Genomic DNA, 112,437 nt, shown 5'->3' with positions numbered 1-112,437 from the left:
GTCCCGACTCGAACGAGTCGCAGGTCAGGGGCGGTTTCGGAGGAATCCGAGACCGCCCTTTGATCATTTTTGGGAATGCCGCACCGGCGGCTGTGATCCCACGCGGGCGTTTCCTGCGCGCGGTCTGCCGGTGTCGCGCACAATCTCGTCAGCGTGAACGAGTACGAATTCGGTTCACTCCGCGTCGGCGACGACCGAGCCCACCCGTCCGGCCAGGCCGGGGTCACGGCGCACCAGGAGGGTCGCGTAGCCGACGGCCGCGACCAGGGTGGCCAGCGCCGCATACGGGAACCAGCTGTACGGGGCGGGCTGGCCGGGCTTGGCGAGGTAGTAGAGCGGAACCAGGATGGCGAGGGTGCCGATCGCGGGCAGCACGAGGTGCCGGACGGTCCGGAACTCCTGTGGGCGGTATCTGCGGTAGTACAGCGGCAGGGCGATGTTGGACGCGAGGTAGACCAGCAGGATCAGGATGGCGCCCAGGCTGGAGGACTCGGTGAAGAAGACCACGGGGTTCATCGAACCGCCGTCGGACCCGAGCAGATGGCCCAGGCCCCAGCCTCCGATGATCAGCAGCGCGGTGGCGGCGAAGGTGACGATCGCATTGTTCGGCGTACGACGGGTGGGGTGGACGTAGCCGAAGAAGGACGGCAGCAGTCCCTCGCGTCCGGCGTTGAACACCAGGCGGGCCTGGGAGTTGATGCCCGCGATCAGTACGCCCAGGGTGGAGGTCAGGCCGCCGATGTAGGCGAGGAGCGCCAGCGCGCCGAGCGTGTGGTGGGCGACGTCGATGAAGGGGATCCGGGAGGCGCCGAGCCGCTCCACGTCGTAGCCGAAGCCGGTCACCGTGGCGTAGGAGAAGAGTATGTAGCTCACCGTCATGATCGCGACTGAGGAGAACACGGCGCGGCCGACGTTGCGCCGTGGGTTCTCCGTCTCCTCTGCGAGTGCCGCCGAGTTCTCCCAGCCGATGAACAGGTACACCGCGAGGGGGAAGCCGGCCGCCAGCCCTTTGAGGCCGTGGGTGAGGTGGTCGGGCTGGAACGGGGCGGCGGAGAGGTCGCCGCGGTGCTCGACGATGGCCGCGACCGAGACCACGACGAGCACCAGCATCTCCACGCCGAAGAAGTAGCCGGCCCACTTGGTGGAGACCACGATCCCGCGCAGCATCAGCACCACCGACACCCCGGTCAGCAGCAGTGTCCAGATGATCCACGGCAGGTCGACGCCCGTGTAGTGGTGCAGGGTGATCTGTACGAAGCCGCCCGAGATCGCGATCACCGAGGCCATCGCGATGATGTAGCCGAGTCCGGCCAGCAGGGCCGTGGTCACCGCGCTGACCGGCCCGAACGTCCGGCCGACGAAGGTGGTGAAGCTGCCCGCCGAGGGGTGCGCCCGGGAGAACTCGGCCAGCGTGTTGCCGAGCAGCGCGACCGCCACCCCCGCCGCCACGATGGTCAGCGGGGACGCGACCCCCGCGGTGGTGGTGAGGAAGGCGAAGCCGAAGAAGAAGCTCATCGCCGGGCCGACGTTGGCCATCGTGGCGGCGGCGATGTCCGCCATGCCGAGGACGCCGCCGCGCAGCCGCTGGGGCGCGTCGGCGACGGGGCCCGACGTCGACGACGGGCCGACAGCTCCGGGGTCCGGCATGGCGACAGCTCCTTCTGCGGGGTGGCGACACAGGGAAGGGAGGGGAGAGATCAGTGCAGGCCGGCGTGCCGGTGTGCCTTCACCGCGTGTACCGCCGGGTCCATCGCGCCGCGGGTGAGTTCGTCGAGCAGGTCGGCGTGGCAGCGGTTGCGGGCTTGGACGACCGCGGGGTCCGGCGCGGGTCCCAGCAGGCACTGCCGGCCGAGCAGGTCGGCCGCGAACTCACGGATTCCGGCGCCGCCGAGGGCCTCGGCGAGGTCAAGGTGGAAGCGGGTCTCCAGTTCGAGCAGCCGGGCCGGATCGTCGGCCTGGTCCATCTCCTCGACCAGTGCCCGCAGTCCGTCGAGCCGTCCGTCCGGTATCTCGCCGGTGCTGTGCGCCACGAGACCGCATTCGAGCAGCAGATGGAAGGAGTCCAGCGAGGCCGCCTCGTCGGCGTCGTGCAGTACGGCGACGATCGCGTCCCAGTCGGCGGCGACGAAGGTCCCGCCCGCCCGGCCCCGACGGCGGTCGAGCAGGCCGTCCTGGCACATGGCCTCCAGCGCGCGGCGCACGGTGATCTCACTGATCCCCAGCTCCTCGGCGAGGACGCCCGCGTCCGGCAACCGGTCTCCCGGCGCCACGGACCTCAGACGCACCCGCAGGGCGATCCTGGACCGGACGAGCTCCGCTCCCGTGGGGCCCCGGCCGGCCAGGACGCGGGTGTCCCATGCCCCGCCGACCGGCGCGGACCGCGCGGGCACCGGCTGGTTGTAGGGACCGAACTTGCCCGCTGCATTCACCACGACGCCACCCTAACGGCCTGTCGAGCGCGGGCAGGGCCCACGGCGACGGCCTCAGCACGGAGGGTTCTCGCGACCATGCCGCGGTGTGGTGCATGGGGGCTCCCCAGGGGACCGGAATACGGGGACGACACGGGGTGACACGGCGGCATCCACGGGGGACGGAAGGCGCCGTGCGCGCTGCACGAAAAATAGAGCAGGGTGAACAGTTAAACAAGTCTTGTTCTTTTAGATCGTACTGAACTAATTTCCAGGGGCCCTGGTCCGCACTCCCTCCATGGATGTCGAGATGACCACAACCGTCCCCAAAAGCCCTCCCACGGAGCCCCAGTCCGGCCTGCAGGCCGGACTGAAGAGCCGCCATCTGTCGATGATCGCGATCGGCGGTGTCATCGGCGCCGGCCTGTTCGTCGGCTCCGGCTCCGGCATCGCCGCCGCCGGCCCCGGCATCCTGATCTCGTACGCCCTCGTCGGCGTCCTGGTCGTTCTCGTGATGCGCATGCTCGGTGAGATGGCCGCGGCCAACCCCACCTCCGGCTCGTTCTCCGCCTACGCCGACCGCGCGCTGGGCCGGTGGGCTGGCTTCACCATCGGCTGGCTGTACTGGTTCTTCTGGGTCGTGGTGCTCGCCGTCGAGGCGACCGCCGGGGCCAAGATCCTGGCCGGCTGGATACCGGCGGTCCCGCAGTGGGGCTGGGCCCTGATCGTCATGATCGTCCTCACCGCCACCAACCTGGCCTCGGTCAGCTCCTACGGCGAGTTCGAGTTCTGGTTCGCCGGCATCAAGGTCGTCGCGATCGCCGCGTTCATCGTGGTCGGCGGTCTCGCCATCTTCGGCCTGCTGCCCGGCTCGGACCACCCGGCGTCCGGCTTCTCCAACCTCACCGCGCACGGCGGATTCCTGCCCAACGGTCCCGGAGCGATCCTCACCGGCGTCCTGATGGTCGTCTTCTCCTTCATGGGCAGCGAGATCGTCACGCTGGCGGCGGGCGAGACCGCGAACCCGCGGGCCGCCGTCACCAAGGCCACCAACAGCGTGATCTGGCGGATCGCGGTGTTCTACCTGGGCTCGATCCTGATCGTGGTGTCGCTGGTGCGCTGGGACGACCCGGCGATCCTCAAGGACGGCTCGTACGTCTCCGCCCTCAGCTCCGTCGGCATCCCGCACGCCGGCCAGATCATGAACGCCATCGTGCTGACCTCGGTGCTCTCCTGCCTCAACTCCGGCCTGTACACGGCCTCGCGCATGGCCTTCTCCCTCGGCCGCCGCAGCGACGCCCCGGCCGCGTTCGGTCGGACGACGGACCGTGGCGTCCCGCGTTCGGCCATCCTCGCCTCGGTGGTCTTCGGCTTCGTCGCGGTCGCCTTCAACTACCTGTGGCCGGACACCGTCTTCCAGTTCCTGCTCAACTCCTCCGGCGCGATCGCCCTGTTCGTCTGGCTGGTGATCTGCTTCTCCCAGCTGCGGATGCGCAAGATCATCGAGCGGGAATCGCCGGAGAAGCTGGTCGTCCGGATGTGGCTCTACCCCTACCTGACCTGGGCCACCATCGCCCTCATCACCTTCGTCCTGGGCTACATGCTCACCGACACGGCCGACGGCGGGGGCCGCGACCAGGTCGTCCTGTCCACCTTGGTGGCCTTGGCCGTGGTGGCCTTCGCTGTGGTCCGCCAGCGCCGGGCCACCCGGAACGGGACACACACGCCGGACCGCGTCACGGCGGCCTAGGGGGAAGGAGCACCCGCTGCCGCCCCGCCGCGGTGGTGGCTTGAGCCTCCCCGGCCATGGCTCGACGGGAACGGCACTGCCTGGCTGTGCGACGGCACAGCCAGGCAGTTTGCGCTGGATTTCCAACTGGAGCGAGCAACGCCGAGCGAGAACGCGCTGCGACGGCGCTCACCCCTCTCCCCGGGCAGCCTTGCTCGTGGCCCCATGCCAAGCAGACCGCCGCCGAACTGCGCTCCAACAGGGACCTCGCCCCGCTCGTGAAGAAGGTCTGGCCGTGAGGGTCGCGCGATAGGCGGGCCGTAGCGCGTCGGCGATCGACCGCAGGTTGCCCGGCAGCTTCTTGCCGGCGTTCATGGCCCCGTAGGCCGCTTTGATGGCGCCGCAGCGCCGGTGGGTCCAGGACACGTGGATGGCGGCGAGGGCCTGGGCGGTACCGGTGGCGAAGGCGTAGAGGGTGCCGCCGGTGAGCGCGCCGTGGGTGGCGGCGGCAGAGCTGTGACATGGGGGGCAAGGGGTCGCAGGTTCAAATCCTGTCGTCCCGACAGGAAAGAGTCATCGCCCCTGGTCGAAGTCAAACCCACCGGGCCTGTCCTCGATGTCATCACGCCGACGGAGGTGGAAGGCAGGTTCGAGATCCGCGAGGAGGTCGAGCGGGTGCTGATCCGGAATCGCAAATTCAGTGTGCTGATCAAGCAGGAACGAGGGAAGGCGCCCTCGGATTCGCTCCTCGGATTCGCGCGCTCAGATTCGCCATTCGATTCACCGGAACTCGTGGGTCACCGTTATCTCGCCCACGATATGGGAGTTGAACTCGTCCAACTCCTCGGCCGGCACCCACAATTCCAGGATCGTCCGGCCGCCCGCCTGTTGGACCGGGTAGCGGCGCAGGAACTCCGAGTCGACCTCGAAGCGGGTGACATAGCCGGCGCCGTCGTGTTTGACGTTCCAGTCGCGGGCGATCTTGACGGCGTAGTCCTCGTCGAGGACCGGGTAGAAGATCGGCTGCTCGGGGAGACGGGGCGGCCAGGCGCGCCAGGCGAGGTCGCGCACCAGCTCCAGCTCCTTGGGGCCGGTGGGGCGCCACAGGGTCGTCGTCGCTCGGGGTGCGGTCACGGACATCGCCTTCTCGGGTGGTCGGGCTTCGACCGTATCGACCGGTTCGATGCCGCTGCCAGCGACTTTCCGCCCCCTGGGACGGCTGACGGCTCCTACCGCTCTTCGTAGCGGGCGACGACCTCGGTGAGGTAGCCGCGCAGCATCGTCTTCGCCTCGTCGAGGAGGGCGGTGTCGCCCTCCGGGGCTCGGCGGAACGCCTCCTGGGCCAGTGCGTCGGCGGTGAGGATCGCGGCGGTGGCGGCCCTCGTGAGGGCCTCGTCGTCGCGGGCGACGCCCAGTGCGAGCAGGACGCGGCGGATCCCGTCGGCCATCCGGTGCTTGTGCTCGCGGTCCGCGGCCCGGGTCCGCTCGGTCAGCCCGCTGCCGAACCACAGGGCGCGAAAGCCGTGTTCGGTGCGGTAGACGTGGGCGTACGTGTCGACGAGCACGCCCACGGGATCGTCCCACCGCTCCTCGGACGCCGCCCGGACCAGATCGTCCATGACGGCTTCCAGGCGGGCGAAGTAACCCGTCGCCAGGGCGTCGATGATCGCGCCCCGGTCGGGGAGGTACTGGTACAGCGAGCCGACCGACACCTTCGCCTCGGCCGCGACCCGCGTGGTGGTGAGCGCCTCGACGCCCTCGGCGACCAGGATGCGCTCGGCGGCCTCCAGCAACAGGGCCAGCCGGGCCTTGCTGCGTGCCTGCCGGGGGGTGCGGCGCAGGGGGGTTCCGTCGTCGGAGCCTGCGGTCGGCTGGGCCAAGGAAACGTCTCCAAACCTGAACGTGACTTTGTTTCACGTTTACGCTACCTTCGCGCCCATGACCGCCTCAAGCTCGGCGCCGAGTCAGGAGCGGACCGCCGTCGCGGACGCCTGTCGGCGCCTGGGGGCCGAGGGCCTCCTCATCGGCACGGCCGGAAACGTGAGCGTCCGGGTCGAGGACCGGGTCGCCATCACCGCGACCGGAGCGGTCCTCGAACGGCTGACCCCGGACCAGGTGACCGTGGTAGACCTCGACGGGAAGATCGTGGCCGGGGAGCTGCGGCCGACCTCGGAACTGGATCTGCACCTCGGCGTCTACCGCCGCTACGGCACCGGCGCGGTCGTCCACACCCACGCCCCGATGTCCACCGCCGTCTCCTGTGTGCTCGACGAACTGCCCTGCATCCACTACCAGTTGCTCGCACTCGGCGGCACCGTGCGCGTCGCGCCGTACGCCACGTTCGGCACCCCCGAACTCGCCGAGTCGGTGATCGCCGCGCTCGACGGCCGCAGCGCCGCCCTGATGGCCAACCACGGTGCTGTCACCCACGCGACGACCCTCGACAAGGCCGTCGAGCACGCATTGCTCCTCGAGTGGGCCTGCGGCGTCTACCAGCGCGCGGCCGCCATGGGGAGGCCCCGCGCCCTCGACGAACGGCAGCAACTCGCGGTCGTCGAGGCCGCGATCGCCCGCGACTACGGAACCACCCACCCCGTACCACCCGCGCAGGAGGAAAGCCGATGAAGGGGGAGCCGATGAAGGGGGAGCAGATGAAGGTCTTCACGATGGGCGTGCACGTGCTCGACGTACTGGTGCGGCCCGTGGAGGAGATACCCGAGGGCCAGGGCGCGACGCTCGTCGACGACATCCGGATGACCGCCGCCGGAACCGCCGGCGGCACCGCCCTCACCCTCGCCAAACTGGGCGCCCAGGTGCGCAGCGCCGGCGCGATCGGCACCGACCCGACCGGCGACATGCTCGTGCAACTGCTCCAACGGGCGGGCATCGACACCGAGTTCCTCGTCCGCCGCACCGACACCGCCACCTCCGCGAGCGTCCTGCCGATCCGGCCCAACGGCGACCGTCCCTCGCTGCACCTCCTCGGCGCGAACATCACCTACGGCCTGGACGACGTCCCCTGGGACGCCCTCGCCGAGGCCACCCATCTCCACCTCGGCGGCCCGGAGCTGATCGGCGTCGACGTCGCGACGCGCATCCTGTCGTACGCCAAGGAACACGGTGTCGTCACCTCCGTGGACCTGCTCGCCCCCGGTGTCCTCGGCAGCTTCGAGCAGCTCGAGGCGGCCCTGCCCCACATCGACCATCTGCTGCCCAACGAGGACCAGGTCCTCGGCTTCACCGGCGAGAGCGACCTGCTGACGGGCGCGCGCAAGCTCCTCGGCGCCGGTGCGGGCGTCGTCGCCGTCACCCGCGGCGGCGACGGCGCGCTCGTGGTGACCGCGGACGGCGCGGAACCGGTTCCCGCCTTCGTCATCGACGTCGTCGACACCACCGGCTGCGGCGACGCGTTCTCGGCGGGCTATCTGCGAGGCGTGAGCCTGGGCCGGACGCCGAGCGACGCCGCCGTCCTCGGCAGCGCCGCCGCGGCCCTCGTCGCGCAGGGGCTCGGCAGCGACCACGGCGACTTCGACCTCGCCGCGGCCGACGAGTTCGCCGCAACGCAGAAGTCCCGCACCTGAGTCGAGATCAGGAGATCACCTGTTTCTCGGAGTGGTCATGGAAGCCGCGGCCGGACTTCCGGCCGAGCAGCCCCGCCTCCACCATGCGCAGCAGCAGTGGCGGCGGGGCGTGCAGCGGATCCTTGAAGTCGGCGTACATGGACTCGGCGATGGCGGTCAGGGTGTCCAGGCCGATCAGGTCGGCCAGGCCCAACGGCCCCAGGGGGTGGGCGCAGCCGAGGACCATGCCGGTGTCGATGTCCTCCGCCGAGGCGTGCCCGGACTCCAGCATCCGGATCGCGGACAGCAGGTAGGGCACCAGCAGGGCGTTGACCACGAAACCGGCCCGGTCCTGGGCGCGGATCACCCGCTTGCCCAGGACTCGGGTGACGAAGTCCTCGGCCCTGGACTGGGTCTGAGGTGCCGTCAGCAGTGACGGCACGATCTCCACGAGCTCCAGCACCGGCACCGGGTTGAAGAAGTGCACGCCGATCACCTGGTGCGGGCGGGCGGTGGCCATGCCCAGTCTCATGATGGGGAGGGAGGAGGTGTTCGACGCGAGGAGGGCGTCCTCCCGGGCGACGATCCGGTCGAGCTCGGCGAACAGCTCGACCTTCACCTTCTCGTCCTCCGTCGCCGCCTCCACCACCAGGTCCCGGTCCGCCAGATCGGTGAGGGCGGTGCTGACCCGGACGTGGGCCAGCGCCTCGTCCCGCTCCGCGGCCGAGAGCTTGCCGCGCCGGACACCGCGGTCGAGCGAGGCGGCGAGCCGGGCTCGGCCGGCCTGTGCCGCGCCGGCGCTCACCTCGTGGACGACGACGTCCAGCCCGGCGCGGGCGCAGACCTCGGCGATGCCCGCACCCATCAGACCGCACCCGACGACCCCGACCCGCCGGATGTCGGCCGTCGGCCGTGGCGCGTCGGTCACCGGAAGGCCGCCTGCCCCGTCAGGGACTGGCCGATCACGAGGGTGTGCATCTCCACGGTGCCCTCGTAGGTGAGGATCGACTCCAGGTTGTTGGCGTGCCGGATGACCGGGTACTCCAGCGAGATGCCGTTCGCGCCCAGGATCGTGCGCGCGGTCCGGCAGATGTCCAGTGCGGCACGGGTGTTGTTGAGCTTGCCGTAGCTGACCTGCTCGGGCCGCAGCCCGCGGTCGTCCTTGATCCGGCCGAGGTGCAGCGCCAGCAGCGTGCCCTTGGACAGTTCGAGGGACATGTCGGTCAACTTGGCCTGCGTCAGCTGGAATCCGCTGATCGGACGGCCGAACTGGACCCGGTCGCCGGCGTAGGCCAGGGCCGCCCGGAACGACGACCGGGCGGCGCCCATCGCGCCCCAGGCGATGCCGTACCGGGCCTCGTTGAGGCAGGACAGCGGGCCGCGCAGCCCCCGGACCTCCGGCAGGACGGCTGTCGACGGCAGCCGTACGGAGTCCAGGACCAGCTCGCTCGTCACCGACGCCCGCAGCGACATCTTGTGCTTGATGGCCGACGCCGAGAAACCGGGGGTGTCCGTGGGGACGACGAAGCCGCGGACGCCGTCGTCCGTGCGGGCCCAGACCACGGCCACGTCGGCGACCGAACCGTTGGTGATCCACATCTTGCGGCCGTCCAGGACCCAGTCGCCCCCGCCGTCCCGACGGGCGACCGTGCGCATGCTGCCGGGGTCGGAGCCGGAGTCGGGCTCGGTGAGGCCGAAGCAGCCGATGGCGGTGCCGGCGGCCAGCCGCGGCAGCCACTCCTCCTTCTGCTCCTCGGAGCCGAAGGCGTGGATCGCGTACATGGCCAGCGAGCCCTGCACGGACACCAGGGAACGCAGCCCGGAGTCGCTGGCCTCCAGCTCCAGACAGGCGAGCCCGTAGTCGACCGCGCTCATCCCCGCGCAGCCGTACCCTTCCAGGTGCATGCCCAGCAGGCCGAGTTCGCCGAGCTCCTTGGTGAGTCCGCGGATGTCCTCGATCGCCCCCTGCTCGAACCACTCGGCGATGAACGGGTCGACGCGCCGGTCGCAGAAGGTGCGCACCGCGTCGCGCACGGCGCGCTCGTCCGGGGTGAGCAGGCTGTCGAGTTCGAGGAGGTCGAGGGGGTCGGCCGGGCGCCCGGCGTGCGGTGCGTGCATGGTCGGTCTCCAGAGAGGGGTCGAAGACGGGTCGGGGTCAGGCCGTCGGGCTGATGATGAAGTTGCTGAAGCCGCCGTTGCGCTCGGCGATGCCGCTGATGGCGTGGTTGACCTGCTCCAGCGGGAACACCTGGTGCTCCAGCGGGCTCAGGTCCAGCAGCCCGGCCCCGGCCATGTCGGCCATCGTCTGGCCCTCGGCGGAGGTGAACCACGCGGAGCCGATCAGCCGCAGCTGCTGGTCCATCATCCGGTGGATGTCGATCGGCAGATCACCGGCGACGGCGCCGATGTTGACGGCGATGCCACCGCGTGCCATCGCCCGCATGCCCGCCCGGAACGTCTCGTGCGGGGCGCCGGGGCCGAGCGCGTCGATGTAGATGTCCGCGCCGTAGCCGCCGGTCTCCTCGCGCACCCACTCGTCGAGCGGGCCGTCGTCCAGGGAGTGCAGGTGCAGTCGGCCGCCCGCCAGCTTGCCCACCTGGTCGAGCAGGTTCCTGTCCCGGCCGGTGCCGTACACATGGGTCAGGCCCATGGCGGGTGCGAGGAGCGCGGCGGCGATGCCCAGGGTGCCGCTGATGCCGTTGATGAGGATCGTCTTGCCCGGACCGGCCTCGGCCTTGCGCAGCGCCGAGTACATGGTGCCGATGTAGCCGAAGCGGGCGGCGGCCTCGAAGGACAGCGAGTCCGGCAGCTTCACCAGGCTGTACGCCGGGGCCACCATGTACTCGGCGAGACCGCCCTGGTAGCGGTCGAGCAGGTCCAGGGCCGTCGGGGAGAAGCCGAAGTAGCCGGCGAAGGCGTAGCTGGCGCAGTTGATCGAGTCGCCGCCGCGGCAGGAGCGACAGGAGCCGCAGGAGCGGCCCGGGTTGACGTACACCCGGTCGCCGACCTCGAAGCCCTCGACGCCCTCGCCGACCTCCTCGATCACACCGGCCGGGTCGAGGCCGAAGATCGCCGGCAGGGTGGGCAGCGGGCTGTGCGGGAACCAGGTGGTCCACATGTTCAGGATGTTGGCGAGGTTCGGAACGATGTTGACGGCGTGGACGGCCACGCGGACGTCGCCGCGGCCGGGCTCGGGAACCGGGAGTTCCTCGAGCTTCATCGGCTCGCCGACGTGGTGCATCCGCGCGGCTCGCATGGTCGCACTCATGGCGTCTCCTCGGGGTGAGGGTAGGGAGGGTGAGGGTAGGGGTGGGCGAGACGGCACCTGTGACGGTGCGGCCTCCGATGGTTTTGTGCGGTTGTGGTCAGTCGTCCAGCAGAGTCGCGAGGCGCGCCCGCTGGAGCTTTCCGGTCGCCCCGCGGGGCAGTGCGGGCACGACGCACAGGCGCCGGGGCCACTTGTGCCGGGCGAGCCGGCCGTCGAGGTGACCCCGGACGTCGTCCAGGGTCGGGACGTCGGCGTCCGCGGCTGCGTCGGTGACCAGGAAGGCGGTCACGATCTCGCCCCAGACCGGATCCGGCGCTCCGGACACCGCGACCTCGACCACGCCGGGGAAGTCCGCGAGGGCGTTCTCCACCTCGGCCGGGTCGACGTTCTCGCCGCCGGTGATGATGGTCTCCTTGAGCCGGCCGACGACCGTGAGCCGGCCCTCTGCGTCGAACCGTCCCCGGTCGCCGCTGTGGAACCAGCCCTCCGCGTCGGTCACCGGCACCGGCCCGGCGGCGGTCCGGTACCCGGACGCCACCGACGGTCCGCGCACCCAGATCTCGCCGGGCACGTCGACCGGGACGGGAGACCCGGCGGCGTCCACGATCATCAGCTCGACCTCGGGGACGGGGGAGCCGGTGGAGGCGGCCGGCTCGTCGGGCGCGGAGTAGGTGACGCCCGCGCCGGTCTCCGTCAGACCGTAGGAGTTGACCACGCCGATCCCGCGGGCCCGGAACTGCTCGCGGACGGCGGTCCGGGCCGGCGATCCACCGGACAGGATCCAGCGCAGGGTGTCCAGGTCGCCGCTGCCGAAGCGCGGGTGGCGGGCCAGCAGGGCGGACATGGCGGGCACCGCGAAGGCGCAGGTCACGCGGTGGTCGCGGACCAGGTCGACGAACAGGTCCGGGTCGAAGCGCGGGGCCAGGACGACCGTCCCGCGCCGCGCCCAGGTGATCTGCGGAAGCCCGCCGAGGACGGCGACATGCGCCAGCGGGGTGGCGATCAGCGCGGTGTCGTCCTCGCCGAAGGGCATCCCGGCCAGGCCGCCCGCCAGGCTCCGGCACAGGTTGTCATGGGTCAGCGCGACGCCCTTGGGACGCCCGGAGGTGCCCGACGTGAACGCGACGACGGCGACGTCGGACCCGTCCGGGGCGGCCGGCAGGGGAGCCTCGGGCCCGTCGTCCCCCACGGGGTGCAGGTCTTCCCAGACGAGCCGCAGTCCCGCCCCCGCCGCCGGGAACCCCTCGTCGGCGACCACGGCCACCGGAGACGTCTCCTCGCAGACGACCGCCAGCTCGCCCCCGGCCGCCTGCGGGTGCAGGGGAACGAGCACGGCGCCCATGCGCGTCACCGCGAACAGCGTGATCAGCGCCTCGGGCCGGGCCGAGCCCTGCATCACCACACAGTCGCCCCGGCGCACCCCGTGCTTGTCGAGGCGGGCGACGGTCCGCCGGACCGCCGACTCCAGTTCGGCGTAGGTCCAGGTGCGGTCCTCGAAGACGAGGGCGGTCCGCGCCCCGGCCTCGACCGCGCTGACGGCCAGATGAGCCCCGAACGTGTGCGTCATGCCCGCACCTCCGCCGCGCGTCTGGCACGGGCGAGCGCGCCGAGGGTCGTTCCCGCCAGGTCGTCGGCGGACACCGGGGTCCGCCGCTCCAGCAGGCGGCGCGCGGCCAGGTGCTCGGCGGGCCAGTTCAGCGTCTCCACCGCCGCCAGCAGACCACCGCGGAAGGCGTACGCGGCCAGCCGCTCGGGAACGTCGCCGACGCACAGCCGTACGTCGTCGGAGGGCGCCCGAAGTCCGGCGATCTGCAGCTTGACGGCGCCCTGGTCGCTCCAGAACCACGGCAGGCTCTCGTACCGGGCGGGCGGCTGTCCGGCGAGGCGCCGGCCGACCAGCGCGCCCTGGTCGGTGGCGTTCTGCACGGACTCCAGCCGGACCGGCCCGTCCGCGTGCGGATGGGGATGCCGGGCGCAGTCGCCGACGGCGAAGACTCGTGGGTCGGAGACCGACCGGAGCTGCTCGTCGACCAGGACACCGTCGTCCACCGCCAGTCCGGCCGCCCGCGCCAGCTCGTCGCGAGGGGCGGCGCCGATGCCGTAGACGACGAGGTCGGCGGGGAGGACGGCGTCCGACGTGACGACCCGTTCCACCCGGCCGGAGCCCTCCAGAGCCAGTACGGAGGTCCCGGTGCGGATGCGGACGCCGGCCTGCTCGTGGCGCTCCCGCACATGTGGCTCCACCTCGGCCGAGAGCGCCCGGCTCAGCAGCCGGTCGGCGAGTTCGACGACGGTCACCCGTGCGCCGTGGGCCCGGGCCACCTGGGCCAGTTCGAGGCCGATGAAGCCGCCGCCGACCACGACCACGTCACGGGCCGTCGTCAGGGCCCGGCCGACGGCCAGCGCGTCGTCGAGCGAGCGCAGGGCGTGGACGCCGGCCAGGTCGGCGCCGGGGACCGGGAGCGGACGGTTGCGGGCGCCCGTCGCCAGCACGAGGTGGGCGTAGGTCACGCTCCGGCCGCCGCGGGTGCGGACCGTGCGGGCGGCGGGGTCCACGGCGACGACGTCGTCACCGAGCCGCAGCTCGATGTCCCGCTCGGCGTAGAAGGACTCCGGGACCAGCGAGACGCTCAGGTCGGCGGCCTCGGTGTGGGCCTTCTTGGACAACGGCGGCCGCTGGTACGGCAGATGGGGCTCGTCGGCGAACAGGGTCACCGGGCCGACGTAGCCGGCGGCGCGCAGCGTGGAGACGACGCTGAAACCGGCCTGTCCGCCGCCCACCACGACCACGCCTTCGGAGTCGCTCGTCATACCTGCTCCTCGGGCACGTGGACCACCAGGCCGTCGAGGGTGTCGGAGAGCTGGATCTGGCAGCTCAGCCGACTGGTGGGCCGGCGTTCGGCGGCGGTGAAGTCCAGCATCTCGTCCTCGACGTCGCCCGGCGCTCCGGCCAGTTCGGACCGGCCGGGGTCGAGGTAGACGTGGCAGGTGGCGCAGGAGGCGTTGCCTCCGCACTCGGCGACGATGCCCTGCACGCCGTTCGAGACGGCCGCCTGCATGAGCACGGTCCCCGAGGCGGCGGTGACCTTGCGTTCGGTCCCGTCGGGCGACCGGAAGATGACGGTGGGCATGAAGTCCTCCCGAGGGGACGGCTCAGGCTGCTTGCCAGGTGACGTTCAGCGCGGTCGGCCCGCGGAACACCCAGCCGTCCAGAGGGCTCTCGGCTCCTTCGGCGAGCCGGAGTCCCTTGAGACGGCTGAAGAGGAGGGGCCAGGCGATCGCGCTGACCTCGTGGCGCGCGACCCACGCGCCCATACAGAAGTGCGGACCCCCGCCGAAGGCGAGATGCGGGCGCTGCGGCCGGTCCAGGTCGAACTCGTCGGCCCGCTCGAACACCGACTCGTCCCGGTTGCCCGAGGCGATGACCAGGGCCACGCGGCTCCCGGCGGGGAGGGTCACCCCGGCGATCTCGTACTCCCGGGTGAGCTGGCGCGGGTACATGCCGATCGGCGAGATCCAGCGGGCCGTCTCCTCGAAGACCCGCTTCCAGCTCGCCGGATCCGCGAGGACCCGGTCCAGCACCGCGGGACGGTTCAGCAGCGCCCAGGCGCCGACGCCGAAGACGTCCCGCGGCTCGTTGACGCCACCGCCGATGATCACCTTGACGTTGTTCTGGATCTCGGCGAGTTCCACCGGCCCGTCCGCGTGGACCATGGCGGAGATCACCGAGCCGTCGGGCTCGCGCCGGGCGGCCTCGGCTGCCTCCGCCACCGCCGCCTCGATGGCCGCGGTCGCCTGTTCGGCGCGCAGCCAGACGTCGGGGTCGTCGGCGTAGTTGCTGTTGCCGGCCATCATCGCCCGCGACCAGTCGGCGACGTCCTCGGCGCTCGCTGTGCCGAGGCCCAGCACCAGCGCCAGGTTGGCGGCCACGAGCGGCTCGGCGAAGTCGGCGATCAGGTCGGCCTCGCCGCGGCCGGCGATCCGGTCGAGGAGGTCGTGCGCGGTGCGCTCGAAGGAGGCCGCCCACAGGTCGCGGACCTGGCGCGGGCGGGTCGGCGGCTCGGCGGCGGACCGCAGCCGCCGGTGGTGCGGGTCGTCCTCGCGCAGCATGTTCGGGCCGACCGTGCGCAGCAGCAGCGAGCCCTCCTCCCGCGAGCTGAACACCTCGGGCAGCTTCTCCGCGTGGACGATGTCCTCGTACCGGGTGAGCAGGTGGCGGCCGACCGAGGGGACCCAGGCGAGCGGGGCGCGGCGGCGCAGCTCGGCGTAGGCGGGGTAGGGGTCGCGGCGCAGGTCGGCGAGGTCCAGGTCGACGACCGGAGCGCCGGGCGCCGCCGTCGTCAGGGGGCTCATGCGGTGCCGCCCGCGCCCATCAGGACGAAGAACACCGTGGCGGGCTCCGTGCCGTTGTTGCGCCAGGCGTGCCGGGTGCCGTTCTGCACGACGAGGTCGCCGGGGCCGAGCACCGCGGCCTCGCCGCCGTCGAGGTCGAGGACGATCTCGCCGCTGAGGACGACGCCGTAGTCCACGGTCGGCGTGGTGTGCATGCCCGGGTTGTCCGGCTCGAACAGCTCGGCCAGGCCCGGGGTCGCCTCCAACTGCTCGGCGCCGGCGGCCGCGGGGTCCCAGCCCGGGTCGGCGTAGACACTGGCCGGCGGGAAGGTGACGGTCAGGGCGATCGTCTCGCCGGGGGCGGGGACGTAGGACTTCAGGGACTCCGTCGGGTCGTCCGACGGGGCGGCGGGAGCCGTCGTGTTCCACACCAGGGAACGGGCGAAGCCGGGGGTGTGGGTGTACTGACGGGTGACGGGCGGCTCGCCGTCGCTGACGATCACGGGCTTGCCACTGGAATCGACACCGGTGACGACACGACGGACCATGATTCTCTCCCTTGAGAAACCAACCTACTGTTAGATGCTTGACGGTAAAGGTTCTGACTGTTTTCCAGGGGTGTGCCTCGGCGGCTCCGGGCACGAGTCGGTGAGCCGGTTCCCCAGGCCCGGTCACTCCGCGGGCGGGGTCTCCTGGTTCACCAGCGTACGCAGCAGATGCACCAGTTCACTGAGCTGGTCGTCGCGCAGGACGCTCGTCCAGGCCCGCTCGCGCTTCGTCTGGGCCTCGATGGCCAGCCGCAGCGTCTCCTGGCCCTCCGGGGTGAGCTCGACCGCCAGCTGACGGCGGTCGGTCTCGACCCGTTCCCGGGTGACCAGCCCGCGGCTCTCCAGGGTCGCCAGCGCGCTGGAGATGGAGGCCCGGGTGGAGCCGGAGACCCGGCCGATGTCCTGCTGGCCGAGCGGGCCGTAGACCCACAGGGCGTTCAGGATCCGGAAGCCCGCCCAGGTCAGGCCCAGCGGCCGGTGGACGTGCTTCTCGAAGTCCTTGGTCAGCCGGGCTTCGAGGCGGGTGAGGTCGGTGACCATCTCGATGGCGTCGAGGTCCCTCGGCTCGGTCGTGCCGAGCTCGCGGTGGTGGTGGCGCAGGAGCTCCGAGAACTCCCGGGTGCGCCTGGCTCCCGCCGTGCCCGGCTCGCCTACGGTGTCCGTCACGATCTCCCGCCCTTCCGTTCGGTTCAACCGGCGACGACCGGGTTGACCATGGTGCCGACCCCGGTGACCTCGGTCCGCAGGACCTTACCCTCGGTGAGGTACAGCCGCGGGGTGCGGCGGACGCCGCAGCCGGCCGGGGTGCCGGTGAAGATCAGGTCGCCGGGCTCGAACGTGACCCGCTTCGACAGCCAGGCGATCAGCTCGGGCACGCTGAAGATCAGGTCCGAGGTACGGCCGCGCTGCACCTCCAGGTCGTCGACCCAGCCGGCCACCTCGATGTCGTCGGGGTCGGCGAACTCGTCGAGCGTCACCAGGTACGGGCCGATCGGGCTGAAGGTGTCGTACGACTTCGGCAGGGTGAACTGGTTGATCGGCTTGCGCCACTGCTCCTTGCGGTCGCTGATGTCCTGACCTGCGGTGACACCGGCCACATGGGACCAGGCGGCGGCCTCGGGGATGTTCTTGCCCGCCTTGCCGAGGACGACCACGAGCTCGGCCTCGAAGTCCACCTTGTCGTAACTCGCCTCGACCACGATCGCGTCGTACGGGCCGACCACCGACGAGGCGAACTTGGCGAACACCGACGGCTCGTCCGGGACCGGAAGGCCGGACTCCTCGGCGTGCGCGCGGTAGTTCAGGGCGACCCCGATGGCCTTGTAGGGCTTGGCGACCCGGCCCAGGTCGGCCGGCCGGAACGGCTTCCAGTCCGCGTCGGCGGCACGCTCGGCGAGGGCGCGCAGCTCGTCGTGGAGGGCGAGGTCGCAGAGCACCTCGAGACGCGGCTCGATCGCTCCCTTGCTTGCCTCCGCGATGTCCAGGGCTCGGTCGTCGCGGACGACGACGGGGCGGCCGGCGAGGTTGGCGAGCTTCATGCGGCTTCTTCCTTCTGGTCACTGGGCAGGGGCAGGGGCAGGGCGAGGTCGCCCTCCACCTGGACGCCGAGCGTGTTGATGACGGTGGCGATCGTCAGGTACTGGCCGACGGTGTAGAGGACGTCGATGACCTGCTCGGTGCTCAGCCGGTCGGTCAGTCGGCTCCACAGCTCGTCGTCCACGCCCTGGTGGTCCAGGATCGAGTCGGTGGCGGTGAGCAGGACCCGGTCGACCTCGTCGAGACCGTCGAGGCGACCGGTCGCGGCGGCCAGGATCGTGTCGTCGGAGAGCCCGGCGCGGCGGGCGATCCGCACATGCTGGTCCCACTCGTAGGCGGCCTGCGCACGGGCCGCGATCCGCAGGATCATCAGCTCGCGGGACGGCAGCGGCAGGGTGTTCTTCCCCAGCACGTGGTTGCCGAAGACGATGAAGCGGCGCAGCGCGTCCTCGTGGTGGGCGAGGGTCGCCCAGATCGTGTAGATCCGGCCGTCCCCGTCGCGGTACGGCGCCAGCGACGCCAGTGTCTTCTCGTGCAGCCCGCTCTCGTCGACGGGCCGCAGGCGGGCCTTCTCGGGCACTACTCCCGGCATCGGGAACCTCCTCGGCTCGATGACGTCAACGTATTCGTATGACCCTTGACCGTCAAGGGTCTAACAAATACGGTCTTGGACATGACGATCCAGAGCCTTGGGTACGTGGGCATCGGTACGCCCGACCCGACAGCATGGGCGGAGTACGCCCGCACAGTGATAGGCCTCGCCGTCGAGCCCGGGGAGTCGGTCGACTCCGTGCGCTACCGCCTGCGCATGGACCAGCACCCCTTCCGGATGTGGCTGACCGAGGCGCCGACCGGCGGTGTGACGGTCATCGGCTGGGAGGTCCGCGACCCCACGGCCATCGACGAGATGACGGTGCGGCTGAAGGAGGCCGGCGTCGACGTCTCCGTCGGCACGGACGAGGAGTGCCGGGACCGGCAGGTGGCCCGGATGGTGCACTTCACCGGCCCGCTCGGCATCCGCACCGAACTGTTCTGCGGCCGCCGGCTCGCCCCGAGCCAGTTCGTCTCACCGCTGGGCGTCGACTTCGTGACCGGGGAGCAGGGGCTCGGGCACGTGGTGATGAAGACCCCGCGCGTGCAGGAGGCGGTCGACTTCTACTGCGACGTCCTGGGGTTCCGGCTCAGCGACACCGCCGACTACCCCTGGGGGACCTTCCACTTCCTCGGCTGCAACCCGCGCCACCACAGCATCGCCTTCATCCGCTCGTACAAGAACGAGGGCACCCACCACATCCTGTGCGAGGTGACCAGCCCGGAAGAGGTCGGCCGCGCCCTCGACCGCACGCGTGAGCACGACGTGAAACTCATGGCCACGCTCGGCAAGCACGCCAACGACGGGATGTTCTCCTTCTACATGACCTCGCCGGCCGGCTTCGGCATCGAGATCGGCGCGGGCGGTGTGCAGGTCGACGAGAGCACCTGGGTCAGCCGGGTCTACACCGCCGACATCTGGGGCCACCACCCGGTCGACTGACTCGCCTGCCGTTCCCCCTCCCCCCGACGTCTCTCGCAGAAAGCGGGCCGCATCCATGCTCCAGAGCTACCTGAAGGACACCTGGGTCACGCCCACGGACGACGCGGCGGCCGACGTGCACGACGCGGTCACCGGGGACCTGGTCTGCCGGGTCTCCTCCGCAGGCCTCGACCTCGCCGGGGCGTTCGACCACGCGCGCCGCACCGGCGGCCCCGCGCTGCGAGCCCTGACCTTCCACGGGCGCGCCGACCTGCTGGACGCCGTCGCCGCGGCCGTCCGCGCCCGCCGCGAGGAGCTGTACGCGCTCTCCGCCCGCGCCGGAGCCACCCTGAACGACGCCCGGTACGACGTCGACGGCGGCATCCGCGTCCTGCGCGACTACGCCGCCCGGGCACGGGCCGAACTCCCCGACGCGCCGCACCTGGTCGAGGGCCCCGCCGAACGCCTCACCCGCGGCGAGGACTTCCTCGGCGTCCACCTGGTCACGCCCTCCCCGGGTCTGATGCTCCAGGTGAACGCCTTCAACTTCCCCGTCTGGGCGCCCCTGGAGAAGCTCGCGCAGGCCGTGCTCGCGGGCATGCCGAGCGTGGTGAAGGCGGCCACGCCCACCTCGTACCTCACCGAGCACCTGGTCCGGATCGTGACGGAGGCGGGCGTCCTGCCGCCCGGGGCCCTGCAACTCGTCGTCGGCTCGGCACGGCCCGCGCTCGGTCTGCTCGGCGAACAGGACGTCCTGTCCTTCACCGGCTCCGCGGCCACCGCCGCGACCCTGCGCACCCACCCGAACGTGGTGGCCCGTTCGGTCCGGTTCAACGCGGAGGCGGACTCGGTCAACGCGATCGTGCTGGCCCCGGACGTCCTCCCCGGCTCACCGCTCTTCGACGCGTTCGTGCGCGAGGTGGTGACCGAGATGACGGTCAAGGCCGGTCAGAAGTGCACCGCGATCCGCCGCGTCCTCGTCCCCGGCGCACAGGAGTCCGCCGCCCTCGACGCGCTCTCCGCCGCGCTGGCCGGGGTCACCGTCGGCAACCCCGCCGCGGAGGGCGTCACGATGGGCGCGGTCGTCAGCCTCGCACAGCGCGACGACGTCCGCCGGGCCGTGCGCACGATCGCCGAGTCCGGCCGCTTCGTGCACGGCGACCCGGAGAAGGTGCGCGTCGTCGACGCCGACCCCGAGCGCGGGGCCTTCCTCGACGCCCTTCTCCTCTCCGCCGACCCGGACGCCGCCGCACCCCACGAGGTCGAGCCGTTCGGCCCGGCGGCGACGGTGCTGGCCTACCGGGACACCGGGCACGCGGCGGAGCTCCTCGCGCGCGGCCGCGGCAGCCTCGCCGCGTCCGTGGTCGGCGACGACGTCGCCTGGACGACCGCCTTCGTCGCGCAGACGGCGGCCTGGCACGGGCGGCTGCATCTGCTGGACTCCGTGAACATGTCCCTGACCACGGGCCACGGTTCACCGCTGCCCGCCCTGCGCCACGGAGGGCCCGGACGGGCCGGCGGGGGATCGGAGCTGGGCGGGATCCGGGGAGTGGTGGACCTCATGCAGCGGACGGCCGTACAGGGGTCGCGGCGCACGCTGGACTCACTGGGGGCGTAGCGGGGCACGGGCGCGGGTCACGGGTACGCCGAAAGGTCCCCGTAGGGAGACCTACGGGGACCTTGGTGACGGGTTTCGGGTGGTCAGGCCTTGCTGCGCGGTGTCCCGGCGGTGGCCGGCTCGACGGTGGTGCTCTTCGCCGTGGTCTTTCGCGCGGCGGTCTTCCGGGCGGTGGACGTCCGCTTGGCGGGAGCCTTCTTCGCGGTGACCGGCGCGGCTGCCCCGGCCGTCTCCTCGGCCGTGTCGGCGGTCGCGTCGGTGCGCGCCGCCCCGCCCGTGATCCCGCCCAGGCAGAACGCCCACACCTCCTCCGCGGAGATCGGCGACGGATGCGCGCCGACCGGCGCCGACGGGGCCCGCGCCGTGAACATCGCCGTCTGCATGATCAGGGAGGCGGTGCGGCGCGGCTTGGGGGAGACGGCCTGGCCCGCCTCGACGGCCTCCTCGACCAGCTCCGTGAAGAAGCCGAGCAGCGGCAGATGGGCGCTGGCCACCTGGTCGGGGTGGCTGACGAGCAGTTGGATGGCGAAGTCGGTGAACAGCGGGGACTGAGCGCCGGACTTGGGCTCGGAGGAGTGGAAGAGCAGGTCGACCGCGATCCTGAGCTTTTCCAGCGGGTCGCGACCGGTCGCGGCCTTGGCGCGGATCTCGACGGCCGAGCGGGACAGGGCGTCCTCGAAGAGCGCGAGCAGCAGCTCGTGCTTGCCGTCGAAGTGCTGGTAGAAGCTGCGCAGCGACTGCCGGGAACGCTCCACGATCTCCTGCACCGTGAAGTCGGTGGTGCCCTTGTCCGCGATCAGTTCCTGGGCCGCGTCCAGGAAGCGCTGCACGCGTTGCTCGGCACGGAGCTTCGCGGCGCGGGTGGATCGCTCGACGGCGCGCTGCCGCCAGGCGGGCTCGGGTGTCTCGACCGGTTCTGCGGGGACGGCACTCATGAGTAGAACGGTACTCCACATATGTGAAAGGGGAGGGCACTCCCCTACCGAATCACCCTCCCCCATAAACAAGACTCTTACTTCCGCATAATGAGAATGCTATTCTCGCCCGGTTCCCACCGGTACGGCGAGAGGGCGGAGGCCGGGCGTGGAGTTCGAACTCGACGAGGACCAGCGGCTGCTACGGCGCACGGTGCGCGAGACCGTCGCCAAGGTGCGCGGCCGGCCCGCCGACCAGCAGTGGGCCACCTATCTGAAGCTGGGCTGGCTGGAGGCGCCCCCGCTCGAACTCGCCCTGGTCCTGGAGGAACTCGGCTACGTCGCCGACCCGACGCCGTTCCTGGCCACCGCCACCTGGTTCGCCCCGCTGACCGGCCGCCTCCCCGAGGGCAGCGGCACCGCGGTGTTCGACGGCGCCGGACGCCATGTCCTGGACGCCGACCGCGCCGACGAGATCGCCCTGCTCACCCCGGGCGGCGTCACGGTCGTCCGCGGCGCCGACCTGGCCGTCGAACGGGTCCCGGTCCTCGACCCGCACCTGCACGTGGCCCAGGTCGTCGGCCCCGCCGAACTGGTCGCGGGCGTACCGGACCTGGCCCTCGTCGGACTCGCCGCCACCGCGGTCGGCGCCTGCCGTCGGATCCTCGACCTGGCCCTCGCCCATGTGAAGCAGCGGACGCAGTTCGGCAGGCCGCTGGGCTCCTTCCAGGCCGTCAAACACAAGGCCGCCGACATGCACGTGGCCATCGAACGCGCCCGCGCGCTCACCCACTTCGCGGCCCTGGCGATCGCGGAGGACGACCCGCGCCGCCAGGACGCCGCACACATGGCCAAGGCGGCGGCGGGGGAGTGCCAGCGGCTGGTCTTCCGGCACGGCCTGCAACTCTTCGGCGCCATGGGCTTCACCTGGGAGAACGAGCTCCAGTTCGTCCTGAAGCGGGCCCAGGCCTGCGACCTCCTCCTCGGCGCCGCGGCCCACCACCGGAAGGCGCTGCTCGCATGATGAAGCTGGCCGACGACCCCCAAGTAGCCGCGTTCCGCGCCGAGTTCGCCGCCTTCCTCGACGACCGTCTCCCCACCGAGGCCCAGGCCCGGACCCGCTCCCGCTCCAGCGCCGACGTCCCCGACTGGGCGCGCGACTGGCAGCGCACCCTCTTCGACCACGGCTGGCTGCTTCCCGGCCGGCCGCCCGAGTACGGCGGCCGCAATGCCACCCTGCCCCAACAGCTCGCGCATCTGGAGGAGTTGGCGCACCGCCGCATCTACCACAGCTTCAATCCGCAGGGCCTGGGCATCATCGCCGCCTCCCTCCTGACCTTCGGCAGCCAGGAGCAGAAGTCGCGCTGGGCCGTGCCGATCCTGCGCGCGGAGATCACGGCCGCCCTCGGGATGAGCGAACCGGAGGCGGGCTCGGACCTGGCCTCCCTGCGCACCCGGGCGGTCCTGAAGGGCGATGTCTTCGTCGTGAACGGGCAGAAGATCTGGACCTCCGGGGCCCACGACGCCGACGTCCTGCTCGCGTTCGTGCGCACCGACCCCGACGCCCCCCGGCACCACGGCATCAGCGCCCTGCTCGTCCCCACGGACAGCGAGGGCGTCGTCCGCCGTCCCTTCGGCTCGATCGCCGCCGAGGACGATCTCGACTTCAACGAGGTGTTCCTCACCGACGTGCGCGTGCCCCGCGAGAACCTGGTCGGCCCGCTGGGCGAGGGCTGGCGGGTGGCGAACGGCTCCCTCGGTCATGAACGCACCCTGCTCTGGCTGGCGTACGCCGAACGGCTGGAGGACCTGATCCGCGACGCGTCGGACGTGGGCGCCGACCAGGAGTGGTACGCCACGCTCCGGATGGACCTCCAGGCGCTGCGGCTGCTGGGCTACCGACAGCTCGGCCCGGACCGCGACCCCGCCGAGGTCTCCGTGCTGAAGCTGCTGGGCTCCGAGGCCGTCCAGTCCGCCGCGCTGCACGCCCTGGAGGCGCACGGCCCCGAAGCGCTGCCGCATCCGGCGCTGACCGGCCCGCACTGCCACATGAACAACGAGGCATTCGTCTCCAGCTGGTTCGAGCGGTACGCGCGCAGTTTCGCCGGCACCATCGCCGGCGGCACCAGCGAGATCCAGCGCAACATCATCGCCGAGCGCATCCTCGGTCTGCCGCGCTGACCCCACCCGTGAGGAGCCACCCCGTGAGGAGCCACATGGACCAGATCCTGTACGCGGCCGAGGACGGCATCGCGACGATCAGCCTGAACCGCCCCGAGGCCGCCAACGCCCAGACGATGGCCCTCCTCAACGACCTCGACGCGGCCTTCACCCGCGCCGCGCGCGACGAGGACGTGCGGGTGGTGGTGCTGCGGGCCAACGGCAGGCACTTCTCCGCCGGGCACGACCTCAAGGACCGCTGGCCGGGACCCGGTGACATCACCCTGGAGTGGATCTACGACGCCGAGACGCGCCGCTATCTGGAGTACGCCCTGAAGTGGCGCAACCTCCCCAAGCCGACCGTCGCCGCCGTCCAGGGCAAGTGCATCGCGGCCGGGCTGATGCTGTGCTGGCCCTGCGATCTGATCGTCGCCGCGGAGAACGCCGAGTTCTCCGACCCGGTGGTGCACATGGGCATCGGGGGCGTCGAATACCACGGCCACACCTGGGAGTTGGGGGCGCGCAAGGCCAAGGAGATCCTGTTCACCGGCCGGCCGCTCACCGCCCGCGAGGCCGAACAGGTCGGCATGGTCAACAAGGTCGTCCCGCTCGACGAACTCGACGCCGCCACCGGTGAGTTGGCGCGGCGTATCGCCCGGATGCCGCCCTTCGGCCTGCGCCAGGCCAAGCGCGCCGTCAACCAGACCCTCGACGTCCAGGGCTTCTACGCGGCCCTCCAGTCCGTGTTCGACGTCCACCAGACAGGTCACGGCAACGCGCTCAGCGTCTCCGGCCACCCGATCCTGACCCGGCTGGAGGACATGAAGCAGCACGTCCGACACGACTGAGCCCAGCCGAGCGCCGCGGTGAACAGGGGCAGGTCCACGGTCGCGAAGGGGCGGCGCCACAGCGGTCGCCGCCCCGGTCCGTCGTCCGCGCCCTAAGCCATCTCGTCGTCCGTCCCGGCGTGGTCCATCCCGCCGTCGTCCGTCCCGGCGTCGGGCTCCACGCCGAAGGCGTTGTACGCCATGGCCTGCATCGCGTACGCGCCGACGGTGAAGACGAACTCCATGAGCTGCCGCTCGTCCAGTTCCTTCGCGAGCCGCGCGTAGGTCTCGTCGGAGAGCGTGGAGGCGGTCTCCAGTTCGTCCACCGCCCGGTTGACCAGCGTGTCGGCGCCCTGTCGAACCTCCGCCAGCTCCTCCTCGGAGACCCCGGCCTGACGTGCCATCAGTACATGGTGCGCCCACTCGTAGCGGCAGCGGCGCCGCCAGGCGACCCTGAGGACCGCCAGCTCCCGCATCCGGGCGGGCAGCGTGCCGCGATACACGAGCTGGGTGCTGAAGGTGAGGAACGCCGTCGCCAGGCGCGGGTGGTTGAGGAGCAGGCCCAGGGCGTTGGACGGCGGGATCGTGCGCCCGCCCGTCAGCGGCCGCAGGACGTCGGCGTCCCACTCCTCGTACGGGACCGGCGGCAGCCTCGTCATGTGTTGCGGCCCCCGTTCACGCCGAGGATCTGGCCGGTGATGTAACCGGCCTCCTCCGACACCAGGAAGGAGCAGGCGGCCGCGATGTCCTCGGGCCGCCCGACCCGGCGGACCGGAGTGCGGGCGATGTGGTCCTCGATGGAGCCGCCGAGTTGCTGCGACTGCTCGGCGGTGCGCAGCATCGGGGTGTCGACGAAGCCCGGGGGGACCGCGTTGACCGTGATGCCGCGCGGCCCGAGTTCAAGGGCGAGGGACTTGGTCAGCCCGTTCACCGCGGACTTGGCGGCGACGTAGTGCGCCATGAACGGCTGGCCGGAGTGCGTGCTGGAGGAGGAGATGTTGACGATCCGGCCCCAGTGGGCGTCCCACATGTCCGGCAGGGCGGACTGCACGCAGTGGAAGACGCCGTTGAGGTTGATGTCGACGACCCGCTGCCAGTCCGCGAAGGACAACTTACCGAAGCGGGTGAAGCCGTCCTTGCCGGCCGCGTTGACCAGCACCGACACCGGCCCGAGCCGCTCGCGCACCGCGTCCATCGCCTTGTCGACCTGCGCCCGGTCGGTGACGTCGACCGTCAGGCCGTAGCCCTCCTCGGTGGGCGCGATGTCGAGGACGGCGACCTTCATGCCGTCCGCGGCCAGCCGCCGGGCGACGGCCCGGCCGATGCCGGAGGCGCCGCCGGTGACGACGGCCGTCCGCACCGGACCGGAGTCCGCTGCGGCGCTCATGCGAAGGCCTCTTCGCCGACGACGGTCGTCCGGTGCAGCAGCCGCTCGGAGCTCTCGGCGTAGGGCAGCGCCCGGTGCAGGATCCCGGTGTTGTCCCACACCACGAGGTCGCCGACCGCCCAGTCGTGGGCGTAGCGGAAGCGTTCCTGGGTGGTGAAGTCGAGGAGTTCGTCGAGCAGGGCGCGGCTCTCCTCGGGGTCCAGGCCGACGACGTGGTCGGCGGTGGTGCCGGTGACGAGGGAGCGGCGGCCGTCCCGGCGGCGCCAGACCAGGGCGACCTCGTGGGTGGGCTGGGTGCGCCAGGCGGCCAGTTCCTCCTCGGTGGGGTCCGGGGTCACCAGTCGCTGGGAGGCCTCGAAGCTGTGCACCACGCGCAGGTTCTCGTAGCGTTCGCGGTCCTTGTGCGACAGGTTCTCGTAGGCGGCGTAGGTGTTGCAGAACTCGGTGCCGCCGCCGACCGCGGCGACATGACGGGCCGTCAGTGTCGTGGCCTTGACGGGGATGTCGTCGCTGGTGCCGTCGAGGTGCCAGTAGAAGGCGCCCTTCAGGTACTTGGCGCTGCTGCTCATCGCCGGGTTGACGGAGATCGGGAAGATCTCCTGGCCGCGCAGGCTGACGACCTCGCCGAGGCGGCGGCTGAACGCCAGTTGCCGGTCGTCGTCGAGGTGCAGCCCGCGCACGAGGAGCACTCCCCGCCACTTGAGGGCCTCTGCGGCGCGTTCGACGAAGGAGTCGTCGAGTGGATCGGTCACGCCGGTGAACTCCACCCCGAGCGACGGGCTCAAGGCCTTCGATTCGATCATGGAAATACCCCTTCCATACGCGAGAACCATATTCTCAACAGGGCGGTACGTGAAGTGGAGAGCATCAGGTTCTCTTGTCCGAATCCTTGATTCGCACAAATGGAGAATGTAGTTTCCGGTCATCCGGGGTCGACGAGCAAGGAGGCTGGGATGCGGTTCAAGGACAAGGTGGCCATCGTCACCGGGGCCGGCCAGGGCATAGGCGAGGGATACGCCAAGGCACTGGCCGCCGAGGGCGCGAAGGTCGTGGTCGCCGAGCTGAACGAGGAGCAGGGGCAGCGTGTCGCCAAGGAGATCGGCGACGCGCTGTTCGTGCCGGTCGACGTGGCGGACCCGGCCTCCGCGCAGCAGCTCGCCGACACCGTCGTCGCCGAGCTCGGCCGCATCGACTACCTGGTCAACAACGCCGCCATCTTCCACGGCATGCGCCGCGAGGGCATCGTCACCGTCGACTACGACTACCTCGACCGCTTCCTCAAGGTGAACCTGCTGGGCGCGCTGCACATGACCCGCGCCGTCCTGCCGCATCTGAAGGAGGGGGCGGCGATCGTCAACCAGTCGTCCACCGCCGCCTACCAGGCCACCGGCTTCTACGGGCTCGCCAAGGCCGGCGTCAACCATCTGACGGTCTCCCTCGCCGCCGAGCTCGGCGGGCGCGGCATCCGGGTCAACGCGATCGCGCCCGGACCGACGGACACCGAGGCGTCCCGCAGCATCATCCCCGAGGAGTACCGCGCGGCGATGGTCCAGCAGCTCGCCCTCAAGCGCATGGGCACCCCGGCCGACCAGGCGGGCGCGGTGCTCTTCCTGCTCTCCGACGACGCGAGCTGGCTCACCGGCCAGATCGTCGCCGTGGACGGCGGACAGGTGGTGCGGCTGTGAGCACCTCCGCCGCCTCCGCCGCCGACGCCAAGAAGCGTTCCCTGGTTGTCAAGTCCCAGCTGATCGACGGCAAGTTGACCGCCGCCGAGACCTCCTTCCCCTCCCACGACCCCGCCACCGGCGCCCTCCTCGGCCATGCCCCCGACGCCACCACGGCCGACGCCGAGACCGCGATCGCCGCCGCCCGCCGCGCCTTCGACACCACCGACTGGTCCACGAACCGGGAACTGCGGCTGCGCTGTCTGCGCCAGTTGCACCAGGCCCTCGACGAACACCGCGAGGAACTCCGGGAGTTGACCATCGCCGAGGTCGGCGCCCCGCGCCGGCTCACCCACGGCCCCCAGCTCGACGAGCCGATCGGCATCGTGCGGTTCTACGCCGACCTGCTGGAGAACTACGAGTTCAGCGAGGACCTGGGCGAGATCGAGTCGCGCGGCCAGTGCCACCGCCGGTGGGTGGAGAAGGAGGCCGCCGGGGTCGTCTCGGCGATCCTGCCGTACAACTACCCCAACCAGCTCGCCCTGGCCAAGCTCGCCCCCGCGCTCGCCGCCGGCTGCACGGTCGTCCTCAAGGGCGCCCCGCAGAACCCGCTGATCACCCTCGCGCTCGGCGAACTCGTCGCGGAGCACACGGACATACCGCCCGGCGTGGTCAACGTCCTCAGCTCCTCGCGCGCCGAGGTCGGCGAACTCCTCACCACGCACCCGGACGTGGACGCGGTGACCTTCACCGGCTCGACCCCCGTGGGCCGTCGCATCATGGCCGCCGCCGCGGACACCGTGAAGAAGGTCTTCCTCGAACTCGGCGGCAAGTCCGCGATGATCGTCTTCGAGGACGCGGACTTCCCGAAGGCGGCCATGTTCGCCGCGTTCACCATCTGCTCCCACTCCGGCCAGGGCTGCGCGCTCACCTCCAGGCTCCTCGTGCCGCGCGCCCACCACGACGAGATCGTGCGGCTGGTCGCCGCCGGGCTGGACCGCGTCAAGGTCGGCGACCCCACCGACCCGAAGACCACCATGGGCCCGCTCATCAGCGAACAGCAGCGCGACAAGGTGGACGCCATGGTCCAGCGGGCCGTGGCCGACGGGGCGACCCTGGTACGCGGCGGCCGCCGCATCGACCCCGGCTGGTTCTACGAGCCCACCCTCCTCGCGGGCGTCGACCCGGACAGCGAGATCGCCCAGGAGGAGGTCTTCGGCCCGGTCCTCGCGGTGATCCCCTTCGACGACGACGAGGACGCCGTCAGGATCGCCAACAACTCCAGGTACGGACTGTCCGGAGCCGTGCACAGCGCCGACGAGGAGCGCGCCCTGCGCGTCGCCCGCCGCATCCGCACCGGCACCTTCTCCATCAACGGCGGCAACTACTTCGCCCCCGACGTGCCGTTCGGCGGCTACAAGCAGTCCGGGATCGGCCGGGAGAGCGGACGGGCGGGCTTCGAGGAGTTCCTTCAGGAGAAGTCGTTCGCCCGCGTGGTCGTACCGGCCGAGACGTCGCAGGAGCGGTCGTGAGGCCGCTGGAGGGCATCCGCGTCCTCGAAGTCGCCATGTACGGGTTCGTGCCCTCCGCCGGCGCCGTGCTCGCCGACTGGGGCGCGGACGTCGTCAAGGTCGAGCACGCCGTCACCGGCGACCCCCAGCGCGGCCTGCGCCGGACCGGCTCCTTCAAGGTGGAGGGCGACCCCAACCCCAATGTCGCCCACGCCAACCGCGGCAAGCGCTCCCTCGGCCTCGACATGGCCGCCCCCGAGGGGCGCGCGGTGCTGGACGAGCTGGTCAGGGGTGCGGACGTGTTCCTCACCAGCTTCCTGCCCGCCTCCCGCGCCCGGCTCGGCATCGACGTCGACGACATCCGGGCCGTGAACCCGCGCATCGTCTACGCCCGGGGCAGCGCACTCGGCCCGCGCGGCCCCGAGTCCGACAAGGGCGGCTACGACATGACCGCCTTCTGGGCCCGCGCCGGTACGGCCGTGAGCATCACCCCGCCCGGCACGGAGGGCCTGGTCAGCCCGCCGGGCCCGGCCTACGGCGACACCGTCTCCGGCACCAACCTCGCGGGCGGCGTCGCGGCCGCGCTGCTGCGACGCGAACGCACCGGCGAGACCTCGGTCGTCGACGTCTCCCTCCTCGGCAGCGGCCTGTGGGCGCTCGGCCACTCCATCGGCCTCTCCCTGCACCTCGACCGCGCCTGGGAGGGCGTCACCCCGAGCGCCCACGGCTCGCCCGCCAACCCGCTCTCCGGCCTCTACCGCACCGCCGACGAGCGCTATCTGTCCTTCGTCATGCTCCAGCCCGCCAGGTTCTGGGCGAACGTCTGTCACTGCCTCGGCCGCCCCGACCTCGCCGACGACCCCCGCTTCGCCACCGCCGAGTCCATCGCCGCGCACACCGCCGACGCGGTGAAGATCCTGCGTGAGGTGATCGCCGGCCGCACCCTGGCCGAGTGGTCCGAGGACCTGGCCGCGCTCGACGGTCCCTGGGCGCCCGTCCAGGACACCCTGCAGGCCGCCGCCGACGCGCAGGTGCGCGCCAACGGCTACATCGGACAGGCCGGCGAGCTCGAACTCGTCGCCAGCCCCGTCCAGTTCGACGTCGAGGACACCCGCCTCGGCCCCGCTCCCGAGTTCGCCGCGCAGACGGAGGAGATCCTCTCCGAGCTCGGCTACGACTGGGACCGCATCCTCGCCCTCAAGGCGAGCGGCGCGGTCACCTGAATCCCGCTGTTCCTCGCCCGGACGACGACGTCCGAGCTCCCCGAGGAGGCACCTTGCGCAGGCTGCTGATCGGCTCCGTCACCGTGGTCGCGGTGCTGCTGGCCGGCTGTTCCACCAGATCCGACGACGACACCGACACCGACGCCGCGCAGAACGCGTCCCCCGCCGCCGGAGCGTCGACGGCCTCGGCCGACTTCGGCACCCTCAAGGACGTCTGCGGTCCCGGCACCGCCAAGGCCTCGACCGTCCAGGGCGTCACCGACAAGAAGATCCAGGTCGGCGTCATGTCGGACGTCGGCTTCACCAAGAAGTCCGAATTCGTGGACGCCGCCGAGGTGTTCACGAAGTGGTGCAACGACGCGGGCGGCATCAACGGGCGGCAGCTCGAACCCGTCACCCGCGACACCAGGCTCATGGAGGTCCGCCAGCGCGTGCTGGAGGCGTGCAAGTCCGACTTCGCGCTGGTCGGCGGCGGCGCCGCGCTGGACAGCCTCGGGGTGCAGGACCGGCTGAAGTGCCTGCTGCCCAACTTCCCCGGCCAGTCCAGCCAGATCGGCGCCATCGGCTCCGACCTCCAGCTGATCGCCTCGCAGCCGACCGCCGGATACTTCTCGTACGCCGGCTACTACACCTGGCTCCTGAAGGAGAAGTACCCCGACTCCGCGCAGAAGGTCGGCATCATCTCCGGCGACGCGCCCGTCACCAAGGTGATGTCCGCCCAGTTCAAGGAGGCGATCGCGGGCCTCGGCGGCACGGTCGGCTACAGCGACCTCTACCCGACGGCAGGCGTCTCCGACTGGACCCCCTACGCCCAGTCGATCAAGAACAAGGGCGTCAAGGGCCTGGTGTTCCTGGGGGACTTCGCGTCCCTCGCCAAGCTGGAACAGGCCCTCACCAACATCGACTACGCCCCCGACTGGATCGACGCCAACAGCAACGCCTACGGCCCCGCCTTCCAGCAACTGGCGGGCACCGCCCTGGCCGAGCAGCACAACTACGCCGAACTCTTCGCCACCGCACCGCTGGAGAGCGCGAGCAGCAACCCGGCCACCCAGCAGGTCATCGACCTGTTCAAGAAGTACGCGCCCGACAAACAGGTCACCTACCCGGTGCTCCGGGCCTTCTCCGCCTGGCTGCTGTTCGCCACCTCCGCCCGCGACTGCGCCGAGCTGACCCGCACCTGCGTCTACGACAACGCGGCCAAGCAGAGCGCCTGGACCGCAGGCGGCTTCCAGGCGCCCTTCGACCTGTCCTCGAAGGAACCGACCAAGTGCTACTCCGTGGTCGAGGCGACCGCCAAGGGCTGGCAGCCGGCCGACTTCAAGCCCGACCAGGGCGCCTACCGCTGCGACGCCCCGGTCTACAAGTACAAGGGGAAGTACGGCGACCCCGCGACCCTGGCCTCCGTCGGCAAGTCCATGTCCGACCTGACCTGACCTGACCTGACCTGGATCCGATGTCACGTGTCCTGAAAGGGAGTTGAGCAGCCGTGAAGGTACGCGTCGACCCCGAGCGCTGCCAGGGCCACACCCTGTGCTTCATGCGCGCCCCGGAGGTCTTCGAACTGAGCGAGATCGACGGGCACTCCACGCCGGTCGTCGAAGAGGTTCCCGCGGACGAAGAGGGCGCGGTGGTCGAGGCCGTCCGCTCCTGCCCCGAGCGCGCCATCGGCGTGTTCTGAGAGGAGGCACAGATGGGAACCACCGACGACGAGGCCCGTAAGCAACCCCGCGTCCACTTCGACCGGCATGCCCCCGAGTACCGCGACGGGTTCGAGGAGCAGACCCGCGCCTTCCACGCGGGCTGCCCGATGGCCTGGTCCGACACCTACGGCGGCCACTGGGTGGCCGCGGGCAACCGCGAGCTGCTGGCCTTCGCCCGTGAGCAGGACAAGCTCTCCAACGACCACGACATCCACGGCGAGCGCCGCGGCTACCAGGGCATCAACATCCCCGCCCCGGCCCGCGGCCGGGGCATCCGCGGCGGCTTCCTGGAGATGGACCCGCCCGAGCAGCGCGCCTACCGCAACGCCCTCAACCCCTATCTCTCCCCGGCGGCGATCGCCCGCTGGATCCCGTTCGTCGACGAGGTGGCCCGGGCCTGCCTCGACGAGCGGATCGAGTCCGGCCGGATCGACTTCGTCGACGACCTCGCCAACATCGTCCCGGCCGTCTTCACCCTCGCCATGATGGGCATCCCGCTGAAGAAGTGGGAGCTGTACAACGAACCCGCCCACGCCGGCGTCTACACCCCGCCGAACTCGCCGGGGATGGCCCGGGTGATCGAGGCCCACATGGCCATGATCAAGGACATCGGCGCCACCCTCCAGGAGGTCCGCGCGCACCCGCGTCCCGGACTCGCGGACGCCCTGGCCCGGATGGAGATCGACGGCGCGGCGCCGTCCGACGGCGACCTCGTCGGCGCCCTCGCCCTGCTCATCGGCGGCGGCTTCGACACCACCACCGCCCTGACCGCCCACGCCCTGGAGTGGCTCTCCCAACACCCCGAAGAACGCACCCGGTTGAGCGGCGAGCGCGACACCCTGCTCGACTCGGCGACCGAGGAGTTCCTGCGCTACTTCACCCCGGCGCCCGGCGACGGGCGCACGGTCGCGGAGGACTGCGAGATCGCCGGCAAGCAGCTCAAGGAGGGGGACCGGCTGTGGCTGTCGTGGGCCATGGCCAACCGCGACCCGGCCGTCTTCACCGACCCGGACCATATCGACCTCGCCCGCCCCGGCAACCGCCACACCTCCTTCGGACTCGGCATCCACCGCTGCATCGGCTCCAACGTGGCCCGGACGGTGTTCAAGCGGATGCTCCTCCAAGTCCTCGACCGGGTACCGGACTTCGTGTGCGAGGCCGAGGGCGCCGTCCACTACGAGACCATCGGCGTCATCCAGGGCATGCGCCATCTGCCGGCCACCTTCACTCCCGGGCCCCGCCTCGGGCCGGGCCTGGAGGAGACCCTGGACGTTCTCCAACGCGCCTGTGACGAACAGGGGTTGGCGCAGCCGGTCACCGTGCGCAAGGCGGAGGCGAAGATCCGTTGAGCGCTCCGCCCGAGGAGACCGCCCGTCCGCAGCCGCAGGTCGCCCAGGAGACCGAGTTCTTCTGGGCCTCCGGCCGCGACGGGCGGCTCCGCTTCCAGCACTGCACCGCCTGCCAGGCCCCGATCCACCCGCCGCAGCCGATCTGCCGCCACTGCCGCTCGCACGCCACCGAGGTCCGCGAGGTCTCCGGCCGCGCCACCCTCATCGGCTTCACGCTCAACCACCGCTTCCCGTTCCCCGGTCTGCCCACGCCCTTCGTCGTCGCCCAGGTGGCGATCGAGGAGGACCCGCGCGTCCGGCTGACGACCAACATCGTCGACTGCCCGCCGGAGGACCTGCGGATCGGCATGCGGCTGGAGGTGGTGTTCGAGGAGGCCGGGGAGACCTGGCTGCCCCTGTTCCGCCCGACGGCCGAGCAGCCGCCCCCGGCCCCCCTCCCGCCCGACGACCCGGCCCCGGAGCGCATCCGGGACCACATTCGCACCCCGCGGTCCACGGGCCGCAAGTTCGAGGAACGGGCCGTCATCAGCGGAGCCGGCGCCTCCCGCCTGGGCCGTCGGCTGATGGCGCCGCCCCTCGAACTCACCGTCGAGGCCTGCGAGAAGGCCGTCGCCGACGCCGGACTCGCCCTCGACGACATCGACGGACTGTCCACCTACCCCGGCGGCGGCGCCTACGGCGGCTTCGCCGAAGGGGGCGTCACCGCCGTGGAGTCGGCGCTCGGCCTGCGCCCGGTCTGGCACAACGGCGCCGGCGAGACCTTCGGCCCCGGCGGCTCCGTCGTCGCGGCGATGCTGGCCGTCGCGGGCGGCCTCGCCCGGCACGTGCTGTGCTTCCGCACGGTGTGGGAGGCGACGTACGCCGAACTGATCCGGCAGGGACGCATCCGCCTGCCCCGACCGGCGGGCCCCGAGGGCTGGTTCAAGCCCTTCGGCGCGGTCTCGCCCGCGATGATGCTCGCGATGAACGCCCAGCGGCACATGCACCGCTACGGCAGCACGCGCGAGACCCTCGGCTGGATCGCCCTCAACCAGCGCGCGGGCGCGGCCCTGCACCCGGACGCGATCTACCGCGACCCGCTCACCATGGACGACTACCTGTCCGCCCGCACCATCACCACCCCCTTCGGCCTCTATGACTGCGACGTCCCGTGCGACGGGGCGACCGCCGTCGTCGTCTCGGCGGCGGACACCGTCACCGACCTGCCGACGACCCCCGTACGGATCGAGGCCGTCGGCACCCAGATCGTCGAACGACCCGAGTGGGACCAGGCCACCCTCACCCACGAGCCCCAAGTACTGGGCCAGGCAGCGCACTTGTGGACCCGCACCGAGCTGCGCCCCGCCGACGTGGACGTGGCGCTGCTCTACGACGGCTTCACCTTCAACTGTCTGTCCTGGCTGGAGGCGCTCGGCTTCTGCGGTATCGGCGAGGCCCGGGACTTCCTCGACGGCGGCAAGAACATCGCCCGCGACGGGGTGATCCCGCTCAACCCGCACGGCGGACAGCTCTCGCACGGCCGCACCCACGGCATGGGCCTGCTGCACGAGGCCGTGCTCCAACTGCGCGGCGAGGCGGGCGCACGGCAGGTGGCGGGCGCGCGGACCGCCGTCGTCTCCAGCGGCGGGCTCACCCCCGGCGGCGTACTCCTGCTCAGGACGGACGGATGACCTCACCCACGCCCACCCCCTCGACGGAGCCCGGACTCGCCCCCGCCCCCGCCGTGCACCGACATGTCGTCGACGTGCACGGCGTGCCCGCCTCCGCGCTCGTCGCCGAGGCCCCCCGCCCGCAGGCGGTCATCGTGGCCCTGCACGGCGGCGCGACCACCTCCGCCTACTTCGACCATCCGGGCCACCCCAGGCTCTCCCTGCTGCGCACGGCCGCCGCGGCCGGATTCACGGTGCTCGCCATCGACCGTCCCGGCTACGGCAGTTCGGCCGGATTCGAGGACCGGATGCGGACGCCCGAGCAGCGCACCGACTTCGCGTTCGCGGCGGTGGAGGCCTTTCTCCGGGGCGGTGAACGCGGCGTCGGCGTGTTCCTGTGGGCGCATTCGGCGGGCTGCGAACTCACCGTCCGCATGGCGAGCGACCCGCGCGGCGCCGAACTGCTCGGCGTGGAACTCGCCGGCATGGGCCGCACCCACCACCCGCGCTCGATCCGGGCCATGGAGGAGTGGCGGCGCGACCCGACCCGCACCCGCCCCGACCTCCGTCGCGTGCTGTGGCATCCGCCGCACGCCTACCCGCCCGACGTGCACGGCGGCCGCAGCATCGGCTCCGCCTCGCCCGCCTACGAAGCACACCGGGAGGGCTGGCGGGAGGAGTTCGCCCGGCTCTCGGCGCGCGTCCCGGTGCCGGTGCACCTCACCCTCGCCGAGCACGAACAGGTGTGGCTGAACGGGCCCGAGGGACTGTCGGACCTCGCCGCCATGTTCACGGGAGCCCCACGGGTGGTACGCCACGAGCAGGCGGGCGCGGGCCACAACACCAGCGTCGGCCGTACAGCTCTCGCCTATCACCTGCACGTCCTGGCCTTCGTCGAGGAATGTGCGCTGGGTGTCCAGGCGCTGCCGACGGAGAAGGGGACATGGGGATGAACGAGGCTTCGGACACCGCCCTGCTGCTCGTACGGGTCGTACTCGGGGTGGTGATGGTGGCGCACGGCTGGAACCACTGGAAGGGCGGCGGCGGCATCACCGGCACCGCCGGCTGGTTCGGCGGCCTCGGGCTGACCCGGCCGCGGCTGCAGGCCTGGCTGAGCGTCCTCACCGAACTCGGCGCGGGCGTCCTGCTGTTGGCCGGCCTGTTCACCTCCCTGGCCTGTGCGGCGGTGCTGTCCGTGATGCTGGTGGCGGGTCTGCTCGCACACCGCCGCAACGGCTTCTTCGTGTTCAAGGAGGGCTACGAGTACGTCCTCGTCCTGGGCGTCCTCGCGGTGGCGCTGGGGGCGTGGGGGCCGGGCGAGTACGCGCTGGACGAGGCCGCGGACATAGGGGTGACCGGTTGGGCGGGCGCCGGAGTGGTGCTGGGGGTGGGCGTCGTGGCGACGGCCGGTCTGCTGGCCGTGTTCTGGCGTCCCGGGAGAGAGGACCGATCCTCATGACCGATCCGTTGCGCGTCGGGTTCATCGGACTGGGCAGCCAGGGCGCGCCGATGGCCCGCCGGATCGTCGGCGCGGGCTTCGAGACCACCCTGTGGGCCAGACGGCCCGCCGCCCTCGAACCCTTCGCCGACACCCCCGCCACAAGCGCCGGCTCGGTCGCCGAACTGGCCGCCGCCAGCGACCTGGTGTGTCTGTGCGTGGTCGACGACGCCGACGTGGAGCAGGTGGGCGCGCAGGTGCTGTCCGGGCTCCGCCCGGGCGGGATCGTCGCCGTGCACTCCACCGTGCACCCCGACACCTGCCGTCGCCTCGCGGGACGGGCCCGCGCCCAGGGCGTCCAGGTGCTGGACGCCCCCGTCAGCGGCGGCGGCCGGGCCGCCGACCGGGGCGCCCTGCTGGTCCTGGTCGGCGGGGACGGCGCGGTCCTCGACACCTGCCGACCGGTGTTCGAGACCTACGGCGACCCGGTCGTCCATCTCGGCCCCACCGGCTCCGGGCAGCTCGCCAAACTCCTCAACAACCTGCTCTTCACAGCCCAGTTGGGGCTGGCCGCCGATGTGCTGGAGATCGGCGGACGGCTGGGCCTGGACCGCGAGGGCCTCGGCCGGTTCCTCCCGCAGGGCAGCTCCGCGAGCTTCGCGATGGAGCGGGTCGTCGACGCCGGCGGCACCCTCGACCGCATCTCCGCCCATGCGGGCAAGCTGCTCGCCAAGGACGTCCGGCTGTTCGAGGGGCTCGCGGAGGGGGCCGCGGAGGGGGCCGGTCAAGGGCCGACGCGGGAGGCCGCCCGTGCGGCCCTGCGTGCGATGGGTCTGTGAGGAACATCCCGGAATCTGTACTGTGAGCGGGCACCCGTCCAACGGCGGAAAGGGGTGGCCCGTGGCGTCCGCACGGCGCGAGGAGATCCTCGAGGCAGCGCTCGAACTGCTGGCCGAGCGGGGGTTCAAGAGCACCTCGATCGACGCGGTCGCCGAGCGCGCCGGGCTCACCCGGCAGGGCGTCCTGCACTACTTCCCCAGCAAGAAGCGGCTGCTCCTGGAGGTGCTGGACCTCCGCAACCAGCTCAACCGGGAGCACCTGGCCGACCGCAGGGCAGGCGAGCCGAAGGTGGGCGAGGACTGGGCCGGCGACTTCGCCGAGACCGTCGCCTTCGAACAGGACCACCCCGCCCTCGCCCGGGTGCACAGCGTGGTGATGGCGGAGGCGGTGACCGGACAGGAACCCGCCCGCGGCTACGTCCGCGACCGCCGGCGCACCCTGCAGAACCACCTCACCGAGCACCTCGTCGCCCGGTACGGGGACCGGCTGCCCAGCGGCCTGGACACCCGGACCGGCGCCACCGCCGTCTTCGCCCTGATCGAGGGCATCCACCAGCTGTGGCTGGTCGACCAGGACGGCGACGACCACTACCCCGAGGTCGTCCGCGAGGCGCTGTCGGTGCTGCTGGGCGACCCCGAGGCACCGACGGTCCCCGGAGTGCCCACGGTCCCCGGAGTGCCGACGGTCTCCGAAGTGTCAGTGGCCTCCGAAGCGTCGGCGGTCTCCGAAGTGTCGGCGGCCTCCGAAGCGTAGGCCGGCTGCGAGGTTCCGGTGGTGAAGGGGTAGATGCGGGTGAAGTCCGCGTCCGGCTGAGCCGTCGCGAACGCGCCCCACACCGCCTGCGTCACCTCGGCCAGCACGGTCGCACCGCCCAGCTCGGCCACCTCGCGCAGGTACAGCCGTACGTCCTTCGCCATCAGCGTGTTGCTGAAACCGGAGGCGTAGCGGCCGGTCAGCACCTCGTCGGGGAACTTGTCGGCCGTCGCCGCGCTGCGCCCGCTGGAGGCGTTGAGGACCTCCAGCAGCACCGCCGGATCCAGTCCCGCGGACGTGCCGAACGCGACGGCCTCGCTGGTCGCGGCGAGCGCGGTGGCCGACAGGAAGTTGTTGGCGAGCTTCAGCGCCTGCGCCTGCCCGGGCCGCTCCCCGACCCGCCGCCGACGGTCGCTGAGCCCCGCCAGCACCGGCTCCACCCGCGCGCAGTCCGCCTCCGAGCCCGCGTACATGACCATCAGGGTGCGCCTGCGGGCGCCCGCCGCTCCGCCGGAGACCGGCGCGTCCACATACCCCAGGCCCATCGCGGCCAGTCGGCGGGCGGCCGACACGCCCACCGTGGAGGTGTCCACGACATGCGTGACCCGGCGGTCGCGGACGGCCTTGAGGTCCCGTACGACCTGCTCGCAGACGTCTCCGTCGGGCAGGCTGAGCACGACGACGTCCACGGCGCGGGCGAGGTCGGCCGGGCCCGGGGCCCAGCGGGCGCCCAGCGGGGTGCGGGCCGGTCCCGCGGCGTCGTACGCCAGCACCTCGAAGCCCGCCTTGACCAGGTTCGCGGCCAGCGCGCCGCCCATGTTGCCCAGCCCGACGAAGCCGACGACCGGGCCGCTCACACCGCCTCCCGCGCGGTGCGCACCTCGCGGATGACCGAGCGGGCCGCGTTCCCGGCGGGGGCGCCGCAGTACGCGGTGATCTGGTACAGCAGCTCGTTCACCTCGTCGTCGCTCACCCCCGCGTTGACCGACGCCCGCAGATGGATGCGGAACTCGTCCATGCGGCCTGTCGCGGCCGTCATCGCCAGCACCAGCAGGCTGCGGTCGCGGTGGGTCAGCGGGCCGCCCCGCGCCCACACCCCCCAGGCCATGGCGGTCAGGTAGTCCTGGTAGTCGGGCGGCACGGGGTCCCCGGGCGGTGCGGTCCGGGAGCCGTCGTCGCCGATCATCTCGGCCCGGACCGCCCGCGCGGCCCGCTGCCGGTCGTCGTCGTACATCCGCTGTCTCCTTCTCGCCGAAGTCGCGCCGCTGGTCCGCCGCTGTCCTGCTGCTGTCCTGCCGATGTCTTGTCACTGTCCTGCCGGAGGTTCGTGCTACAAGTGCGCGCTGACGGTTTTGAGCTGTGCGTACTCGTGCAGGGCCGCCAGCCCCTTGTCTCGGCGTCCTCGTGGAGCAGGTCGGCGATCCGGTGCAGCACGGCGGCGCGGTCGGCGGGGGAGTGGTCGGCCCAGCCGTGTCGGGCCCGCTGCGCCGCCGCCACCGCCCGGTCCACGTCGTCCGCGCCGCCGGCGGCGATCTCGTCGCCGCTCTCCCGGGTGGCGGGATCGAGGGTGGGCAGCCAGGTCCGGCCGGCCGGGGGCACGTCCCGGCCGTCGATCCAGTGCTGGTGGCGAGCGGTCGAGGTCACCTGGGTCCTCCCTGAGCCATCGGCGAGAGCTGACATGACGATAGGTGGAAACGGTATTCTCCTCAAGAGAGATCGCTGTTATCTTGGCGGTGTCAACCGACCGGAGGTTCCGTTCCATGGCGTACTTCCCCAAGCCCTCCGAGGGCAGCTGGACCGAGCACTTCAAGATCGACACCGAGCCGGTCTCCTACGCGGATTCGATCTCACCGGAGCACTACGAACGCGAACGGGACGCGATCTTCCGGCGGACCTGGCTGAATGTCGGACGGGTGGAGCAAGTCCCGCGCAGGGGCAGCTACTTCACCAAGGAGCTGGACGCCGCCCGCGCCTCCGTCATCGTGGTGCGCGGCACCGACGACAAGGTGCGCGCCTTCCACAACGTGTGCCGGCACCGCGGCAACAAGCTCGTCTGGGACGACTTCCCCCGCGCGGAGACCAAGGGCAACTGCCGCGCGTTCACCTGCAAGTACCACGCCTGGCGCTACGACCTGGAGGGCAAGCTCAGCTTCGTCCAGCAGGAGTCGGAGTTCTTCGGCCTGGACAAGTCGCAGTACGGACTGCTGCCGGTGCACACGGAGGTCTGGGAAGGCTTCATCTTCGTCAACCTCGACCCGGACAACACCACGTCCCTCAAGGACTACCTCGGAAGGTTCGGCGCCGGCATCGAGGGCTACCCCTTCGACAAGCTCACCCAGGTGCACAAGTACCGGGCCGAGATCGGCAGCAACTGGAAGCTGTTCATCGACGCGTTCGCCGAGTTCTACCACGCGCCGATCCTGCACTCCGGCCAGTACGTCGCCGAAGAGGCCGCCAAGATCAAGAAGTACGGTTACGAGGCGCTGCACTACGACATCGACGGCCCGCACAGCATGGTCTCCTCCTGGGGCGGCATCGCCCCGCCGAAGGCCCGGGCCATGGTCAAGCCGATCGAACGGGCCCTGCGCAGCGGACTGTTCGGCGCCTGGGAGGAGCCCGACATCGGGCTGACCACCGAGCAGCTGCCGCCCGCGATCAACCCGACCCGCAGCAAGGTCTGGGGCATGGACTCCTTCGTCTTCTTCCCCAACTTCATGCTGCTGGTCTGGCGGCCCAACTGGGTGCTGACCTACCACTACTGGCCGACCTCGTACAACACGCACATCTTCGAGGGCACCGCCTACTTCGTGCCGCCGCAGAACGCCTTCCAGCGCCTCCAACAGGAGCTCGCGGTGGTGTCGTTCAAGGAGTACGGACTGCAGGACGGCAACACCCTGGAAGCCACCCAGACCATGCTGGAGTCACGCACCCTGGAGCAGTTCCCGCTGTGCGACCAGGAGGTTCTGCTGCGGCATCTGCACACCACCGCACGGCAGTTCGTGGACGCGTACGCCAAGCAGCCGTCCACCGCGTCCTGAAGTCCAGCGAGCACAGAGGGAGATCCCGGACATGGCCAACGTCTTTCCCGCCGACTTCGCCGCGCTCGAACCGTTCGCGGACTGGGCGGTCCAGGGCGAGAAGGCGCGCTATGCCAAGCGCGTCGCCAGCACCATGGAGGAACTGCAGGCCTTCTACGACGTGGCGTTCCCGCTGCTGGAGAAGGGCGCCGGGTATCTGGAGACGGTGAGCCTCGACGGCATCGGCGAAGCGGACAAGCACCTGCTGTGGGCGTTCTGCTCCCTGGTCACCGTTGCCTTCCCCGTGGAGGCCTGGGGACAGCCGCGCGTCCCGGACAGCGGGCCCGCCGGCATCGATGCCGTCGTCGAACCGGCCGTGTGAGATGAAACCGCTTCCGGAAACACGAGAAACACCGACACGAGAAACACCGGTCCTGCTGCGGGCCGCGCGGCTCCTCGACGTCGACAAGGGCGAACTCGTCGCGCCGGGCGAGGTGTTGGTGGTCGGCGAGCGCATCGCCGAGGTGGGCCGGCCGGCCCGGCTCCCCGAGGGCACGGCTCTCCGCGACCTCGGAGACGTCACGCTGCTGCCCGGCCTCATGGACATGGAGGTCAACCTCTTCCTCGGCGGCCCCGACCACCGCAGCCCGCTCATCCCGGTCCAGGAGGACCCCGCGCTGCGGACCCTGCGCGCCGTCGCCAACGCCCGCCGCACGCTCCACCGCGGCTACACGACCGTCCGGAACCTCGGGCTGTTCGTGCAGACCGGCGGGGTGCTGCTGGACGTCGCGCTGAAGAAGGCGATCGACCTGGGGTGGGTCGAGGGCCCGCGGATCGTGCCCGCCGGGCACGCCGTCGCACCGACCGGCGGACACCTCGACCCGACCATGTTCCAGGCGTTCGCGCCGGGCGTGCTGCCGTTGACGGTGGAGGAGGGGATCGCCGACGGGGTCGCCGAGGTGCGCAAGGCCGTCCGGTACCAACTCAAGTACGGGGCGCAGGTCATCAAGGTGTGCGCCTCCAACGGGGTCATGTCGCACACCGGGCCGGCCGGCGCCCAGCAGTACTCGGACGAAGAGCTGCGGGCCATCGTCGACGAGGCCCACCGGGCCGGCGTGAAGGTCGCCGCGCACTGCATGGGGGACTCGGCGATCCGGGCCGCCGTCGAGGCCGGCGTCGACTGCATCGAGCACGGCTTCCTGGCGAGCGACGCCACCCTCGACCTGATGGTGGAGCGCGGCACCTTCCTCGTCGCGACCACCTACCTGACCGAGGGCATGAACACCGCCCACGCCGACCCGGCGCTCCGGGCCAAGGCGGCCGACGTCTTCCCGCGCGCCCGGGAGTCCACGGCGCGCGCGATCCGGCGCGGCGTCAAGGTCGCCCTCGGCACCGACGCCCCCGCGATCCCGCACGGCAGGGGCGCCAAGGAGCTCCTCGCCCTGGTCGACCGCGGCATGCGGCCGCTGGACGCGCTGCGCGCCGCCACGGTCGTGGCGGCCGATCTGATCGACGCCGAGGACCGGGGACGGCTGCGGGAGGGTCTCCTCGCGGACATCGTCGCCGTCCCCGGCGACCCGCTCTCCGATCTGTCCGTGACCGAGCGGGTGTCCTTCGTGATGAAGGGCGGCCGGGTGGTCCGGGACGACACGGGGAGCGCCCCAGCAGGCTGACAACGAAAAAGAGGTGTCGGCGATGTACGACTACGTGATTGTGGGCGCGGGATCGGCGGGCTGTGTCCTGGCGAGCAGGCTCTCGCGCGATCCCGGCGCGCGGGTGCTGCTCGTCGAGGCGGGCGGCCCCGGCCGGCACCCGTATCTGCGGATCCCCAAGGGCGTCGGGAAGCTCTTCGGCGACCCCGCCTACTCCTGGCACTACCGCACCCGCCCGCTGCGGGAGGGCGGCAACCCGGAGGTGTGGGTGCGCGGCAAGGTGCTGGGCGGGTCCAGCGCCGTCAACGGCATGGTCTACAACCGGGGGAGCCGCGCCGACTGGGACGCACTGGAAGGGCTCGGCAACCCCGGGTGGGGCTGGGACGCGGTCCTGCCCGCCTTCCGGGCCCTGGAGGACAACGCCCTGGGCGCCACCGCCACCCGCGGCGCGGGCGGCCCCCTGCATGTGTCGGGGGTGCGCGATCCGGATCCGCTGTGCGACGAACTCGTCGCCACCGGTGAGGCGTTCGGGCTGCGGGCCGTCACCGACGTGAACGAGGAGGACGGCGAGCGCATCGGCCACGCCATGGCCACCATCAAGGCCGGGCAGCGCTTCAGCTCGGCCCGCGCCTTCCTGCGCCCGGCCCGCTCCCGGCCCAACCTGACCGTCGCACCCGACACGACCGCGGTCAGGGTCCTGTTCGACGGCGACAAGGCCGTCGGCGTCCGGCTCCGCACGGCCGACGGCCGCGAGGAGGACGTCCGGGCCCGCCGCGAGGTCGTCCTCAGCCTCGGCAGCCTCGCCACGCCCAAGCTGCTCCAGCTGTCCGGCATCGGCCCCGCCGAAGTGCTCCGGGCGGCCGGCGTCGACGTCCGCCTCGACCGGCCGAACGTCGGCGCGCACTTGCGCGAACACCGCTGTCTGGCCCTGCGGTTCCGGCTCAACGCCCCGCTCGGCGCCAACCGCCTCCTCGCCACGCCGGCCGCCCAGGCCCGCGCCGGAGCCGGCTACCTCCTCACCCGCAGGGGCCCGCTGGCCCGGCCCGCCTACGACGTGATCGGCTTCCTGAAGACCCGCCCCGAACTGGCCCGCCCCGACGCCGAGGTGCTGCTCGCACCCTGGTCCCTGGACACGCTCGTGCCCGGGAAACCGGCGGGCGTGGAGCGGGAACCCGGGATCTCCGCGTGCGCCCTGGTGCTGCGGCCCACGTCGGAAGGGGTGCTGGCGATCACCTCGGCGGACCCGGACGGCGGCCTCGACATCGACCCCGGCTACTGGAACTCGGCCCACGACCGGGAGACGGGCGCGGCGCTCTTCCGGCGGCTGCGGGAGTTCTTCGCCGTCGATCCGATCGCCTCGCGGATCAGGCGGGAGACGTTTCCCGGCCCGGCGGTCACCTCCGACGAGGAGATCCTGCGGTCCTCGCTCGACGGCGGATACTGCGGATTCCACGCGATCGGCACCTGCGCGATGGGCTCCGCCCCGGAGGACGTGACCGACCCCCGGCTGCGGGTGCGAGGGGTCGACGGGCTGCGGGTCGTCGACGCGTCCGTGCTGCCCGCGATGGTCGCCGGGAACCTGAACGGGCCGGTGATGGCGCTGGCCTGGCGGGCGGCGGAACTCGTCCTCGAAGACGCCTGACCCGGGACGGGACAAGACGGGCAGGGGGTGCCTGTAGGGCTCCCCCTGCCCGTCTGCCCGTCGTCAGCCCGAGTGCGTGACCAGCCCGTTCGGGCACCACGCCCGCAGGAAGTCCGCCGCCGCCCCCACGTGCCGCATCCCCTGGGCCGACGCGTCCTCGTAGACCCGCAGGTCCACCGCCACCCCCGAGTGGGCGGCGCGCGTCGCGAACGACAGGGCGTCGTCCAGCAGGACCTCGGTGCCGGCCGCGTGCAGCTGGATCGGCGGCAGCCCGTGCAGGTTGCCGTGCAGCGGGCTGAGCAGCGGGTTGCTGCGGGACTCGGGCCCCGCGTACGCGGCCGCCCGCAGCGGCAGCGACTCCGCGTCCACCGTGCGGTCGGCGGCCGCGTTGAGCAGCAGGCTCGGCGCCTCCAGCGTGAAGTCCAGCAGCGGGGAGACGAGCACCGCGCAGGTGGGCGGCGGCGCGCCCTCGTCGCGCAGCCGCAGCAGCAGCCCGGCGGCCAGCGCCCCGCCGAGCCGCTTGCCGGTCACCGCCACCGCGCCGCCCCGGGCCCGGCAGTGCTCCCAGGCCGCGTACACATCGTCGAGCGCCTGCGGGAACCGCGGCCGGTAGCGGGCGCAGACCACGGCGAACCCGGTGGCGCGCGCCAGTTCGCGCGCGGTGGGCAGGGCGTCCTGCACCGTGCCCGCGAGCCGCGGGTCCCCGTGCAGATACAGCACCGTCTGCTCCACGGCTGCGCGGTCGGGACGCACCTCCGGCCCGAACGGACCTTCCTCGACACGGACTTCACCTGCCACGGGACATCACCCTCTCGGCCGCTTCCCAGTGCTCTTCGGCCACCCACAGCCGGGCGAAGGCCGCGGCGGCCTCCTCCGGCTTTCGTGTGCGGGTGGTCAGGTTCTTGATCTCGCGGGCCTGCGCGGTGGCCAGACCGCGTGCGAACTCCCGCCAGGCGTCGGTGAATCCGGCGCGCGGCAGGACGACGTCGACCAGGCCCAGCCGCTCGGCCTCGGCCGCGTCCAGCACCCGCCCGGTGCCTGCCAGCAGCAGCGCCCGCCCCGGACCCACCAGCCGGGCCAGCCGCTCGGCCCCGCCCCAGGCCGGCACGATGGCCAGCCGGGACTGGTTGAAGCCGATACGGACGTCGTCGGCGGCGATCCGGATGTCGGCGGCGACCGCCACCTCCGCGCCGCCGCCCAGCGCGTGCCCGTTGAGCGCCGCGACGACCGGACCGGGGAAGGCGGCGATCCGGTCGCAGACCGCGCGCATCCGCAGCGCCATCGCGGACGCCTCCGGCTCGGTGCGCAGCCGGGCCAGCTCCTTGAGGTCGCCGCCGGAGACGAAGGCCTTCTCGCCCGCCCCGGTCACCGCCAGCGCGAGCGCGCCGTCAGCCGCGTCCAGGGCCTTCTCCAGCTCGGCCATGGTGGCGAGGTCGACGGCGTTGCGGGCGTGCGGGCGGTCGATCGTGATGACGGCGAGGCCGTCCTCCAGCTCCAGTTCCACCATGTCAGTCCTCGTACTCCACGGTCACGTCGGGTGAGGTCGGCTCGGCCTGGCAGGTGAGCACATACCCTTCGGCGACCTCGTCGGCGTCGAGGGCGTTGTTCACCCGCATCCTGGCCTCCCCCACGGTGAGCCGGGCCATGCAGGTGGCGCAGTCCCCCGACTCGCAGGAGAACGGCGGCGTGAGGCCGGCCCGGCGGGCGCTCTGCAGCAGGGTCTCGCCGGAGCGCTGCGGCACCGAACGCCGCCGACCTCGCAGGACGACGGTGACGGCGCCGCCGGTCACCGGCTGCGGAGCGGCGGATTCCGTGCCGTTCACCGTGCCGTTCACGGCGCTGTTCGCTGTGCCGTTCACTGTGCCGTTCACCGGGGTGAACCGCTCGACGAAGATCCGCTCCTCGGCGACCCCGTGGGCGGACAGCGTCTCCTCGACCAGCGTCATGAACGGCTCCGGTCCGCACAGGTAGAAGTCGGCCCGACGGTCGGCTCGACCGTCGGCCGAGCCGTCCGCCAGCTCCCGGATCCGCTCCGCCGTGACCAGGCCGTCGCGGTCGTCGAGATGGTGGTGCAGGGCGAGCCGCCCGGGATGGCGGTCCGCCAGCGCGTCCAGTTCGGCGCGGAAGATCGCGCCCGGCGCGTCCCGGTGGGCGGCCAGTACGCGCACGGGCCGTCCGGTCGTCGCCAGAGCGCTCTTGACCAGGGAGAACACGGGGGCGATCCCGCTGCCCCCGGCGAACGCGACCAGCGGCCTGCCGCCCGGGTCGGGGCGCAGACAGAAGGCGCCGCTCGGCCGGGTGGCCTCCAGCACGTCCCCCGGCCGCAGCTCGTCGTGCATCCAGCCGGACACCAGCCCGCCCGGCACCCGCTTGACGGTCACACACAGCTCGCCGTCCGTGTCGGGGGAGGACGACATCGAGTAGCTGCGCAGGGTCCCGCGCACCCGGAAGGTGAGGAACTGCCCGGCTCGGTAAGGGAAGTCGGCGTCGAGGGCGAACGTGCGCACATCCGGCGTCTCGTCGACGATCCGGGTGATCCGTATCGGATGGAAGCCATGGTCGCGTGCCATGTATGGAACTTACCTTCTCGCTGTGCGAGAGTGCAATTCTCGTACCGGTGCGAGTGAGGAGACGAGACCCAAGTGAGGAGACCCGTCGCATGCACGCGATTCCCCCCGGCGCCCTGCGGACCGTTCCCCCCGAACTCGCCAAGCGCTACGAGGCGGAGGGCTGGTGGACCGACGAGACCCTCGGCGACCTCCTGAGCGCGGGGCTGGTGACGGCCGGCGGCACGGAGTTCCGCGTGCACTCCGAAGTGCGCCCCTGGTCGGGCACGTTCGCCGAGGTGGAGCGGGTGGCGCGACGGCTCGCCGGCGGACTGCGCGAGCGCGGCGTCGGACCCGGTGACGTGGTCGTCATGCAGCTGCCCAACTGGATGGAGGCGGCGGCCGTGTTCTGGGCCGCCGCCTTCCTCGGCGCGGTGGTGGTGCCGGTGGTCCACTTCTACGGGCCCAAGGAGGTCGGCTACATCGTCGAGGCCACCCGCCCCAAGGCGTTCTTCGCCGCCGAGCGCTTCGGACGCCTGGAGTTCCGCCCGGAGCTGTGCGCCTCCGTGCCCGTCGTGGGCGTGGTGGGCCGGGACTTCGACGAACTGCTCGCCGACGAGCCGATGCCCGGCGTGCTGCCGGTCGACCCGGCCGCCCCCGCCCTGATCGCCTTCACCTCCGGCACCACCCGCGACCCGAAGGGGGTGATCCACAGCCATCGCACCCTCGGCTTCGAGACCCGGCAGCTGGCCGCGAGCTACCCGCCCGACCGCGGCCGGCAGTTCACGGTCGCCCCGGTCGGCCACTTCATCGGCATGGTCAACGCCTTCCTCATCCCGGTCCTCGACGCCTCGCCGGTCAACCTCGGCGACACCTGGAACCCCGCGCAGGCGCTCGCGCTGACGAAGGACGAGGGCCTCGCCGTCGGCGGCGGGGCGACGTACTACATGACGAGCCTGCTCGACCATCCCGACTGCACGCCCGAGCACATCGCCCGCCTGCGCTACGCCGGCCTCGGCGGCGCGTCCGTCCCCTCCGCCGTGACGACCCGTCTGGAGGCCCTGGGCATCCGGGTGTTCAGGGCGTACGGCTCCACCGAGCACCCTTCCGTGACCTGCACGCCCTACGACGGTCCGGCCGCCAAGCGCCTGCACACGGACGGACTCCCGCTGCCCGGCGTGGAGTTGAGGCTCGCCGAGGACGGCGAGATCCTCACCCGCGGCCCCGACCTCTGCCTCGGCTACACCGACCCGGCTCTGACCGCGGCCGCCTTCGACGAGGCCGGCTGGTACCGGACCGGGGACATCGGCGTCGTGGACGATGGGGGCACCTCCCGCTCGAGCGAAGCCGAGAGTGGGGGAGGCTGGCTGTCGATCACCGACCGCAAGGCCGACGTCATCATCCGCGGCGGCGAGAACATCGGCGCCCTGGAGGTCGAGGAGGTCCTGCTGGGCCTGCCCGGCGTCGCGGAGGCCGCCGTCGTCGGCGTGCCCGACCCGCGCCTCGGGGAGCGGGCCGCGGCCGTGCTGCGGATGCTCCCGGGCTGGACGGCCCCGGGCCTGCCGGAGGTGCGGCTGCACTTCCGACGGGCCGGTCTCGCCCGGCAGAAGTGGCCGGAGCAGGTGTGCGTCGTCGACGACTTTCCGCGGACCGCCAGCGGCAAGGTAAAGAAGTTTGTTCTTCGTGACAGCATTGCCACTACCCAGAAGTGAGAATATGATTCTCGCGAACGGTGAAGGAGGATCTCCCATGCCCTCTCGCGACGTCGCGTATCCGCTGTTCGACGCGGACAACCACCTCTACGAGACGCAGGAAGCGCTCACCAGGTACCTCCCCAAGGAGTACGACGGGGCGATCGAGTACGTGAACGTCCGTGGCCGCACGAAGATCGCGATCCGTGGACAGATCAGCGAGTACATCCCGAACCCCACCTTCGACGTGGTCGCCCGCCCGGGCGCCATGGAGGAGTACTTCAAGGTCGGCAACCCGACCGGCAAGACCCGCCGGGAGATCTTCGGCGAGCCGATGCGCGCGATCCCCGCCTTCCGCGAGCCGGCCCCGCGGCTGGAGCTGATGGACGAACTCGGCATCCGGCGCAGCCTGATGTTCCCGACCCTCGCCAGCCTCATCGAGGAGCGGATGAAGGACGACCCGGAGCTGATCCACGCGGTCGTCCACGCCCTCAACCAGTGGCTCCACGAGACCTGGGGCTTCGCCTACAAGGACCGCATCTACACGGTCCCCGTCATCACGCTCCCGATCGTCGAGAAGGCGATCGACGAGCTGAACTGGGTCGTGGAGCGCGGCGCCCGGGCGATCCTGATCCGCCCGGCCCCCGTCCCCGGCTTCGGCGGCACCCGCTCCTTCGCCCTGCCGGAGTTCGACCCGTTCTGGAAGCGGGTGGTGGAGACCGGCGTCCTGGTCGCGCTGCACTCCTCCGACAGCGGCTACGCGACCTACGCCAACGACTGGGAGGGCAACAAGCGGGAGTTCCTGCCCTTCAAGCCCAATGCGTTCCGGCAGGTCCACGAGTGGCGGCCGATCGAGGACGCGGTGACCTCGCTGATCTGCCACGGCGCGCTCACCCGCTTCCCGGAGCTGAAGGTCGCCGTCATCGAGAACGGCGCCTCCTGGGTGGGGCCGGTGCTGAACGGGCTGGCCGACGTCTACAAGAAGATGCCGCACGAGTTCCGGGAGGACCCCGTCCAGGTCCTCCGGCGGAACATCCACATCAGCCCGTTCTGGGAGGAGGACATGGCCGCCCTCGGCGATCTCATCGGCATCGAGCGGGTCCTGTTCGGCTCCGACTACCCCCACCCCGAGGGCCTCGCCGACCCGCTCACCTACGTCGACCACCTGGTGAAGCTGTCCGAGGAGGACCAGGCGAAGGTCATGGGCGGCAACCTGGCCCGGCTGATCGACGGTTGAGGATCGCGATGAACACGACCGCGCGGTGGCACAGCATCCCGGAGCTGGTGCGCAGCGCCGCGAGCCGCTTCGGCGACGCCGAGGCCGTCGTCGACGGCGACCGTCGCCTGACCTTCGCCGAACTGGCCGAACAGGTCCGGCGCACCGCGGGGGCGTTCGCCTCGGCGGGCGTCGGACTGGGCGACCGGGTCGCGCTGTGGGCGCCCAACTCCGCCGAGTGGATCGTCGCCGCGTTCGGTCTCCTCACCGCCGGCGGGGTGCTCGTTCCGGTGAACACCCGGTTCCGCGACGAGGAGGCGCACGACATCGTCGTACGCAGCGGAGCGAAGGTCCTCCTCGTCCAGAACGGCTTCCTGGAGCGGGAGTTCACCGGCCCGCCCGGCGTCCCGGTCATCGATCTGAAGACCGACGGCTTCCTCGGCTCGGGCGAGCCGCTGGAGCGCGAGGTGGGCGAGGACGACCTGGCCGACATCATCTTCACCTCCGGCACGACCGGCCGGCCCAAGGGCGTGCTGACCACCCACGGCCAGACCCTGCGAGGCTACGAGGAATGGTGTCGGCTGGCCCGACTGCGCGCCGGTGACCGCTACTTGATCGTCAACCCGTTCTTCCACATCTTCGGCTACAAGGCGGGCCTGGTGGCGTCGATGATCCGGGGCGCGACGGTCCTGCCGCTGGCGGTGTTCGACGTCGAACGGGTGCTGGAGCTGGTGGAGAAGGAGCGGGTGACGGTCCTGCCGGGCCCGCCGACCCTCTACCACTCCCTGCTGGCGGCGGACGGCGGCCGGGACCTGTCCTCGCTACGGGTCGCGGTCACCGGCTCCGCCGACATCCCGGTGGAGCTGGTCCGGCGGATCACCGCCGAGCTGCCGTTCAGCCACCTCATGACCGGCTACGGCCTCACCGAGGCCGGCACCGTCACGGCCTCCCGCCCCGGCGACCCGTACGAGGCCGTCGCCGGCACCGTCGGCCGCCCCTGCGAGGGCTTCGAGATCCGCCTCGCCGACGACGCGGAGGTCCTCGTCCGGGGCTACGGCGTCATGCGCGGCTACCTCGACGATCCCGCCGCCACGGCCGAGGCGATCGACCCCGACGGCTGGCTGCACACCGGCGACCTCGGCGAGCTGGACGCGCAGGGCCGGCTGCGGATCGTCGGCCGCAAGAAGGACATGTTCGTCGTCGGCGGCTTCAACGCCTACCCCGCCGAGATCGAGGGCTTCCTGCTGAAGCATCCGGCCGTCGCCCAGGTCGCCGTCATCGGGGTGCCCGACGAACGGCTCGGCCAGGTCGGCAAGGCGTTCGTGGTGCCGAGCGGAGAGGTGAGCGAGGCCGAACTGATCGCCTGGGCCCGCGAACGGATGGCCGGCTTCAAGGCGCCCCGGCGGATCGAGTTCCGTACCGAACTGCCGCTGAACGCCACCGGCAAGGTGATGAAGGACCAGCTGTCATGACGACCGACGACCCCCGCACCGCATCCGGCATCCCCCTCAAGCCGGTCTACGGCCCCGCCGACCTCCGCTGCGGACCACCGGCCCCCGGCGACTACCCCTTCACCCGCGGCAACTACCCCACCGGGTACCGGGGTCGCACCTGGACCCTGCGCCAGTACTCCGGGTTCGGCACCCCGGAGGAGTCCAACCGCCGCTACCGCTACCTCCTCGACCAGGGCGGCACGGGCCTGTCGGTCGCGCTCGACCTGCCCACCCAGTGCGGCTACGACTCCGACGACCCCGAGTACGGCGACGAGGTCGGCCGGGTCGGAGTCGCCGTCGACACCCTCGCCGACGCCGAGATCCTCTTCGACGCGATCCCGCTGGACCGCATCAGCACCAGCTTCACCATCAACGGCACGGCCGCCATCCTGCTCGCCCTCTACGTCGCCGCCGCCGAGAAGCGCGGCATCCCGCGCGCGAAACTCACCGGCACCATCCAGAACGACATCCTCAAGGAGTACGCCTCCCGGGGCACCTGGATCTGGCCGCCCGAGCCGTCGCTGCGGCTCATCGCCGACACCATCGAGTTCTGCGCCGCCGAAGTGCCCCGTTTCAACGCGATCTCCGTCGCCGGCGCGCACTTCCGCGACGCGGGCGCCAACGCCGTGCAGGAGATGGCGTTCACGCTCGCGGACGGGGTGACGTATTGCGAGACCGTCCTCGCGCGCGGCCGGATGACCGTCGACGAGTTCGCCCCGCAGATCTCCTTCTTCTTCTACACCCACGGCGAGTTCTTCGAGGAGGTCGCCAAGTACCGTGCCGGGCGGCGGCGTTGGGCCACCATCGTGCGCGAGCGGTTCGGCGCGAAGACCGACAAGGCGTGCATGTTCCGCTTCGGCTGTGTGGCGGGCGGCGCCTCGCTGTACGCGCCGCAGGCCCGTAACAACACCGTCCGCGTGGCCTACGAGGCGCTCGCCTCCGTGCTCGGCGGGGTGCAGTCGATGTTCACCGCGGCCTGGGACGAGCCGTTCGCGCTGCCCAGCGAGGAGTCGGCGACGCTCGCCCTGCGCACCCAGCAGATCCTGGCCCACGAGACGGGCGTCACGAAGGTCGCCGACCCGCTCGGCGGCTCGTACTTCGTCGAGGCCCTCACCGACGCCACCGAGGAGCGCATCGAGCACATCATGGCCGACCTGGAGGCGCACGGCGGCATGGTCCGCTGTATCGAGGACGGCTATCTCCAGGGCCTGATCGCCGACGAGGCGTGGCGGCAGCACCAGGAGGTCGACTCGGGCGAGCGCCCGGTCGTCGGCGTCAACCGCTTCACGGTCGACGAGCCCCCGCCCGACCTCGCCGCCTACGAACTCGACGCGGACGGCCGCGAACGCCAGCTGAAACGCCTCGCGCGCGTGAAGGCGGAGCGCGACGCGTCCGAAGTGCGGGCCCGGCTCGCGGAGTTGAAACGCGCCGCCGAAGGAGACGCGAACCTGATGCACCCGTTGATCGCCTGCGCCGACGCCTACTGCACGGTGGGCGAGATGGCGGACGCCCTGCGCGCGGTCTGGGGCGAGTTCCGGCAGCCGGTGGTGTTCTGATGGACCATCAAAAAGCGTCTCCGGTACGGGTTCTCGTGGCGAAGCCGGGTCTGGACGGGCATGACCGCGGGGCGAAGCTCGTCGCTCGCGGCCTGCGCGACGCCGGCTTCGAGGTGGTCTTCACGGGCATCCGCCACCGCGTGGACGACATCGCCGCCACCGCCGTCCAGGAGGACGTGGCCCTGGTCGGCCTGTCCATCCTCTCCGGCGCGCATCTCGCGCTCACCCGCCGCACGGTCGAGGCGCTGCGCGCGGCCGGGGGCGACGACATCCCGGTCGTCGTCGGCGGCACCATCCCCGCCGGTGACGTGCCGAAGCTGCGCGCGGCGGGAGCGGCGGCCGTGTACCCGACGGGGACTTCGCTGGACGACATCGTCGCGGACATCCGTGACCTCACCGCGGGCATCGCCGCAGGACGGGACTGACATGCGAGTCGGAGTGATGAGCGGCCCCGAGCGGGGCGACGCCGTGCACAAGGCGGCGCGGATGGTCGACGACGCCCGCTGGGCCGAGGAGGCCGGCTTCGACACCGTGTGGGTGCCGCAGGTGCCCACCGACTTCGACGCGCTGACCGCCGTCGCCCTGATGGGACAGGCCACTTCGCGCATCGAACTCGGCACGGCGGTCGTCCCCGTGCACGCCCAGCACCCCGTCGCGCTCGCCCGGCAGGCGCTGTCGGCGCAGGCGGCGGCGGGTGGCCGGCTCGCCCTCGGCGTCGGCGCCTCGCACCACTGGATCGTGCGCGACATGCTCGGCATCCCCTACGACAAGCCGGCCGCGTACACCCGCGCCTATCTGGAGGTGCTGGGCGAGGCGGTGAGCGGGGCGCGTTCGGTGGACGTGGAGAACGAACACTTCCAGGTGCACAATCCACTGACCATCGCCCCGATCGCCCGACTACCCGTACTCATGGCGGCACTTGGCCCGGTCATGCTGCGGATCGCGGGGGAGCGCACCGACGGCACCGTCCTGTGGATGGCGGACGAGCGGACGGTCGCCGAGCACGTCGTGCCGACCATCGCCAAGGCGGCGGACGAGGCGGGCCGCCCGGCTCCACGCGTCGTCGCGGGCATCCCGGTCTGCCTCTGCGCCCCGCACGAGGTGGACGCGGCCCGCGAACGCGCCAACCGCATCCTCGGCGAGGCCGAGATCTCGCCCAACTACCAGCGGCTGCTGGACCGCGGCGACGCGAGAGACGTCGGCGACCTGTGCGCGGCGGGCGACGAGTCGGCGATCACGGCCCGTTTCCGGAGTTTCGCCGACGCGGGCGTCACCGACCTGTCGATCCGGCTCCTGCCCATCGGCGACGGCCGCGACGAACTCATCGCGTCGAAACTGCGCACCCGGGAGGCCGTGGCGGCGATCGCGGCGACCTTCCGATGACCGGCCCCCTGGCGGGCCTGCGGATCCTGGAGGTCGGCCACATCCTCGCCGGCCCGTACGCCACGATGCTGCTGGCCGACCTCGGGGCGACGGTCACCAAGGTGGAACCCCCCGGCGGCGACCTCTCCCGCCAGGTCTCGGACGCCTACTTCGCCAGCCTCAACAGGGGCAAGCGCTCGGTGCGCGTGGACCTGGCGACGGCGCGGGGCCAGGACCGGCTGCACACCCTGGTCCGCGACGCGGACGCCCTGCTGGTCAACCTCAAACCCTCCGCCGTCCACCGCTTCGGCCTCACCTACGAGGCCCTGCGCCCGCACAACGAACGGCTGGTCTGCGTCGCCCTGACCGGCTGGGGCATGACGGCGGGGGACGATCCGGCCTTCGACTACGTGATCCAGGCGGCGACCGGCATCGCCGCGCTCACCGGCGAACCCGACGGTCCGCCCCTCCTCCCCGGCTACTCCTCGGCCGACAACTCGGCAGGTCTCGCCGCCGCGTTGGGCCTCCTCGCCCAGGTGGTCTCGGGTCGCGGCGGCCAGATCGAGGTCTCCCTGCGGGACGTCATGCTCTCCCAGCTCAACTACCACGCCGCCGCCTGGCTGAACGAGGGCAAGGCCCCCCGCCGTCTGGGCGGCGCCCACGCCCACTACGTCCCCGCCCAGCTCTTCCCCACCGCGGAAGGCCACCTGGCCCTCTTCATCACCCACGACGCCTTCTGGCAGGCCTTCGCCACCGAGGCCGGCATCGAGGGCTACGCCACGATGGCCGAGCGCGCGGCCCACCGTGCGGAGGTCGTCGCGGCGGTGACCAAGGCCCTGGCCGTGGACACCGCGACCGGCTGGGAGGCCCGCCTACGCCCCCTGCGGGTCCCGGCCGCAGCCGTACGCACCCTCCCGGAGGCCCTGGCGGCCGCCCCCGAGGCGGTGGTGGACGCGGCCGGCCACCGTCTGGTCGCCAGCCCGTTCCGCATCCCCGGCCACGAGCCGACGTACGGCCCGCCGCCCGCACTCGGCGGGCACGGCGACCACACCTGAGAAGCGCCGAGGTGTGTCGGCGGCAGTCACGCCGCCCTACGGCATCCCGCCGTCCACCCGCAGGGTCGCCCCGGTCGTGTAGGACGACGCGTCCGAGACGAGGTAGAGCGCGGCGCCCACGACTTCCCTCGGGGCGCCGATGCGCTGGAGGGCGTGGGGGCGGACGCCCTCGGCGAGGGCTTCCGGGTTCTCCTGCCAGCCCCGGGTGGCCCAGGTGGCGAAGGGGCCGCACATCAGGGTGTTGACGCGGACGGTCGGGCCGAGCGCCTGCGCCAGGCCCTCCGTCATCGCGTTGAGGCCCGCCTTCGCCGCCGCGTACGGGACGATCGCCGGGCGTGGGCGGATCGAGCCGGTGGAGCTGACGTTGACGATCGTGCCGCCGCCGGCCTCGGCCATCCGGGCGCCCGCGAGGACCGACAGCCGGAACGGGCCCTTGAGGTTGAGGTCCAGGACCGAGTCGAACATCTTCTCCGTGACGGCGGTGAGGTCGTCGTAGACCGGGGACATCCCCGCGTTGTTGACCAGCGCGTCCAGCCGGCCGAAGCGGTCGTACACCGTGTCGACCAGGCCGGGCAGCTCGTCCCAGCGGCCCACGTGGACGGCGTACGGGAGGACCGCCCGGCCCGTCTCCTTCTCGATCTCCCGGCTCACGGCCGCGCAGGCGTCGTACGTGCGGCTGGCCACCACCACGTCGGCGCCGCAGTGCGCGGCGCCGAACGCGACGGCCCGCCCCAGCCCCCGGCTGCCGCCGGTGACGAGCACCACCCGGCCGGTGAGGTCGAACAGCTCGTCCGCGTAACCCATCACGCCTCCTGGAGCGTTCTCCCGAGTGAGAGTATCGTTCTCGTTGATGCAGAATAGCATTCTGAAGGTCGGCGGCCGAGGGGGCGTCGAGGCCGGGGCGCTGATGGACGCCGGGCTCGCGCTGATGGTCGCGAGCGGCGGCCAGGCGTCCGACGCCGAGCTGGCTCGGCAGACCCGGGCCGTCCTCCCCAACGCGACCGGCGCCGCGCCGGGGTGCGGGCTCCGGATTCCCGTCACAGGCGGTAGCGCGATTAGTGGACCGGAGAATGTCATTCTGCTAATTTCAGAACGCCATTCTGATGGAGGGTGCGTCATGTGGGACTTCAGTACCGATGAGGCGTTCCAGGAGAAGCTCGACTGGGCCGCGACGCTCGTCCGCGAGGAGATAGAGCCGCTGGACGTGCTGTTTCCGGGCAACGCCGACCCCTACGACCGGCAGAGCGAGGTGTTCCGGGAAGTCGTCCGGCCGCTCCAGGGGCGGGTGCGCGAGCAGGGCCTGTGGGCCGCGCATCTGCCGCCCTCGCTCGGCGGCATGGGCATGGGGCAGGTGAACCTCGGACTGCTCAACGAGATACTGGGCAGGTCGAGTTGGGCGCCGATGGCGTTCGGCACCCAGGCCCCGGACTCCGGCAACGCGGAGATCCTCGCCCACTACGCCACCGAGCAGCAGCGCAAGGACTACCTCGAACCGCTGCTCGACGGGCGGATCGTCTCCACCTTCGCGATGACCGAGCCGACCGGCGGCGCCGACCCCGGCGGCTTCACCTGTACGGCGGTCCGTGCGGGCGAGGCGTGGGTGATCAACGGGGAGAAGTGGTTCGCCTCCAACTATCCGCTGGCCGCCTTCGTCATCGCGATGGTGATCACCGACCCGGACGTGCCCGTGCACCAGGGCGCCTCCATGATCCTCGTCCCGGCCGGGACCCCCGGCATGGAGATGGTGCGCGGCACGGGCATGGCCGGCGAGCCGCTCGGCGAAGGCGTCCACGCCTACCTCCGCTTCACCGACTGCCGGGTCCCCGCCGAGAACCTGCTCGGCGAGCCCGGCTCCGGTTTCCTCATCGCGCAGACCCGCCTCGGTGGCGGCCGACTGCACCACGCGATGCGCTCCGTCGGCCAGTGCAGGAAGGCGCTGGAGATGATGACCGAGCGCATCGCCTCCCGCCGCACCCGCGGCGGCGCCCTCGCCGACCAGCAGGCGGTCCGCCACCAACTCGCCGACGCCTGGATCCAGATCGAGCAGTTCCGGCTCCAGGTCCTGCACGCCGCCTGGCACATGGACCGGGCGCATCGCACCGGCGACCGCGCCGACGCCCGCCGTGCCCGGCTGCACGTCTCCGGCGTGAAGGTCGCCACCCCGAAGGTGCTCGTCGACGTCGCCTACCGGGCCCTCCATCTGCACGGCGCCCTCGGCGTCTCCAACGAGCTCCCGCTGGCCAAGATGTGGAACTCCGGCCCGACCCTCGGCGTCGCCGACGGGCCCACCGAGGCCCACCAGGACGTGGTGGCCCGGCTGTTGCTGAAGGAGGGCGAGCCGGCCGAGGACACCCTCTTCGGCTCCGCGCATCTGCCCACCCGGCTGACCGCGGCCCGCGCGCAGTACGCGGACCGCCTCAAGGAGACGGCGGTGACCTGGTGAGCGACGCCCCGAAGACCGATGACCAGCAGGCTGGTGACCAGCAGGCTGGTGACCAGCAGACCGAGGACCCGAAGACCGGCGACCGGAAGGCCGATCTGGACCGGCTCAACGCGTGGCCCGGTCTCTCCGATCTCCCCGGCGACGGACCCGTCACCGCCCTCGACCCCCTCACCGGCGGCGCCCAGAACCTGCTGTTCACCCTCCGCCGGGCCGACGGCGTCGAACTCGTCCTGCGTCGCCCCGGCCGCCATCTGCGCTCCGGGGCCTCGGATGCCTTCCGCCGTGAGAGCCGGGTTCTCGCAGCCCTCGCCGACACCGACGTACCGCACCCACGACTGCGCGCGAGCGTGCTCGACGAGGAGGTGCTCGGGGCGCCCTTCTCCGTGCTGGAGAAGATCGACGGCTTCACCCCGCGCGGCAAGCTCCCCGGCGCGTACGCCGAGGACGCCGCCTGGCGACGCGCGGTCGCCTTCGCCCTCGTCGACGGCGCGGCGAAGCTGGCCGCCGTCGACCCGGCCCGCCACGGCATCGCCGACCTGGGCCGGCCGGAGGGCTGGCTGGAGCGGCAGACCCCCAAGTACCTGAAGCTGCTGCACGGTTACCGCGACGACCCCGCCTACCGGGAGGGCGAGTCCCCCGAGGTGGACCGGATCGCCGACTGGCTGACCGCCCACACACCGAAGGGGGGCGCGACCGGCATCGTCCACGGCGACCTGCAGTTCGCCAACGTCATGTTCGCCCACGACGCCCCGAAGCTCGCCGCGATCGTCGACTGGGAGATGGCCTCGCTCGGCGACCCCCTCCTCGACCTGGCGTGGATCCTCACCGCCTGGCGCGAGAAGGGCGACCCGCCCGGCAGCGAACCGCAGTTCCAGCCCTGGGACGGCGTCCCCGGCCGCGCCGAACTCGTCGCGCACTACGGCGAGTCGACCGGCCGGGACGTCTCCGGCTTCCGCTGGTACCAGGTCCTGGCCTGCTTCCGCCTCGCCGCGCTCCTGGAGGGCAGCTACGCCCGAGCCCTCGCCGGCCGGATGAACCGCAGGATGGGCGAGGGCCTGCACGCCTACGCGGGCTGGCTGTGGGCCAAGGCCCGCCAGGAGATGGACCGCGACTGAAGCCGCGTCACTTCGGCGGGAACCTCAACGCGCCGTCCAGGCGCACCACTTCACCGTTGAGGTAGTCGTTCTCGCAGAGGTGCTGGACCAGGGCCGCGTACTCCTCGGGCCGCCCCATCCGCCGCGGGTGGGGCACCTGCGGCCCCCAGTACGCCTCCAACTGGTCGCCCGCCTTGCCGTAGGCGGGTGTGAGAACCGTGCCCGGCGCCACCGACACGACACGGATGCCGAGCGGGGACAGATCGCGGGCGGCGACCAGCGTCATCGCGGACACCCCGCCCTTGGCCGCGGCGTACGGCAACTGGCCGATCTGGCCCTCGTACGCGGCGATGGACGACGTCATGACGACGACCCCGCGACCGCCGTCCTCGCCGAAGGGTGCGGTGCGGGCGATGGCCGCGGCGGTCAGCCGCAGCACGTTGAACACACCGGTGAGATAGACGTCGACCGTCGTGCGGAACCCCTCCAGCGCCAACGGGGCGCCGTCCTTGCCGACCAGGCGGCCGCCGCTCGCCGGACCGCCGTGGCAGTCCACCGCCATGCGGAACACGCCCGCGTCCTCGGCCTCCGCGACCGCCGCCGCCACCGAGTCCTCGTCGGTGGCGTCGGCGCGGACGTACCGCACGCCCAGTTCCGCGGTCAGCGCCTTGCCCTTCTCGTCGGCCAGGTCGGCGATCACGACCGCGGCCCCCGCCGCGTGCAGCCGCCGTACCGTCGCCTCGCCGAGACCGCCCGCGCCGCCCACCACCAGGGCCGAGGAACCTTCGATCCGCACGGTAACTCCCCTCTCTTGCAAGTCGGCCTCTAACTGTACGAGAATGACGTTCTCATGAATATAGCCGTGATCCTGGAAATGGCCGCCTCCGCCGGAGACCGGCCGGCCGTCACCGAGGGCGGCCGGTCGCTCTCCGCAGCCGGACTCCAGCGCCTCGCACACCACGCGGCCGACCGCTTCCGTGACCGCTCGGCGGTCCTGTACCTGGGGACGAACCACCTCGCCTACCCCGTGGCGCTGTTCGGCGCCGCCCTGGCGGGGGTCCCCTTCGTCCCTCTCAACTACCGCCTGAGCGACGCCCAGTCGAATGAGCTGATCGACCGCCACCCGGGCGCCGAGGTCCTGCACCAGCGCGACCTCGACGCCCTCCTCGCCCCGCCCGGTGACAGCAGCCGACGGCCCGCCCCCGACGACCGGGACGCCACCGCCGTCACCCTCTACACCAGCGGCACCACCGCCGCGCCCAAGGCGGCCCTGCTGCGCCACCGCCATCTGCTCGCCTATGTCTTCAACACGCAGGACTTCGGCTCCGCCGACCCGGCCGACGCGGCCCTCGTGGCGCTCCCGCCGTACCACGTCGCCGGCCTGATGAACCTGCTCACCAACCTCTACACGGGACGCCGGATCGTCTACCAGCCGTCCTTCGATCCGGTCGACTGGCTGCGGACCGTGCGCCGGGAGGGCGTCACCCACGCCATGCTCGTGCCCACGATGCTGGCCCGGGTCACCGCCGAGCTCGGCGCCGGGACGGCGGACGTGCCGAGCCTGCGCAGCCTCGCCTACGGCGGCGCCCGCGCGCCCCGCCCGGTGGTTGCGCGGGCCCTGCGGCAGTTCCCGAGCACCGGCTTCGTCAACGCCTACGGCCTCACCGAGACCGCCTCCTCCATCTGCGTCCTGGGCCCCGACGACCACCGGCGGGCCCTCGCCGCCGCCGACCCGGCGGTCCGCGAGCGCCTCGGCTCGGTCGGCCGCCCACTGCCCGGCGTCGAGATCGAGGTCCGCGGCGAGGACGGCCGCCCGCTGCCCGCCGGCGACACCGGACTCGTCTTCGTACGCGGGGAACAGATCTCCGGCGAGTACACCGGCGTCGCGGGGACGGCCGACGACGGCTGGTTCGCCACCCGTGACCGGGGACGTCTGGACGCCGAGGGCTACCTCTTCGTCGAGGGCCGCGCCGACGACACCATCATCCGGGGCGGCGAGAACATCGCACCGGCCGAGATCGAGGACGTCCTCCTGGAACACCCCGGGGTGCGCGAGGCCGCCGTCCTCGGACTGCCCGACCCGGAGTGGGGCCAGCGGCTGGTCGCCGTGCTCGTCGGAGTGGGCGACCCCGAGGAGATCCGGTCCTTCGCCAAGGAGCGGCTGCGCTCCGCCAAGACCCCGGACACCGTCGTCTTCCGCCCCGAACTGCCCCGCACCTCCACCGGAAAGCTGCTGCGGCGGACCCTCGTCGCCGAACTGGAAGAGGCCGCCGATGCCTGAAGCCGTGATCGTCGCCGCGCTGCGCACCCCGATCGGCACCGCCTTCAAGGGGGCCCTGCGCGACACCACCGCCTACGAACTCGCCGACCGTGTCGTGGCCGCGGTCGCGGAGGGCCTGGATCCCGAGCTGGTCGACGACGTCGTCCTCGCCGAGTCGCACCACGGCGGCGGAGTCGTCGCCCGGCACGCGGCGCTCACCGCCGGCCTGCCGCAGGTGCCGGGCCTCGCCGTGAACCGGCACTGCGCCGCGAGCCTGGCGGCCGTCCAGACCGCCGCTGCCTCCGTGCGGGCCGGCATGGACCGGCTGGTGCTCGCGGGCGGGGTCCAGTCCCTGTCCACCGCCCCTCGGCTGGCGTACCGGGGTTCGGGAGCCGAGTGGGCACAGCGCTGGGTGCCGCCCACCCACCCGGACCGTCCCGAGGCCCCCAACCTCGACACGGCGATCACCGTCGGCTGGAACACGGCCGTCCGGGCCGGCATCGGCCGTGCCGAGCTGGACGAGTGGGCGCTGCGCTCCCACCGCAACGCCGTGCGCGCCCTGGACGAGGGCCGCTTCAAGGCGGAGACGGTGCACATCGACACCCCGCACGGTCCCTTCGAGGCGGACGAGCATCCGCGCCGCGACACCAGCGCGGCGAAACTGGCCGGGCTGAAGCCGCTCCACCCGGAGATCGACGGGTTCTCGATCACGGCCGGGAACGCCTCCGGCGCGAACGACGCGGCAGCACTGCTCGCGGTGGCCGACGAGCGGTCCGGGCTGCCGGCGCTCGCCACGGTCCGCGCCTGGGCCTCGGTCGCCGCGGACCCGGCGGAGACCGGGCTGACGCCCGTCCGGGCCATCCCCAAGGCGCTCGGCCGGGCCGGGATGACGGTCGCCGACGTCGACCTCTTCGAGATCAACGAGGCGTTCACGTCGGTCCCGATCGCCGCCGTCCACCGGCTCGGCCTCGACGCCGACACGGTGAACGTCAACGGCAGCGGCTGCTCCCTCGGCCACCCGGTCGCCGCCAGCGGCGCCCGGATGCTCGTCACCCTGATCCACGAACTGCGCCGCCGGGGCGGGGGAGTCGGGGTGGCGTCGATGTGCGCGGGCGGGGGCATGGGATCGGCGGTCGTGGTGGAGGTCCCCGCGCCCTGAGACCCTGCGTCGTGTCGGCGCGGGGCCGTTCGGGGCGTTCAGAGGAACCGCAGCAGCGCCTCCTGCGCGTACGAGGCGAGCAGCAGCCCCTGCTCGGTCAGCACGTCCCCGCGTCCGAAGCACCGGCCGTGCGCGGCGACGGGGCTGTGCTGGCGCAGCAGCAGCCAGTCGCCGAGCTCGACCGGCCGGTGGAACCACACCGTGTGCGAGGTCACCGCCGAGGCGAACGCCCGCCCCGAGTCCGGCTGCGTCACCCCCGCCACCGGCCGCAGCGCGGTGCCGATCGGCGTGAGGTCGGTGGCGTATGCGAGCAGTGCCGGCCCGAGCGACCGGTGAGCCTCGGGGATCCGGGTCCACAGCTCGAAGACGGGCGGCTCGGACTTCTCGGTGTCCAGGTCGGCGACGGCACGTGACTCCCAGGGCAGCAGCGGGAGTTCGACCCCGCGCTCCGGTCCCGGGAGGGCGGGGGCGGGGTCGACGGTCTGCCGGTCCGGTCCCTCCTCCCAGGTGTGCAGGCTCGCGTTCGCGACGGCCACCACCCCGTGCTCCTGCCGCGCGACGATCCGAGCGGCGGCGAACGTCCGCCCCTCCTGCGGGACTTCGGTCTCGTAGCGCACCGGCTCCCCGGTACGGCCCTCCCGCAGGAACTGGGTGTGCAGCGACTTCAGGCCCTTGCCGGGGGCGGCCAGGAGGGCCGCGCGGGCGAACTGCGCGAGCAGCTGGCCGCCGAACAACCGCCGGTAGGCGAGCTGTTGGGAACGGCCTTCGTGGACGCCCGTGCCCCGGGGCGTGAGGTCGAGACAGCCGAGCAGATCGGGCCACAGGTCCGTGTCGGTGGTCATGCGCGAACTCCCTTCACAGGTCGACGAGATGAGGTGCCCGGCCCTCGCACAGCAGTAACGCGCCTGCCTCGCGGGTGAGTTCGCGGGACGAGCCGAGGAGCCCGTCGAGCACCAGGGCACGTCGGACGTGCCGGTGCAGCTCGTGCTCCGCGGTGAACCCGACTCCGCCCAGCGCCTGTTGGCAGTGCCGGGCGGCGGTGAGCGTGGCCCGCCCGGCGGCGGCCTTGGCCAGCAGCGCCCCGGTGTCGTCCCGGGCCGCGACGAGGGCCGCCTCGGCGCCCTCCAGGGCGGTGTACGTCTCGGCGAGCCGGTGTCGCAGCGCCTGGAACGAGGCGAGCGGGCGTCCGAACTGCTCCCGGTCGAGGATGTGCAGGCGGGCCAGTGCGAGCATGGCGCGGCCCGTGCCGAGCAGCCACCAGCCCAGCGCACCCCGCCCGGCGGCCACCGGCGCCGACGTGCCCACGGGCACCTGCCGCAGGGGCAGTTCGGGGTCCAGGGCACTGCCGTAGGACACTTCCCCCCGGCTCCACTCCACCCACCCCCCGCCCGCGTACGGCAGCGCCGGAGTGCCGCCGGGCGGCAGGCCGGCCGAGTGCAGCAGGACGTCGTTGAGGACGCAGGCGTGCGCGCCGGTCTCGCCGAGCAGCCGGAAGACCAGCGGGATCGCGACGCCGGGTTCCTCGGCGAGCATCTCCGGCCAGCCGAGGTCGGCCAGCGCGGCGTCGAGCCGGGGGCCGGCGGCGCCCGTCATCGTCTTGCGCAGGGTCTCTTCGAGCAGGTCACGTTCGGCCGTGTCCATGCGGCGCTCACTCCTTCCCGAGGTCCAGCAGACGGCGGGCGACGATGTTGCGCTGGATCTCGGCGGTGCCGCCGTAGATGGTCGCGGCCCGCGAGTAGAGGTACTCGGTGCGCCAGGGGCCGTCGGCCAGTTCGACCGTGCCCGGCAGCAGGTCGCGGGCCGTGTCGAAGAGCCGCTGCTCCGCGCCGGCCAGCAGGATCTTGTCCACGGAGGTCTCCGGGCCGAGCCGGCTCCCCGCGGCCAGCCGGGCCTGGGTGGCCGCGGAGCGGCAGCGGACCGTGTGCAGATCGAGCCAGGCGCCGCCCAGCGCGTCCGCATCGGGCTCGCAGCCGTCGGCGAGGAGCCGGTCGAGGCGGCTGTAGAGGTGGGCGATCCGATGCCAGAAGCAGGTGGAACGCTCGTACGGCAACAGGTCCATGGCCAGCCGCCAGCCGTCGCCGGGCGCGCCCAGCAGCCGGGACGCCGGTACCTGGACGTCGTCGAAGAAGACCTCGGCGAACTCGTCCACGCCGTGCATCGTGCGCAGCGGGCGGACCGTGATGCCGGGGGAGTCCATGTCGACGAGGAACGCGCTGATCCCGGCGTGCCCGGGACCTCCGGTGCGGGCCAGCAGGACACAGCGGGCGGCGTACTGGGCGAGGCTCGTCCACACCTTCTGCCCGGACACCGTCCAGCCGTCCTCCCCGTCGCCGCTGGGGGCGGCCCGGGTCGACAGGGACGCCAGATCGCTGCCCGAACCCGGCTCGGAGAAACCCTGGCACCACTGCTCCTCGCCGCTCAGCAGCCGGGGCACCAGCTCGGCGGCCAGCGGGGGCGGCGCGTAGTCGATCAGGGTGGGGACCAGCACCTCGACCATCGACCAGATCCCGGGCTCGGCCAGGCCGCGGGCGGCGACCTCCTCGCCGAGCACGGCACGCAGCGCACCGGTCCCGCCCAGCCCGCCGACCTCGCGCGGCCAGCCGTACCGCATCCAGCCCGCCTGCCACAACGCCCCGCGCACCCGGGCGAGTTGGGCGACCTGGGCGTCCAGGTCGTGACCGGCGGGCGGGGTCAGGTCATGGTCGTCCAGCCAGGCGCGCAGCTCGCCCCGGAACGCGTCGAGGCTCGTGAACGGGGAGAGCCTCATGAACGCGTGAAGGCGTGCGGACGGCCCGAGTCGTGGTCGCCGCTGCGCCGGATGAAGGTCATCGCCCGGGTGCGCAGCCGCCAGCCGTCGGGCGTGCGGACGTAGGTGTCGTTGTAGTAGCCGATGCGCATCCCGTGCTGCGCATGCTCCACGAAGCACAGCGGCTGGGTGCCGGCGGCCGTGGCGCCGTCCTCCGCCAGTTCGATCACGGGCGTGCCGACGAGGAAGAGCCCCTTGGGGGCGGCCGAGATCAGCGCCGGGAACTCGTCGAGCGGATAGGTGTCGCCGAACGCGCTGTAGGCGCCGTCCGGGGTGAAGACGGCGAGCACCCGGTCCACGTCGCCGCGGGTCATCGAGACCGCGTAGCGGGCGAGGAGCTGCTCGATCTCCACCAGGTCGTCGGTGTCGCTCAAGGGACCTCCCAGGAGAACGTTCCGATGAGAATATAATTCTCGAATTATGAGTATCACGCTTCCATGCGGTCGGGCCCTCCGTCAACGCCGCAACCCGCCCGCGTACTTCTCGCCGAACATCCCCTCCGGCTCGGAGAGTTCGGCGCACGGCTCGCCGGCGCGCGGCACCTCGCCGACCGCCTCTGCCTGCCTGTCATGGAACCTCCTGTTGTCCTGGAGCCGTCGTCCTGAAGGGGCTGGGGCCCGGACGGATCCTGTCTGAATTGTTGATTCTCCAATAGTGAGAAGCTAGTTTCCAGTCCATGGATCAGTTCCTGGCCTTCACGGTGGTCGGCCTGAGCACCGCCGCGATCTACGCCGTGATCGGCAGCGGTCTGGTGCTCACCCACACCACGGCCGGTGTCTTCAACTTCGCGCACGGCGCGGCCGGAATGCTCGCGGCCTTCGCCTACTGGCAACTCGCCGTCGGCTGGGGCCTGCCGGTCCCGCTCGCCCTGGCCGCCGTCCTCCTCGTCCTCGCGCCCGCCTTCGGCCTGTTCGTCGAGCGCGTGCTGATGCGCCCGGTGCAGGCACTCGGCGAGGCCGAGCGCCTCGTCATGACGGTCGCGCTGCTCACCGGCTGCATCGCCCTCGCCCGCTGGGCGTGGGACCCCAACACCCCCCGTCCCCTCAGCCCGTTCTTCGCCGACCGGCCGGCCCTGCGTCTCGGGCCGGCCGCCGTCACCTGGCACCAGGCCGTCACCATGGCGGTCGCCGTCGCCGTCGCCGCCGCGCTCTGGTTCCTGCTGCACCGCACCCGCGCCGGCACCGAGATGCGCGCCTCGGTCGACGACCGCGCGCTGGCCGGGCTCACCGGCGCCGACCCGCTGCGGGCCGGCCGGCTCGCCTGGGTGCTCGGCATCCAGCTCGCGGCCGTCGGCGGCATCCTCATCGCGCCCACCGTCGCGCTCGACGCCCAGCAGCTCTCCCTGCTCATCGTCAGCGCCTACACCGCCGCCGTCTTCGGCAGGCTGCGCAGCCTGCCGCTGACCTTCCTCGGCGCGATCGTCGTCGGCCTCCTGGAGGCCTATCTCGCCGGCTACCTGCCGCAGAACGACTACCTGCCCGGCCTGCGGCTGGCCGCCCCCGCCCTGCTCCTCCTCCTCGCCCTGCTCGCCTTCCCGCACCGCAGGCTGCGCGGCCGGGACCGCCGTCCGGTCCCCGTCGCCCTCCCCGGCCGCCGTGGCGCCCTGCTCCTCGCCGGCGCCGTCCTCCTCCTCGCGCTGGTCCTGGTCACCGTTCTCCCGGAAGACGCGCTCATCTCCTACGGCGCGATCTTCGCGCTCGGCGTCATCGCCCTGTCCTACGTCCCGCTCGCCGGGTACGCCGGGCAGGTCTCGCTCTGCCAGCTGTCCATCGCCGGGATCGGCGCGGTGACCTGGGGACACCTCGGAGCGCACGGCGAACTGTGGGCGCTGCCGGCCGCGATCCTCGTGTGCGCGGCCGTCGGCGCGGCGATCGCGCTCCCGGCGCTGCGGCTCCCCGGCATCTACCTCGCGCTCGGCACCACCGCCTTCGCCGTCGTCCTCGACCGGTGGATCTTCACCCTGCCCGCCTTCGACGTCCTCGGCGTCCGTATCGCCCTCTTCGACCAGGGCTCGGTGTCGGTCACCGGCCCCGACCTGTTCGGACTGCACCTCACCACCCCCGCCGAGCTGCTCGTCCTGGCCGCCTGCTGTCTCGCCCTCGCCTCGCTCGGCGTGGCCGCGCTGCGCCGGGGCCGGTTCGGACGCCGGCTCATCGCGGTGCGCGACAGCGAGGCCGCCTACGCCACCCTCGGCGGCCGGCTGCTCGGCGCGAAGGTCGCCGTCTTCGCGCTGTCGGCCGGCCTCGCGGGCCTCGGCGGCGCCCTCTACGGCATGCAGCTGCAGACGGTCACCGCCGAGCAGTTCAACCTCGTCGCCGGGCTGCCGATCTTCCTGATCGCGGTCATCGCCGGCCTCGGCTCGGTCGGCGCGGGCCTCTTCGCCGGCCTCGCGTTCGTGGTGCCGACCCAGGCGCTCGGCGAACTCGGCTCCTGGGCACAGGACTTGTCCGCCCTGCTGATCGCTCTCGCCGGAATGGCCCTCGCGAGCAGCCCGGCCGGGGTCATCTCCCGGCTGCGCGCCGAATGGGCGCCGCTGGCCCAGGACCGGTTGCTGCTGGGCGCGTTGGGCGCGGTGCTCGCCGCCTGTTGGCTGCTCGCCGCGCTCGAGGCGGCCGACGGATGGCTCCTGCTGGCCGTCGCCCTCGCGGCGGCCACCGCCCTGCGGATCCGCGCCGCGGCGGGTCGACGGCCGCCCCCTGACACGCCGCCCGAGTGGTGGGGCGTGCGTCGCCCCTGGCGGCCCGAGGACGAGGAGGTGTTGAGCCGTGCCACTGCTGCAGGCTGAGGAGGTGACCGTCTCCTTCGGCGGCCGCCGGGCCCTCGACGCCGTGTCCCTGGCCGCCGAGGCCGGCCGGGTCACCGGGCTCATCGGCCCCAACGGGGCAGGCAAGTCCACCCTGTTCGACGTCGTCTCGGGTCTGCGCCGGCCCCGCACCGGCCGGGTCCGGCTCGACGGCCGCGACATCACCCGCGAAGGTCCCGCCCGGCGCGCCCGGCGCGGTATGTCCCGCACCTTCCAGCACCTGGAGCTCTTCGGCCGGCTCTCGGTCCGCGACAACCTCCTCGTCGCCGCCGAGCTCGGACCCGAACGCCGGCACGCGGCCCGCACGGCCGACGCGGTCCTGGCCCGGCTCGGCCTCACCCACCGGGCCGACGCCCCCGCCGACGCCCTGCCCACCGGCGTCGCCCGCCTCGTAGAGGTCGGCCGCGCCCTCGTCCTCAGGCCCCGCGTCCTGCTCCTCGACGAACCCGCCGCGGGCCAGGACACCGAGGAGACCGAGCGGTTCGCCGCCCTGCTGCGCGCGCTGGCCGCCGACGGCGTCGCGGTCCTCCTCGTCGAACACGACATGAGCCTCGTGATGACCGTCTGCGACGACGTCTACGTCCTCGACCTCGGCTCGGTCGTCGCCGCCGGACCGCCCGACCGCATCCAGCGCGACGAGACCGTCCTCGCGGCCTACCTGGGGGAGACATGACGACGACCGGGGCCGCCCCCGAGGCGCAGCCCACCCCCGCGACGACCGCCCGGCCACTGCTGGAGCTGGCCGGTGTCCGGGCCGCCTACGACGGCATCACCGTCCTGCACGGCGTGGACCTCGCGGTCGCCGCCGGCCAGGTCGTCGCCCTGCTCGGACCCAACGGCGCCGGCAAGACCACCGTCCTCAAGGTCGCCTCCGGCGTCCACCCGCCCAGCGGCGGACGCCTGCTGTTCGGCGGCCGCGACGCCACCGGCATCCGCCCCGGCGACCTCGCCCGCGCCGGGGTCTGTCTGATCCCCGAGGGCCGCGGCGTCTTCCCCAACCTCACGGTCCGCGAGAACCTCCTGATGATGACCTTCACCGGCCGCGGCCGGGAGGAGATCGAGGAGAGCGCGTACGCCCGCTTCCCCGTCCTCGGCAGCCGCCGCGCCCAGCACGCGGGCACCCTCTCCGGCGGCGAGCAGCAGATGCTCGCCCTCGCCCGGGGCCTGGCCACCGACCCCGCGGTCCTGCTGCTCGACGAACTCTCCATGGGACTCGCCCCGTTGGTCGTCGCAGAACTGTACGAGCTCGTCGCCGAGATCGCCCGCCGGGGAGTGGCCGTCCTCGTCGTCGAGCAGTTCGCCGCCGCCGTGCTGAAGATCGCCGACCACGCCGCCGTCGTCGTCCGCGGCCGGGTCCAGTGGCAGGGGCACCCCGACAGCTCCCTGCACGCCGAACTCTCGTCCTACTACCTGGGGAGCGCCCCATGACCACCACCGACCAGGCGGACAGCGCCGACCGGGCGGAACGGTTCGTCCGCACCCTCGCCGAGCTGAGGATCCCCGACCCCGCCGCCGCCCGCGCCGCGCTCTGGCTCCGGCTGGGCGGGCTGCTGATGCTGCTCGGCCTGGTCCTCGGCGGCCTCGCCTTCCCCCTCGCCCACGCCACCGACTCCGCCCTCGGCCAGGGCGACGCGCTCGCCCTCGGCCTCGGCGGCGTCGCCGCCGCCCTGGTGGGCGGCGCGCTGTTCCTGCGCTACTCGCTCACCGGTTTCCTGCGCTTCTGGCTCGCCCGCCAGTCCTACGAGCTCGACCGACTGGGTGAGCGGCTCGCCGGCCCGCGGCCCACCGCCCCTTCGGCGCCCGCCCCTTCGGCGCCCGCGCCCGCGCACCAGGCCGCACCCGCATCCCAGGCCGCACCCGCATCCCAGGCCGCGCCCGCACCCCAGGCCGCCTCCGTACCCCTTGCAGCCCCCGCGCCCTCGGTCACCCCGGCGCCCTCGCCCGCGCCCGCGCCCGCGCCCTCGCCCGCGCCCGCGCCCTCGCCCGCGCCCGCGCCCTCGGCCGCGCCCGCGCCCCAGGCCGTATCCGCACCCCTTGCAGCCCCTGCACCCTCGGTCACCCCGGCGCCCTCGCCCGGGCCCGCGCCCTCGGCCGCACCCGCACCCACGGCAGAATCAGTAGAAGGAGAGCCGCGCAATGGCGTCGTCCCCCGCACCGACCCCGCGCCCCGGTGACCAGCTCGCCGTCGTCGGCGGCACCACCCGCGTGATCGTCATCCGGGCCCCCGAGGGCGCCGCGGGCGCCGTCGAATGCGGCGGCGTCCCCATGGTCCCCGCCGCGCAGGTCCCCGCCGGGCCGGCCGTCGGGGAGAGCCCCGGCACGCTCATCGGCAAGCGGTACGTGGACGCCGCCGACACCCTCGAACTGCTCTGCACCGCGTCCGGCGCGGGCCGACTGACCTACGGAGGCGAGCCGTTGACCATCAAGGCCCCCAAGGCGCTGCCCGCCTCCGACTGAGGCCCGAAGCCCCCGGGTACTCACCTGGTGGACGCCCCCTTGACGGGCGGTCGGGGCGGATCGACACTCGAACCGGGAATCCTAGTGAACAGGTAGGGAAGGTAGAGCCAATGGGGCGACGGAAGCCGATCAGCGGCCGAGCGAGCCGCACGGCGTGGTCCTCGCCCCTTCTCACCTCCCGCCGTCACATCGACCTGCAGCGCGTCTGCAGCGCGATCAGCTCCCAGGGCTGAGCCGGGCCCGTCCCCGCGCCGAACCGCACCGGCGGTGTCCCCCCGGACACGGCCGCACCCGGCGCGCACGGACGAGGTCCACACCTCCCTGTTCGACGTCGCATCCGCCGCCGCGCGCACCTTCGCTGCGCGCCCCGCCCCGGGGAGAGTCATGTCCGTCACACCACTGGCCGCCGCCCACCCGTCCGCCCGGCCCGCACCCGTCTTCCGGGGCCGGATCGGCCGCGACGCGCGCAGCGGCCACTACGCCGTGCCGCGCCGCTACCGCCTCCACCTGGCCGCGGCCGACCCCGACTGTCTGCGCATCGCCGTCACCCACAGCCTCCTCGGCCTGGAGAAGGCCTGTCCGGTCACCTTCCTGCCCGCCGTCCCGGACAGCCCCGACGGCGGCCACAGCGCGCTGCGCCCGCTGTACGACGCCAGCGCGCACCGGTACCGCGGACCGGCCCTCGCGCCGGTGCTCAGCGACGACTGGTCCGGGCGCATCGTCAGCAGCCACGGCCCCGACATCGCCCGCGACCTCGCCCGGAGGTTCGGCGGCGGTCGGGCCACGCTGTACCCGAGCGGCGCCGAGTCGCAGATCGAGGCCGTCGAGCGGATGTGCGCGCAGGGCATCGAGGCGGCCGCCCAGCGCGCCGGAGCGGCCGACGCCGGGGAGGCGGAGCGCGCCGCCGCCCTCGACACGCTGCTCGACACCCTCGGCGTGCTGGAGCGGGGCCTCGGTGTGCACACCCATCTGATCAGCGATCAGATCACCGCAGCCGACGTCGAGTTGTGGGTCGCCCTGGTCCAACTCGACACCGTGCACCGCTACCACCTGGACGCGGCCGCCGTGCACCGCATCGCCGACCACCCCGCCCTGTGGGCCTACGCCCGCCGGTTGGCCGCGCACCCGGCCTTCAGCGCCCACCTCGACCTGGACGCCATCGCCCGCCGCCACCACGCCCGTTGCCAGGGCCTGGAGGCCGCCGGCGCCGCTGTCCAGATCCTGGACTGGGAGACCCATGCAGCGGACGGTTCGGCGGTCCGACCGCAGGTCAACCGGCCCTGACCCGGTCCATCCACTGGACCGCCGTTGACATTCGTTCGGGCAACTGTCTTACTTACGGCCCAGAACGGTCATGAGCGTCAGCGACAAGCCCTGGCTAGCTGACCGGCAACCCTCGCTCCGCGGTGGGGTGCCCCAGGTGACGACCGGACCGACGTTTCGGTAATGACGTATCGGTAAGCGCGAGGGCCCCTCAGGGGCCGGAACAGTGACGGTGACGGACATGTACGCAGCTCTTCGGACGGCGCCCCGCCGCCCCCGGGGCTGCGTACGGCCGTACCTCGACATCCTCGTCGCCAACCGCGCCGTCGACCTCCTGCGTGTGAACAGCGCACTGTGTACCGCACCGGGCCGTGCCCGCTGTCGGGGCTGAACGAACCCCTCGCACCGCAGCCCCGCCGCCGCGTTCCTGACGAACACCGCCCGAGCGGTGTGCCGTTGTCCGCCCCACCCCGGTCTCCTGTACGCATCCGTGCGCCATGCCCTGTTCGCGCCCCCGGAGCGGCCCCCGCCGCCCCGCCGAAGCGCGTCCGGCCACGCACGGCCGCCGTGACCCGGGGTGTCCGACTCCCGCCGGAGCCCCTCATGAGTGAACCCCCAGGTGCCGTGACCCTCGCCGAGGCCGCACCCGCCGTCGACGTCCCGCCGGCGAAGCTCACCGCCCAGCGCGTCCAGCCGCTGCGCAAGCCCGGACGCTGGATCGCCACCGCCGTGGTCCTGGTCCTGGTGGCGCAGTTCACGCACGGACTGATCTCCAACCCCTTCTACCAGTGGGACCGCTTCGGCTACTGGTTCCTGCGGCCGGTCATCCTCGACGGACTGCTGATCACCCTGGAAGTGGCCGCCTACAGCGCGGTGTTGGGCCTCCTCGGCGGCATCCTGCTCGCCCTCGCCCGGCTCTCCAAGAGCCCGGTGCTGCGCGCGGTCAGCTGGACCTACGTATGGGCGTTGCGCTCCATCCCGCTGATCGTGGTGCTGCTCTTCCTCTACAACTTCAGCGCCCTGTACCAGACCCTGAGCGTGGGGGTTCCCTTCGGCCCGGCGTTCTTCCGCTTCGACGAGTCCCGGCTGGCCACCGACATGGTGATCGCCGTCGTCGGCCTCAGCCTCAACGAGGCGGCCTACGCCGCCGAAGTGGTCCGCGGCGGCATCCTCTCCGTCGACCAGGGTCAGCACGAGGCGGCCGCCGCGCTCGGCCTGCCCAAGCGCTACCAGTTCTGGAAGATCGTCTTCCCGCAGGCCCTGCGGTCGATCACGCCGAACTACGTCAACCAGCTGATCGGCCTGGTCAAGTCCACCTCGCTGGTCTTCTACGTGTCGCTGCTCGACCTGTTCGGCACCGCGCAGACCATGGGGGCCACCTACCCCGGCGACATCGTGCCGCTGCTGCTGGTCGTCACCGTCTGGTACCTGATCCTGACCAGCCTCGTCTCCGTCGTCCAGTTCTACGTCGAGCGGTACTACGCCCGGGGCGCCACGCGTTCCCTGCCGCCGACGCCGCTTCAGAAACTGCGGACCGGTCTCACCGACCTGCGGGCCCGCATCCGCCGGGAGGCCGCCGTATGACCACCGAGACCGTGCAGAGCGCCGACACCGCCGCGGTCGTGCCCGCCGCCGTCGAGGTGCACGACGTGCACAAGTGGTACGGCGCCCACCGCGTCCTGGACGGGGTGAGCCTGACCGTGCGGCCCGGCGAGGTCACCGTGATCCTCGGCCCGTCCGGCTCCGGCAAGTCCACCCTGCTGCGGGTCGTCAACCACCTGGAGAAGCCCGAGATCGGCTACGTCAGCGTCAACGGCGAGCTGATCGGCGTCCGCCGGCACGGCGACCGGCTGCGCGAGCTGAGCGAACGGGCCATCCTGACCCAGCGCGGCCGGATCGGCTTCGTCTTCCAGAACTTCAACCTCTTCCCCCACCTGACCGTGCTGGACAACGTCGCCGCCGCGCCCGTTGCCACCGGGCGACTCGCCAAGCCCGCCGCGCTGGAACTGGCCCGCGAACTCCTCGACCGGGTGGGCCTCGCCGACAAGGCCGGCGCCTACCCCCGGCAGCTGTCCGGCGGCCAGCAGCAGCGCGTCGCCATCGCCCGCGCCCTCGCGCTGCGCCCCGGCGTCATCCTCTTCGACGAACCCACCTCCGCGCTCGACCCCGAGCTCGTCGGCGAGGTCCTCGCCGTCATCAAGGACCTGGCGACCAGCGGCACCACGCTCGTCATCGTCACCCACGAGGTCGGATTCGCCCGCGAGGTCGCCGACCGGGTCGTCTTCATCGACGAAGGGAAGATCGTCGAGCAGGGCCCGCCCGGCGAGGTCCTCGACAGGCCGCAACACGAGCGGACGCGGGACTTCCTCAGCAAGGTGCTCTGACCCCGACGCACCCACGACTTCCACCCACGCCACACCCCCACGCCACACCCCCCCGCCACACCCCCCCCGCCACACCCCCCCCGCCACACCCCCCCCGCCACACCCTCACGCCACACCCTCACCACCCTCTGAGTCACAAAGGACGGCCATGTCTGCCCACTTCACCCGACGCAGCCTGATTCGCGGCATCACCGCGGCGACCGCGGTCGCCACCCTCGCCACCGGGCTCGCCGCCTGCGGTGGTGACAGCGAGGCCGCCACCACGACCGACAGCTCCGCCGGCAGCGTCACCGTCGGCCGGGTGTCCAACGGCGCCGCCAAGGAGACCGCCCTGAAGGTCTCCGAGGTCAAGTCCATCAGCGCCGAACTGCCCGACGCGATTCTGAAGAGCGGCAAGCTGAACATCGGCATCGGCGCCCTGCCCTCCGGCTTCGCCCCGCTGGCGTACGTCGGCGACGACCAGAAGACCCTCACCGGGGCCGAGCCCGACCTCGGCCGTCTGGTGGCCGCGGTCCTCGGCCTCGAACCGGAGACGAAGAACTTCACCTGGGAGAACCTCTTCGTCGGCATCGACAGCGGCAAGGTCGACGTCGGCTTCTCGAACATCACCGACACCGAGGAGCGCAAGAAGAAGTACGAGTTCGCCTCCTACCGCCAGGACAACCTGGGCTGGGAGGTCAAGAAGTCCAACACGTGGAACTTCGACGGCAACTACGAGAACCTCGCCGGACTGACCGTCACCGTCGGCTCCGGCACCAACCAGGAGAAGATCCTCCTGGAGTGGAAGAAGAAGCTGGAGTCCGAGGGCAAGAAGCTCACCGTCAAGTACTACCCGGACCGCAACGGCATCTACCTGGCGCTCGCCAGCGGCAAGATCGACGCGTACTTCGGCCCCAACCCCGGCATCGCCTACAACGTCTCCCAGACCGCGGGCAAGGCCAACGCCACCCGCAACGCGGGCACCTTCTCCGGCGCCGGCGAGACGCTCCAGGGCCTGATCGCCGCCACCGCCAAGAAGGACAGCGGACTCGCCAAGCCGGTCGCCGACGCCATCAACTACCTGATCGAGCACGGTCAGTACGCCAAGTGGCTGGCCGCCTACAACCTCTCCAACGAGGCCGTCGCCAAGTCCGAGATCAACCCGCCCGGACTGCCGCTGGACAACTCCTGACCAAGCGTCACCACGGCGCTGACACATGCAAGTTGAGTTAGGAACAACGACAGGGACGACAGGAAGGGACTCCGCCTCCGTGGCCACCTCGATCGACCTCCGCGGAGGCGGAGCTCCGACCTTCACCCACCCGCACCCCCTCGACAACGCCGTCTGGTCCGCGCTCGACGGCCCGCACGCCCTCCCCCATAGCCTTAAGGGCATGGGCGGTACCCCCACCGCCGACCGGGTCGGCCGCGCCGCGCGCTACCCGGCCGACGTCTACGACTTCGCCGCCCTCGCCGACCCCGGGGACCCCGCCGCCTGGGCCGACCTGCTCACCCTCGTCGGTCCCGGAACGGCCGTACGCGTCAAGCCCGTTCGACGGGTTCCCGACGGCTGGGAGGTCATCGGCGGGGGAGAGGGCGTCCAGCTCGTCGCCACCGAGGAGTTCCGCACCGAACCCGCACCCGAGGCCGTCACGCTCGGTCCCGACGACGTGCCGGAGATCCTCGACCTCGTCGCCCGTACCCGCCCCGGCCCGTTCCTCCGGCGGACCATCGCCCTCGGCGCGTACCTCGGCATCCGCCGCCAGGGGCGTCTGATCGCCATGGCCGGCGAGCGAAGCGAGATGGGGGTCCCCCCGGCCGGAGGCCGGGGGAGGCTGCGACTGCCCGGCTGGACCGAGATCAGCGCCGTCTGCACCGACCCCGACCAGCGTGGCCAGGGCCTCGCCACCCGGCTGATCCGGGCGGTGGGCGCCGGCATCCGCGAGCGCGGCGACACCCCGTTCCTGCACGCCGCCGCCGGCAACGCCCCCGCGATCCGCCTGTACGAGTCCCTCGGCTTCACCCTGCGCCGTCGCTCGACCATCGTCTCGGTCCGCACGCCGGGAACATCCCGCGAGGTCGGGGCGTTCTGAGTCATGTCGAGATGTATGAGGCGCCGCCCGGCGCCCGGAAAGAGGGAGGTGCGGCCGTGACCTGCATACGCCACGCCGTGCACCTCTACTCCCGGCCCCACATCGACCTTCAGCGCGTGGCCGGCGCGCTCTGTTGCTCCTGACGTTCCCCACAGCCGCACCCCTGTCATGGGTGGCGTGCGCTCTCGTACGGACCTCCAGGAAGGCACCCTCGTGTCCTCGACCCCCTCCTCCTCCCCGCTGCATCTCGCCGTCGCTCTGGACGGCACCGGCTGGCACCCCGCCTCCTGGCGCGAGCCCGTCGCCCGACCCCGTGAGCTGTTCACCGCCGGATACTGGGCCGACCTGGTCGCCGAGGCCGAGCGCGGACTGCTCGACTTCGTGACGATCGAGGACGGCCTCGGCCCGCAGTCCTCCCACTTCCTCGACCTCGACGACCGCACCGACCAGGTCCGCGGCCGGCTCGACGCCGTTCTGATCGCCTCCCGCGTCGCCCCGCTCACCCGCCACATAGGCCTGGTGCCGACCGTGGTGGCCACGCACACCGAGCCGTTCCACCTCTCCAAGGCGATCGCCACCCTCGACTACGTGAGCACCGGCCGCGCCGGCCTGCGCGTCCAGATCACCGCCCGCCCCACCGACGCCGCCCACTTCGGCCGCCGTACGATCCCCCGGATCGAGGCCTACGACTCCCCGGCCACCCAGGACCTGGTGACCGAGCTGTTCGACGAGGCCGCCGACTACGTCGAGGTCGTGCGCCGCCTCTGGGACAGCTGGGAGGACGACGCGGAGATCCGGGACGTGGCGACGGGCCGTTTCGTCGACCGCGACAAACTCCACTACATCGACTTCGAGGGCCGCCACTTCAGCGTCAAGGGGCCCTCCATCACCCCGCGCCCGCCGCAGGGCCAGCCCCTGGTCACCGCTCTCGCGCACGACACGGTCCCCTACCGGCTGGTGGCCCGCTCCACCGACGTCGGCTATGTCACCCCGCACGACACCGACCAGGCCCGGGCGATCGTCGCCGAGATCCGCGCCGAACAGGAGCGGGCAGGGCGGGCCGCCGAGCCGCTGCACATCTTTGGAGACCTGGTGGTCTTCCTCGACGACGACCCTGCCGAGGCCGCCGCCCGACGCGACCGCCTCGACGCCCTCGCCGGCGAGGAGTACCGCAGCGACGCCCGTGTCTTCGCCGGCTCGCCCGCCCAACTCGCCGATCTGCTCCAGGACTTCCAGGCGTCCGGGCTGACCGGGTTCCGGCTGCGCCCCGCCGTCGCCGGCCACGACCTGCCGGCCGTCACCCGGGGCCTCGTCCCCGAGCTGCAGCGCCGCGGCGCGTTCCGCCGCGCCTACGAGGCCGACACCTTGCGCGGGCTGCTCGGTCTGCCCCGCCCCGCCAACCGCTACGCCGCAGTCTGAGCCGGACGGAGAGCCCCCGACCATGAGCAAGCCCCAGAAGCAGATCCACCTCGCCGCGCACTTCCCCGGCGTCAACAACACCACCGTGTGGAGCGACCCACGGGCCGGCAGCCATATCGAGTTCAGCTCCTTCGCCCACTTCGCACGGACCGCCGAACGCGCCAAGTTCGACTTCCTCTTCCTCGCCGAGGGGCTGCGGCTGCGCGAACAGGGCGGCCAGATCTACGACCTGGACGTGGTCGGCCGCCCCGACACCTTCACGATCCTGGCCGCGCTCGCCGCCGTCACCGAGCGCCTCGGCCTGACCGGCACCATCAACTCCACCTTCAACGAGCCCTACGAGGTGGCCCGCCAGTTCGCCAGCCTCGACCACCTCTCCGACGGCCGCGCCGCCTGGAACGTCGTCACCTCATGGGACGCCTTCACCGGCGAGAACTTCCGCCGCGGCGGCTACCTCCCGCAGGACGAGCGGTACGCCCGCGCCAAGGAGTTCCTCGCCACGACCCAGGAGCTCTTCGACTCCTGGCAGGGCGACGAGATCGTCGCCGACCGGAGCACCGGCACCTTCCTCCAGGACGCCAAGGCCGGGGCCTTCGTCCACGAGGGCCGGCAGTTCGACATCCAGGGCCGGTTCAACGTGCCGCGCAGCCCCCAGGGCCGCCCGGTGATCTTCCAGGCCGGAGACTCCGACGAGGGCCGCGAGTTCGCCGCCTCGTCCGCCGACGCGATCTTCAGCCGGTACTCGGCGCTCGACGCCGGCCAGGCCTTCTACACCGACGTCAAGTCACGCCTCGCCAAGTACGGCCGGCGCGGCGACCAACTGCTGATCCTGCCCGCCGCGAGCTTCGTGCTGGGCGACACCGACGCCGAGGCCGAGGAGATCGCCAAGGACGTGCGCCGTCAGCAGGTCAGCGGCGCCACCGCCCTCAAGCACCTGGAGTTCGTCTGGAACAGGGACCTGTCCGGCTACGACCCGGAGGGCCCGCTGCCCGACATCGACCCGGATCTCGGCGAGAACCACATCGCGCGCGGCCGCGCCCAGGTCCGGATGTACCGCGACCCGCTGGCCACGGCCCGCGAATGGCGGGAGCGCGCGGAGGCCAACAACTGGTCGATCCGCGACCTGGTCATCGAGACCGGCAACCGGCAGAACTTCGTCGGCTCCCCGGCGACCGTCGCCAGGACGATCAACGAGTACGTACAGGCCGACGCTGCCGACGGCTTCATCCTCGTCCCGCACATCACCCCGAGCGGCCTCGACGCGTTCGCCGACAAGGTCGTCCCGCTCCTCCAGGAACAGGGCGTCTTCCGCTCCGAGTACGAGGGCACCACGCTCCGCGACCACCTCGGCCTCGCCCACCCCGACGAGGCGGTCGGCGCCGCGCGGGTGGCCTCGTGAAGCTCCTCGGTCACCCGGGCCCGTCGAGCTGATCCACCGGTGTGATCGCCCCGGCGCGGCGGCCTCGTCGCCGCCCCGGGGCGGTTCACCCGCGCTCGGTCCCGGCGGCATGGGCGACGACGTCCAGCAGGCGTCCGCCGTCGTCGCCGGCGAACCACTCGGCGTGCCCCACGCAGTACTCGTACGCCAGCCGGGTGTTCTCCGCGGACCGGGTGACGCCGTGGAAGTAGCCCAGTTCGGACAGTGCGAACTCGGCGTGCACCAGCGGCAGCAGCTCGGGGAGCGCGGCCGCTTCGGCGGGGGCGAGCGGCCGTACGCACTGATAGCCGTCGACGAGCGCGGTCACGTCCGCCTCCCGCACCGGGTAGCCGGGCCGGAGCCACTGCACGGCGTTGCGTTCGATCGCCGTGGCCAGGTCGTGCACGGCGGTCGTGCGGTCGCTCATGCCGAAGTCCAGGACGGTGGAGACCCGGCCGTCGGCGTCCCACAGCAGGTTGGAGGCGTGCCAGTCGTTGTGGGTCCACAGGGGGAGCAGCTCCGGCAGGTGCGGGGCCAGGCCCTCGTACAGCGGGACGAGCACGCGGTCCGTGTCCTCGCGCCACGGGAACTCCCGCAGACCGTCCGCCAGTTCGGGGCGCTCCCCGACATACCGGTCCAGCGCGGCCCGCGGATCGTCCGCCGCGAACACCGTGAACGACGCCACCAGCGGCTGCACCTGGCGCCGTGGCGCGTCGAAGCCCTCCGCCGCGAGATGCAGCCGGGCCAGCGCCTCGCCCGCCGCCCTGGCGTGCGCGGCCGACCGGAAGGGCGACCACGACAGCGCGTCCCGGTACAGATCCGTGCCGACGCCGGTCGAGTGGACCTCGTACGTCCACTCGCCGCGCGCCGTCGCGTCCAGCACCTCCACCACCGGTGCGCCACGCTCCCGCAGATGGCGCAGGAACGCATGCTCCTCGGCCAGCCCGGCGAGGGTTCGTACGGTGGCGTGGTGCCGTTTCACGAACAGGCGCCGCCCGTCCCGCTCCACGACGGCCGCCGCCGACAGAGGGCGCGGGCTGCGCCACACCACCCGGGCCGGGCCGACGACCGCCGTCACCTCGGCGTCCGTGAGCGGCGCCCAGTCGGGCTCGACCGGGTCGGTGCCCATACCGTGCGCCTGATGTGAACTCACGCCGCGTTCACCGCCGTTGTGCCCCGCAGGGCCGCCAGGACCCGGCGCTCGGTCGCCGCGAACCCGGGTGCCGTGAAGTCCTCCTCGCCGCGCGGGCGGGGAAGCGGCACCTCGACGCGCTCCACGACCGTTGCCGGGCGCGGCGACAGCACATGCACGGTGTCCGCGAGCAGGACCGCCTCGCGGATGTCGTGGGTGACCAGCACGACGGTCCAGTGGTGGCGCTGCCACATGCCGGCGAGCCACAGCTGCATCTCGGTGCGTGTGAGCGAGTCCAGCGCGCCGAACGGCTCGTCCAGCAACAGCACCGGCCGCTCCAGCACGACCGTGCGCAGCAGCGCCGCCCGCTGCCGCATACCGCCGCTGAGCTGGGAGGGGTACGCCTGCTGGAAGCCGTCGAGCCCGAAGTCCGGGAAGAGGGCGTCGGCCCGCGTCCGGGCCTCCTTCTTCCGCACCCCCTGCGCCTCCAGGCCGAGGGCGGTGTTGTCGAGGACCGTCCGCCAGGGGAACAGCAGATCCTTCTGCGGCATGTAGGCGACCTTCCCCGACTCGACCGAGGCCGGTTCGCCCTCCACCAGCACCCGTCCCGAGGTGGGGCTGTCGAGCCCCGACACCAGGTTGAACAGGGTGCTCTTGCCGGAGCCGCTCGGGCCGATCGCCGCCGCGAACTCACCCGGCTCGACGGCGAGTTCGAGGCCGCGCAGGACCTCCAGCTCACCGAAGGACTTCCCGACGCCCTCGATCCTGAGCGTGCTCATTTCCCCGCCTTCCGTTCCCACGGCAGCACCAGCCGCTGCAGCAGATATGTGGCCCCGAACAACGCGATGCTCAGCGCCGCCGTCACCCCCACCGCCGCGAACACCAGGTCCGTACGGAACGCGCTCTTCTGCGCCTGCATATAGATCCCGAGGCCCGCCTCGGCGCCCGCGTACTCGGCGAAGACCGCGCCCACGACGGCGTAGGTGATGCTCACCCGCAGCCCGGCGAAGAAGTACGGCATCGCGCTCGGCACCCGCACCAGCCGGAACGTCCGCCACCGGCCCGCGCCCAGCGAGCGCAGCAGCCGCATCGCCTCCCGGTCGGTCGCCGCGAACCCGGCGGCCAGGTTGGCGGCCAGCGGGAAGAACGTCGTCAGCGTCACCACCAGCATCTTCGGCAGCAGCCCGAAGCCGAACCAGATGATCAGCAGCGGCGCCACGGCGACGATCGGGATGGTCTGCGAGGCGACGAGCAGCGGGTACAGGCCCCGGCGGGCCGCCGCGGAGAAGTCCAGCAGCACGGCGACCAGCCAGGCCGCCGCGAAGGACAGCGCGAAGCCGAGGAGGGTCTCCTGGAGGGTGGGCAGGGTCTGCGCCCACAGCTCCTCGCGGTTCGCCCAGCCCTGCTCCACCACCCGGGCGGGCGACGGCAGCGTCATCGGGTCGATCCCGGCGGCGGTGACGTACAGCTGCCAGCCGCCGAGCACCACGGCCAGCACCAGCAGCGGCGGCCACAACGACCGCAGCAGCGACCTCACTTGGCGGCCGGGAGGTAGTCGTCGGTGAAGAACTCGGAGGCGTCCGGGGCCTTCGTCAGCTTCTTGCCGGCTCCGTCGACCAGCAGCCCCGCCTTGTACTCGAAGTCGGCGAAGGCCTGCCAGCGCTCGGCGCTCTGCGTGCCGATCGTGCCGTCCGCCGCCCTGTAGTACTCCTTCGCCAGCAGCGCCTCGCTCTTCTTCACCAGCTCGGTGTTGGTGAGCACGCTCTTGTTCTCGGAGATCAGCAGATCGGCCGCCTTGTCGGGGTTCTCGGCGGCGTACCGGTAGCCCTTGTCGAGCGCGGCGAGGAACTTCTTCGCGACCGTCGGGTTCTTCTCGAGGTACTGGTCGGAGGACGCGACGAGCGTCGAGTAGATCGCCGGGAAGCCGTAGTCGGACAGCTGGAAGTTCTTCAGCGGCTTGCCGCTCAGTTCCGCCTCCAGGCCCTCCCAGGTCGGCATCGGCATCGCGAAGTCGGCCTTGTCCGCGTAGAGCGCCGCGTAGGCCGAGGTGTTGAGGGTGACCTGCTTGAACTCGCCCTCGCCGCCCGCGTTCTGGATGACCGCCTGCAGCAGCGGCTTCTCGTAGGGGGCGCCGAAGCCTGCGTACGTCTTGCCGTCGAGGTCCTTCGGGGAGCTGATGTCGTCGCGGCCGGCGCGCACGGCGATCGTGACGTTCGTCTTCTGCGTGACCGCGTAGACGGAGGTGATGTCGGCGCCGGCCGCCCGCGCGGTCGTCACGCCCTCCTGGTAGGAGATGCCGAAGTCGGCCTTGTGGGCGGCTATCAGCGTCTCGGGGGCGGTCGAGCCGTAGGGCACGATCTTCAGGTCGATCCCGGCGTCCTTGAACCAGCCCTCGGCCAGGGCGACGTAGATTCCGGTGTGGTTGGTGTTGGGCGTCCAGTCCAGGGCCAGGGTGACCGTGGTCGTCCCGTCCTTCGCGGCGGCCGAGGAGTCGGCGTTCGCGGAGCAGCCGGTGACGGTGAGGAGGGCGGCCGCGGCTGTCGCGGACAGAAGGGTACGGCGGCGGTGCATGACGGGGTCCTTCGTACGGAGGGGAGTTCGGCGGCGAGGGGCGGTCACGCCCGACACAGCGCGCTGTCCACCCGCTTGAAGTCGACCGCCAGGCGGCGGGTCAGGAAGGTCACGCGGCCACGTCCAGCAGGCCGTTGGTGAAGGAGCGGTCCCAGTCCCGGTCGTGCGCGATGGCCCCGTTGTCCGCGAGCCAGTGCGCGTACGGGCCCATCCTGGACGCGTCGATGACGCCCCAACGGCCGTCCGGGTCCGTCCAGGTGGGCGCGATCAGGGCGAGCGAGCGGGCGATGAGCGGACGCGGGAAGTACGGGATCACCCGCTCCAGCAGCTTCAGGGCGTGCTCCTGGTCCTGTGCGGCGGCCGCGTAGCCATGGGCTGTGACGGCCAGGAAGTCCCGCACCAGGGACGGCTGTTCGGCAAGCAGGCGCTCGCTCGTGCCCAGCAGGTAGCTGTGGTAGCGGGGGGCGCCGATCTCGTCCACCGGCCAGGTCAGGCGCCGCTCCTCGGGCAGGTCGCCGCGCAGGGCGTCCCACGACCAGTAGTTGCCGAAGGTGGCGTCGGCCTCGCCCGCCTCGATGTCGTCCACGGTCAGCTCGCGGGCGCCCGCGTCGACGGTGATCACCGCGTCCGGGTCGCCGCCGTCGGTCGCGACCAGATGACGGACCATCGCACGGCCGCGCGGGGTCGGATTGAGGGCGATACGGCGGCCCGCGAGGTCGCGGGGCCGGGTGATGCCGGTCGAGGTCGTCGTCTGGACCGCCTCCAGACCCCGGTGGTTCACGGCCGCCACGGCGATCAGCGGCTGGCCGTGCGCCGCGCGACGGGCGAGCAACCGGTTCGGCGGGAAGATCCCGAAGTCCACCTCGCCCCGCGCCAGGTACTCCAGCGTGTCGCCGCGCCCCGGGTCCTGTACGACCAGCTCCACGTCGAGCCCCGCCTCGGCGAACCGGCCGCGAGCACGGGACACATACAGACCGGCTGAATTCGGCCAAGGGTGGAAATAGTCGAGCATGACCCGGATATGTGGCATGGGGGAACTCCGAAGGCGGCGCGCGGGAGCGCGGTGAACGGCGAGAAGAAGGGGGTGGAGGTGGGTCAGTGACAACAACAGGAGCGGCGCACCGGGGTGGCGACCACCGGAGGCTTCGGCTCGACTGCTGCGGACACATGAACTCCTACGCGGGGCGCCGGCACGGCGCGGTTGGTGCGGTCGGCGTCCCCATGGGGACCGCTCGGCGAGCGGATCCCAGACGCCCTCTCAGCCCGGTCGGGGAGGGGCTCCCGCGTAGATGGCCGAAACCATAACGGCAGCCGACGGGCACCGCGCAAGCATGATCCGGAATGTGAGACGCCGCTGCCGCTGGGCAAGACGCCCAGTTCACGGGCGTACGATCGGCCGCCATGACCACCCGCCTGCTCCCCGGACCCCCGTTCCGCGGACCCCTGCTCCCCGGACCCCTGGTCGACGACACCTGGCTCGCCGACCGTCTCGGCGACCCGCGCCTGGTGGTGCTGGACGCCACCGCGCTGTTGCCCTCGCCCCGGCACGACGGCGACCACCGCTCGGCGAGCGGCCGTGACACCTGGGCCGGGCGGCACCTCCCCGGCTCCCGGCACGCGGATCTGACCGGCGACTTCTCCGACCCGGACGCCCCGTACCACTTCGCCGTGCCGGCCCCGGCCGAACTGGCCGCCGCCCTCGCCCGGGTGGGCGTGGGGGAGGGCTGCGCGGTGGTCGCGTACGACACCGGGGGCGGGATCTGGGCGGCCCGGATGTGGTGGATGCTGCGTGCGATCTCCGTGCCGGCGGCGGTGCTCGACGGGGGACTGGCGGCCTGGGAGGCGGCGGGGCGGCCGGTCGTCTCCGGGGAGGAGGGCGAACCGGTCCGGCCCGTCCCACCGCTGACGCCGGTGCCGCGTCCCGAACTATGGACGGACGTCCACGAAGTGGCCGCGATCAGCCGGGGGGAGCGGCCCGGGGCGCTGGTCTGCGCGTTGCCCTCCGGGGGCTACGACGGGACCGTCCCGACCCGGTACAGCCGCCGGGGGCACATTCCCGGGAGCCGCAGCCTTCCCGGGCGGGCGTTGCTGGACGCCGAGGGGCGGGTGCTGCCGGAGGGCGACCTCGCCGCTCGGGTCGGGAGTGTGCTCGGTGACGGCGACACCCCGGTGGTCCTGTACTGCGGTGGAGGGATATCGGCCGCGGGCGCGGCTCTGGCGCTGACTCTGCTGGGCCGCGAGGACGTCTCGGTGTACGACGGGTCGCTGGAGGAGTGGTCGACGGATCCGGGACGGCCGTTGGAGTCGGGCGGCTGAGGGTGGGGGATCTGTGCTTCGGCGGGTGCGGGTGCGGGTGCGTCGCGGCTGGTCGCGCAGTTCCCCGCGCCCCTGGGGCGCTGTTCTGCCCGGCGTCGTCCGGTGTGGCCGGGGTGACGTCTCCCTCCCCCGAAGGTGACGTCACCCCGGCCGTTTCCCCGGCGCCGCACAGTGGTTCAGTAGGCGGTCGTGTGCTCTCTCACCAGCACATGACCGCCGTCTCGCCCGAACCCCAGCCGGAGTACAGGCGTACGCGGACGAAGTAGCGGCGGCCCCGGACGAGCCGGGCCCTGATCGTGGCGTTGCGCGGCGCGCCTCCGTCGTCGTGGCCCGCGAGGAAGCGGGGCTCGCCGTCCCGCTCCTCGAAGACCACGACCACCGCGTCGCTCTCCCCGAAGACGCCGAACGTGTAGTCGCGGGTCTCGCGCGGCTCCACGGTGAAGTCGGCCTGCTCGCCCGACCCCAGCGACAACGGCACCGACCGGAACGGCGCCAGCGCGGGCGGCCGGGACGCGTCGAGCGGCGGGTACCAGCCGAGGACGAACTCCTTGTCCAGCGGCGACAGCGAGCCGGGCGGATGCACACCCCCGCGGAACTGCTCCGGCTCCAGGATCAGCCCCGCCGAGAAGGGGTACTCCATCACGGACTGCGGATCCCACACCGACCCGTTGACCTCGGCCGGGTCCAGCTTGCGCAGGATGTTGAAGTACGTGCGGTCCCGGCTCCAGTGGTTGGGCGGGCCCGCCAGATCTGTGTACACGGCCTCGTCGTCCCAGTGCAGGCCCGCGAACGGGCTCTGGTGCTCGTGCTGCATGCCGAGCGCGTGCCCGATCTCGTGCAGGGCCGTGGTGCGCTCCCCGGGCGCGGTCAGGTCCCACCCGAAGTTCATGGTGCGCTCGCCCCGTCCGGCCGACAGCGCGTCCCGGCCCACCGCAGACCAGGAGCCGTCACCCGTCTGGAAGCCGATGCGCAACTCGGCCTCCGAGCGGTCGGCGACCTCGGCGAAGGACACCCCGATGCCCAGCTCCCGCCACTCGCGGAAGCAGTCGCGCACGATCTCGCGCTGGTCCTCGCCGCCGACCCAGGACACCCACCGGGTCCCCGCGGAACCGGGCAGCGGTATGACCGACCCGTCGGCCTCGCCGTCGAAGAAGCAGTAGTGCAGCACCGTGCCGTTGACCCACATCCGCCGCCCGCTCATCAGCGCGCCGAGCCGCTCGACGGCCAGCCCCGGGGCGAACGCGGGGGCCGACTGCTGGGCGAGCGAGCAGTAACGGGCGGTCATGGACTCCAGGTTGCCCTGCGGCACCGCCCGGGAGCGTGAGTCGGGGGCTACTCAATTCGCCCTGTATCAGGGGTGAGTATGGCTGCTCCCATAGAGGTGACGACCTTTGAGCCCCGAGCCGGGACCCTGCGACTGCCGTGGCCGTTCACCGGCCGGGACGAGGAACTGGACCTCGTCCGCCGCTCCTTGACGGCGGGCCGGCCCGGCATCGCGGTCACCGGACCGGCGGGCTGCGGCCGCACCCGGCTGGCCACGGAGGCGGTGCGCGGCGCCGACTGCGTCAGGGTCGCCGGCACGCCCGAGACCCGCGGACTGCCCTTCGCCGCCTTCGCCCACCTGCTCCCGGAGGGCGTCACCCTCCACCGCGCAGTCCAACTCCTCTCCGGTACACGGCTGTTGCTGGTCGACGACGCCCACCTGCTGGACGACGCCTCGGCCGCGCTGCTCCATCAGCTGGCCGTCCAGCGCCGCACCCGACTGCTGGTCCTCGTCACGGACGGCGCCCCCGTGCCCGACGCGGTCTCCCGCCTGTGGACCGGCGAGCTGCTGCCCCGCCTCGCCCTGGAGGCCCTGCCCCGCGAGGACACCGCCCAGCTCCTCACGGCCGCCGCCGGGGGCCCCGTGGAACCGCTCACCGCCAACCGGCTGCACCGTCTGTGCCGGGGCGACCTGCGCCTCCTGCGGGACCTGCTGGACGCACTGCGCGAGCAGGAGTTGCTCACCCGGGTCCCCGAGACCGACGAACGGACCTGGCGCGGCCGGGTACCGGTGACCCCGGCGCTGCGCGAACGCGCCGTCGCCGTCCTCGCCCGCACCTGCCCCGACGAACGCGAGACCCTCGACCGCCTCGCCTTCGCCGAACCCCTGCCACTGCCGGCGGACACCCTGGACCTGACGATCCTCGAACGCCTGGAGGCGGAGGGCCTTCTCGGCATCGGCATCGGCATCGACGTGGATGCGAACGTGGACGACGACGACACGACCGTCCGTCTCGCCCACCCCCTGCACGGGCCGGTGCTGCGCGCCGCGGCCGGCCGGCTGCGCGCGCGGCGGCTCACCGGCAGCCGACGGCCCACCGCGGACCTCCTCGACGCCGAGGCGGCCGAGCTGATCCGCCGCATCGAGCGGGCCGACGTCCGTGAGACGCCCACGCCCGTGGGGGAGTGGATCCTCGCGGAGGGGGAACCGGTACCGCCGTGGTACGCCGCCGTCCGCGCACGGTTCTCACGGCTGCGGGGAGAACTGCGCGAGGCGGCGGCCTGGGCGGGAGAGGGCCTGGCCGCCGCCCCGCACGACCCGGTCTGCCGCACCGAACTCGCCCTGGCCGCCGCGCAGTCGGGGGACACGGGCCCGCTGGTCGAGCCCCTCGCGGAACATCCCGGCACCGCCGCCTGGCCGCCCGCCGCCCGCGGAGACCTGGACGAAGCCCTGAAGACACTCGAGAACACCGACACCGACACCGACCCCGGCACGGATATCGGCACCGACCCCCGCGACTGCTACACCCTCTACGACGCCGTACGCCTCGGCGCTCCCGACCGGGCCGCCCGGCTCCTCCCGGCCGACGGCGTCCTCGCCCGCCACGCCCGCGCGCTCGCCCGTGCCGACGGCCCTGCCCTGGACCTGGCGGCCGCCGAGTTGGAGCAGCGCGGGTTCCTGCTCTTCGCCGCCGAGGCGTACGCGCAGGCCGGACGCGCCCACCGGGACGCGGGCGCGGCCCGCACCGCCCGTGCGCGTGCCGTCGCCCTGGCCCGACGCTGCCAGGGCGCGCGCACCCCGGCCCTGGCGGGTCTGGTGCTGGGCGAACTCACCGCCCGCCAGCGGCAGATCGTCACCCTCGCCGCGGCCGGACTCAGCAACCGCCAGATCGCCGAACGCCTCACCCTGTCCGTTCGCACCGTGGGCAACCACCTCCACAGCGCCTACACCCGCCTCGGCGCAGGCGACCGCGGGGCGCTCCCCTGGCTGGTGGAACTCCCGGACGCGCAGGACGCGCAACTGGCCTGACGGGGCGGCCGGTTCAGGCCGCGCCGAACGCCGTGAACGCCCAGCCCGTCGCCTGGTGCACCGCGTCTCCCGGCAGCGCAGCCCGTGCGTCCCGCAAGGCCTCCGCCAGGGACAGGCCGGCGCTGAGGCCCTTGTGCAGGGCCAGCATCAGCGGGACGACCGCCGCGTCGTTGACGGGCGCGCTGCTCGCGACCACGCCCGCCGTGCCCAGCGGGAGCAACGCCGTCACCAGGCCGAGGAGTTCGTCCGCGCCGACCGAGGCGAGGCGGGCGGTGTCACAGCTGGAGAGGATGATCCGGTACGGGCTGCGGGCGAGTCGTTCGAAGTCGTGGACGATCAGCGGGCCGTCCGCCATGCGCAGCGACGAGAACATCGGGCTGTCGGCGCGGAACGTGCCGTGCGCGGCGATGTGCGCCAGCGCGGCCCCGTCCAACTCCCGCAGCACGCGCGACACATGGGCCTCCTCCTGCTCCAGCACCACGGGTGCGCCGTACCGCCCGGCCACCTCCGGCACCTCCGCGCCGCCGGTCGCCAGCCCGGGTCCCCGTACCAGGACCTGCCGGCCGTCCGGGTGCGGCTCGGTCTCCCGCGCGCGCAGCCAGCCACTCGCCGACGGCGACACACTGACCACCCGCTCGCGCAGCGAGGGCAGCAGCGCCCACGGCACCCGGTGCAGCCGGGCCGGCGGCACCACCACGAGCGGGCCCGGGCCCAGGTGCTTCGATGCCTCGCCCAGGAGCAGCTCCTCCAGCCGCGCTCCCGCCGCCTCCACCACCGGCAGTCGGCCTTCCGCACCCGGATGGGCCAGCCGCCGCAGCCCGGCCTGGACGTGCTCGGCCTCCCGCTCCGCCTCGGCCAGCAGCCCGCCCGCGAACCGGCGCACCCGCCCGCCCCCGCACAGCAGCACCTGAACCCGCCCGTCCAACACCGCCAGTTCGACCAGCCGCCCCGCGCCGAGCCGCTCCAGCAGCCGCCGCGCGTCGAACCGGTCCCCGCCGAACCGCTCGCCGCCCCAGGGCGTGACCCCGCGGATGTGCAGGGTCCGGGAGCGGATCTCCCGTTCCAGACGCCGCTGTTCGCGCTCCAGCGTCGGCACGGGCCTGCCGTCCATCCGGGCCGCCTCCGCGCGGGCGGCGATCACCCGGAACGCGGTCAGCCCGCTCAGCAGCGCCGGGTCGGCCGGCGGCCGGGTCGGCGGTGTGGACAGCGCGGTGGCCCGCCAGCGCTCGCTCCATGCCAGCAACTGCCGTGGCCCGCCCCGCTCCAGGCTGACCTCCTGGGCCAGTGCGGCGAGTTCGGCGCCCTGCGCGGTGGCCCGGGCCCGCAGCTCCGAGGCGCCCAGCGTCGTCCGGTGGGCGTCGAGGACGTCGAGCCCGCGCCGGCAGGCCTCCAGCACGCCCCGGTCCGAGCCGGTCGCCCGCGCCCACAGCGCCTGTGCCGCCCAGCCCGTCATCCGTGCCAGCGGGGGACCGCTGCGCCGGCTGCGCGCCGCGATCTGCAGATAGCGCTCCGCGTCCGTGCTCCAGTTCAGGCCCAGCGCGATCCGGCCGGCCAGCAGCCAGGCCTCCGGCGCGGCCGGCGCCTGGAAGGCGGCCAGCCGCTCGGCGAGCTTGGCGGCGTCCGCGACCAGCCGGCCCGAGCCGCGTCCGGTGGCCACCCGCGCCTCGATCAGCACCAGCCGCGCGTGTGTCTCCCACCAGGTGCGCCGCTGTCCCGCGAACAGCCGCTCGGCCACCGCCGCGCGCGCGAGCGCCGTCCCCGGGTCGCCCGCCAGCCGTGCCGCTCGCGCGGCCGTGAGGAGCAGCTCCGCCTTGCGGGTGGACTGTCCCCCGATGCCGTCCAGCACCCCGGTCGCGGCGTCCGCCTCGGCCAGCGCCTCCGGCGCGAGACCGGCCGCCATCAGGACCTCGCAGCGCCGGATGGTGAGCATGAACGTCGGGGTGCCGAGTTTGGCGTACCGCTCCTGCGCGTCGTCCAGCAGCCGCAGCGCGGCGGGGACGTCCCCCGAGTGGAACGCGGCCAGCCCGCGGCTCTCCACGGCGTCCGCCTTGTCGTGCTCCTGGCCGGTGGTGTCCCACAGCGCCTCGGCCGCGGTGAAGTCCGCCTCCGCCCGGTCCACCGCCCCGAGGGCCAGGTGCACGGTGGCGCGCAGGGTGAGGGCGCGCGCCGTCCAGATGACGTCGTCCGCCTGACGCAGCACGGGAATCGCCCGCCGGACGTCCTCCAGCGCCTCGCGGTGATGGCCGAGCACCCAGAGGGAGAAGGCCCGCCGGTAGAGCACCCGCGCGCGGGTGTGGCCGCTTCCGCGTTCGACGCCCCGTTCGAAGGCGGCCAGCCCCTGTCGGGTGCGGCCCGCGTGCACCAGTGCCACACCGAGCGTGCCGAGGACGTCCGCCTCCCGCTCGGCCGAGTCCGCGCGCGCCGCGAGGTCCCGGGCGCGGCGCAGATGGTCCAGGGCGAGACGCATGTCGCCCCACTCCCGCTGCCAGATGCCGATCACCTGGTGGGCGACCGAGGCGTGCAACGGCGTCGGATCGGTGTCGAGCACTCCTTCCGCCCGCGACAACGCGTCGTTGGGGGCGGCGAACACCATCGGCAGCAGTTCGAGAACCGTGTCGTTTCCCGCTGTCACTCCACGGATGGTAGTGCTCCGCTCCGCCCATCACACCGGTTCGGCACCGTATCCACCAGTAACAATTGGACGTCGTGTCAACGGATTCGGTGAGCCGGGGCGTACTCGGGGGGCGCGCGGGCGCGGCCGCACCACCTGTATCAGACGGCCGCCTCGCGGGTCTTGCTGACGACCGCCGGCTGTAGGGGAGGACATGCCATGGCACCACAACGATTCCACGAGCAGTTCGACCAGATCCAACGCTCGCTGCCCGACGTCCAGTTGGCGATGGGGCCGGACGACTCCGCCGAGTTCATCTACGAGAAGGGCGTCGTCCTCGCACGCGACGGCGAGGAGGCCCAGGTCGTCGAGGACGCCGTCCGCTCGCACTTCACCGCGACCGACGGCCTGGTCCCGGAGCAGGTGCGCCGGGCGGGCCCGGGGACCAACCGCTCCGGCATCACCCGCATCCGGGTGGGGGACCCGGGTGCGGGCGGCCGCGCCGCCGACCACGCCGTCGCGGGGGCCCTGCGCGCGCTGCGGGAGACGGAAGGGCGCGCCGGCCGCCGACTGATCAGCCGCAACCACGTGGTGTCGATCGCGGTCAACGCCTGCCCCGGCGACGAGCCGGTGCCCGCCCCGCGCACCGAGCCGCCCAACCCGTCCGCGGCCGACGCGGCCCACGACCCGGCGGGCGCGGTCGGCGTACTCGTCATCGACACCGGCCTGACGCACGACTACCGCTCCTACCCGCCGCTCGCCCACACCGAGGGCGACGCCCAGCTCAGGGAGACCGACGACGAGGGGATCCTCCAGCAGTACGTCGGCCACGGCACGTTCATCGCCGGACTCGTCGCGGCCGTCGCGCCGAACACCGACGTCACCGTGCGGGGCACCCTCAACGACGCCGGCGCGATCCTGGAGTCCGAGTTCGGCGAGAAGCTCTTCGACGCCGTCGCGGACGGCTGGCCCGACATCATCAGCCTCTCCGCCGGCACCTCCAACGGACGCGTCGACGGCCTGCTCGGCGTCGCCGCCTTCATGGAGGAACTCCGCACCCGGCACACCCTGTTGGTGGCGGCCGCCGGCAACAACGCCAGCGCCGCGCCCTTCTGGCCCGCCGCCTACGCCTCCCTCCCCGACCACGCCGACGCGGTGCTCTCCGTGGGCGCGCTGCGCACCGACGGCGAGTTCGGCGCCTGCTTCAGCAACCACGGCGCATGGGTGCGGGTCTACGCCCCCGGCGAGCGCCTCACCAGCGCCCTCACCGGCTTCGACACACCCGTCCCCTACGTCTACCAGCACTCCACCTACGAGGCCTGCCGCTACGGCTTCGCCTACTCCTGCACCTGCCGATCCCCGCGCCACACCGGCGTGTTGAGCGAGGCGCAGCAGTTCAGCCCGGGCAAGCCGGACCAGGTGATGTTCGAGGGACTGGCGTCCTGGAGCGGGACGTCCTTCGCGACTCCCCTGGTGGCCGGGCTCGTCGCCGCCCACATGACCGCGAACCGGATGACCGACCCGCGGGCCGCCGCCGCCCAACTGCTCGCCGGGAACACCGAGTTCGCCGAGGTGCGCGGGGCGCATGTGCCGGCCCTGCTGCCGCCCACCTGGCGCCCGGCCCCGGCAGGTCCGCAGTGAGGGCCGCATGAGGTCCGAGACCGGCCCCGCCACGGCGTACGATGACAGGCCGTACACGAGGGGTGGGGCCGTGGACCGTAGTGATGTCGGCGCGCTCGTCCAGTCCGCCGTCGACGGTGACACGGCGGCCTGGAAAGCGCTGGTGGACGGGCTGAGCCCACTGGTGTGGTCGGTCGTGCGGGCACACCGGCTCTCGGAGGCCGACGGGCACGAGGTGTACCAGACCGTCTGGTTCCGCTTCGCCCAGCATCTGGGGCGGATCCGGGAGCCGCACAAGGCGGGTTCCTGGCTCGCGAGCACCGCACGCAACGAGTGCCTGAAAGTGATCAAGGGCTTGCGGCGACTGACCCCTACGGACGATCCCCTGCTGCTCGACCGGGCCAGCGAGGACCGCACCCCGGAGCAGTCGGTGCTGGACTCGGAGGAGGCGGCCGCGCAGAGCGAGCGGGTCCGCTTCCTCTGGCAGGAGTTCGAGGCCCTCGGCGACCGCTGCCGACAACTGCTGCGGGTGCTGATCGCCTCGCCGCCGCCCAGTTATCAGGAGGTGTCGGCCGCCCTGGGCATCGCCGTCGGCAGCATCGGACCGATGCGCCAGCGATGCCTGCGCCGCCTGCGCGCCCGACTCGACGCACGGGGAGCACTGTGAGCGACATGAACGACATCCATGACATGAGCGACGGCGAGCCGGACGACTTCTTCGGCGACGTCCCTTTCGTCGACGAGGAGTTCGACCACGACCGGATGGAGGAGGAGCTGCGCGAGGCCACCGCCATCCTGGACCCGGTCCCCGCGGAGCTCCGGCGGATCGCCATCGAGGCCTACGCGCTGCACGACCTGGACGCGCGGATCGCCGAGCTGACCTTCGACTCGCTGGTCGACGCCATCCCGGTGCGCGGAGCGGTGGACGTGCCACGGATGCTGACCTTCCACACCGGCGCTCTCACGGTCGACGTCGAGGTCACCGAGGAGGGGCTGCTGGGGCAGCTGCTGCCGCCCCAGCCGGCCTCGATCGAGGTCCTGCACGGCCCCCGCGCGGGCGCCGCGCTCACCGCCGACGACATGGGCCGCTTCGCCTGCGACGCACCGCCCACCGGCCCGTTCGCGCTGCGGCTGCGCACCGGCGGGGAGGTGGTCGTGACGGAGTGGCTGCGCGCCTGACGCCGGCCGCTCAGGAGACGGCGTCCACCAGGGCCGCCAGGGCCGAGGCGAGTCGGGTCAGCCCCGGCCCGGCCGGCCCGCCCGGCTCGCTCATGTACGTGTCCCGCCGGATCTCCACCATCAGCGCGCTCACCCGCGGCTCCTTCCCGTAGTACTCCAGCGGTACGTACGTCCCCGTGAACGGGCTGTCGAGCCCGGTCTCCCCGATCTCCGCGAACGCCTTCCGCGCGGCGGCGAGCAGCTCGGGCGGGGTGTGGAAGGCGTCGGTGCCCAGACAGACCGGCGGCCGCGGGCCCGCGCCGTGGAGTTCGTAGGGCAGCGGCTCGGACGGGTAGGAGTGCACGTCGATCACGACGGCCCGGCCGACGGCCGCGAGACGCTCGGCGACGGCGTCGGTCACGGCCTGCGCGTACGGCCGGAAGTAGCGGGCGAGAAGCGACTCGGCAGCGGTGTCCGCAGCGGTGTCCTGCGGCCGCAGCGGCTCCCGGTGCGTGGTCCGCGTGTACACGGCGCCCATGCCGACGGCCCGCATCTCCTCCCGCTCGTCGGGGAACCGCTCCGGGTCGACGACCAGCCGCGACAGCCGGTTGACGAACCGCCAGGGCGTCACGCCTGCCCGCCCGGCCGCCGCCTCGGCGATCTCCGCGGTGTGCGAGTCGGTGATGTGGTCCAACTCCCGCTCCAGCGCGCCGTCGTCCAGGACGATGCCCGCGCGCACCTCGGCCGGTATCGCCCGCGAAGAGTGCGGCACATGGAGGATCACCGGCGAGGCGGCGGCGCCGGGCAGGAACGCGAAGGGCGGTGCGGCAGGGGTCATCGGGCTGCTCCCGGCGTTGTCGGTCGGAGGGGGGACCCCCGGACGGGGACTCCTGGGCAGGGACTCCCGGACCGGGACTCCCGGACGGGACGAAAGGACAGACCTGCGCCCCGGCCGGGCTGGTGCCGGTCGGGGCGCAGGGCGGGTGCGTCAGCGGGTCAGTTCAGGGTGGCCAGGGCCTCGTTCCAGGTGGTGGACGGGCGCATGACGGCCGCCGCCTTGGCCGGGTCGGGCTGGTAGTAGCCGCCGATGTCGGCCGGCTTGCCCTGGACGGCGTTCAGCTCGTCGACGATGGTCTGCTCGTTCGCGGCCAGCGTCTCGGCGAGGGACGCGAACGCCTTCGCCAGGTCCGCGTCGTCGGTCTGCGCCGCGAGCTCCTGGGCCCAGTACAGGGACAGGTAGAAGTGGCTGCCGCGGTTGTCGATGCCGCCGACGCGACGGGTCGGGGACTTGTCCTCGTCGAGGAAGGTCGCCGTGGCGCGGTCGAGGGTGTCGGCGAGGACCTTGGCGCGGGTGTTGCCGGTGGCCGTCGCGCACTGCTCCAGGGACGGGACCAGCGCGAAGAACTCACCGAGGGAGTCCCAGCGCAGGTAGTTCTCCTTGACCAGCTGCTGGACGTGCTTCGGGGCGGAGCCGCCCGCGCCCGTCTCGAACAGGCCGCCGCCCGCCATCAGCGGGACGACCGACAGCATCTTGGCGCTGGTGCCCAGCTCCAGGATGGGGAAGAGGTCGGTGAGGTAGTCGCGCAGCACGTTGCCGGTGACGGAGATCGTGTTCTCGCCGCGGCGGATGCGCTCCACCGACAGCTTGGTCGCCTCGACCGGGGCGAGGATGCGGATGTCCAGGCCCTCGGTGTCGTGCTCCGGCAGATACGCGTTGACCTTGGCGATCAGCTGGGCGTCGTGCGCACGGGTCTCGTCCAGCCAGAACACGGCCGGGTCCCCGGTGGCGCGGGCGCGGGTGACGGCCAGCTTCACCCAGTCCCTGATCGGCGCGTCCTTGGTCTGGCAGGCGCGGAAGATGTCGCCGGCGGCGACGGCCTGCTCGATCACCGTGTTGCCGGCCTGGTCCACGAGGCGGACCGTGCCCGCGACCGGGATCTCGAACGTCTTGTCGTGGCTGCCGTACTCCTCGGCCTTCTGCGCCATCAGACCGACGTTCGGGACCGAGCCCATGGTGGCCGGGTCGAGGGCGCCGTGGGCGCGGCAGTCGTCGATCACGGCCTGGTAGACGCCGGAGTAGGACGAGTCCGGCAGCACGGCGAGGGTGTCGGCCTCCTGGCCGTCCGGGCCCCACATGTGACCGGAGGTGCGGATCATCGCCGGCATCGAGGCGTCGACGATGACGTCCGACGGCACGTGCAGGTTGGTGATGCCCTTGTCGGAGTCGACCATCGCCAGGGCCGGGCCCTCGGCGAGCTCGGCGTCGAAGGACGCCTTGATCGCGTCGCCCTCGGGCAGGGACTCCAGGCCCTTGAGGATGCCGCCGAGGCCGTCGTTGGGGGAGAGGCCGGCGGCCGCGAGGGTCGCGCCGTGCTGCTCGAAGGTCTTCGGGAAGAACGCGCGGACCACGTGACCGAAGATGATCGGGTCGGAGACCTTCATCATCGTGGCCTTGAGGTGCACCGAGAACAGCACGTCCTCGGCCTTGGCGCGGGCGATCTGCGCGGTGAGGAACTCACGCAGCTCGGCCACGTGCAGCACGGACGCGTCGACGACCTCGTCCTTCAGGACCGGTACGGACTCGCGCAGCACGGTGGTGGAGCCGTCCTCGGCGACCAGCTCGATCTTCAGCGAGCCGGCCTCGGAGATCACGGCGGACTTCTCGGTGGAGCGGAAGTCGTTCTCGCCCATGGTCGCGACGTCGGTCTTCGACTCGCCGGACCAGGCGCCCATGCGGTGCGGGTGGGTCTTGGCGTAGTTCTTGACCGACGCGGGGGCGCGGCGGTCGGAGTTGCCCTCGCGCAGGACCGGGTTCACGGCGGAGCCCTTGACCTTGTCGTAGCGGGCCTGGACGTCCCGCTCCTCGTCGGTCTTCGGGTCGTCCGGGTAGGCCGGCAGCGCGTAGCCCTGGGCCTGCAGCTCGGCGACCGCGGCCTTGAGCTGCGGGATCGACGCCGAGATGTTCGGCAGCTTGATGATGTTGGCCTCGGGCGTCTTGGCCAGCTCGCCGAGCTCGCTCAGCGCGTCCGGGATGCGCTGGTCCTCGGTCAGGTACTCCGGGAACACCGCGATGATGCGCCCGGCCAGCGAGATGTCCCGCGTGGTCACGGCGACACCCGCCTGCGAGGCGTATGCCTGGACCACCGGCAGGAAGGAATACGTCGCCAGGGCCGGGGCCTCGTCAGTGTGCGTATAGATGATGGTCGAGTCAGTCACCGGGTGCTCCGCTCCACGTCTGCAACATTGCTCGACATCAAGATATCTCGTGAACGGGATCGGCTCGACAGGGGTCTCCCCGAGGGCCGGCGGGTCCCGTGCAACCGAAGCGTCCGTTTCGGCGGTCATACAGGGCGATCGTCGACCTCATCCGACGGCCGGACCGACCACCCGGCCGTCCCAGCGAAAGCGGACCAGCGGACCATGAGATATCGCAGCAGAGTGACGGCCCCGGCGGCCGCCCTGATCGGCACGGCGGCAGTCCTGGCCGGGGGGAACACGGCCCACGCGGACACGGCGGACACGGCGGCCGCCAAGGGCGGGGGCGGCGTCCCCGCCCCCGAGACCCTCGGCGACCCCGTCTATCCCGCCCTCGGCAACGACGGCTACCGCGTCGCCTCCTACCATCTCGACTTCTCCTACGACGCCACGACCACCCTCGTCGACGCCGAGGCGACCCTGGAACTGCGCACGACCCAGGCCCTCACCCGGCTCTCGCTCGACGCCCTGGGCCTGGACATACACACGGTCCGCGTCGACGGCCGCGACGCCGCCTTCGAACAGGTGGGCGAGAAGCTGCGGATCACGCCCGCCCGGCCGCTGCCCGCCCGGGCCCGGGTCACCGTGTGCGTGACCTACACGGCGGACCCGCGCCGCCTCCCCCTCCCGCACACCGCGTGGGTGCCCACCCCGGACGGGTTCGCGATCTGTCCCCAGCCGGACGCCGCGCACACCGTGTTCCCCTGCAACGACCACCCGTCGGACAAGGCGGACTTCACCTTCCGGATCACCGTCCCGGCGGGCCTGCGGGGCGTCGCGAACGGCTCGCTCGTGCGCACCGAGCACCTGGCCGGCGACCGGACCGCGTACAGCTACCGCTCGCGCCGGCCGATGGCCACCGAGCTGGCGCAGATCACCGTCGGCGACTACGTGGTGAAGCAGCGGCAGGGGCCGCACGGACTGCCGCTGCGCGACGTCGTCCCGACCGCCCGGGCCGAGGCCCTGGAACCGGCCCTCGCCCTCACCCCGGGCCTGGTCGAGTGGATCGAGGCACGGCTGGGCGCCTACCCCTTCGAGACGTACGGGCTGCTGCCCTGCAACTCCGACGACCCGAAGGCCTTCGACTTCACCGGCCTGGAGACCCAGACCCTCACCCTCTACAAGCCGAACTACCTGCTCCAGGCGGAGCCCAAGATCGGCTCGCACATGATGCACGAGCTGGTCCACTCCTACTTCGGCAACAGCGTCAGCCCCGCCAGCTGGGCCGACCTGTGGCTCAACGAGGGCCACGCCGACTTCTACGGGCTGCTCTACCGCTACGAGCGAGGCTGGACCGACTCGCTCGGCTACAGCACGTTCGAGGACCGGATGAAGTACACGTACGCCCTCGGCGACCAGTGGCGGCACACCTCCGGCCCCGTCGCCGCCCCGAACGCGGTCAACCTCTTCGACAACCAGCGCTACACGGGCGGCGTCCTCGTCCTGTACGCGCTGCGCCAACTCATCGGCGAGGACGCCTTCCACACCGTCGAGCGGACCTTCCTGGCCCGCTACCGCGACTCCTCGGCGTCGACGGACGACTACATCGCCGTCGCCTCACGCGCCTGCGGACAGGACGTGTCCGGCTTCCTGCGGGAGTGGCTGTACGGCACCACGACACCGCGCATGCCCGGCCATCCGGACTGGACGGTCACCCCGGTGCCGCCGTCCCTCGCCGTCCCGCGTCAGCGGACGGGCGCACGCCCGCACGACAACTCGGCGACGCTCTAGGCGGTCAGTCGTGCAGGGCGCTCGGCTCGCCCTGCACGACGTCGTCGCCCGTGCGCTGCTGCGGGATGACCACCGCGCCCTGCTGCAGGGCGACCGTCCGGGCCGGCGCCGGGATCCGGATGCCCTCCTCGCGGTAGCGGCGGTGCAGACGCTTGATGAACTCGTGCTTGATCCGGTACTGGTCGCTGAACTCGCCGACGCCCAGGATCACCGTGAAGCCGATCCGCGAGTCGCCGAAGGTGTGGAAGCGGATGGCGGGTTCGTGGTCCGGGAGCGCGCCGTCGACGCCGGTCATGACCTCGGCGACGACCTCCATGGTGACCCGCTCCACCTGCTCGAGATCGCTGTCGTAGGCCACGCCCGCCTGCACCAGGATCGTCAGGTCCTGCTCGGGACGCATGTAGTTGGTCATGTTCGTCTTCGCGAGCTGCCCGTTGGGGATGACGACGAGGTTGTTGGACAGCGCGCGCACGGTCGTCTGCCGCCAGTTGATGTCCTCGACGTAGCCCTCCTCGCCGCTGCTCAGCTTGATGTAGTCGCCGCGCTGGACGGTCTTGGAGGCGAGGATGTGGATGCCTGCGAAGAGGTTCGCGAGGGTGTCCTGGAGCGCGAGCGCTACGGCCAGACCACCGACGCCCAGGGCGGTGAGCAGCGGGGCTATGGAGATGCCCAACGTCTGCAGCACGACCAGGAAACCGATCGCCAGCACCAGGATCCGGGTGATGTTCACGAAGATCGTGGCCGACCCCGCGACCCCGGAGCGCGAGGTGGTCAGGTTCTGCACCAGCCCGGCGACGACCCGCGCCGCCGCAACGGTCACCACGAAGATCAGCAGCACCGTCAGACACTGGTTGACGGTGTGCTGCACGCCCTTCGTCAGCGGCAGCAGCGCGGCCGCGGCCGCCGCGCCGCCGGCGATCGCGCACCACGGCACCACGGTGCGCAGCGCGTCCACCACGACGTCGTCGCCGCTCCACTTCGTGCGCTTGGCGTGCTTCCCCAGCCAGCGCAGCAGCGTGCGCGACAGGAAGGCGGCCAACAGGCCGGTGGCCAGGGCGATTCCGGCGAGTACGCCGTCGTCCAGGGTCAGTGCGCGGTTCACAAATGTCACCTGCTCGGTTCCGGGAAATGCGGTCGCGCCCGTCCCCGTCGAGGAAGGGCGCAACCGCTCATCCTGCCGTATCCGACACAGGAGTTCGTACCCGAGGGATCCGGCCGCGATGCCGGGACGGCGCAGCTCAGAGGCGCGTTGGCCGGTTTGCGCGGTTCGTGGTCCGTACGAACGACGGGCCGCGCACCACCACACCGTGGCGAGGACCGGTACGACCGGACCGGTCAGATGACCTTCATGCGCACCAGCGCGCCGAGCGTCAGCGCGCCCGGCACCAACGGCAGCCATACGGTGATGATCCGGTAGGCGAGGACCACCGCCGTGGCGACCGCCACCGGCCCGCCCGCCGCCACCAGCGCCACGATCAGCGCCGCCTCCACCGAGCCGATCCCGCCCGGGGTCGGGATCAGCGCGACCGCCACGGTCGCCGCCAGATACGCGACCATCATGTGCGCGACCGGCACCGGCAGCCCCAACGCGTGTCCCACCGCGGCGAGTCCGGCCGCCTGCAGCACCGGGAACGCCAGGGAGCCGCCCCACAGGGCCAGCGCCCGGGACGGACGGCAGTGCACCGAGCGCGCCTCGCCGAGCGCGGTGCGCAGGAAGCTCCACACCGCCGACCGCACCCGCCGGACGAAGGTGAGCACGCCCGCCGCCAGCAGCACGGCCGCCGCGAGGCCGCCCAGCAGCGGACCGAGCGCCGCGTCGGGCAGCAGGGAGCCGAGCCGCAGCGCGTCGGGGAAGACGAGCAGCAGCACGGTCAGCAGGCCCACCCGGGCCACGCCCTCCGCCAGCAGATACAGCCCGAGGGCCGCCGAGGAGCGGGCCAGCGGAACCCCGCACACGGTCATGAACCGCAGGTTGACCGCGCTCGCGCCGAGGCCCGTCGGCAGCAGGTGGTTGGCCGCGCCAGCGGCGAACTGGGTCGCCAGCAGCCGCCGTCCGGGCAGCCGCTGCACGACCGCGCCCTGCCGGGTGACCGCAGCCGCGACCCAGGTCAGACAGGTCGCCCCGACCGCGGCCAGCAGCCAGGGCCACTCGGCCTGCCGCAGATGCCCGAAGCCCTCGGCGAGGACGGACCGGTGCTGCACCGCGACCACGGCGACCAGCAGGAGCGGGAGCAGACACAGGATCTGGCGGACGGGGAGTCGACGGGCCGGCCTGACGGGGGGAAGGGGAACCGCTGTCACACTCGGAGAGGTTCTCCGCACGGCGCCAACTACGGGTTGCGGGAGCGGGGACGGGACATTACGTACGGTCATCGGGTCCTTCGCAGCGGGGGATGCGGGGAATACGGCGGATTCGGGGGACGTGGGGGATTCGGGGGACGAGGCGGATCCTGGGGAAGAATCTTGACCTCAAGGTTGCTCGAGGTTCTACGGTCGCACTCATGAGCATGGAGACCACCGCCTGGACGCAGTTGTACAGCGTCATGAACGCCCAGCAGGAACGCCGCCCCTTCGACCCGGTGACGCTGCGCCGCATCGGCGCGTTCGCCCGCCCGCACCGCCGCCGCATCGCGCAGTTCGTCGTGCTGGGGGTGCTGACCGCGCTGCTCGCCGTCGCCACCCCCGTCCTCGCCGGACGGGTCGTCGACGCGATCGTGTCGCACGGCGACGCGGGCACGGTCGTCCGCCTGGCCCTGCTCATCGCGCTCATCGCGGTGCTCGAGGCGGCGCTCGGCATCCTCGGCAGGAGGCTGTCGGCGACGCTCGGGGAGGGGCTCATCCTCGATCTGCGCACGGCCGTGTTCGATCATGTGCAGCGGATGCCGGTCGCGTTCTTCACACGTACCCGTACGGGGGCGCTCGTCTCCCGACTCAACAACGACGTGATCGGCGCCCAGCGCGCCTTCAGCAACACGCTCTCCGGAGTGGTCTCCAACCTGGTGACCCTGGTGCTCACCCTCGTCGTCATGCTCACCCTGTCCTGGCAGGTCACGCTGCTCTCGCTGGCCCTGCTGCCGGTGTTCGTCGTCCCGGCGCGGCGGATGGGCAACCGGATGGCCGGAATGCAGCGGGAGGCCGCCGAGCTCAACGCGGCGATGGGCACCCGGATGACCGAGCGCTTCTCCGCGCCCGGCGCCACCCTCGTCAAGCTGTTCGGCCGCCCGGAGCAGGAGTCCGCGGAGTTCGCGGCCCGGGCGGCCCGGGTGCGGGACATCGGCGTCCGCACGGCCACCGCCCAGTCGCTCTTCATCACCGCCCTGACCCTCGTCTCCGCCCTGGCCCTCGCCCTCGTCTACGGACTCGGCGGCCACCTCGCCCTCGAGGGCTCCCTCGAACCGGGCGCCGTCGTCGCCCTCGCCCTGCTGCTGACCCGCCTCTACGCCCCGCTCACCGCCCTCGCCGGGGCCCGGGTGGAGGTGATGAGCGCCCTGGTCAGCTTCGAGCGGGTCTTCGAGGTGCTCGACCTGAAACCGCTCATCGAGGAGAAACCGGACGCCCGCGAGGTGCCCGAGGGCCCCGTCGCCGTCGAGTTCGAGGACGTCCGCTTCGGCTATCCGTCCGCCGACAAGGTCTCCCTCGCCTCCCTGGAGGAGGTCGCCTCCCTCGACACCCGCGGCGGCGCCGAGGTCCTGCACGGCGTCTCCTTCCGCGCCGAACCCGGGCAGACCGTCGCCCTCGTCGGCTCCTCCGGCGCCGGCAAGTCGACGATCGCCCAGCTCCTGCCGCGCCTGTACGACGTCGACGCGGGCGCCGTCCGGATCGGCGGGGTCGACGTCCGCGACCTGAGCGCGGTTTCCGTGCGGGCCACCCTCGGCATGGTCACCCAGGACGGCCACCTCTTCCACGACACCGTCCGCGCCAACCTCCTGCTCGCCGGCCCCTCGGCCACCGAGGACGACCTGTGGGACGCCCTGCGCCGCGCCCGCCTCGACGACCTCGTCCGCTCCCTGCCCGACGGCCTGGACACGGTCGTCGGCGAGCGCGGCTACCGGCTCTCCGGCGGCGAACGCCAGCGCATGACCATCGCCCGGCTGCTGCTGGCCGGTCAGCGCGTCGTCATCCTCGACGAGGCCACCGCGCACCTCGACAACACCTCCGAGGCGGCCGTCCAGGAGGCCCTCGCCGAAGCGCTCGCGGACCGCACCGCGATCGTCATCGCCCACCGCCTGTCCACCGTGCGCGCCGCCGACCTGATCCTCGTGATCGAAGCCGGCCGGGTCGTCGAACGCGGCACGCACGAGGGGCTGTTGGCGGCCGACGGACGCTACGCGGAGCTGTACCGGACCCAGTTCGAGCAGCCGGGGGCGGGGGCGGGGGCAGCGACCGTGCCGGCCGTGCTCTGAGGTCCGGTCAGCCGGTGGCGTCCGTGCCGCGGGCGCGCCGGCGGGCGACGGCGCCGGGCGGCCCTCGCCGGCGCTGTCGCAGTTGCGCCATGTCTCACCTGTGCCACCGGGATGCGGTGACACCGGATTGCCGTCACCGGATTCTGGCAAGCGTGTGAACCGCAATCCGCGTCCCGAGGAGAGCACGAGACCGATGAGACCGATCCGTTTGGTGGTGCCCCTGGCGGTGGGCCTCGCGCTCGCCGCCGCAACTGTGACACCGGTGTCGGCACGCACCGTTCCTCCGCCAGGCTCCATGGCCGCGCCCGCGCCCGCGCCCGCCGCCGGAAGCCGGGCGACGGTACATCTGATCACCGGTGACACGGTCACGGTGGCCACGGCGTCCGACGGTCGGCAGACGGCCTCGATCGTGCCCGGCGCCGGGCGCGGTGACATCGTTTTCCGCACGGTCGAGCAGGACGGCCATGTGACGGTGCTGCCCTCCGACGCGGAGCCGCTGGTCTCCACCGGCCGTCTGGACAGGGAGTTGTTCGACGTCACCGCGCTCGTGGCACAGCGCTACGACGAGGCGCACACGACGGTGCTGCCGCTGATCGTGGACCGCTCGGAACGGGCCCCGGCCCCGACCGTGCGCAAGCTCACCGGCTTCGCCGACCCGGACGGGACGGTGCGCGAACTCGACAGCATCGATGCGCGGTCCCTGCGTGTCGCGCAGGACGACCTGGGCCGGTTCTGGGACGAACTCACCCCGAACGGGGAGCGGACGACGGGCTCCGCCCTCGCCGCGGTCCCCCGTGTCTGGCTCGACGGCCGGGTCGGCGCGGTCCTGGACCGCAGCACCGGTCAGATCGGCGCACCGGAAGTCTGGGCGGCCGGCTATCACGGCGAGGGCGTCAGGACCGCGGTCCTGGACACCGGAGTGGACCAGTCCCACCCCGACCTGGTCGGGCGGGTCGCACAGGCCAAGGACTTCTCCGGCAGCACCGGCACCGGTGACGTGTTCGGCCACGGTACGCATGTGGCGTCCATCGTCGGCGGGACCGGCGCCGCGTCCGGCGGTGCCCGCAAGGGCGTCGCCGCCTCCGCGGACCTGCTCGTCGGCAAGGTCCTCGGGGACGACGGATACGGCTCGCAGTCCCAGGTGATCGCGGGCATGGAATGGGCGGCGGCCGAGGGCGCCGAGATCATCAGCATGAGCCTCGGTTCCGAACAGCCCAGCGACGGCACGGACCCGATGAGCCAGGCGCTGAACGAGATCAGCCGCAGCACCGGGGCGCTGTTCGTGGTCGCGGCCGGCAACAGCGGTGCGGCCGGTCCGGGCGCCGTCGGCTCACCGGGCGCGGCCGACGAGGCCCTGACGGTCGGCGCGGTGGACGATGCCGACGCACTGGCGGCCTTCTCCAGCCGGGGACCCCGGCTCGGCGACGGTGCGGTCAAACCGGACGTGACCGCCCCCGGCGTCGGCATCGTCGCGGCGCGCGCCGCCGGCACCACGATGGGCGATCCGGTCGACGCGTACTACGTGGCGGCCTCCGGCACCTCGATGGCCACTCCGCACGTGGCGGGCGCCGCGGCCCTGATCGCCCAGCGGCATCCCGACTGGAGCGGTTCGCGGATCAAGGACGCGCTCATCGGCAGCGCACGGACGATCCCCGGCCAGAAGGTCACCGAGCAGGGCGGCGGGCGCATCGACGCGGCCGCCGCAGTGCTGGGCCCGGTCGTCGCGACGGGCACCGTCCCCCTCGGATCCGTCGAGGTCGGAGCCCAGCCGCGCACCGCCACGCTGGAGTACGCCAACACCTCCGGCGCCGAGATCACCCTCTCCCTGGAGCCGACACTGGCCGACGCCGGCGGGAAAGCCGTCCCGGCGGATGCGCTCGAGCTCGGCACGACCTCGGTACGCGTCCCCGCGGGCGGGACGGCGCAGGTCCCCCTGACCGTCGACCCGGGCAGGGCCGGACAGGGCAAGTACTACGGCTACGTCACCGCCACCCCGGCCACCGGGAAACCCGTGCACACCACCCTCGGTCTGGTCGTGCACGGTCCCACGCACCGGCTCACCGTGCGGACGTACGACACGCAGGGCCGGCTCGTCCCCGGCGCCCTGCCGACGATCTGGGGCGCCGACGGCTTCGCCGCGTACACAGACCGCGACAGGGCCGTCGCGGAGGTCGAAGAGGGCACCTACCAGGTGAGCTCCACCTTCCTGACCACCGCGCACGACGGCCAGGAACTGCGCGAAGTGGTGCTTCCCGAGGTGAAGGTCACCCAGGACATGACCGTCACCGTCGACGCCCGCAGGACCACTCGGGTCGACATCCGCACGCCCAGGCCCGCCGAGCAGCGCGGCATCCTCAGCTATCAGACGTACCGCTCCATCGGCGGCAACGGCCTGCTTCAGGGCACGATGTTCTTCGACAACGCGAAACGGCTGTACGTCAGTCCGACGGCTGCCGTCAAGGACGGCGCCTTCGAGTTCGTGTCCCGGTGGCAGCTCGTCGCGCCGCTCCTGGAGACCACCGCCACCGGCCTGCCGGGCAAGCTGGACTCCTACTACATGCCCGCCTCCCCGACGTTCGGCGACAGCGGAGCCACGCTGACGGCCGTCGACGCGGGCGACGCCGACCGGCCCGTCCTGAAGCATGTCCGCGGCAAGCTCGCGGTCGTCACCGACGAGGCGGGGTCGGGCGGCCGGCAGCTCATCGCACAGATCGCGGCGGCGGGCGCCCGTGCCGTGCTCGTCGTTCACTTCAGCGACAATCCCTGGACCAGGTGGCAACCGGACGGCGACCGCTGGTCGCTGCCCACCGTCCGGGTCGGGGCCGACACGGGAGCGGCCCTGCTGGAGCGGATCCACCGCCGTGTCACCAAGGTGACCTTCCAGGGCACCGCGCGCAGCCCCTACCTGTACGACGTCACGCAGGTCTCCGCCCAGCGCGTCCCCGAGCACGTCACGTACACCGTCGGCAAGTCCAACAGCGCGGTGGTGCACAGCACGTACGCGGCCAACAACGGCTCCGGCTGGGCGAGCGAGCAACGCTTCGGCTGGCGGCCCGCCCAGCAGACGGCCTGGCTGCAGTACACCCGCTATGTGCCGACCGGCTTCAAGCGGACCGAGTACGTCAGCGCCGGTGACACGACCTGGCAGCACCTCGTCCACCACACCGTGTCGTACGACCCCGATCAGCAGCTCGGCAACGGCATGCGCGACAACCCCCGCACCTACCGTGCCGGCGCCGAGACGGCTCAGACATGGCAGGGTGCGGTCGTGCGCCCGTCGATCCCCCGGGGAACCACGACGCCGACGGTGCGGGAGGGAGGTCTCCTGCGGCTGCGCATCCCGGAGTTCACGGACTCGCAGTCGGGTCACTGGTCGCGGCTGACGGACTCGGGCGGCGTCGGCGCCTCGGACGCCGTCCCGTCCGGAGACACCGCCACGGCCGTGCTGTACCGCGACGGCAAAAAGCTCCTGGACCTCGGTTCCGGCTGGGCGGACGCGGAGGTGCCCGCCGACGCGGCCGACTACCGTCTCGATCTCACGACGAACCGGAACTCCCCCGACTGGCAATACGCCACCGGCACCTTCACCTCCTGGTCGTTCCGCTCGGGGAGGACCGACGGCGCCACACCGCTGGCCCTGCTGCAACTCGACTACGCCGCACCGGTCGACGTGCACAACACGCTCCCCACGGCCGGCGGCTACGACCTCGGCGTCACGGTGCGCTCGCAGGACGGACTGCCTGCGCCGCGAGGAGTCACCGCCCGCGTCGAGACCTCCTACGACGACGGACGCACCTGGCAGACCGCCGAGGTGCGCGAGCGCGGCCCGAACACCTTCCGCGCCGTGGTCCGCGGCCTGCCGAAGGAGCGGAAGGAGGCGTATGTGACGCTCCGCGTCACCGCGCGGGACGCCGCCGGCAACAGTGTCCGTCAGACCGTCCGGCGCGCGTTCGCGCAGCACCGGTAGCAGTGTCGGACTCTGCGGGGGCGGGCCATGACGGCCCGCCCCCGCAGCCCTTGCCCCCCACCCCGGTCACACAAGAGGCTTCCCGTCCCTTGCAGTACAGTCTTGAACAGTCCACGCCATGGGTACCGGGGAGGGCGCGCGGGGTGCTGGAAGCAGTTGGCCTTTCTCCGGAACAGGAGTCCGTCTACCGGCTCCTGGTGACCTTCGGCCGGGCCACGGTCGACGACGTCGCCGAGCGCACCGGGACGACGCGCGCCGAGGGCCTACGGGTCCTCGAGACGCTGACTGTCATGGGGCTGGCCACCCGCACCGACGGCACGCCGCGCCTGTTCCGTGCCGTCCCTCCGGACGTCGCCCTCCTTCCCCGCATCAAGGACAACGCCGACGCTCTGCACGTCGCCCAGATGGAAGCGGGCCGGCTGGTCGAGACCTACCGCGAGACGGCACGACGGCACGATGCCGGGCAGCTGCTCGAAGTCATCACCGGCGCGGAGGCCCTGCGCCAGCACCTGAGACGGATCCAGGCCGACTCGAGGCAGGAGATGCTGTGGCTGTGCAAGGCGCAGTACGTGGCGATGCCCTCGGGCACCAACACGGAGGAGTACGAGGCGCTGGCCCGCGGAGTCTCGTACCGCGTGCTGTACGAGAAGGACTTCTTCGCGGACGAGGGCGCCGTGGAGAACGTGGTGGCCGGAGTCCGGGCCGGCGAGAAGGCCCGCGCGGTGCCTCAACTGCCGCTCCGGCTCGCGATCGCGGACCGCTCGGTCGCCGTCTTCCCGCTGGTCCCCGGCGGCCCCAACGGCAACCCCGAGGAACCGACCACCGCGCTGGTACGCGACAGCAATCTGCTGAGCGCCCTGGTCGCTCTGTTCGAGAGCTACTGGGAGAACGCCGTCCCGCTCACCGTCGCGGATACGGGCGCCCTGGAAGCCGATGACTCCAGTACCTCCGGATCGCTCTCCCCGACGGACCGGAAACTGCTGTCCTTGCTGGTCGCCGGGGTGGCGGACAAGGCGATCGCCTCCCAGCTGAGCCTCAGCAGGAGGACGGTCCAGCGCCGTGTCCAGCACCTCATGGAACTCGCCGGAGCCGGCACCCGCATGCAGCTCGCCTGGCAGGCGGCCCGGCGGGGTTGGCTCTGACGAACGGCCCGTCGGGTGGTCCTCCTCGTTCCGTGCGAAGGGCCGTCCGCACGGAACGAGGAGGCGATCGGGGAGGGCGATCGGAGGGCGATCGCGGGGGCGCCTACCCGAGCTTCACCGGGGCCGGGAAGTAGCCGGCTCCGGCGAAGAACTCCGTGTACCTGCCGAACAGTTCGGCGTCGATCTCCGGGCAGACGATGCCCGTGCCGGCCAGCGCGGCCTCCGTCGCGCCGACGTCCATCCGCATGTACAGGGCCTCGCCCGCGGTCATATAGCTGCGGAAGATGTCGATCACCGGGAAGAGCGCGTTGTCCCGGTCCGCGCGGACGGTGGCGACGAACTCGTCCCAGGACACCTCGTCCAGGACGTAGCCGGACTCGCGCAGCCGCGCCACCATGTCCGCGAAACCGATCGCCACCGGGTTGAACAGATGGAACGTCTCGCCGTTCGCCGTGCGGGACAGCGCCAGGACGGCCGCGCTGACGTAGTCCACCGGCACCATCGGGAACAACGCGTTCGCGCCGGCCGGCAGCGCCCGCGCCTGCAGACTGCCCTTCAGGCTCAGCCAGACGAAGTCACGGGTCTGACAGGCGCCGTTGGTCTGCGCGCCCGAGACGACGTCGGCCCGGTAGATCGACACGGGCAGCCCGCGCTCCCTGGCCAGCCCGATGATCTTCTCGGCTACGTATTTGCTCTGCCGGTACCCGTTGGTCAGCTCCTCCGGCGGACCGGTGGGGTCCTGCGGCGACAGCCCGGCGCCGTCGGGCGCAGGCCGGGCGAAGACGCCGGTGCTCGACACGTAGTGCAACGGGACCGTCCGGTGCAGCGCGGCGAGCCGCAGCGCCTCCTCGGTGCCGGTCACGTTGGCGGCCTTCAACGACGGGTACGGGTGCAGCCAGTTGACCGTGGCGCCCGCGTGGTAGACCACGTCGACCTCCCGGGCGAGCCGGTCGAACCGCTCCGCGTCGAGGCCGAAGCGCGGCTCGGCGAGGTCGCCGGTGACGACCGACAGCCGGTCGCCGTCGATCTCGTCCCAGATCCCGTACCAGGTCAGGTTGGCGCGCAGCCGGCCGAGCGCGGTCGCCTCGTCGGTCCCTCGCACCAGACAGTGCACGGTGGCCCCGGTCGACCGCATCAGGTCCCTGAGCAGGAAGGCCCCGACGAACCCGGTCGCGCCCGTGAGGAACACCTGCCCGGGGTCGGCGACCACGGTGACGACGTCCTCGGCCGGGACCACGTCCGCGGCGAGCCGCACCTCGGCCGCGAAGTCCACCGCGGACCGCGTGGAGCCCTCGGTCCGGCGTGCGAGCTCCGCTCCCAGGTACTCGACCAGCGCCGCGGGGGTGTTGTGGTCGAACAGCAGGGTCGGCGCGAGGCGCAGGCCCGTCTCGCCCTCGAGCCGGTTGCGCAGCTCGACCGCGGTCAGCGAGTCGAAGCCGAGCGCGGTGAAGGCGCTGGTGGCGGTGATGCCGTCGGTTCCGCCGTGGCCGAGGATCGTGGCCGCCGCGGTGCGCACCAGGTCGAGCAGGAGCTCCTGCCGACCGGACTCGTCGAGCGGGGCGAGGCGTGCCGCGAGCAGCCCGGTGTTCTGGGCCGTCGCGGTGACCACGCGCCGGGCCGGCCTGCGCACCAGACCCCGCAACACCGGCAGGACCGGGCCCGGTTGCCGCGCGATCAGGGCGACGTCGAGGTGCATCGGCACCGTCGTCGGGTGTGCGGAGGCGAGCGCCGCGTCGAACAGCGCGGGACCCTCGGCCGGTGAGATGGGCCGCAGGCCGGACTGCGTCGCCCGGTTCCAGTCCACCTCGGACAGCCGGGACGCCATGCCGTGCTGCTGCGCCCACGCCGCCCAGGCCAGGGAGTCGGCCGGCAGCCCGTGCGCCCTGCGGTGCTGCGCGAGCCCGTCGAGGAACAGGTTGGCGGCCGAGTAGTTCGCCTGTCCCGGCGAGCCGACGACACCGGCGACGGAGGAGAACAGCACGAACATCGCGAGGTCCATGCCCGCGGTCAGCTCGTGCAGATGCCAGGCGGCGTCCACCTTGGGGCGCAGCACGGCGGAGACCCGGTCGGGGGTGAGCGCGGTGACGATGCCGTCGTCGATGACGCCTGCGGTGTGCACGACGCCGGTCAGCGGGTGCTCCACCGGGATCGAGTCGATCAGCCCGGCCACCGCCGCCCGGTCGGTGAGGTCGCAGGCGACGGTCCGGACGGTGGCGCCGAGGGCGGTGAGTTCCTCGGCGAGTTCGCCCGCTCCGGGGGCGTCGGGGCCTCGTCGGCTGGTCAGGAGCAGGTGGGTGACGCCGTATACGGCGACCAGGTGCCGGGCGAAGAGGCCGCCCAGCGCGCCGGTGCCGCCGCTGACGAGGACCGTGCCCTCCGGCCGGAGTTCCGGCCGTGCCGCTGCGCCCGCCGCCCGCACCCTGGCCAGCCGGGGGGTGCTCGCCCGTCCCGCGCGGACGGCCAGCTGCTCGTGGCCGGACGCGATGGCGAGCGGGAGCCGCTCGGCGCTCGCCGGGTCGCCGTCCAGGTCGATCAGCGTGATGCGGCCGGGGTTCTCGGCCTGGGCCGATCTGACCAGACCCCACACCGGGGCCGAGCCGAGCTCGACGTCCTCGCCGTCGTGGGTGGCGACGGCGTCGGTCGTGACCAGCACGAGCCGGGACGTCCCGCACGCCAGCGCGTCCTGCACCAGCTCCAGCGCCCGCCCGGTGCTGCGGTGCGCCGCCTCCGCCGGATCCCGTCCGGCCGCCTCGTCGATGAGGGCGACGACGATGTCCTCGCCGGCGTCCGCGACATGCGCGACGCGAGGCCCGAGGCCGGCCGACAGGGTGTCTCCCAGCACGGCCAGACGGGCGGGGACGAGGTCCTCCGGTTCGGGGAGGACGACCGGCGACCAGACCACGTGGAACAGGGAGTCGCCCGTCGCATCGTCGAGTCCTGAGGCCTCTGAGGCTTGTGCGGCGACGGCCGCCGGGCGCCGCTTCAGGGCGCGGACCTCCGCGACCGGTTCGCCGGCGTCGTCGGCCAGCCACAGCCGGAACGCGTCCTGGCCCTTGGGCCTGATCCAGACCCGGAGTGTGCGCGGACCGACGGCGTGCAGGTCGAACCCGTGCCAGGACAGACCGGCGGTGTCGTGGCCGACGGCGAGCAGCGGGTGCAGCGCGGAGTCGAGCAGCGCGGGATGGACCCCGAACGTGTCCGCGTCCGTGTCCTCGGGGAGACGCACCTCCGCGAACAGGTCCTCGCCCCGCTGCCACATCGCCCGCAGCCCCTGGAACGCCGGCCCGTGCGAGTAGCCCTTCTCCTCGAGCCGCTGATAGAAGTCGTCGAGCGGGGCCGGGGTCGCGTCGGGCGGCGGCCAGGCGTCGAGGAGGACCGCGGGCGGGGGTGTCGGCTCGGTGAGCAGGCCGGTGGCATGCACCTCCCAGGACGCGTCCGGGTCGGCCCGGTCCGGCCGGGAGCCGACGGCGATCCGCCGGCTGCCGTCCTCGCCGGGTGCGCCGAGGGTCACCTGCACCTGCACTCCGCCGCTGTCCGGGACGGTCAGCGGGGTGTCGATCGTCAGGTCGGCGACGCCGGAGCAGCCGACCTCGTCCCCGGCCCGGACCGCCAGCTCGGCGACGACCGCCGAGGGCAGCGTCGCCGTCCCGCCCACGCGGTGGTCGGCGAGCCAGGGGTGGGTGTGCAGCGAGAGCCGCCCGGTGAACACCGCGCCGTCCCCGCCGGCGAGCTCGATGGCCGTGGTCAGCAGCGGGTGTCCCGGCTCCTTCAGACCGAGCCCGACGGTGTTCCGCGCGCCCGTCGACGTGCTGTCCAGCCAGTAGTTCTGGTGCTGGAAGGGGTAGGTCGGCAGGTCGACGGCGGTGGCCGTGCCGGGGGCGAACAGGCGCTGCCAGTCCATGGTGTGGCCGTGGGTGTGGAGGTGGGCGAGCGCGGTGAGGGCGGTTCGGACCTGGGGCTGGTCCCGGCGTTGCAGTGCGGTGAAGGTCGCGTCGACGCTCTGCGGACCCATCGCGCTGAGCACGCCGTCGGGGCCGATCTCCAGGAACCGGCTCACCCCGCGCTCGGCCAGTCGGGTCAGGTGCTGGGCGAATCGCACGGGCCGGCGCACATGCCCCGCCCAGTACTCGACGGAGCAGACCTCTGCCGTGTCGGCGGCCATCGGGACGACCGGCTCGGCGAAGTCCACCGTCTCCAGCACGGCCGTGAACTCCTTGAGGACCGGGTCCATCAGGGGGGAGTGGAAGGCGTGGCTGACGGTGAGGCGGTTGGTCTTGCGTCCCTGGCTGCGGAGGGTTTCGGCGAGGGCGGTGACGGTGTCCTCGGCGCCGGAGATCACCACGGCGTGGGGGCCGTTGACGGCGGCGATCCCGGCGAGGGTCTCGTGTCCGTGCAGGAGTTCCTCGGCCTCAACTTCGGTGGCCTGGACGGCGATCATCGCGCCGCCGGGGGGAAGGGCCTGCATGAGCCGGCCCCGGGCGGCCACGACCCGGCAGGCGTCG

At 72.4% G+C, this 112,437-nt stretch carries 99 protein-coding genes, 1 tRNA gene, 1 pseudogene and 1 riboswitch (1 of these 102 only partly in view); of the genes and pseudogenes, 58 read left to right on the top strand and 43 right to left on the bottom strand.

Features of this window, described 5'->3' with window-relative positions; translation table 11 throughout:
- Positions 1 to 7, top strand: a tRNA-Pro gene (locus tag ABZ725_RS44120); it begins 67 nt to the left of the window's first position.
- 167 nt (positions 8 to 174) lie between these two features.
- On the opposite strand, the gene ABZ725_RS44115 is transcribed toward ABZ725_RS44120, so the two are convergent.
- Both ABZ725_RS44115 and ABZ725_RS44110 read right to left on the bottom strand, forming a co-directional pair.
- Positions 175 to 1,647 carry an APC family permease gene (locus ABZ725_RS44115; RefSeq protein ID WP_358807997.1) on the bottom strand — a complete coding sequence of 491 codons (1,473 nt, stop codon included), beginning with the start codon at positions 1,645 to 1,647 and terminating at the stop codon, positions 175 to 177.
- Positions 1,648 to 1,697: 50 nt separating this feature from the next.
- The gene (locus ABZ725_RS44110) at positions 1,698 to 2,432 is read right to left on the bottom strand and encodes an FCD domain-containing protein (RefSeq protein WP_358807996.1); all 735 of its coding nucleotides are present in this window, start codon (positions 2,430 to 2,432) and stop codon (positions 1,698 to 1,700) included.
- 286 nt (positions 2,433 to 2,718) lie between these two features.
- Between ABZ725_RS44110 and ABZ725_RS44105 the strand changes: the two genes are divergently transcribed.
- Positions 2,719 to 4,158 carry an amino acid permease gene (locus tag ABZ725_RS44105; protein ID WP_358807995.1) on the top strand — a complete coding sequence of 480 codons (1,440 nt, stop codon included), beginning with the start codon at positions 2,719 to 2,721 and terminating at the stop codon, positions 4,156 to 4,158.
- Positions 4,159 to 4,917: 759 nt separating this feature from the next.
- Here ABZ725_RS44105 and ABZ725_RS44100 read toward each other — a convergent pair.
- On the bottom strand, positions 4,918 to 5,277 hold the full coding sequence (locus ABZ725_RS44100) for a hypothetical protein (protein ID WP_358807994.1): 360 nt from the start codon (positions 5,275 to 5,277) through the stop codon (positions 4,918 to 4,920).
- A gap of 89 nt (positions 5,278 to 5,366) precedes the next feature.
- A complete protein-coding gene (locus ABZ725_RS44095; RefSeq protein WP_358807993.1) occupies positions 5,367 to 6,017 on the bottom strand; it encodes a TetR family transcriptional regulator in 651 nt (216 codons plus the stop codon).
- Between the two features lie 58 nt (positions 6,018 to 6,075).
- Between ABZ725_RS44095 and ABZ725_RS44090 the strand changes: the two genes are divergently transcribed.
- Complete coding sequence (locus ABZ725_RS44090; protein ID WP_351912158.1) at positions 6,076 to 6,762, top strand: class II aldolase/adducin family protein; 687 nt, start codon at positions 6,076 to 6,078, stop codon at positions 6,760 to 6,762.
- 26 nt (positions 6,763 to 6,788) lie between these two features.
- On the top strand, positions 6,789 to 7,718 hold the full coding sequence (locus ABZ725_RS44085; protein WP_358808056.1) for a carbohydrate kinase family protein: 930 nt from the start codon (positions 6,789 to 6,791) through the stop codon (positions 7,716 to 7,718).
- Between the two features lie 7 nt (positions 7,719 to 7,725).
- On the opposite strand, the gene ABZ725_RS44080 is transcribed toward ABZ725_RS44085, so the two are convergent.
- From ABZ725_RS44080 to ABZ725_RS44030, 11 genes are all read right to left on the bottom strand, one after another.
- Positions 7,726 to 8,625, bottom strand: coding sequence for a 3-hydroxybutyryl-CoA dehydrogenase (locus ABZ725_RS44080; protein WP_358807992.1), 900 nt, complete (start codon positions 8,623 to 8,625; stop codon positions 7,726 to 7,728).
- On the bottom strand, positions 8,622 to 9,815 hold the full coding sequence (locus tag ABZ725_RS44075) for an acyl-CoA dehydrogenase family protein (RefSeq protein ID WP_358807991.1): 1,194 nt from the start codon (positions 9,813 to 9,815) through the stop codon (positions 8,622 to 8,624). The genes ABZ725_RS44080 and ABZ725_RS44075 overlap by 4 nt, the downstream gene beginning before the upstream one ends.
- 37 nt (positions 9,816 to 9,852) lie before the next feature.
- Positions 9,853 to 10,965, bottom strand: a complete 1,113-nt coding sequence (locus ABZ725_RS44070; RefSeq protein WP_358807990.1) for an alcohol dehydrogenase catalytic domain-containing protein — start codon at positions 10,963 to 10,965, stop codon at positions 9,853 to 9,855.
- Positions 10,966 to 11,062: 97 nt separating this feature from the next.
- Positions 11,063 to 12,532, bottom strand: a complete 1,470-nt coding sequence (locus ABZ725_RS44065) for an AMP-binding protein (protein ID WP_358807989.1) — start codon at positions 12,530 to 12,532, stop codon at positions 11,063 to 11,065.
- A complete protein-coding gene (locus ABZ725_RS44060) occupies positions 12,529 to 13,776 on the bottom strand; it encodes an FAD-dependent oxidoreductase (RefSeq protein ID WP_358807988.1) in 1,248 nt (415 codons plus the stop codon). Before ABZ725_RS44060 ends, ABZ725_RS44065 begins: the two co-directional genes overlap by 4 nt.
- Positions 13,773 to 14,096, bottom strand: a complete 324-nt coding sequence (locus ABZ725_RS44055) for a 2Fe-2S iron-sulfur cluster-binding protein (RefSeq protein WP_351912147.1) — start codon at positions 14,094 to 14,096, stop codon at positions 13,773 to 13,775. The genes ABZ725_RS44060 and ABZ725_RS44055 overlap by 4 nt, the downstream gene beginning before the upstream one ends.
- A 22-nt stretch (positions 14,097 to 14,118) precedes the next feature.
- Positions 14,119 to 15,318 (bottom strand): cytochrome P450, encoded by a 1,200-nt coding sequence (locus ABZ725_RS44050; protein WP_358807987.1) that lies wholly within the window; start codon positions 15,316 to 15,318, stop codon positions 14,119 to 14,121.
- On the bottom strand, positions 15,315 to 15,845 hold the full coding sequence (locus ABZ725_RS44045) for a cupin domain-containing protein (RefSeq protein ID WP_358807986.1): 531 nt from the start codon (positions 15,843 to 15,845) through the stop codon (positions 15,315 to 15,317). Before ABZ725_RS44045 ends, ABZ725_RS44050 begins: the two co-directional genes overlap by 4 nt.
- 123 nt (positions 15,846 to 15,968) lie before the next feature.
- Positions 15,969 to 16,511 (bottom strand): MarR family transcriptional regulator, encoded by a 543-nt coding sequence (locus ABZ725_RS44040; protein WP_358807985.1) that lies wholly within the window; start codon positions 16,509 to 16,511, stop codon positions 15,969 to 15,971.
- A gap of 23 nt (positions 16,512 to 16,534) precedes the next feature.
- The gene (locus ABZ725_RS44035; RefSeq protein WP_358807984.1) at positions 16,535 to 17,383 is read right to left on the bottom strand and encodes a fumarylacetoacetate hydrolase family protein; all 849 of its coding nucleotides are present in this window, start codon (positions 17,381 to 17,383) and stop codon (positions 16,535 to 16,537) included.
- Positions 17,380 to 17,973 (bottom strand): carboxymuconolactone decarboxylase family protein, encoded by a 594-nt coding sequence (locus tag ABZ725_RS44030; protein WP_358807983.1) that lies wholly within the window; start codon positions 17,971 to 17,973, stop codon positions 17,380 to 17,382. The genes ABZ725_RS44035 and ABZ725_RS44030 overlap by 4 nt, the downstream gene beginning before the upstream one ends.
- A gap of 81 nt (positions 17,974 to 18,054) precedes the next feature.
- On the opposite strand from ABZ725_RS44030, the gene ABZ725_RS44025 reads away from it, so the two are divergent.
- Together ABZ725_RS44025 and paaZ are read left to right on the top strand one after the other, a co-directional pair.
- Positions 18,055 to 18,915, top strand: coding sequence for a VOC family protein (locus tag ABZ725_RS44025; RefSeq protein WP_358807982.1), 861 nt, complete (start codon positions 18,055 to 18,057; stop codon positions 18,913 to 18,915).
- A gap of 55 nt (positions 18,916 to 18,970) precedes the next feature.
- Positions 18,971 to 20,512, top strand: a complete 1,542-nt coding sequence (gene paaZ / locus ABZ725_RS44020) for a phenylacetic acid degradation bifunctional protein PaaZ (protein WP_358807981.1) — start codon at positions 18,971 to 18,973, stop codon at positions 20,510 to 20,512.
- A gap of 83 nt (positions 20,513 to 20,595) precedes the next feature.
- Here the strand turns inward: paaZ and ABZ725_RS44015 are convergent, their stop codons facing one another.
- Complete coding sequence (locus tag ABZ725_RS44015) at positions 20,596 to 21,447, bottom strand: TetR/AcrR family transcriptional regulator (protein WP_358807980.1); 852 nt, start codon at positions 21,445 to 21,447, stop codon at positions 20,596 to 20,598.
- 148 nt (positions 21,448 to 21,595) lie between these two features.
- On the opposite strand from ABZ725_RS44015, the gene ABZ725_RS44010 reads away from it, so the two are divergent.
- Genes ABZ725_RS44010 through ABZ725_RS44000 form a run of 3 tightly spaced genes read left to right on the top strand, consistent with a single transcriptional unit; the run spans position 21,596 to position 24,434 of the window.
- A complete protein-coding gene (locus ABZ725_RS44010) occupies positions 21,596 to 22,450 on the top strand; it encodes an acyl-CoA dehydrogenase family protein (protein ID WP_358807979.1) in 855 nt (284 codons plus the stop codon).
- A complete protein-coding gene (locus ABZ725_RS44005) occupies positions 22,447 to 23,607 on the top strand; it encodes an acyl-CoA dehydrogenase family protein (protein ID WP_358807978.1) in 1,161 nt (386 codons plus the stop codon). Before ABZ725_RS44010 ends, ABZ725_RS44005 begins: the two co-directional genes overlap by 4 nt.
- A gap of 35 nt (positions 23,608 to 23,642) precedes the next feature.
- A complete protein-coding gene (locus ABZ725_RS44000; protein ID WP_358807977.1) occupies positions 23,643 to 24,434 on the top strand; it encodes an enoyl-CoA hydratase in 792 nt (263 codons plus the stop codon).
- A gap of 92 nt (positions 24,435 to 24,526) precedes the next feature.
- Here the strand turns inward: ABZ725_RS44000 and ABZ725_RS43995 are convergent, their stop codons facing one another.
- The 3 genes from ABZ725_RS43995 to ABZ725_RS43985 are packed head-to-tail and all read right to left on the bottom strand — an operon-like array spanning position 24,527 to position 26,603.
- Positions 24,527 to 25,072, bottom strand: a complete 546-nt coding sequence (locus ABZ725_RS43995) for a carboxymuconolactone decarboxylase family protein (RefSeq protein WP_358807976.1) — start codon at positions 25,070 to 25,072, stop codon at positions 24,527 to 24,529.
- A complete protein-coding gene (locus tag ABZ725_RS43990) occupies positions 25,069 to 25,800 on the bottom strand; it encodes an SDR family NAD(P)-dependent oxidoreductase (protein ID WP_358807975.1) in 732 nt (243 codons plus the stop codon). Before ABZ725_RS43990 ends, ABZ725_RS43995 begins: the two co-directional genes overlap by 4 nt.
- Entirely contained in the window at positions 25,797 to 26,603 is an 807-nt protein-coding gene (locus ABZ725_RS43985; protein WP_358807974.1) for a TauD/TfdA family dioxygenase, read from the bottom strand. Before ABZ725_RS43985 ends, ABZ725_RS43990 begins: the two co-directional genes overlap by 4 nt.
- A 150-nt stretch (positions 26,604 to 26,753) precedes the next feature.
- On the opposite strand from ABZ725_RS43985, the gene ABZ725_RS43980 reads away from it, so the two are divergent.
- The 11 genes and pseudogenes from ABZ725_RS43980 to ABZ725_RS43930 form a co-directional block, all read left to right on the top strand.
- Positions 26,754 to 27,485, top strand: coding sequence for an SDR family oxidoreductase (locus ABZ725_RS43980; protein WP_358807973.1), 732 nt, complete (start codon positions 26,754 to 26,756; stop codon positions 27,483 to 27,485).
- Positions 27,482 to 28,996, top strand: coding sequence for an aldehyde dehydrogenase family protein (locus tag ABZ725_RS43975; protein WP_358807972.1), 1,515 nt, complete (start codon positions 27,482 to 27,484; stop codon positions 28,994 to 28,996). The genes ABZ725_RS43980 and ABZ725_RS43975 overlap by 4 nt, the downstream gene beginning before the upstream one ends.
- Positions 28,993 to 30,198 (top strand): CoA transferase, encoded by a 1,206-nt coding sequence (locus ABZ725_RS43970; RefSeq protein WP_358807971.1) that lies wholly within the window; start codon positions 28,993 to 28,995, stop codon positions 30,196 to 30,198. The genes ABZ725_RS43975 and ABZ725_RS43970 overlap by 4 nt, the downstream gene beginning before the upstream one ends.
- A gap of 53 nt (positions 30,199 to 30,251) precedes the next feature.
- A complete protein-coding gene (locus ABZ725_RS43965; RefSeq protein WP_358807970.1) occupies positions 30,252 to 31,634 on the top strand; it encodes an ABC transporter substrate-binding protein in 1,383 nt (460 codons plus the stop codon).
- Positions 31,635 to 31,687: 53 nt separating this feature from the next.
- Complete coding sequence (locus tag ABZ725_RS43960; protein WP_358807969.1) at positions 31,688 to 31,879, top strand: ferredoxin; 192 nt, start codon at positions 31,688 to 31,690, stop codon at positions 31,877 to 31,879.
- A 12-nt stretch (positions 31,880 to 31,891) separates the two neighbouring features.
- Positions 31,892 to 33,250, top strand: coding sequence for a cytochrome P450 (locus ABZ725_RS43955; protein WP_358807968.1), 1,359 nt, complete (start codon positions 31,892 to 31,894; stop codon positions 33,248 to 33,250).
- The gene (locus tag ABZ725_RS43950) at positions 33,247 to 34,920 is read left to right on the top strand and encodes an OB-fold domain-containing protein (RefSeq protein ID WP_358807967.1); all 1,674 of its coding nucleotides are present in this window, start codon (positions 33,247 to 33,249) and stop codon (positions 34,918 to 34,920) included. Before ABZ725_RS43955 ends, ABZ725_RS43950 begins: the two co-directional genes overlap by 4 nt.
- Positions 34,917 to 35,852, top strand: a complete 936-nt coding sequence (locus ABZ725_RS43945) for an alpha/beta fold hydrolase (RefSeq protein WP_358807966.1) — start codon at positions 34,917 to 34,919, stop codon at positions 35,850 to 35,852. Before ABZ725_RS43950 ends, ABZ725_RS43945 begins: the two co-directional genes overlap by 4 nt.
- Positions 35,849 to 36,358: a DoxX family protein gene (locus ABZ725_RS43940; protein ID WP_358807965.1), complete on the top strand. Its 510-nt coding sequence runs from the start codon at positions 35,849 to 35,851 to the stop codon at positions 36,356 to 36,358. The genes ABZ725_RS43945 and ABZ725_RS43940 overlap by 4 nt, the downstream gene beginning before the upstream one ends.
- A complete protein-coding gene (locus tag ABZ725_RS43935) occupies positions 36,355 to 37,176 on the top strand; it encodes an NAD(P)-dependent oxidoreductase (RefSeq protein WP_358807964.1) in 822 nt (273 codons plus the stop codon). The genes ABZ725_RS43940 and ABZ725_RS43935 overlap by 4 nt, the downstream gene beginning before the upstream one ends.
- Positions 37,148 to 37,390 (top strand): annotated as a pseudogene (locus ABZ725_RS43930) (helix-turn-helix domain-containing protein); the annotation flags it as partial. The gene ABZ725_RS43935 and the pseudogene ABZ725_RS43930, both read left to right, overlap by 29 nt.
- A 374-nt stretch (positions 37,391 to 37,764) precedes the next feature.
- On the opposite strand, the gene ABZ725_RS43925 reads toward ABZ725_RS43930, so the two are convergent.
- From ABZ725_RS43925 to ABZ725_RS43915, 3 genes are read right to left on the bottom strand one after another with little or no spacing between them, the layout of a single operon-like run.
- Positions 37,765 to 38,787, bottom strand: coding sequence for an NAD(P)-dependent oxidoreductase (locus tag ABZ725_RS43925; protein ID WP_358807963.1), 1,023 nt, complete (start codon positions 38,785 to 38,787; stop codon positions 37,765 to 37,767).
- The gene (locus ABZ725_RS43920) at positions 38,784 to 39,164 is read right to left on the bottom strand and encodes a carboxymuconolactone decarboxylase family protein (RefSeq protein WP_358807962.1); all 381 of its coding nucleotides are present in this window, start codon (positions 39,162 to 39,164) and stop codon (positions 38,784 to 38,786) included. The genes ABZ725_RS43925 and ABZ725_RS43920 overlap by 4 nt, the downstream gene beginning before the upstream one ends.
- The gene (locus tag ABZ725_RS43915) at positions 39,113 to 39,574 is read right to left on the bottom strand and encodes an aldehyde dehydrogenase family protein (RefSeq protein ID WP_358807961.1); all 462 of its coding nucleotides are present in this window, start codon (positions 39,572 to 39,574) and stop codon (positions 39,113 to 39,115) included. The genes ABZ725_RS43920 and ABZ725_RS43915 overlap by 52 nt, the downstream gene beginning before the upstream one ends.
- Positions 39,575 to 39,690: 116 nt before the next feature.
- Between ABZ725_RS43915 and ABZ725_RS43910 the strand changes: the two genes are divergently transcribed.
- The 4 genes from ABZ725_RS43910 to ABZ725_RS43895 are packed head-to-tail and all read left to right on the top strand — an operon-like array spanning position 39,691 to position 44,241.
- On the top strand, positions 39,691 to 40,968 hold the full coding sequence (locus ABZ725_RS43910) for an aromatic ring-hydroxylating dioxygenase subunit alpha (RefSeq protein ID WP_358807960.1): 1,278 nt from the start codon (positions 39,691 to 39,693) through the stop codon (positions 40,966 to 40,968).
- 31 nt (positions 40,969 to 40,999) lie between these two features.
- A complete protein-coding gene (locus ABZ725_RS43905) occupies positions 41,000 to 41,329 on the top strand; it encodes a hypothetical protein (RefSeq protein ID WP_358807959.1) in 330 nt (109 codons plus the stop codon).
- Position 41,330: 1 nt separating this feature from the next.
- Positions 41,331 to 42,620 carry an amidohydrolase family protein gene (locus ABZ725_RS43900; RefSeq protein ID WP_358807958.1) on the top strand — a complete coding sequence of 430 codons (1,290 nt, stop codon included), beginning with the start codon at positions 41,331 to 41,333 and terminating at the stop codon, positions 42,618 to 42,620.
- Between the two features lie 22 nt (positions 42,621 to 42,642).
- Positions 42,643 to 44,241, top strand: a complete 1,599-nt coding sequence (locus tag ABZ725_RS43895) for a GMC family oxidoreductase N-terminal domain-containing protein (protein ID WP_358807957.1) — start codon at positions 42,643 to 42,645, stop codon at positions 44,239 to 44,241.
- A gap of 63 nt (positions 44,242 to 44,304) precedes the next feature.
- Here the strand turns inward: ABZ725_RS43895 and ABZ725_RS43890 are convergent, their stop codons facing one another.
- Genes ABZ725_RS43890 through ABZ725_RS43880 form a run of 3 tightly spaced genes read right to left on the bottom strand, consistent with a single transcriptional unit; the run spans position 44,305 to position 46,811 of the window.
- Positions 44,305 to 45,039 (bottom strand): alpha/beta hydrolase fold domain-containing protein, encoded by a 735-nt coding sequence (locus tag ABZ725_RS43890; RefSeq protein WP_358807956.1) that lies wholly within the window; start codon positions 45,037 to 45,039, stop codon positions 44,305 to 44,307.
- Positions 45,029 to 45,748 (bottom strand): enoyl-CoA hydratase/isomerase family protein, encoded by a 720-nt coding sequence (locus ABZ725_RS43885; protein WP_358807955.1) that lies wholly within the window; start codon positions 45,746 to 45,748, stop codon positions 45,029 to 45,031. The genes ABZ725_RS43890 and ABZ725_RS43885 overlap by 11 nt, the downstream gene beginning before the upstream one ends.
- 1 nt (position 45,749) lies before the next feature.
- Complete coding sequence (locus ABZ725_RS43880; protein WP_358807954.1) at positions 45,750 to 46,811, bottom strand: ferredoxin--NADP reductase; 1,062 nt, start codon at positions 46,809 to 46,811, stop codon at positions 45,750 to 45,752.
- 89 nt (positions 46,812 to 46,900) lie between these two features.
- Between ABZ725_RS43880 and ABZ725_RS43875 the strand changes: the two genes are divergently transcribed.
- Genes ABZ725_RS43875 through ABZ725_RS43845 form a run of 7 tightly spaced genes read left to right on the top strand, consistent with a single transcriptional unit; the run spans position 46,901 to position 55,160 of the window.
- A complete protein-coding gene (locus ABZ725_RS43875; RefSeq protein WP_358807953.1) occupies positions 46,901 to 48,499 on the top strand; it encodes an AMP-binding protein in 1,599 nt (532 codons plus the stop codon).
- 37 nt (positions 48,500 to 48,536) lie between these two features.
- Positions 48,537 to 49,715 (top strand): amidohydrolase family protein, encoded by a 1,179-nt coding sequence (locus ABZ725_RS43870; RefSeq protein WP_358807952.1) that lies wholly within the window; start codon positions 48,537 to 48,539, stop codon positions 49,713 to 49,715.
- A gap of 8 nt (positions 49,716 to 49,723) precedes the next feature.
- Positions 49,724 to 51,166, top strand: coding sequence for a FadD3 family acyl-CoA ligase (locus tag ABZ725_RS43865; RefSeq protein WP_358807951.1), 1,443 nt, complete (start codon positions 49,724 to 49,726; stop codon positions 51,164 to 51,166).
- Positions 51,163 to 52,743, top strand: coding sequence for a methylmalonyl-CoA mutase family protein (locus tag ABZ725_RS43860; protein WP_358807950.1), 1,581 nt, complete (start codon positions 51,163 to 51,165; stop codon positions 52,741 to 52,743). The genes ABZ725_RS43865 and ABZ725_RS43860 overlap by 4 nt, the downstream gene beginning before the upstream one ends.
- Before the next feature lie 35 nt (positions 52,744 to 52,778).
- Positions 52,779 to 53,168, top strand: coding sequence for a cobalamin-dependent protein (locus ABZ725_RS43855; RefSeq protein ID WP_358807949.1), 390 nt, complete (start codon positions 52,779 to 52,781; stop codon positions 53,166 to 53,168).
- A 1-nt stretch (position 53,169) separates the two neighbouring features.
- Positions 53,170 to 54,126 carry an LLM class F420-dependent oxidoreductase gene (locus tag ABZ725_RS43850; protein WP_358807948.1) on the top strand — a complete coding sequence of 319 codons (957 nt, stop codon included), beginning with the start codon at positions 53,170 to 53,172 and terminating at the stop codon, positions 54,124 to 54,126.
- A complete protein-coding gene (locus ABZ725_RS43845) occupies positions 54,123 to 55,160 on the top strand; it encodes a CoA transferase (RefSeq protein WP_358807947.1) in 1,038 nt (345 codons plus the stop codon). Before ABZ725_RS43850 ends, ABZ725_RS43845 begins: the two co-directional genes overlap by 4 nt.
- Before the next feature lie 36 nt (positions 55,161 to 55,196).
- Here ABZ725_RS43845 and ABZ725_RS43840 read toward each other — a convergent pair whose 3' ends face one another.
- A complete protein-coding gene (locus tag ABZ725_RS43840) occupies positions 55,197 to 55,964 on the bottom strand; it encodes a glucose 1-dehydrogenase (RefSeq protein WP_358807946.1) in 768 nt (255 codons plus the stop codon).
- A gap of 313 nt (positions 55,965 to 56,277) precedes the next feature.
- Here ABZ725_RS43840 and ABZ725_RS43835 point away from each other — a divergent pair, with 313 nt between their 5' ends.
- Both ABZ725_RS43835 and ABZ725_RS43830 read left to right on the top strand, forming a co-directional pair.
- On the top strand, positions 56,278 to 57,603 hold the full coding sequence (locus ABZ725_RS43835; protein ID WP_358807945.1) for an acyl-CoA dehydrogenase family protein: 1,326 nt from the start codon (positions 56,278 to 56,280) through the stop codon (positions 57,601 to 57,603).
- Positions 57,600 to 58,718, top strand: a complete 1,119-nt coding sequence (locus ABZ725_RS43830; protein WP_358807944.1) for a phosphotransferase family protein — start codon at positions 57,600 to 57,602, stop codon at positions 58,716 to 58,718. The genes ABZ725_RS43835 and ABZ725_RS43830 overlap by 4 nt, the downstream gene beginning before the upstream one ends.
- 7 nt (positions 58,719 to 58,725) lie before the next feature.
- Here ABZ725_RS43830 and ABZ725_RS43825 read toward each other — a convergent pair whose 3' ends face one another.
- Positions 58,726 to 59,493 carry an SDR family oxidoreductase gene (locus ABZ725_RS43825; protein ID WP_358807943.1) on the bottom strand — a complete coding sequence of 256 codons (768 nt, stop codon included), beginning with the start codon at positions 59,491 to 59,493 and terminating at the stop codon, positions 58,726 to 58,728.
- Between the two features lie 54 nt (positions 59,494 to 59,547).
- Here ABZ725_RS43825 and ABZ725_RS43820 point away from each other — a divergent pair, with 54 nt between their 5' ends.
- Both ABZ725_RS43820 and ABZ725_RS43815 read left to right on the top strand, forming a co-directional pair.
- Positions 59,548 to 60,978: an AMP-binding protein gene (locus ABZ725_RS43820; RefSeq protein ID WP_358807942.1), complete on the top strand. Its 1,431-nt coding sequence runs from the start codon at positions 59,548 to 59,550 to the stop codon at positions 60,976 to 60,978.
- On the top strand, positions 60,971 to 62,116 hold the full coding sequence (locus ABZ725_RS43815) for a thiolase family protein (protein ID WP_358807941.1): 1,146 nt from the start codon (positions 60,971 to 60,973) through the stop codon (positions 62,114 to 62,116). The genes ABZ725_RS43820 and ABZ725_RS43815 overlap by 8 nt, the downstream gene beginning before the upstream one ends.
- A 38-nt stretch (positions 62,117 to 62,154) precedes the next feature.
- On the opposite strand, the gene ABZ725_RS43810 is transcribed toward ABZ725_RS43815, so the two are convergent.
- The 4 genes from ABZ725_RS43810 to ABZ725_RS43795 are packed head-to-tail and all read right to left on the bottom strand — an operon-like array spanning position 62,155 to position 65,296.
- Positions 62,155 to 62,958, bottom strand: a complete 804-nt coding sequence (locus ABZ725_RS43810; protein WP_358807940.1) for an acyl-CoA thioesterase domain-containing protein — start codon at positions 62,956 to 62,958, stop codon at positions 62,155 to 62,157.
- A 13-nt stretch (positions 62,959 to 62,971) separates the two neighbouring features.
- Positions 62,972 to 63,757 (bottom strand): acyl-CoA dehydrogenase family protein, encoded by a 786-nt coding sequence (locus ABZ725_RS43805; protein WP_358807939.1) that lies wholly within the window; start codon positions 63,755 to 63,757, stop codon positions 62,972 to 62,974.
- 7 nt (positions 63,758 to 63,764) lie between these two features.
- On the bottom strand, positions 63,765 to 64,883 hold the full coding sequence (locus ABZ725_RS43800) for an acyl-CoA dehydrogenase family protein (RefSeq protein ID WP_358807938.1): 1,119 nt from the start codon (positions 64,881 to 64,883) through the stop codon (positions 63,765 to 63,767).
- A complete protein-coding gene (locus ABZ725_RS43795; protein WP_358807937.1) occupies positions 64,880 to 65,296 on the bottom strand; it encodes a nuclear transport factor 2 family protein in 417 nt (138 codons plus the stop codon). The genes ABZ725_RS43800 and ABZ725_RS43795 overlap by 4 nt, the downstream gene beginning before the upstream one ends.
- Before the next feature lie 302 nt (positions 65,297 to 65,598).
- Between ABZ725_RS43795 and ABZ725_RS43790 the strand changes: the two genes are divergently transcribed.
- The 14 genes from ABZ725_RS43790 to ABZ725_RS43725 all read left to right on the top strand — a co-directional run bounded on the left by ABZ725_RS43790 (position 65,599) and on the right by ABZ725_RS43725 (position 78,719).
- Positions 65,599 to 67,707 (top strand): ABC transporter permease, encoded by a 2,109-nt coding sequence (locus tag ABZ725_RS43790; protein WP_358807936.1) that lies wholly within the window; start codon positions 65,599 to 65,601, stop codon positions 67,705 to 67,707.
- A complete protein-coding gene (locus ABZ725_RS43785) occupies positions 67,688 to 68,398 on the top strand; it encodes an ATP-binding cassette domain-containing protein (protein WP_358807935.1) in 711 nt (236 codons plus the stop codon). Before ABZ725_RS43790 ends, ABZ725_RS43785 begins: the two co-directional genes overlap by 20 nt.
- Complete coding sequence (locus tag ABZ725_RS43780) at positions 68,395 to 69,153, top strand: ABC transporter ATP-binding protein (protein WP_358807934.1); 759 nt, start codon at positions 68,395 to 68,397, stop codon at positions 69,151 to 69,153. Before ABZ725_RS43785 ends, ABZ725_RS43780 begins: the two co-directional genes overlap by 4 nt.
- Entirely contained in the window at positions 69,150 to 69,899 is a 750-nt protein-coding gene (locus tag ABZ725_RS43775; RefSeq protein ID WP_358807933.1) for a hypothetical protein, read from the top strand. The genes ABZ725_RS43780 and ABZ725_RS43775 overlap by 4 nt, the downstream gene beginning before the upstream one ends.
- Positions 69,862 to 70,182, top strand: a complete 321-nt coding sequence (locus ABZ725_RS43770) for a hypothetical protein (RefSeq protein WP_358807932.1) — start codon at positions 69,862 to 69,864, stop codon at positions 70,180 to 70,182. Before ABZ725_RS43775 ends, ABZ725_RS43770 begins: the two co-directional genes overlap by 38 nt.
- A 384-nt stretch (positions 70,183 to 70,566) precedes the next feature.
- Positions 70,567 to 71,466: a glutathione S-transferase C-terminal domain-containing protein gene (locus ABZ725_RS43765; RefSeq protein WP_358807931.1), complete on the top strand. Its 900-nt coding sequence runs from the start codon at positions 70,567 to 70,569 to the stop codon at positions 71,464 to 71,466.
- Positions 71,467 to 71,532: 66 nt separating this feature from the next.
- Positions 71,533 to 71,652, top strand: a riboswitch (SAM riboswitch).
- A 34-nt stretch (positions 71,653 to 71,686) separates the two neighbouring features.
- Positions 71,687 to 71,836 carry a hypothetical protein gene (locus tag ABZ725_RS43760; protein WP_358807930.1) on the top strand — a complete coding sequence of 50 codons (150 nt, stop codon included), beginning with the start codon at positions 71,687 to 71,689 and terminating at the stop codon, positions 71,834 to 71,836.
- Between the two features lie 212 nt (positions 71,837 to 72,048).
- On the top strand, positions 72,049 to 73,029 hold the full coding sequence (locus ABZ725_RS43755; protein ID WP_358807929.1) for an amino acid ABC transporter permease: 981 nt from the start codon (positions 72,049 to 72,051) through the stop codon (positions 73,027 to 73,029).
- Positions 73,026 to 73,829 carry an amino acid ABC transporter ATP-binding protein gene (locus ABZ725_RS43750; protein ID WP_358807928.1) on the top strand — a complete coding sequence of 268 codons (804 nt, stop codon included), beginning with the start codon at positions 73,026 to 73,028 and terminating at the stop codon, positions 73,827 to 73,829. Before ABZ725_RS43755 ends, ABZ725_RS43750 begins: the two co-directional genes overlap by 4 nt.
- Before the next feature lie 148 nt (positions 73,830 to 73,977).
- Positions 73,978 to 75,000, top strand: coding sequence for an ABC transporter substrate-binding protein (locus ABZ725_RS43745; RefSeq protein WP_358807927.1), 1,023 nt, complete (start codon positions 73,978 to 73,980; stop codon positions 74,998 to 75,000).
- A 79-nt stretch (positions 75,001 to 75,079) separates the two neighbouring features.
- Positions 75,080 to 75,901: a GNAT family N-acetyltransferase gene (locus tag ABZ725_RS43740; RefSeq protein ID WP_358807926.1), complete on the top strand. Its 822-nt coding sequence runs from the start codon at positions 75,080 to 75,082 to the stop codon at positions 75,899 to 75,901.
- An 11-nt stretch (positions 75,902 to 75,912) separates the two neighbouring features.
- Entirely contained in the window at positions 75,913 to 76,044 is a 132-nt protein-coding gene (locus ABZ725_RS43735; protein ID WP_358807925.1) for a putative leader peptide, read from the top strand.
- Between the two features lie 70 nt (positions 76,045 to 76,114).
- Positions 76,115 to 77,320: an LLM class flavin-dependent oxidoreductase gene (locus ABZ725_RS43730; RefSeq protein ID WP_358808055.1), complete on the top strand. Its 1,206-nt coding sequence runs from the start codon at positions 76,115 to 76,117 to the stop codon at positions 77,318 to 77,320.
- Positions 77,321 to 77,342: 22 nt separating this feature from the next.
- Positions 77,343 to 78,719 carry an NtaA/DmoA family FMN-dependent monooxygenase gene (locus ABZ725_RS43725; RefSeq protein ID WP_358807924.1) on the top strand — a complete coding sequence of 459 codons (1,377 nt, stop codon included), beginning with the start codon at positions 77,343 to 77,345 and terminating at the stop codon, positions 78,717 to 78,719.
- Positions 78,720 to 78,804: 85 nt separating this feature from the next.
- Here the strand turns inward: ABZ725_RS43725 and ABZ725_RS43720 are convergent, their stop codons facing one another.
- The 5 genes from ABZ725_RS43720 to ABZ725_RS43700 form a co-directional block, all read right to left on the bottom strand.
- On the bottom strand, positions 78,805 to 79,890 hold the full coding sequence (locus tag ABZ725_RS43720) for a phosphotransferase (protein WP_358807923.1): 1,086 nt from the start codon (positions 79,888 to 79,890) through the stop codon (positions 78,805 to 78,807).
- The gene (locus tag ABZ725_RS43715; RefSeq protein WP_358807922.1) at positions 79,887 to 80,648 is read right to left on the bottom strand and encodes an ABC transporter ATP-binding protein; all 762 of its coding nucleotides are present in this window, start codon (positions 80,646 to 80,648) and stop codon (positions 79,887 to 79,889) included. The genes ABZ725_RS43720 and ABZ725_RS43715 overlap by 4 nt, the downstream gene beginning before the upstream one ends.
- The gene (locus ABZ725_RS43710) at positions 80,645 to 81,406 is read right to left on the bottom strand and encodes an ABC transporter permease (RefSeq protein WP_358807921.1); all 762 of its coding nucleotides are present in this window, start codon (positions 81,404 to 81,406) and stop codon (positions 80,645 to 80,647) included. Before ABZ725_RS43710 ends, ABZ725_RS43715 begins: the two co-directional genes overlap by 4 nt.
- Complete coding sequence (locus ABZ725_RS43705) at positions 81,403 to 82,440, bottom strand: ABC transporter substrate-binding protein (RefSeq protein WP_358807920.1); 1,038 nt, start codon at positions 82,438 to 82,440, stop codon at positions 81,403 to 81,405. The genes ABZ725_RS43710 and ABZ725_RS43705 overlap by 4 nt, the downstream gene beginning before the upstream one ends.
- A gap of 109 nt (positions 82,441 to 82,549) precedes the next feature.
- Positions 82,550 to 83,452, bottom strand: a complete 903-nt coding sequence (locus ABZ725_RS43700; RefSeq protein WP_358808054.1) for an ABC transporter substrate-binding protein — start codon at positions 83,450 to 83,452, stop codon at positions 82,550 to 82,552.
- Between the two features lie 389 nt (positions 83,453 to 83,841).
- Here ABZ725_RS43700 and ABZ725_RS43695 point away from each other — a divergent pair, with 389 nt between their 5' ends.
- Positions 83,842 to 84,756, top strand: coding sequence for a rhodanese-like domain-containing protein (locus ABZ725_RS43695; protein WP_358807919.1), 915 nt, complete (start codon positions 83,842 to 83,844; stop codon positions 84,754 to 84,756).
- Between the two features lie 199 nt (positions 84,757 to 84,955).
- Here ABZ725_RS43695 and ABZ725_RS43690 read toward each other — a convergent pair whose 3' ends face one another.
- Positions 84,956 to 86,041 (bottom strand): M12 family metallopeptidase, encoded by a 1,086-nt coding sequence (locus ABZ725_RS43690; protein ID WP_358808053.1) that lies wholly within the window; start codon positions 86,039 to 86,041, stop codon positions 84,956 to 84,958.
- A gap of 78 nt (positions 86,042 to 86,119) precedes the next feature.
- Between ABZ725_RS43690 and ABZ725_RS43685 the strand changes: the two genes are divergently transcribed.
- On the top strand, positions 86,120 to 88,048 hold the full coding sequence (locus ABZ725_RS43685; RefSeq protein WP_358807918.1) for a LuxR C-terminal-related transcriptional regulator: 1,929 nt from the start codon (positions 86,120 to 86,122) through the stop codon (positions 88,046 to 88,048).
- A gap of 13 nt (positions 88,049 to 88,061) precedes the next feature.
- Here the strand turns inward: ABZ725_RS43685 and ABZ725_RS43680 are convergent, their stop codons facing one another.
- The gene (locus ABZ725_RS43680; RefSeq protein WP_358808052.1) at positions 88,062 to 90,641 is read right to left on the bottom strand and encodes a CHAT domain-containing protein; all 2,580 of its coding nucleotides are present in this window, start codon (positions 90,639 to 90,641) and stop codon (positions 88,062 to 88,064) included.
- Positions 90,642 to 90,878: 237 nt separating this feature from the next.
- Between ABZ725_RS43680 and ABZ725_RS43675 the strand changes: the two genes are divergently transcribed.
- The 3 genes from ABZ725_RS43675 to ABZ725_RS43665 are packed head-to-tail and all read left to right on the top strand — an operon-like array spanning position 90,879 to position 93,458.
- Positions 90,879 to 92,300: a S8/S53 family peptidase gene (locus tag ABZ725_RS43675; protein ID WP_358807917.1), complete on the top strand. Its 1,422-nt coding sequence runs from the start codon at positions 90,879 to 90,881 to the stop codon at positions 92,298 to 92,300.
- Positions 92,301 to 92,307: 7 nt separating this feature from the next.
- The gene (locus ABZ725_RS43670; protein WP_351918948.1) at positions 92,308 to 92,946 is read left to right on the top strand and encodes a sigma-70 family RNA polymerase sigma factor; all 639 of its coding nucleotides are present in this window, start codon (positions 92,308 to 92,310) and stop codon (positions 92,944 to 92,946) included.
- 5 nt (positions 92,947 to 92,951) lie between these two features.
- The gene (locus ABZ725_RS43665; protein WP_351918947.1) at positions 92,952 to 93,458 is read left to right on the top strand and encodes a hypothetical protein; all 507 of its coding nucleotides are present in this window, start codon (positions 92,952 to 92,954) and stop codon (positions 93,456 to 93,458) included.
- A 10-nt stretch (positions 93,459 to 93,468) separates the two neighbouring features.
- Here ABZ725_RS43665 and ABZ725_RS43660 read toward each other — a convergent pair whose 3' ends face one another.
- Both ABZ725_RS43660 and ABZ725_RS43655 read right to left on the bottom strand, forming a co-directional pair.
- The gene (locus ABZ725_RS43660) at positions 93,469 to 94,275 is read right to left on the bottom strand and encodes an N-formylglutamate amidohydrolase (RefSeq protein WP_358807916.1); all 807 of its coding nucleotides are present in this window, start codon (positions 94,273 to 94,275) and stop codon (positions 93,469 to 93,471) included.
- A 158-nt stretch (positions 94,276 to 94,433) separates the two neighbouring features.
- Complete coding sequence (locus ABZ725_RS43655; RefSeq protein WP_358807915.1) at positions 94,434 to 96,653, bottom strand: NADP-dependent isocitrate dehydrogenase; 2,220 nt, start codon at positions 96,651 to 96,653, stop codon at positions 94,434 to 94,436.
- A 204-nt stretch (positions 96,654 to 96,857) separates the two neighbouring features.
- Between ABZ725_RS43655 and ABZ725_RS43650 the strand changes: the two genes are divergently transcribed.
- Positions 96,858 to 98,423: a M1 family metallopeptidase gene (locus tag ABZ725_RS43650; RefSeq protein ID WP_358807914.1), complete on the top strand. Its 1,566-nt coding sequence runs from the start codon at positions 96,858 to 96,860 to the stop codon at positions 98,421 to 98,423.
- A 4-nt stretch (positions 98,424 to 98,427) separates the two neighbouring features.
- Here ABZ725_RS43650 and ABZ725_RS43645 read toward each other — a convergent pair whose 3' ends face one another.
- On the bottom strand, positions 98,428 to 99,525 hold the full coding sequence (locus ABZ725_RS43645; RefSeq protein WP_358807913.1) for a mechanosensitive ion channel family protein: 1,098 nt from the start codon (positions 99,523 to 99,525) through the stop codon (positions 98,428 to 98,430).
- 233 nt (positions 99,526 to 99,758) lie between these two features.
- A complete protein-coding gene (locus ABZ725_RS43640; protein ID WP_358807912.1) occupies positions 99,759 to 100,724 on the bottom strand; it encodes a lysylphosphatidylglycerol synthase transmembrane domain-containing protein in 966 nt (321 codons plus the stop codon).
- Between the two features lie 206 nt (positions 100,725 to 100,930).
- Here ABZ725_RS43640 and ABZ725_RS43635 point away from each other — a divergent pair, with 206 nt between their 5' ends.
- The 3 genes from ABZ725_RS43635 (at position 100,931) to ABZ725_RS43625 (ending at position 107,935) form a co-directional block, all read left to right on the top strand.
- Positions 100,931 to 102,826, top strand: coding sequence for an ABC transporter ATP-binding protein (locus ABZ725_RS43635; RefSeq protein WP_358808051.1), 1,896 nt, complete (start codon positions 100,931 to 100,933; stop codon positions 102,824 to 102,826).
- 193 nt (positions 102,827 to 103,019) lie between these two features.
- The gene (locus ABZ725_RS43630) at positions 103,020 to 106,793 is read left to right on the top strand and encodes a S8 family serine peptidase (protein WP_358807911.1); all 3,774 of its coding nucleotides are present in this window, start codon (positions 103,020 to 103,022) and stop codon (positions 106,791 to 106,793) included.
- Between the two features lie 143 nt (positions 106,794 to 106,936).
- Positions 106,937 to 107,935, top strand: a complete 999-nt coding sequence (locus tag ABZ725_RS43625; protein WP_358807910.1) for a helix-turn-helix domain-containing protein — start codon at positions 106,937 to 106,939, stop codon at positions 107,933 to 107,935.
- 103 nt (positions 107,936 to 108,038) lie between these two features.
- On the opposite strand, the gene ABZ725_RS43620 is transcribed toward ABZ725_RS43625, so the two are convergent.
- Positions 108,039 to 112,437: thioester reductase domain-containing protein (locus ABZ725_RS43620; protein WP_358807909.1), on the bottom strand; the 4,399-nt coding region annotated here is incomplete at its 5' end.

The sequence above is a fragment of the Streptomyces sp. NPDC006872 genome (genome assembly GCF_040635845.1).
In the GTDB taxonomy this organism is placed as follows: Bacteria; Actinomycetota; Actinomycetes; order Streptomycetales; family Streptomycetaceae; genus Streptomyces.
This window is presented reverse-complemented; position numbering and strand designations above follow the sequence as displayed.

What these genes read in the sequence shown, in the direction of transcription:
- ABZ725_RS44115 (WP_358807997.1), bottom strand. Translation starts at nt 1,647, where the DNA reads ATGCCGGACCCCGGAGCTGTCGGCCCGTCGTCGACGTCGGGCCCCGTC.
- ABZ725_RS44105 (WP_358807995.1), top strand. Translation starts at nt 2,719, where the DNA reads ATGACCACAACCGTCCCCAAAAGCCCTCCCACGGAGCCCCAGTCCGGC.
- ABZ725_RS44100 (WP_358807994.1), bottom strand. Translation starts at nt 5,277, where the DNA reads ATGTCCGTGACCGCACCCCGAGCGACGACGACCCTGTGGCGCCCCACC.
- ABZ725_RS44090 (WP_351912158.1), top strand. Translation starts at nt 6,076, where the DNA reads ATGACCGCCTCAAGCTCGGCGCCGAGTCAGGAGCGGACCGCCGTCGCG.
- ABZ725_RS44085 (WP_358808056.1), top strand. Translation starts at nt 6,789, where the DNA reads ATGAAGGTCTTCACGATGGGCGTGCACGTGCTCGACGTACTGGTGCGG.
- ABZ725_RS44075 (WP_358807991.1), bottom strand. Translation starts at nt 9,815, where the DNA reads ATGCACGCACCGCACGCCGGGCGCCCGGCCGACCCCCTCGACCTCCTC.
- ABZ725_RS44070 (WP_358807990.1), bottom strand. Translation starts at nt 10,965, where the DNA reads ATGAGTGCGACCATGCGAGCCGCGCGGATGCACCACGTCGGCGAGCCG.
- ABZ725_RS44065 (WP_358807989.1), bottom strand. Translation starts at nt 12,532, where the DNA reads ATGACGCACACGTTCGGGGCTCATCTGGCCGTCAGCGCGGTCGAGGCC.
- ABZ725_RS44060 (WP_358807988.1), bottom strand. Translation starts at nt 13,776, where the DNA reads ATGACGAGCGACTCCGAAGGCGTGGTCGTGGTGGGCGGCGGACAGGCC.
- ABZ725_RS44055 (WP_351912147.1), bottom strand. Translation starts at nt 14,096, where the DNA reads ATGCCCACCGTCATCTTCCGGTCGCCCGACGGGACCGAACGCAAGGTC.
- ABZ725_RS44050 (WP_358807987.1), bottom strand. Translation starts at nt 15,318, where the DNA reads ATGAGCCCCCTGACGACGGCGGCGCCCGGCGCTCCGGTCGTCGACCTG.
- ABZ725_RS44045 (WP_358807986.1), bottom strand. Translation starts at nt 15,845, where the DNA reads ATGGTCCGTCGTGTCGTCACCGGTGTCGATTCCAGTGGCAAGCCCGTG.
- ABZ725_RS44035 (WP_358807984.1), bottom strand. Translation starts at nt 17,383, where the DNA reads ATGAAGCTCGCCAACCTCGCCGGCCGCCCCGTCGTCGTCCGCGACGAC.
- ABZ725_RS44030 (WP_358807983.1), bottom strand. Translation starts at nt 17,973, where the DNA reads ATGCCGGGAGTAGTGCCCGAGAAGGCCCGCCTGCGGCCCGTCGACGAG.
- ABZ725_RS44025 (WP_358807982.1), top strand. Translation starts at nt 18,055, where the DNA reads ATGACGATCCAGAGCCTTGGGTACGTGGGCATCGGTACGCCCGACCCG.
- paaZ (WP_358807981.1), top strand. Translation starts at nt 18,971, where the DNA reads ATGCTCCAGAGCTACCTGAAGGACACCTGGGTCACGCCCACGGACGAC.
- ABZ725_RS44015 (WP_358807980.1), bottom strand. Translation starts at nt 21,447, where the DNA reads ATGAGTGCCGTCCCCGCAGAACCGGTCGAGACACCCGAGCCCGCCTGG.
- ABZ725_RS44005 (WP_358807978.1), top strand. Translation starts at nt 22,447, where the DNA reads ATGATGAAGCTGGCCGACGACCCCCAAGTAGCCGCGTTCCGCGCCGAG.
- ABZ725_RS44000 (WP_358807977.1), top strand. Translation starts at nt 23,643, where the DNA reads ATGGACCAGATCCTGTACGCGGCCGAGGACGGCATCGCGACGATCAGC.
- ABZ725_RS43995 (WP_358807976.1), bottom strand. Translation starts at nt 25,072, where the DNA reads ATGACGAGGCTGCCGCCGGTCCCGTACGAGGAGTGGGACGCCGACGTC.
- ABZ725_RS43990 (WP_358807975.1), bottom strand. Translation starts at nt 25,800, where the DNA reads ATGAGCGCCGCAGCGGACTCCGGTCCGGTGCGGACGGCCGTCGTCACC.
- ABZ725_RS43985 (WP_358807974.1), bottom strand. Translation starts at nt 26,603, where the DNA reads ATGATCGAATCGAAGGCCTTGAGCCCGTCGCTCGGGGTGGAGTTCACC.
- ABZ725_RS43980 (WP_358807973.1), top strand. Translation starts at nt 26,754, where the DNA reads ATGCGGTTCAAGGACAAGGTGGCCATCGTCACCGGGGCCGGCCAGGGC.
- ABZ725_RS43955 (WP_358807968.1), top strand. Translation starts at nt 31,892, where the DNA reads ATGGGAACCACCGACGACGAGGCCCGTAAGCAACCCCGCGTCCACTTC.
- ABZ725_RS43945 (WP_358807966.1), top strand. Translation starts at nt 34,917, where the DNA reads ATGACCTCACCCACGCCCACCCCCTCGACGGAGCCCGGACTCGCCCCC.
- ABZ725_RS43940 (WP_358807965.1), top strand. Translation starts at nt 35,849, where the DNA reads ATGAACGAGGCTTCGGACACCGCCCTGCTGCTCGTACGGGTCGTACTC.
- ABZ725_RS43935 (WP_358807964.1), top strand. Translation starts at nt 36,355, where the DNA reads ATGACCGATCCGTTGCGCGTCGGGTTCATCGGACTGGGCAGCCAGGGC.
- ABZ725_RS43920 (WP_358807962.1), bottom strand. Translation starts at nt 39,164, where the DNA reads ATGTACGACGACGACCGGCAGCGGGCCGCGCGGGCGGTCCGGGCCGAG.
- ABZ725_RS43910 (WP_358807960.1), top strand. Translation starts at nt 39,691, where the DNA reads ATGGCGTACTTCCCCAAGCCCTCCGAGGGCAGCTGGACCGAGCACTTC.
- ABZ725_RS43905 (WP_358807959.1), top strand. Translation starts at nt 41,000, where the DNA reads ATGGCCAACGTCTTTCCCGCCGACTTCGCCGCGCTCGAACCGTTCGCG.
- ABZ725_RS43900 (WP_358807958.1), top strand. Translation starts at nt 41,331, where the DNA reads ATGAAACCGCTTCCGGAAACACGAGAAACACCGACACGAGAAACACCG.
- ABZ725_RS43895 (WP_358807957.1), top strand. Translation starts at nt 42,643, where the DNA reads ATGTACGACTACGTGATTGTGGGCGCGGGATCGGCGGGCTGTGTCCTG.
- ABZ725_RS43885 (WP_358807955.1), bottom strand. Translation starts at nt 45,748, where the DNA reads ATGGTGGAACTGGAGCTGGAGGACGGCCTCGCCGTCATCACGATCGAC.
- ABZ725_RS43880 (WP_358807954.1), bottom strand. Translation starts at nt 46,811, where the DNA reads ATGGCACGCGACCATGGCTTCCATCCGATACGGATCACCCGGATCGTC.
- ABZ725_RS43875 (WP_358807953.1), top strand. Translation starts at nt 46,901, where the DNA reads ATGCACGCGATTCCCCCCGGCGCCCTGCGGACCGTTCCCCCCGAACTC.
- ABZ725_RS43870 (WP_358807952.1), top strand. Translation starts at nt 48,537, where the DNA reads ATGCCCTCTCGCGACGTCGCGTATCCGCTGTTCGACGCGGACAACCAC.
- ABZ725_RS43865 (WP_358807951.1), top strand. Translation starts at nt 49,724, where the DNA reads ATGAACACGACCGCGCGGTGGCACAGCATCCCGGAGCTGGTGCGCAGC.
- ABZ725_RS43860 (WP_358807950.1), top strand. Translation starts at nt 51,163, where the DNA reads ATGACGACCGACGACCCCCGCACCGCATCCGGCATCCCCCTCAAGCCG.
- ABZ725_RS43850 (WP_358807948.1), top strand. Translation starts at nt 53,170, where the DNA reads ATGCGAGTCGGAGTGATGAGCGGCCCCGAGCGGGGCGACGCCGTGCAC.
- ABZ725_RS43845 (WP_358807947.1), top strand. Translation starts at nt 54,123, where the DNA reads ATGACCGGCCCCCTGGCGGGCCTGCGGATCCTGGAGGTCGGCCACATC.
- ABZ725_RS43840 (WP_358807946.1), bottom strand. Translation starts at nt 55,964, where the DNA reads ATGGGTTACGCGGACGAGCTGTTCGACCTCACCGGCCGGGTGGTGCTC.
- ABZ725_RS43835 (WP_358807945.1), top strand. Translation starts at nt 56,278, where the DNA reads ATGTGGGACTTCAGTACCGATGAGGCGTTCCAGGAGAAGCTCGACTGG.
- ABZ725_RS43820 (WP_358807942.1), top strand. Translation starts at nt 59,548, where the DNA reads ATGAATATAGCCGTGATCCTGGAAATGGCCGCCTCCGCCGGAGACCGG.
- ABZ725_RS43815 (WP_358807941.1), top strand. Translation starts at nt 60,971, where the DNA reads ATGCCTGAAGCCGTGATCGTCGCCGCGCTGCGCACCCCGATCGGCACC.
- ABZ725_RS43810 (WP_358807940.1), bottom strand. Translation starts at nt 62,958, where the DNA reads ATGACCACCGACACGGACCTGTGGCCCGATCTGCTCGGCTGTCTCGAC.
- ABZ725_RS43805 (WP_358807939.1), bottom strand. Translation starts at nt 63,757, where the DNA reads ATGGACACGGCCGAACGTGACCTGCTCGAAGAGACCCTGCGCAAGACG.
- ABZ725_RS43800 (WP_358807938.1), bottom strand. Translation starts at nt 64,883, where the DNA reads ATGAGGCTCTCCCCGTTCACGAGCCTCGACGCGTTCCGGGGCGAGCTG.
- ABZ725_RS43790 (WP_358807936.1), top strand. Translation starts at nt 65,599, where the DNA reads ATGGATCAGTTCCTGGCCTTCACGGTGGTCGGCCTGAGCACCGCCGCG.
- ABZ725_RS43780 (WP_358807934.1), top strand. Translation starts at nt 68,395, where the DNA reads ATGACGACGACCGGGGCCGCCCCCGAGGCGCAGCCCACCCCCGCGACG.
- ABZ725_RS43775 (WP_358807933.1), top strand. Translation starts at nt 69,150, where the DNA reads ATGACCACCACCGACCAGGCGGACAGCGCCGACCGGGCGGAACGGTTC.
- ABZ725_RS43770 (WP_358807932.1), top strand. Translation starts at nt 69,862, where the DNA reads ATGGCGTCGTCCCCCGCACCGACCCCGCGCCCCGGTGACCAGCTCGCC.
- ABZ725_RS43765 (WP_358807931.1), top strand. Translation starts at nt 70,567, where the DNA reads ATGTCCGTCACACCACTGGCCGCCGCCCACCCGTCCGCCCGGCCCGCA.
- ABZ725_RS43760 (WP_358807930.1), top strand. Translation starts at nt 71,687, where the DNA reads ATGTACGCAGCTCTTCGGACGGCGCCCCGCCGCCCCCGGGGCTGCGTA.
- ABZ725_RS43755 (WP_358807929.1), top strand. Translation starts at nt 72,049, where the DNA reads ATGAGTGAACCCCCAGGTGCCGTGACCCTCGCCGAGGCCGCACCCGCC.
- ABZ725_RS43750 (WP_358807928.1), top strand. Translation starts at nt 73,026, where the DNA reads ATGACCACCGAGACCGTGCAGAGCGCCGACACCGCCGCGGTCGTGCCC.
- ABZ725_RS43745 (WP_358807927.1), top strand. Translation starts at nt 73,978, where the DNA reads ATGTCTGCCCACTTCACCCGACGCAGCCTGATTCGCGGCATCACCGCG.
- ABZ725_RS43735 (WP_358807925.1), top strand. Translation starts at nt 75,913, where the DNA reads ATGTATGAGGCGCCGCCCGGCGCCCGGAAAGAGGGAGGTGCGGCCGTG.
- ABZ725_RS43725 (WP_358807924.1), top strand. Translation starts at nt 77,343, where the DNA reads ATGAGCAAGCCCCAGAAGCAGATCCACCTCGCCGCGCACTTCCCCGGC.
- ABZ725_RS43715 (WP_358807922.1), bottom strand. Translation starts at nt 80,648, where the DNA reads ATGAGCACGCTCAGGATCGAGGGCGTCGGGAAGTCCTTCGGTGAGCTG.
- ABZ725_RS43705 (WP_358807920.1), bottom strand. Translation starts at nt 82,440, where the DNA reads ATGCACCGCCGCCGTACCCTTCTGTCCGCGACAGCCGCGGCCGCCCTC.
- ABZ725_RS43700 (WP_358808054.1), bottom strand. Translation starts at nt 83,452, where the DNA reads ATGCTCGACTATTTCCACCCTTGGCCGAATTCAGCCGGTCTGTATGTG.
- ABZ725_RS43695 (WP_358807919.1), top strand. Translation starts at nt 83,842, where the DNA reads ATGACCACCCGCCTGCTCCCCGGACCCCCGTTCCGCGGACCCCTGCTC.
- ABZ725_RS43690 (WP_358808053.1), bottom strand. Translation starts at nt 86,041, where the DNA reads ATGACCGCCCGTTACTGCTCGCTCGCCCAGCAGTCGGCCCCCGCGTTC.
- ABZ725_RS43685 (WP_358807918.1), top strand. Translation starts at nt 86,120, where the DNA reads ATGGCTGCTCCCATAGAGGTGACGACCTTTGAGCCCCGAGCCGGGACC.
- ABZ725_RS43680 (WP_358808052.1), bottom strand. Translation starts at nt 90,641, where the DNA reads ATGGTGTTCGCCGCCCCCAACGACGCGTTGTCGCGGGCGGAAGGAGTG.
- ABZ725_RS43675 (WP_358807917.1), top strand. Translation starts at nt 90,879, where the DNA reads ATGGCACCACAACGATTCCACGAGCAGTTCGACCAGATCCAACGCTCG.
- ABZ725_RS43670 (WP_351918948.1), top strand. Translation starts at nt 92,308, where the DNA reads ATGAGGTCCGAGACCGGCCCCGCCACGGCGTACGATGACAGGCCGTAC.
- ABZ725_RS43665 (WP_351918947.1), top strand. Translation starts at nt 92,952, where the DNA reads ATGAACGACATCCATGACATGAGCGACGGCGAGCCGGACGACTTCTTC.
- ABZ725_RS43660 (WP_358807916.1), bottom strand. Translation starts at nt 94,275, where the DNA reads ATGACCCCTGCCGCACCGCCCTTCGCGTTCCTGCCCGGCGCCGCCGCC.
- ABZ725_RS43650 (WP_358807914.1), top strand. Translation starts at nt 96,858, where the DNA reads ATGAGATATCGCAGCAGAGTGACGGCCCCGGCGGCCGCCCTGATCGGC.
- ABZ725_RS43635 (WP_358808051.1), top strand. Translation starts at nt 100,931, where the DNA reads ATGGAGACCACCGCCTGGACGCAGTTGTACAGCGTCATGAACGCCCAG.
- ABZ725_RS43630 (WP_358807911.1), top strand. Translation starts at nt 103,020, where the DNA reads ATGAGACCGATCCGTTTGGTGGTGCCCCTGGCGGTGGGCCTCGCGCTC.